This window comes from Mycobacterium sp. 29Ha (assembly GCF_032883055.1).
Taxonomy (GTDB): Bacteria; Actinomycetota; Actinomycetes; order Mycobacteriales; family Mycobacteriaceae; genus Mycobacterium; species Mycobacterium gallinarum.
The window spans coordinates 1-115343 of the sequence record NZ_JAMQTI010000012.1 but is presented as its reverse complement, the minus strand read 5'-3'; the positions used below and the strand labels follow the sequence as shown (position 1 = coordinate 115343).

At 64.1% G+C, this 115343-nt stretch carries 102 protein-coding genes and 4 pseudogenes (1 of these 106 running past the window's edge); 43 read left to right on the top strand and 63 right to left on the bottom strand.

What is annotated here, in order from left to right:
• Positions 1 to 881: the 5' portion of a magnesium transporter gene (locus M1248_RS17255; protein WP_163724745.1), read on the bottom strand. It extends 103 nt beyond the left edge of the window; 881 of the gene's 984 nt are visible here — the first part of the coding sequence; it begins with the start codon at positions 879 to 881; the stop codon falls past the left edge of the window.
• Positions 882 to 1030: 149 nt separating this feature from the next.
• On the opposite strand from M1248_RS17255, the gene M1248_RS17250 reads away from it, so the two are divergent.
• On the top strand, positions 1031 to 1831 hold the full coding sequence (locus M1248_RS17250; RefSeq protein ID WP_317149165.1) for a universal stress protein: 801 nt from the start codon (positions 1031 to 1033) through the stop codon (positions 1829 to 1831).
• 13 nt (positions 1832 to 1844) lie between these two features.
• Here M1248_RS17250 and M1248_RS17245 read toward each other — a convergent pair whose 3' ends face one another.
• Together M1248_RS17245 and M1248_RS17240 are read right to left on the bottom strand one after the other, a co-directional pair.
• The gene (locus M1248_RS17245) at positions 1845 to 2447 is read right to left on the bottom strand and encodes a zinc ribbon domain-containing protein (protein ID WP_317149164.1); all 603 of its coding nucleotides are present in this window, start codon (positions 2445 to 2447) and stop codon (positions 1845 to 1847) included.
• A 4-nt stretch (positions 2448 to 2451) separates the two neighbouring features.
• Positions 2452 to 2856, bottom strand: coding sequence for a nitroreductase/quinone reductase family protein (locus tag M1248_RS17240; RefSeq protein WP_317149163.1), 405 nt, complete (start codon positions 2854 to 2856; stop codon positions 2452 to 2454).
• Positions 2857 to 3060: 204 nt separating this feature from the next.
• Here M1248_RS17240 and M1248_RS17235 point away from each other — a divergent pair, with 204 nt between their 5' ends.
• The 8 genes from M1248_RS17235 (at position 3061) to M1248_RS17200 (ending at position 10506) form a co-directional block, all read left to right on the top strand.
• On the top strand, positions 3061 to 3327 hold the full coding sequence (locus tag M1248_RS17235) for a hypothetical protein (RefSeq protein WP_317149162.1): 267 nt from the start codon (positions 3061 to 3063) through the stop codon (positions 3325 to 3327).
• Entirely contained in the window at positions 3324 to 5105 is a 1782-nt protein-coding gene (gene acsA, locus M1248_RS17230) for an acetate--CoA ligase (RefSeq protein ID WP_317149161.1), read from the top strand. Before M1248_RS17235 ends, acsA begins: the two co-directional genes overlap by 4 nt.
• Entirely contained in the window at positions 5102 to 6082 is a 981-nt protein-coding gene (pdhA, locus tag M1248_RS17225) for a pyruvate dehydrogenase (acetyl-transferring) E1 component subunit alpha (RefSeq protein ID WP_317149160.1), read from the top strand. The genes acsA and pdhA overlap by 4 nt, the downstream gene beginning before the upstream one ends.
• Entirely contained in the window at positions 6079 to 7059 is a 981-nt protein-coding gene (locus M1248_RS17220) for an alpha-ketoacid dehydrogenase subunit beta (protein WP_317149159.1), read from the top strand. The genes pdhA and M1248_RS17220 overlap by 4 nt, the downstream gene beginning before the upstream one ends.
• Positions 7056 to 8312 (top strand): dihydrolipoamide acetyltransferase family protein, encoded by a 1257-nt coding sequence (locus M1248_RS17215; protein WP_317149158.1) that lies wholly within the window; start codon positions 7056 to 7058, stop codon positions 8310 to 8312. The genes M1248_RS17220 and M1248_RS17215 overlap by 4 nt, the downstream gene beginning before the upstream one ends.
• A 7-nt stretch (positions 8313 to 8319) precedes the next feature.
• Complete coding sequence (locus tag M1248_RS17210; RefSeq protein ID WP_163724720.1) at positions 8320 to 8577, top strand: acyl carrier protein; 258 nt, start codon at positions 8320 to 8322, stop codon at positions 8575 to 8577.
• Positions 8578 to 8719: 142 nt separating this feature from the next.
• Complete coding sequence (locus tag M1248_RS17205; RefSeq protein WP_317149157.1) at positions 8720 to 9604, top strand: universal stress protein; 885 nt, start codon at positions 8720 to 8722, stop codon at positions 9602 to 9604.
• Between the two features lie 8 nt (positions 9605 to 9612).
• Positions 9613 to 10506, top strand: coding sequence for a universal stress protein (locus tag M1248_RS17200; protein WP_163724714.1), 894 nt, complete (start codon positions 9613 to 9615; stop codon positions 10504 to 10506).
• Between the two features lie 66 nt (positions 10507 to 10572).
• Here M1248_RS17200 and M1248_RS17195 read toward each other — a convergent pair whose 3' ends face one another.
• The 8 genes and pseudogenes from M1248_RS17195 to M1248_RS17160 form a co-directional block, all read right to left on the bottom strand.
• On the bottom strand, positions 10573 to 11472 hold the full coding sequence (locus tag M1248_RS17195; RefSeq protein ID WP_317149156.1) for a universal stress protein: 900 nt from the start codon (positions 11470 to 11472) through the stop codon (positions 10573 to 10575).
• 217 nt (positions 11473 to 11689) lie between these two features.
• Positions 11690 to 12493 (bottom strand): HPF/RaiA family ribosome-associated protein, encoded by an 804-nt coding sequence (locus M1248_RS17190; protein WP_163736750.1) that lies wholly within the window; start codon positions 12491 to 12493, stop codon positions 11690 to 11692.
• Positions 12494 to 12540: 47 nt separating this feature from the next.
• Positions 12541 to 13539, bottom strand: a complete 999-nt coding sequence (locus tag M1248_RS17185) for an alpha/beta hydrolase (protein WP_317149155.1) — start codon at positions 13537 to 13539, stop codon at positions 12541 to 12543.
• Positions 13540 to 13584: 45 nt separating this feature from the next.
• Complete coding sequence (locus M1248_RS17180) at positions 13585 to 14439, bottom strand: universal stress protein (RefSeq protein ID WP_317149154.1); 855 nt, start codon at positions 14437 to 14439, stop codon at positions 13585 to 13587.
• The gene (locus M1248_RS17175) at positions 14439 to 14708 is read right to left on the bottom strand and encodes a DUF1918 domain-containing protein (protein ID WP_163724705.1); all 270 of its coding nucleotides are present in this window, start codon (positions 14706 to 14708) and stop codon (positions 14439 to 14441) included. Before M1248_RS17175 ends, M1248_RS17180 begins: the two co-directional genes overlap by 1 nt.
• Positions 14709 to 14823: 115 nt before the next feature.
• A complete protein-coding gene (locus tag M1248_RS17170; RefSeq protein WP_163724702.1) occupies positions 14824 to 15645 on the bottom strand; it encodes a universal stress protein in 822 nt (273 codons plus the stop codon).
• The gene (locus M1248_RS17165) at positions 15642 to 16577 is read right to left on the bottom strand and encodes a universal stress protein (protein WP_163724699.1); all 936 of its coding nucleotides are present in this window, start codon (positions 16575 to 16577) and stop codon (positions 15642 to 15644) included. Before M1248_RS17165 ends, M1248_RS17170 begins: the two co-directional genes overlap by 4 nt.
• Positions 16578 to 16606: 29 nt before the next feature.
• Positions 16607 to 18099 (bottom strand): annotated as a pseudogene (locus tag M1248_RS17160) (AAA family ATPase).
• 115 nt (positions 18100 to 18214) lie between these two features.
• Here M1248_RS17160 and M1248_RS17155 point away from each other — a divergent pair.
• Genes M1248_RS17155 through dosR form a run of 3 tightly spaced genes read left to right on the top strand, consistent with a single transcriptional unit; the run spans position 18215 to position 20827 of the window.
• Complete coding sequence (locus tag M1248_RS17155; protein ID WP_163724695.1) at positions 18215 to 19207, top strand: Acg family FMN-binding oxidoreductase; 993 nt, start codon at positions 18215 to 18217, stop codon at positions 19205 to 19207.
• A 59-nt stretch (positions 19208 to 19266) separates the two neighbouring features.
• A complete protein-coding gene (locus M1248_RS17150; RefSeq protein WP_163724692.1) occupies positions 19267 to 20136 on the top strand; it encodes a universal stress protein in 870 nt (289 codons plus the stop codon).
• A 40-nt stretch (positions 20137 to 20176) separates the two neighbouring features.
• Complete coding sequence (gene dosR, locus M1248_RS17145; protein WP_083126856.1) at positions 20177 to 20827, top strand: hypoxia response regulator transcription factor DosR/DevR; 651 nt, start codon at positions 20177 to 20179, stop codon at positions 20825 to 20827.
• A gap of 18 nt (positions 20828 to 20845) precedes the next feature.
• Here the strand turns inward: dosR and M1248_RS17140 are convergent, their stop codons facing one another.
• The 6 genes from M1248_RS17140 to M1248_RS17120 form a co-directional block, all read right to left on the bottom strand.
• A complete protein-coding gene (locus M1248_RS17140; protein ID WP_317149153.1) occupies positions 20846 to 21736 on the bottom strand; it encodes a universal stress protein in 891 nt (296 codons plus the stop codon).
• A gap of 125 nt (positions 21737 to 21861) precedes the next feature.
• The gene (locus M1248_RS17135; protein WP_163724685.1) at positions 21862 to 22443 is read right to left on the bottom strand and encodes a hypothetical protein; all 582 of its coding nucleotides are present in this window, start codon (positions 22441 to 22443) and stop codon (positions 21862 to 21864) included.
• 116 nt (positions 22444 to 22559) lie between these two features.
• On the bottom strand, positions 22560 to 23552 hold the full coding sequence (locus M1248_RS17130) for an Acg family FMN-binding oxidoreductase (protein ID WP_317149215.1): 993 nt from the start codon (positions 23550 to 23552) through the stop codon (positions 22560 to 22562).
• A 120-nt stretch (positions 23553 to 23672) separates the two neighbouring features.
• Positions 23673 to 24575 (bottom strand): universal stress protein, encoded by a 903-nt coding sequence (locus M1248_RS17125; protein ID WP_317149152.1) that lies wholly within the window; start codon positions 24573 to 24575, stop codon positions 23673 to 23675.
• A complete protein-coding gene (locus tag M1248_RS33400; RefSeq protein WP_410506681.1) occupies positions 24572 to 24871 on the bottom strand; it encodes a three-helix bundle dimerization domain-containing protein in 300 nt (99 codons plus the stop codon). Before M1248_RS33400 ends, M1248_RS17125 begins: the two co-directional genes overlap by 4 nt.
• Positions 24872 to 25007: 136 nt before the next feature.
• Positions 25008 to 25469: a hypothetical protein gene (locus tag M1248_RS17120; protein WP_317149151.1), complete on the bottom strand. Its 462-nt coding sequence runs from the start codon at positions 25467 to 25469 to the stop codon at positions 25008 to 25010.
• Between the two features lie 401 nt (positions 25470 to 25870).
• Here M1248_RS17120 and M1248_RS17115 point away from each other — a divergent pair.
• Both M1248_RS17115 and M1248_RS17110 read left to right on the top strand, forming a co-directional pair.
• Positions 25871 to 26574: pseudogene (locus tag M1248_RS17115) on the top strand (response regulator transcription factor).
• Positions 26571 to 28082 (top strand): HAMP domain-containing sensor histidine kinase, encoded by a 1512-nt coding sequence (locus M1248_RS17110; RefSeq protein ID WP_317149150.1) that lies wholly within the window; start codon positions 26571 to 26573, stop codon positions 28080 to 28082. Before M1248_RS17115 ends, M1248_RS17110 begins: the two are co-directional and overlap by 4 nt.
• On the opposite strand, the gene M1248_RS17105 is transcribed toward M1248_RS17110, so the two are convergent.
• On the bottom strand, positions 28061 to 28357 hold the full coding sequence (locus M1248_RS17105; protein WP_163724670.1) for a hypothetical protein: 297 nt from the start codon (positions 28355 to 28357) through the stop codon (positions 28061 to 28063). The two genes, M1248_RS17110 and M1248_RS17105, sit on opposite strands and share 22 nt — an antisense overlap.
• Positions 28358 to 28503: 146 nt before the next feature.
• Here M1248_RS17105 and M1248_RS17100 point away from each other — a divergent pair, with 146 nt between their 5' ends.
• Positions 28504 to 28905 carry a DoxX family protein gene (locus tag M1248_RS17100; protein WP_163724667.1) on the top strand — a complete coding sequence of 134 codons (402 nt, stop codon included), beginning with the start codon at positions 28504 to 28506 and terminating at the stop codon, positions 28903 to 28905.
• Positions 28906 to 29416: 511 nt separating this feature from the next.
• Here the strand turns inward: M1248_RS17100 and M1248_RS17095 are convergent.
• The gene (locus tag M1248_RS17095) at positions 29417 to 29650 is read right to left on the bottom strand and encodes a hypothetical protein (RefSeq protein ID WP_317149149.1); all 234 of its coding nucleotides are present in this window, start codon (positions 29648 to 29650) and stop codon (positions 29417 to 29419) included.
• Positions 29651 to 29850: 200 nt separating this feature from the next.
• On the opposite strand from M1248_RS17095, the gene M1248_RS17090 reads away from it, so the two are divergent.
• The 5 genes from M1248_RS17090 to M1248_RS17070 all read left to right on the top strand — a co-directional run bounded on the left by M1248_RS17090 (position 29851) and on the right by M1248_RS17070 (position 39465).
• The gene (locus M1248_RS17090; RefSeq protein ID WP_317149148.1) at positions 29851 to 30114 is read left to right on the top strand and encodes an acyl carrier protein; all 264 of its coding nucleotides are present in this window, start codon (positions 29851 to 29853) and stop codon (positions 30112 to 30114) included.
• Positions 30115 to 30379: 265 nt separating this feature from the next.
• The gene (locus tag M1248_RS17085) at positions 30380 to 32104 is read left to right on the top strand and encodes a fatty acyl-AMP ligase (protein WP_317149147.1); all 1725 of its coding nucleotides are present in this window, start codon (positions 30380 to 30382) and stop codon (positions 32102 to 32104) included.
• Complete coding sequence (locus tag M1248_RS17080; RefSeq protein ID WP_317149146.1) at positions 32101 to 36300, top strand: type I polyketide synthase; 4200 nt, start codon at positions 32101 to 32103, stop codon at positions 36298 to 36300. The genes M1248_RS17085 and M1248_RS17080 overlap by 4 nt, the downstream gene beginning before the upstream one ends.
• A 13-nt stretch (positions 36301 to 36313) precedes the next feature.
• Positions 36314 to 37006 (top strand): thioesterase II family protein, encoded by a 693-nt coding sequence (locus M1248_RS17075; protein ID WP_317149145.1) that lies wholly within the window; start codon positions 36314 to 36316, stop codon positions 37004 to 37006.
• On the top strand, positions 37000 to 39465 hold the full coding sequence (locus M1248_RS17070; RefSeq protein ID WP_317149144.1) for an MMPL family transporter: 2466 nt from the start codon (positions 37000 to 37002) through the stop codon (positions 39463 to 39465). The genes M1248_RS17075 and M1248_RS17070 overlap by 7 nt, the downstream gene beginning before the upstream one ends.
• An 88-nt stretch (positions 39466 to 39553) precedes the next feature.
• Here M1248_RS17070 and M1248_RS17065 read toward each other — a convergent pair whose 3' ends face one another.
• From M1248_RS17065 to M1248_RS17055, 3 genes are read right to left on the bottom strand one after another with little or no spacing between them, the layout of a single operon-like run.
• Positions 39554 to 40705, bottom strand: a complete 1152-nt coding sequence (locus M1248_RS17065; RefSeq protein WP_317149143.1) for an epoxide hydrolase — start codon at positions 40703 to 40705, stop codon at positions 39554 to 39556.
• Positions 40706 to 40730: 25 nt separating this feature from the next.
• Positions 40731 to 41756: an alcohol dehydrogenase catalytic domain-containing protein gene (locus M1248_RS17060; protein WP_317149142.1), complete on the bottom strand. Its 1026-nt coding sequence runs from the start codon at positions 41754 to 41756 to the stop codon at positions 40731 to 40733.
• Between the two features lie 59 nt (positions 41757 to 41815).
• Entirely contained in the window at positions 41816 to 43324 is a 1509-nt protein-coding gene (locus tag M1248_RS17055; protein WP_317149141.1) for a serine hydrolase domain-containing protein, read from the bottom strand.
• Between the two features lie 58 nt (positions 43325 to 43382).
• Between M1248_RS17055 and M1248_RS17050 the strand changes: the two genes are divergently transcribed.
• A complete protein-coding gene (locus M1248_RS17050; protein WP_163724659.1) occupies positions 43383 to 44189 on the top strand; it encodes a DUF1906 domain-containing protein in 807 nt (268 codons plus the stop codon).
• 114 nt (positions 44190 to 44303) lie between these two features.
• On the opposite strand, the gene M1248_RS17045 is transcribed toward M1248_RS17050, so the two are convergent.
• The 3 genes from M1248_RS17045 to M1248_RS17035 all read right to left on the bottom strand — a co-directional run bounded on the left by M1248_RS17045 (position 44304) and on the right by M1248_RS17035 (position 47410).
• A complete protein-coding gene (locus tag M1248_RS17045) occupies positions 44304 to 44633 on the bottom strand; it encodes a hemophore-related protein (protein WP_163724655.1) in 330 nt (109 codons plus the stop codon).
• Between the two features lie 111 nt (positions 44634 to 44744).
• On the bottom strand, positions 44745 to 46424 hold the full coding sequence (locus M1248_RS17040; RefSeq protein ID WP_163724652.1) for an alpha-amylase family protein: 1680 nt from the start codon (positions 46422 to 46424) through the stop codon (positions 44745 to 44747).
• Entirely contained in the window at positions 46421 to 47410 is a 990-nt protein-coding gene (locus tag M1248_RS17035) for a TIGR03885 family FMN-dependent LLM class oxidoreductase (RefSeq protein WP_163736736.1), read from the bottom strand. Before M1248_RS17035 ends, M1248_RS17040 begins: the two co-directional genes overlap by 4 nt.
• A gap of 144 nt (positions 47411 to 47554) precedes the next feature.
• On the opposite strand from M1248_RS17035, the gene M1248_RS17030 reads away from it, so the two are divergent.
• Entirely contained in the window at positions 47555 to 48403 is an 849-nt protein-coding gene (locus tag M1248_RS17030; protein ID WP_317149140.1) for an SDR family NAD(P)-dependent oxidoreductase, read from the top strand.
• 23 nt (positions 48404 to 48426) lie between these two features.
• The gene (locus M1248_RS17025; protein WP_163724647.1) at positions 48427 to 49221 is read left to right on the top strand and encodes an SDR family NAD(P)-dependent oxidoreductase; all 795 of its coding nucleotides are present in this window, start codon (positions 48427 to 48429) and stop codon (positions 49219 to 49221) included.
• A 14-nt stretch (positions 49222 to 49235) separates the two neighbouring features.
• Here the strand turns inward: M1248_RS17025 and M1248_RS17020 are convergent, their stop codons facing one another.
• Positions 49236 to 50582 (bottom strand): PucR family transcriptional regulator, encoded by a 1347-nt coding sequence (locus M1248_RS17020; protein WP_317149139.1) that lies wholly within the window; start codon positions 50580 to 50582, stop codon positions 49236 to 49238.
• A 116-nt stretch (positions 50583 to 50698) separates the two neighbouring features.
• On the opposite strand from M1248_RS17020, the gene M1248_RS17015 reads away from it, so the two are divergent.
• From M1248_RS17015 to M1248_RS16990, 6 genes are all read left to right on the top strand, one after another.
• Complete coding sequence (locus M1248_RS17015) at positions 50699 to 52213, top strand: wax ester/triacylglycerol synthase family O-acyltransferase (RefSeq protein WP_317149138.1); 1515 nt, start codon at positions 50699 to 50701, stop codon at positions 52211 to 52213.
• Positions 52210 to 53826, top strand: a complete 1617-nt coding sequence (locus M1248_RS17010) for a long-chain fatty acid--CoA ligase (RefSeq protein WP_317149137.1) — start codon at positions 52210 to 52212, stop codon at positions 53824 to 53826. The genes M1248_RS17015 and M1248_RS17010 overlap by 4 nt, the downstream gene beginning before the upstream one ends.
• 27 nt (positions 53827 to 53853) lie before the next feature.
• Positions 53854 to 54453 carry a hypothetical protein gene (locus M1248_RS17005; protein WP_317149136.1) on the top strand — a complete coding sequence of 200 codons (600 nt, stop codon included), beginning with the start codon at positions 53854 to 53856 and terminating at the stop codon, positions 54451 to 54453.
• 54 nt (positions 54454 to 54507) lie between these two features.
• Complete coding sequence (locus M1248_RS17000; RefSeq protein ID WP_317149135.1) at positions 54508 to 56862, top strand: arylsulfatase; 2355 nt, start codon at positions 54508 to 54510, stop codon at positions 56860 to 56862.
• A gap of 123 nt (positions 56863 to 56985) precedes the next feature.
• Positions 56986 to 59235: a molybdopterin-dependent oxidoreductase gene (locus M1248_RS16995; RefSeq protein WP_317149134.1), complete on the top strand. Its 2250-nt coding sequence runs from the start codon at positions 56986 to 56988 to the stop codon at positions 59233 to 59235.
• Between the two features lie 9 nt (positions 59236 to 59244).
• Complete coding sequence (locus M1248_RS16990) at positions 59245 to 60486, top strand: cytochrome P450 (RefSeq protein WP_317149133.1); 1242 nt, start codon at positions 59245 to 59247, stop codon at positions 60484 to 60486.
• Positions 60487 to 60496: 10 nt separating this feature from the next.
• Here the strand turns inward: M1248_RS16990 and fadD1 are convergent, their stop codons facing one another.
• Genes fadD1 through M1248_RS16955 form a run of 7 tightly spaced genes read right to left on the bottom strand, consistent with a single transcriptional unit; the run spans position 60497 to position 66815 of the window.
• Positions 60497 to 62095, bottom strand: a complete 1599-nt coding sequence (gene fadD1 / locus M1248_RS16985) for a fatty-acid--CoA ligase FadD1 (protein ID WP_163724629.1) — start codon at positions 62093 to 62095, stop codon at positions 60497 to 60499.
• Positions 62088 to 62489 (bottom strand): Zn-ribbon domain-containing OB-fold protein, encoded by a 402-nt coding sequence (locus tag M1248_RS16980; RefSeq protein ID WP_163724626.1) that lies wholly within the window; start codon positions 62487 to 62489, stop codon positions 62088 to 62090. The genes fadD1 and M1248_RS16980 overlap by 8 nt, the downstream gene beginning before the upstream one ends.
• A 32-nt stretch (positions 62490 to 62521) precedes the next feature.
• Positions 62522 to 63724 (bottom strand): thiolase family protein, encoded by a 1203-nt coding sequence (locus M1248_RS16975; RefSeq protein WP_317149132.1) that lies wholly within the window; start codon positions 63722 to 63724, stop codon positions 62522 to 62524.
• Positions 63721 to 64143, bottom strand: coding sequence for a MaoC family dehydratase (locus M1248_RS16970; RefSeq protein WP_163724621.1), 423 nt, complete (start codon positions 64141 to 64143; stop codon positions 63721 to 63723). The genes M1248_RS16975 and M1248_RS16970 overlap by 4 nt, the downstream gene beginning before the upstream one ends.
• A complete protein-coding gene (locus M1248_RS16965; protein ID WP_163724618.1) occupies positions 64140 to 64643 on the bottom strand; it encodes a MaoC family dehydratase in 504 nt (167 codons plus the stop codon). The genes M1248_RS16970 and M1248_RS16965 overlap by 4 nt, the downstream gene beginning before the upstream one ends.
• Positions 64640 to 65650 carry an acyl-CoA dehydrogenase family protein gene (locus M1248_RS16960; RefSeq protein ID WP_163724615.1) on the bottom strand — a complete coding sequence of 337 codons (1011 nt, stop codon included), beginning with the start codon at positions 65648 to 65650 and terminating at the stop codon, positions 64640 to 64642. The genes M1248_RS16965 and M1248_RS16960 overlap by 4 nt, the downstream gene beginning before the upstream one ends.
• Before the next feature lie 4 nt (positions 65651 to 65654).
• The gene (locus M1248_RS16955; protein ID WP_163724613.1) at positions 65655 to 66815 is read right to left on the bottom strand and encodes an acyl-CoA dehydrogenase family protein; all 1161 of its coding nucleotides are present in this window, start codon (positions 66813 to 66815) and stop codon (positions 65655 to 65657) included.
• A 135-nt stretch (positions 66816 to 66950) separates the two neighbouring features.
• On the opposite strand from M1248_RS16955, the gene M1248_RS16950 reads away from it, so the two are divergent.
• Both M1248_RS16950 and M1248_RS16945 read left to right on the top strand, forming a co-directional pair.
• Positions 66951 to 68723 (top strand): serine/threonine-protein kinase, encoded by a 1773-nt coding sequence (locus M1248_RS16950; RefSeq protein WP_317149131.1) that lies wholly within the window; start codon positions 66951 to 66953, stop codon positions 68721 to 68723.
• Between the two features lie 62 nt (positions 68724 to 68785).
• A complete protein-coding gene (locus tag M1248_RS16945) occupies positions 68786 to 69712 on the top strand; it encodes an LLM class F420-dependent oxidoreductase (RefSeq protein WP_163724607.1) in 927 nt (308 codons plus the stop codon).
• Between the two features lie 15 nt (positions 69713 to 69727).
• Here the strand turns inward: M1248_RS16945 and M1248_RS16940 are convergent, their stop codons facing one another.
• Positions 69728 to 70564, bottom strand: coding sequence for an SDR family NAD(P)-dependent oxidoreductase (locus M1248_RS16940; RefSeq protein WP_163724604.1), 837 nt, complete (start codon positions 70562 to 70564; stop codon positions 69728 to 69730).
• A gap of 199 nt (positions 70565 to 70763) precedes the next feature.
• Here M1248_RS16940 and M1248_RS16935 point away from each other — a divergent pair, with 199 nt between their 5' ends.
• Positions 70764 to 71516 carry an acyl-[acyl-carrier-protein] thioesterase gene (locus M1248_RS16935; protein WP_163724602.1) on the top strand — a complete coding sequence of 251 codons (753 nt, stop codon included), beginning with the start codon at positions 70764 to 70766 and terminating at the stop codon, positions 71514 to 71516.
• A gap of 5 nt (positions 71517 to 71521) precedes the next feature.
• Here M1248_RS16935 and M1248_RS16930 read toward each other — a convergent pair whose 3' ends face one another.
• Entirely contained in the window at positions 71522 to 72211 is a 690-nt protein-coding gene (locus tag M1248_RS16930; protein WP_163724599.1) for a TetR/AcrR family transcriptional regulator, read from the bottom strand.
• Between the two features lie 102 nt (positions 72212 to 72313).
• On the opposite strand from M1248_RS16930, the gene M1248_RS16925 reads away from it, so the two are divergent.
• From M1248_RS16925 to M1248_RS16910, 4 genes and pseudogenes are all read left to right on the top strand, one after another.
• Positions 72314 to 73015, top strand: coding sequence for a carboxymuconolactone decarboxylase family protein (locus tag M1248_RS16925; RefSeq protein ID WP_163736728.1), 702 nt, complete (start codon positions 72314 to 72316; stop codon positions 73013 to 73015).
• Between the two features lie 3 nt (positions 73016 to 73018).
• Complete coding sequence (locus tag M1248_RS16920) at positions 73019 to 73852, top strand: mycofactocin-coupled SDR family oxidoreductase (RefSeq protein ID WP_163724596.1); 834 nt, start codon at positions 73019 to 73021, stop codon at positions 73850 to 73852.
• 2 nt (positions 73853 to 73854) lie between these two features.
• A complete protein-coding gene (locus M1248_RS16915; RefSeq protein ID WP_163724593.1) occupies positions 73855 to 74673 on the top strand; it encodes a mycofactocin-coupled SDR family oxidoreductase in 819 nt (272 codons plus the stop codon).
• Positions 74674 to 74735: 62 nt separating this feature from the next.
• Positions 74736 to 76200 (top strand): annotated as a pseudogene (locus tag M1248_RS16910) (aldehyde dehydrogenase family protein).
• Positions 76201 to 76246: 46 nt separating this feature from the next.
• Here the strand turns inward: M1248_RS16910 and M1248_RS16905 are convergent.
• Positions 76247 to 76810: a nuclear transport factor 2 family protein gene (locus M1248_RS16905; protein WP_163724586.1), complete on the bottom strand. Its 564-nt coding sequence runs from the start codon at positions 76808 to 76810 to the stop codon at positions 76247 to 76249.
• 104 nt (positions 76811 to 76914) lie between these two features.
• Here M1248_RS16905 and M1248_RS16900 point away from each other — a divergent pair, with 104 nt between their 5' ends.
• Entirely contained in the window at positions 76915 to 77538 is a 624-nt protein-coding gene (locus tag M1248_RS16900) for a TetR/AcrR family transcriptional regulator (protein ID WP_163724583.1), read from the top strand.
• 4 nt (positions 77539 to 77542) lie between these two features.
• Here the strand turns inward: M1248_RS16900 and M1248_RS16895 are convergent, their stop codons facing one another.
• From M1248_RS16895 to M1248_RS16885, 3 genes are read right to left on the bottom strand one after another with little or no spacing between them, the layout of a single operon-like run.
• Positions 77543 to 78406 carry an SDR family NAD(P)-dependent oxidoreductase gene (locus tag M1248_RS16895; RefSeq protein ID WP_163724580.1) on the bottom strand — a complete coding sequence of 288 codons (864 nt, stop codon included), beginning with the start codon at positions 78404 to 78406 and terminating at the stop codon, positions 77543 to 77545.
• Positions 78407 to 78426: 20 nt separating this feature from the next.
• Entirely contained in the window at positions 78427 to 79170 is a 744-nt protein-coding gene (locus tag M1248_RS16890; RefSeq protein WP_163724577.1) for an SDR family NAD(P)-dependent oxidoreductase, read from the bottom strand.
• A 2-nt stretch (positions 79171 to 79172) separates the two neighbouring features.
• A complete protein-coding gene (locus tag M1248_RS16885; RefSeq protein ID WP_163724574.1) occupies positions 79173 to 79946 on the bottom strand; it encodes an SDR family NAD(P)-dependent oxidoreductase in 774 nt (257 codons plus the stop codon).
• 95 nt (positions 79947 to 80041) lie between these two features.
• Between M1248_RS16885 and M1248_RS16880 the strand changes: the two genes are divergently transcribed.
• Positions 80042 to 81229, top strand: a complete 1188-nt coding sequence (locus M1248_RS16880; protein WP_317149130.1) for a cytochrome P450 — start codon at positions 80042 to 80044, stop codon at positions 81227 to 81229.
• Positions 81230 to 81368: 139 nt separating this feature from the next.
• Here the strand turns inward: M1248_RS16880 and M1248_RS16875 are convergent.
• From M1248_RS16875 to M1248_RS16860, 4 genes and pseudogenes are all read right to left on the bottom strand, one after another.
• Positions 81369 to 81549 (bottom strand): annotated as a pseudogene (locus tag M1248_RS16875) (MFS transporter); the annotation flags it as partial.
• Between the two features lie 3 nt (positions 81550 to 81552).
• Positions 81553 to 82971 carry an SDR family NAD(P)-dependent oxidoreductase gene (locus tag M1248_RS16870; RefSeq protein ID WP_317149129.1) on the bottom strand — a complete coding sequence of 473 codons (1419 nt, stop codon included), beginning with the start codon at positions 82969 to 82971 and terminating at the stop codon, positions 81553 to 81555.
• A gap of 60 nt (positions 82972 to 83031) precedes the next feature.
• Positions 83032 to 83874 carry a 4,5-DOPA dioxygenase extradiol gene (ygiD, locus tag M1248_RS16865; protein ID WP_317149214.1) on the bottom strand — a complete coding sequence of 281 codons (843 nt, stop codon included), beginning with the start codon at positions 83872 to 83874 and terminating at the stop codon, positions 83032 to 83034.
• 19 nt (positions 83875 to 83893) lie between these two features.
• Positions 83894 to 85390: an FGGY-family carbohydrate kinase gene (locus M1248_RS16860; protein WP_317149128.1), complete on the bottom strand. Its 1497-nt coding sequence runs from the start codon at positions 85388 to 85390 to the stop codon at positions 83894 to 83896.
• Positions 85391 to 85490: 100 nt separating this feature from the next.
• On the opposite strand from M1248_RS16860, the gene M1248_RS16855 reads away from it, so the two are divergent.
• Positions 85491 to 86300, top strand: a complete 810-nt coding sequence (locus tag M1248_RS16855) for an LLM class flavin-dependent oxidoreductase (RefSeq protein WP_317149127.1) — start codon at positions 85491 to 85493, stop codon at positions 86298 to 86300.
• 19 nt (positions 86301 to 86319) lie between these two features.
• Here M1248_RS16855 and M1248_RS16850 read toward each other — a convergent pair whose 3' ends face one another.
• Positions 86320 to 87642 (bottom strand): hypothetical protein, encoded by a 1323-nt coding sequence (locus tag M1248_RS16850; protein WP_317149126.1) that lies wholly within the window; start codon positions 87640 to 87642, stop codon positions 86320 to 86322.
• Positions 87643 to 88093: 451 nt separating this feature from the next.
• Entirely contained in the window at positions 88094 to 88786 is a 693-nt protein-coding gene (locus M1248_RS16845) for a DsbA family protein (RefSeq protein WP_317149125.1), read from the bottom strand.
• Positions 88787 to 88863: 77 nt separating this feature from the next.
• Between M1248_RS16845 and M1248_RS16840 the strand changes: the two genes are divergently transcribed.
• A complete protein-coding gene (locus M1248_RS16840) occupies positions 88864 to 89754 on the top strand; it encodes a 3-keto-5-aminohexanoate cleavage protein (protein WP_317149124.1) in 891 nt (296 codons plus the stop codon).
• Positions 89755 to 89767: 13 nt separating this feature from the next.
• On the opposite strand, the gene M1248_RS16835 is transcribed toward M1248_RS16840, so the two are convergent.
• The 7 genes from M1248_RS16835 to M1248_RS16805 form a co-directional block, all read right to left on the bottom strand.
• Complete coding sequence (locus M1248_RS16835; protein ID WP_317149123.1) at positions 89768 to 90412, bottom strand: L,D-transpeptidase; 645 nt, start codon at positions 90410 to 90412, stop codon at positions 89768 to 89770.
• An 81-nt stretch (positions 90413 to 90493) separates the two neighbouring features.
• Positions 90494 to 91852, bottom strand: a complete 1359-nt coding sequence (locus M1248_RS16830; protein ID WP_163724546.1) for a cation:proton antiporter — start codon at positions 91850 to 91852, stop codon at positions 90494 to 90496.
• Positions 91853 to 91854: 2 nt separating this feature from the next.
• Complete coding sequence (locus tag M1248_RS16825) at positions 91855 to 92712, bottom strand: ABC transporter permease (protein WP_163724543.1); 858 nt, start codon at positions 92710 to 92712, stop codon at positions 91855 to 91857.
• Positions 92712 to 93551: an ABC transporter ATP-binding protein gene (locus M1248_RS16820; RefSeq protein ID WP_317149122.1), complete on the bottom strand. Its 840-nt coding sequence runs from the start codon at positions 93549 to 93551 to the stop codon at positions 92712 to 92714. The genes M1248_RS16825 and M1248_RS16820 overlap by 1 nt, the downstream gene beginning before the upstream one ends.
• A complete protein-coding gene (locus M1248_RS16815) occupies positions 93548 to 99073 on the bottom strand; it encodes a type I polyketide synthase (protein ID WP_317149121.1) in 5526 nt (1841 codons plus the stop codon). Before M1248_RS16815 ends, M1248_RS16820 begins: the two co-directional genes overlap by 4 nt.
• 2 nt (positions 99074 to 99075) lie before the next feature.
• Positions 99076 to 100845 (bottom strand): NAD(P)/FAD-dependent oxidoreductase, encoded by a 1770-nt coding sequence (locus tag M1248_RS16810; protein WP_317149120.1) that lies wholly within the window; start codon positions 100843 to 100845, stop codon positions 99076 to 99078.
• A 272-nt stretch (positions 100846 to 101117) separates the two neighbouring features.
• Positions 101118 to 103652, bottom strand: a complete 2535-nt coding sequence (locus M1248_RS16805; RefSeq protein WP_410506680.1) for an ABC transporter — start codon at positions 103650 to 103652, stop codon at positions 101118 to 101120.
• 72 nt (positions 103653 to 103724) lie between these two features.
• Between M1248_RS16805 and M1248_RS16800 the strand changes: the two genes are divergently transcribed.
• Positions 103725 to 104600, top strand: coding sequence for a hypothetical protein (locus tag M1248_RS16800; protein ID WP_317149118.1), 876 nt, complete (start codon positions 103725 to 103727; stop codon positions 104598 to 104600).
• Positions 104601 to 105419: 819 nt separating this feature from the next.
• On the opposite strand, the gene M1248_RS16795 is transcribed toward M1248_RS16800, so the two are convergent.
• From M1248_RS16795 to M1248_RS16775, 5 genes are all read right to left on the bottom strand, one after another.
• Positions 105420 to 105842: a MarR family winged helix-turn-helix transcriptional regulator gene (locus M1248_RS16795; protein ID WP_163724529.1), complete on the bottom strand. Its 423-nt coding sequence runs from the start codon at positions 105840 to 105842 to the stop codon at positions 105420 to 105422.
• Positions 105829 to 106173, bottom strand: coding sequence for a hypothetical protein (locus M1248_RS16790; protein ID WP_317149213.1), 345 nt, complete (start codon positions 106171 to 106173; stop codon positions 105829 to 105831). The genes M1248_RS16795 and M1248_RS16790 overlap by 14 nt, the downstream gene beginning before the upstream one ends.
• A 584-nt stretch (positions 106174 to 106757) precedes the next feature.
• Complete coding sequence (locus tag M1248_RS16785) at positions 106758 to 107240, bottom strand: cupin domain-containing protein (protein ID WP_317149117.1); 483 nt, start codon at positions 107238 to 107240, stop codon at positions 106758 to 106760.
• A gap of 402 nt (positions 107241 to 107642) precedes the next feature.
• Positions 107643 to 108215 (bottom strand): CAP domain-containing protein, encoded by a 573-nt coding sequence (locus M1248_RS16780; RefSeq protein ID WP_410506679.1) that lies wholly within the window; start codon positions 108213 to 108215, stop codon positions 107643 to 107645.
• A gap of 4 nt (positions 108216 to 108219) precedes the next feature.
• Complete coding sequence (locus M1248_RS16775; protein ID WP_317149116.1) at positions 108220 to 108531, bottom strand: hypothetical protein; 312 nt, start codon at positions 108529 to 108531, stop codon at positions 108220 to 108222.
• 343 nt (positions 108532 to 108874) lie between these two features.
• Here M1248_RS16775 and M1248_RS16770 point away from each other — a divergent pair, with 343 nt between their 5' ends.
• A complete protein-coding gene (locus M1248_RS16770; protein WP_317149115.1) occupies positions 108875 to 109852 on the top strand; it encodes a dihydrodipicolinate synthase family protein in 978 nt (325 codons plus the stop codon).
• Positions 109852 to 110856, top strand: coding sequence for a 2-dehydropantoate 2-reductase (locus M1248_RS16765; RefSeq protein WP_317149114.1), 1005 nt, complete (start codon positions 109852 to 109854; stop codon positions 110854 to 110856). The genes M1248_RS16770 and M1248_RS16765 overlap by 1 nt, the downstream gene beginning before the upstream one ends.
• Positions 110857 to 110893: 37 nt before the next feature.
• Here M1248_RS16765 and M1248_RS16760 read toward each other — a convergent pair whose 3' ends face one another.
• From M1248_RS16760 to M1248_RS16735, 6 genes are all read right to left on the bottom strand, one after another.
• Complete coding sequence (locus M1248_RS16760) at positions 110894 to 111895, bottom strand: AraC family transcriptional regulator (protein WP_317149113.1); 1002 nt, start codon at positions 111893 to 111895, stop codon at positions 110894 to 110896.
• A gap of 250 nt (positions 111896 to 112145) precedes the next feature.
• Positions 112146 to 112406 carry a hypothetical protein gene (locus M1248_RS16755; RefSeq protein ID WP_014211499.1) on the bottom strand — a complete coding sequence of 87 codons (261 nt, stop codon included), beginning with the start codon at positions 112404 to 112406 and terminating at the stop codon, positions 112146 to 112148.
• Positions 112407 to 112486: 80 nt separating this feature from the next.
• Complete coding sequence (locus tag M1248_RS16750) at positions 112487 to 112690, bottom strand: ferredoxin (RefSeq protein ID WP_317149112.1); 204 nt, start codon at positions 112688 to 112690, stop codon at positions 112487 to 112489.
• Between the two features lie 147 nt (positions 112691 to 112837).
• The gene (locus M1248_RS16745; protein ID WP_014211497.1) at positions 112838 to 113056 is read right to left on the bottom strand and encodes a hypothetical protein; all 219 of its coding nucleotides are present in this window, start codon (positions 113054 to 113056) and stop codon (positions 112838 to 112840) included.
• A 47-nt stretch (positions 113057 to 113103) separates the two neighbouring features.
• Complete coding sequence (locus M1248_RS16740; RefSeq protein ID WP_014211496.1) at positions 113104 to 113622, bottom strand: aromatic-ring-hydroxylating dioxygenase subunit beta; 519 nt, start codon at positions 113620 to 113622, stop codon at positions 113104 to 113106.
• 64 nt (positions 113623 to 113686) lie between these two features.
• Positions 113687 to 115084: a Rieske 2Fe-2S domain-containing protein gene (locus M1248_RS16735; protein ID WP_317149111.1), complete on the bottom strand. Its 1398-nt coding sequence runs from the start codon at positions 115082 to 115084 to the stop codon at positions 113687 to 113689.
• Positions 115085 to 115343 lie beyond the last annotated feature (259 nt).

Genomic DNA, 115343 nt, shown 5'->3' with positions numbered 1-115343 from the left:
AGCGCCTGCAGCAACCAAGGCAGTATCAGCGCCACCACCGTGGCGATCGTGCTCGCCGCCAGCACCGCGAGCGCAACTGCCGTCGCCAGCCTCCAGTCGTTCGTCATGAGGGCCACCACCGGCAGCATGAGCAGGCCCAGCAACAAACCGACGATCAGCCCAGTCAGGCTTTCCGGAGCCAGGATGCGGCGAATGCCCACACCCACCGACAGACCGCGGATCGCGACCGTTTCCGTTTGCGTGCCAACGGCATCAGCCAAATAGACGATCCCCGGCACGAAATACGCAACCGCCAGCACGGCGCTGAGTTGGTCTTCGAAGGCCGCCATCAACCCCGCCGACACCATCGCACCGATCAACCCGACCACCAACCATGGCAGGCGGTGCCACAGCCGCCTGGTCACAGTCTCGAGTGTTGTCCTTCTCGTCGACTCGACTGTGTGCAGAAACCCGCCCAGTCGTGCCATGTCTTCGTCGTGTTCATGTAGTAGGACAGCGAGCAGCTGCTGGGGGGCAATCAGCCCGTAGAACCGGCCCTGGTCGTCGACCACCGCGAGACCGGGCTCCTTATCCTGCACCGCCTGCCAGGCGGCGCGCTCCTGGTCGGTGTCCGGCGTCACCACGGGCGGCTGCCGGTCCATGACATCACGCAACATCGCGTCGCTGTCTGCCGCAAACATCTGCTCAATGGTCGCGACACCCACGAGACGATCCCCGTCAAGGACCGCCACGGCGGCAGCGCTGTCGAAGCGCCGGCCCCGCATTCGTTCCAGCGTGGTGCCCACCAGATCGTCCGGCGACGCCTTCGGTACCTCCGTATAGGCGTGCGACAACGCCGTCTCCGGCAGACCGCCGAAATAGGTTGTGACATCAGTGACCATGGCAGCAGACGCTACAGACCGATGTCGCCCCCGGACTGCCTGGCAGCCGTGTTGAGGACCAATGTCCAACACTGAGGGACCTAGTGCCCCACCGGTCGGGTGGTGGAACTCAATAGCGTCGATACATCAACTGCAAATTGGAGTGCACGATGACTGAAAGCGCCTCCCCCAAGCCGGTTGTCGCCGCGATCGACGGCTCGGGCACAGCGATCAACGCCGCGCTGTGGGCGGTTGACGAAGCGATCGCCCGAAGCGTGCCATTGCGCCTCGTGTGCGTGATGAAGGCTAAGCACCCCTCTGCGGAGGATTACTACGCGGACAAGCACCATGCCGAAGCCTCGATTCGTGCGGCGCAGGATGCTGTCGAGGCCACGGGTCGGCCCGTCAAGGTAGAGACCGCAATCCTCTCAGGGTTACCGGCTTTCAACCTGATCGAAGAGTCGGAATCTGCCGACTTGATCTGTGTCGGCTCGGTCGGCATCGGCCGGTCCGCGCGGGCGATACTGGGGTCGGTCGCCACCGAGCTCGCCGAGAAGGCGCAGTGTCCGGTCGCGATCATCCGTCCTCAGGACGAGATACCACGCGACGAGGTCGACATTCGCTGGATAGTCGTCGCGGTGACCGCCGAGATCGACAACGAGTCGGTGATCGAGGGGGCGATGGGCGAAGCGCGGTTACGTCGAACGCCGGTTCTGATGCTCGGCGGTCGGGACGGTTCGGACGGCCTGGACGACGTTGTCCAGCAATGGAAGGAACGCTATCCCGACGTCCACGTCTACCCCGTATCCGATGGGGCCGATGTCGCCCGATTTCTCAAGAAGCATGACGAATGGGTCCAACTCGCCGTGATCGGCGGTTCAGACGCGGATCAGGTCATGCAGATTCTCGGCCCCCGGGGGCACCCTCTGTTTCACCGCAGAGCGGCTTCGGTGCTGATAGTGCGGCATTGACGATCGCGGCGGCCTAGGGTGCTCCGACCAGCGCCTGGCGAACCAGTTCCTGGGCCGCTAGCAGGTGCTCCTCCGCCTCCTCGACGCCGACGGGAAACTCGCCGTCATAACTGTTCGTAGACCTTGCCAAAACCGACCGGCACATGTGGGCGGCCGCATGCGCATCCTCGGTCGCGGCCTCCAGTTCGCTGGTCAGTTCTGGGGTTGGCGCCGGCAGATGTGCCCGAAGGTCGACCGCCGCGTTGTCGTGCATCTGCCGGCACGCCTCATCCATCGCCGTGCGGTCGGCAGTGGCCAGTGCACGCTGCGCGTCAGAAAGCGACCCCTGAAGATCGGTGAAGGGTGCGCGTGCCTGCGACCACCATTCCAGAATGGTCGCCTTGTCGGTCGATGCCTCGGCTGGAGGACCGGGTTGCCCATCGCCACCCGTGGCCAGGATAGCGACGATCGCAGCCGAGAGCGCAATGACTGCAAGAACACTCGCTCCTACGATCGCCCATTTGGCGCGATACCAGACGTCATGGGAAAGGTCCGGCGTCACCTCGATCGGGCTACCGCATTCTCCGCACAACTGCCACCCGGCCGGGTTGGGGTGACCCTGAGGACATTCCACCACGATGTCAGCTCCTGTCCATTTTCAGTTTGACGAACCGCTTGATGCCGAAGGCCTGGAAGACTCGTCGACGACGCGGCGACAGTTGAGGACCTGCCGTTGCCGCGTCGATGATTTCGGGTTCGACAACGTCATAGGTGTGGCCGCCTACTGAGACGGCGGCCGCCCCGGAGGCCTGCACATTGCGCAGCCAATCGACATCTGTTCCGTATGGCAGAGGCACGATGAATCCATTCGCCACCCGGTCGGCCACCACCGGCGTCGCGTAGTGCCGCCCCGACCGACGCCCGGTATGCCGCATGACTGCGGCATACCAATGCCTGCGGCCTGCCAGGTGCATCATCGCTGGATTCAGCACGTGCTTGTTGAAGCGGCGCACTACGCCCCTGATGGGCGGCGTATCGGTGAGCATGTCCCGATATTCGTCTCCCGCCTCACCTCGTCAAAAGGGCCGACCGGACCAATCACGCGAGGACTTATGGCATATGAACTCCCGCGCGCGGTGCGGAACCGTCTCCTCGGCGGCGAAATCGACGTGGCGTTGGTGACTTTCGTCTCTAGTGTCGCGAAGACGGCTCGCAAAAGATGAGGACGCGAACACGACCGGAGGATGCACATGACGCCGACCGAGCCTGCTGAGCGGATTGCCGAGAACATCGACGCCGTCGCTTGTCGGTTCCTGCGATCCGAATTCGCCAGTCAGATCTATTCCGACTGGCCGATCGACCGACGGATCGAAGCCTATCTTCGGCATCACGAGGACTCTGCGTTCCTGACCGACGGCTCTTCCTACAACCTCCTGCTGGAACACGTGATGGCCAATATCGGTCCAGCCGTCCGCGACGGTGTCCTTCCGACACCGGGCTCATCGGACCTGCCGTGACCATCATTCGCAAGGCCGCCGAGGACTGGAAAGTCGCCCCGAATTTCGCCGACTACGAGCAGACGCGCGCGGCGTTCGACTGGTCGACGGTGCCGGACCCGTGCGCCGGTATGCCATCCGGCGGCTGCAACATCGCGTATGCGGCGGTCGACCGGCACGCCGACGGTCCCCAAGCGGATCGCACCGCGCTGCGGTTCATCACCGACGTCGGCTCGGAGGGCGAATTGGTCGCCACCGACCTGAGCTACGCCGAGCTGGGCCGCCGCACCCGCCGGTTCACGAATGTGCTGCGTGGGCTCGGCGTCGGCAAGGGCGACCGGGTGTTTCTGATCATGGGCCGCATCCCCGAGCTGTACGTCGCGATGCTGGGTGCGCTGCGCAACGGCAGTGTGGTGTCGCCACTGTTTTCGGCGTTCGGGCCCGAACCCATCGCCACCCGTGTCGCCATCGGCGAGGCAACCGTACTGGTGACGACGAAGGCGCTGTACAAACGCAAGATCGCCAAGGTGCGCGACGAACTGACATCGGTACGCCACGTGTTACTGGTCGACGGCGACGAGCCCGGCACGCTGAACCTGGCCCAGCTGATGGCCGAGGCCTCCGAGGACGCTCCGATCGAAGCCACCAACGCTGATGACCCGTCGCTACTGCACTTCACCAGCGGCACCACCGGCACGCCCAAGGGGGCACGGCACGTGCACGGCGCGGTCACCATGCATTACCTCACCGGCCTCTACGCGTTGGACATCCATCCCAATGACATCTATTGGTGCACAGCCGATCCCGGGTGGGTCACCGGCACGTCCTATGGCATCATCGCGCCACTTCTCCACGGGATCACCTCGATCATCGACGAAGCCGAGTTCGACGCCGAACGCTGGTACCGCATCCTGCAGGACGAAGGCGTCACTGTGTGGTACACCGCCCCCACCGCGATCAGAATGCTGATCAAGGCTGGACCGGAAGTCGCGCAGCGATACCGCTTTCCGAATCTGCGATTCATCGCCAGTGTGGGCGAGCCGCTCAACGCCGAAGCGGTCTGGTGGGGAAAACGCGTGCTGGGCTTGCCGATACACGACAACTGGTGGCAGACCGAGACTGGCGGCATCATGATTGCCAACACCCCGGCCTTCGACATCAAACCAGGCTCGATGGGGCGGCCATTGCCAGGCGTCGACGCATATGTGGTCAGGCATGGCGACGACGGCACCGTCTCGGTGATCGAAGAACCCGACGTCGAGGGCGAGTTGGCACTCAAACCGGGATGGCCTTCGATGTTCCGCGCCTACCTCAATCAGGAAGAGCGCTACCGGAAGTGCTTCGTCGACGACCTGTACCTGAGCGGGGATCTGGTCAAGCGCGACGCGGACGGCTACTTCTGGTTCGTCGGCCGCGCCGACGACGTGATCAAGTCCGCCGGACACCTGATCGGGCCCTTCGAGGTGGAGAACGCGCTGACCGACCACCCGGCGGTGGCCGAGGCCGCCGTGATCGGGAAACCCGACCCAACAGTCGGCGAGCTGGTGAAGGCGTTCGTCACCCTCAAAGACGGGTTCGCCGCAGACGAGGCGTTACGGCTGGAAGTGTTGGGTCACGCGCGCAAACGGCTGGGAGCAGCGGTGGCACCCAAGGAGATCGAGTTCGTCGACGCCCTACCGCACACCCGCAGCGGCAAGATCATGCGGCGCCTGCTCAAAGCCCGCGAACTCGGATTGCCCGAAGGTGACACGTCAACTGTTGAAGCGCCGGTCGTGCATCATCAGGGGGTGTCGTCATGATCGACCACGACACGGCGACAGCGCTGCTGTCGGACATGGTGCGGGTGCGCCTGATGGAAGAGAAGTGCGCTGAGCTCTACAGCGCGGCCAAGATCCGCGGATTCCTACACCTTTACGTCGGTGAGGAAGCGGTGGCCGCCGGGTCGCTGCGGATGCTGGAAGCCGAGGATGCGGTGGTGGCCACCTACCGCGATCACGCGCACGCCCTGCTCCGGGGTGTCCCGATGACCAGAATCATGGCCGAGATGTTCGGCAAGCAGGAGGGTTGCTCCCGCGGGCGCGGCGGCTCGATGCACCTGTTCGATGCGCGCACCCGCTTTTTCGGCGGCAACGCCATCGTTGGCAGCGGCCTCCCGCTGGCGGTAGGTCTCGCGCTGGCCGATAAGCAACTGGGCAAACCACGGGTCACCGCCTGCTACTTCGGCGAAGGTGCGGTAGCCGAAGGTGCCTTCCACGAATCGTTGAACCTCGCCGAACTCTGGCAGTTGCCGGTGCTGTTCTGCTGCGAGAACAACCTCTATGCGATGGGGACGGCCATCGCGGTGGAGCAGTCGCAGACCGACATGACCGCCAAGGCGGCGTCGTACCGGATACCGGCGCTGGCGGTCGACGGCATGGACGTGCTGGCTTGCCAAACCGCCGCCCAGGAGGCCGTGTACAACGTCCGCAACGGCGGCGGTCCGTTCTTCCTGGAATTCCGCACATATCGGTTCCGCCCGCATTCGATGTTCGATCCCGAGTTGTACCGCAGCAAGGACGAAGTCGAACACTGGAAGGAGCGTGACCCGATCCGCACCTTCACCGAACGATGCCTGGCCGACGGCGCGCTCACCGACGATGACATCGCCGCAATCCGCCGTTCCGCCGATGAGGAACTGGCCGAGGCGGTTGCTTATGCCGAGGCCGGGACCTGGGAGCCTGTGGAGGATCTCGGCCGTGACGTGATGACACCTGCGACGGCGGAGGCCCTTCGATGAGCAAGACGGCATACCGCACCGCGGTCCACGACTCGATTCGTGACGCCATGCTCGCCGATCCGCGGGTGGTACTGATGGGCGAGGACGTCGGCGCCTACGGCGGCACCTACGCCGCGTCGAAGGGCCTCCTGCAGGAGTTCGGACCCGACCGGATCCGCGATACCCCGCTGTCGGAGCTGGGCTTCGTCGGTGTGGGTATCGGCGCCGCGTTGGGCGGTTTACGCCCGATCGTGGAGGTGATGACGGTCAACTTCAGCCTGCTGGCGCTGGACCAGATCGTGAATACCGCTGCGGCGCTGCGGCATATGTCCGGCGGCCAGTTCTCCGTGCCGCTGGTGGTCCGGATGGCGACGGGAGCGGGACGCCAGCTGGCGGCGCAGCACTCTCACAGCCTGGAGGCCTGGTATGCCCATATTCCGGGAATCAAGGTGGTGGCCCCGGCGACGGTGGCCGACGCCTACGGGATGCTGCCCACGGCGCTGGCCGATCCAGACCCCGTGGTCATCTTCGAGCACGTGCAGTTGTACAACACCTCGATAGACGTCGACACTCTTACGCCCACCGACATCGAGCGTGCCGCGGTTCGGCGGGCCGGTAAGGACGTCACGGTGATCGCATACGGTGGTTGCGTACCCAAGGCCCTCGACGCCGCCGACGAACTGTCACTGGCCGGAATCGACTGTGAAGTAATCGATTTACGGGTGCTGCGCCCCCTCGACGACGACACCATCCTCGCCTCGGTGCGCGAGACTCACCGTGTCGTTGTGGTCGACGAAGCCTGGCACACCGGGAGCCTCGCCGGTGAGATCAGCGCACGCATCGTGGAGAACGCGTTCTATGACCTTGACGCGCCGATCGCTCGCGTGTGTACCGAGGAAGTGCCGATTCCCTACCCCAAGCATCTGGAAGAGGCTGCGCTGCCGCAGAAGGACAAGATCGTCGCGGCAGTGAAATCGCTGTTCGGCCAATCCTCATGATCGAGTTCACGATGCCGGCCCTCGGCTCGGACATGGACGAGGGGACCCTCAACGAGTGGCTCGTCAAACCCGGCGACTCCGTCACCCGTGGCCAGGTGGTCGCAGTGGTCGAGACCACCAAGGCTGCGGTCGAGGTGGAGTGCTGGCAAGAAGGCACCGTCGCGGAGCTGCTGGTGCCGGTCGGTCAAACAGTCCAGGTCGGAACGCCGTTGGCGCGGTTGGCGGCCCCGGGCGAGCCCGTGGAACCGACACCGCCGGCCGCTGTCGCTGCGGTTGTCGAACCAGTTTCGCCGACAGCGCCCGTCGAACCCCTACTCGAGCCGATCGCCCCAGTGAATCCCGTCCCCTCGCCGGCGCCGCCCTTCGAGCATCGGCGCCGATGGGTCTCACCCGCGGCCCGTCGGCTCGCGGCATCGCTCGGTGTCAATATCGATGACGTCACCGGCACCGGCCCGCAAGGGGCCGTCATCATCAACGACGTGGAGCATGCCGCCGCCCATCTCGAATCAGCCGCACCCGAATCTCCGAAAACCGGCGTGACATCGACGACATCACTGTCGCCGAAAGAGCTTGCGATCAAACGCGGCACCGAGATGCGTAGGTCCATCGCGGCGGCGATGAGCCGATCCAAACGAGAGATTCCGCACTATTACCTCGCCGACGAGATCGTGATGGACCCGGCGTTGGCCTGGCTGGCCGACCGCAACGCGCAGCGACCCATCACCGAGCGCGTGCTGCCGGCAGTGCTGCAGCTCAAGGCAGTCGCCCTCGCAGCGCAACGATTCGGCGAATTCAGCGGCTTCTGGCGAGACGAGCGATTCGAACCCGCGCCGAATGTCCATGTCGGTGTTGCGATCTCGCTTCGGGGCGGTGGTCTGGTAGCCCCGGCGATACACGACGTCGCCGACCACAAGGTCGACGAGTTGATGGCCGACCTCACAGATCTAGTGGCCCGTGCCAGGACGTTCTCGCTGCGCAGTTCGGAGATGTCCGATCCCACCATCACCGTGACCAACCTCGGCGACCAGGGAGTCGACGCGGTATTCGGGGTGATCTACCCGCCGCAGGTCGCGCTGGCGGGATTCGGCAAGCCGGCGCAACGGGTGATAGCGATCGACGGCGGCATCCGCATCGCCACGACAGTGCAAGTCACCTTGGCGGCTGATCATCGGGCCAGTGATGGGCACCGCGGGGCGCTGTTCCTCGCCGCGATCAACGAATTGCTGCAACAGCCGGAGCTATTGGAGAGGTGAGCGTCCCATGACTATCGAGATTGATGTCCGCGGGGAGATCCTGTCGGTGTTGACGACGATCGCCCCCGAGGTCGAGGCCGGCGACATCACGGATGACGCGCTGCTGCGGGACCAGGTCGATCTCGACTCGATGGACTGGCTGAACTTCCTTGTCGGCGTGCATAAACGACTGAATGTCGACATCCCGGAGCGCGACTATGCGTCGCTTCGCACCCTGTCAGACGTAGTGCGTTACGTCGAAGCCCGCATGTTCCAGCAGAGCTGAACGCGGGGTGTGGTGCCGAGGTCCTCCGGCACCCGGCAAGGGACCAACGACTCTGCTGACGCGAGTACACCGGACATAGCGTCAAGAACAGACACGTCCGAAATTCACCAGTCGCTACTCCAACAAGTAGACGGGAACACCAATGTCGCGGGACAGAACACGATACGGAATCTTGGTAGGAGTTGACGGATCGCCGGAGTCCGAAGCCGCCATACGCTGGGCGACCGAAGAAGCCGTCTTGCGCGACCAACCCCTCACACTGATGCATGCCATCCCGCCCGTACGCGTGAGCTGGCCGGTGGCTTATCTGGAGGCGAGTTTCGTCGAATCTCAAGAGGCGAGCGCCCGTGAGGTGATCGAGAAGGCGCAGAAGATAGTTCAGGCGGGCGCGGGCGAATCGCAGCCGCCACCTGTCCGAACGGAGACGAGACATACGGACGCCCCATCGGCGTTGGTCATCGGGTCGCGCGACGCGTTCATGACCGTCGTCGGTAGCCGGGGTATGGGCGCTCTGGGCCGCGCTTTGCTCGGTTCAGTCAGCAACGGTCTGGTTCACCACGGGCACGGTCCGGTCGCGATCATCCATGCCGACGACGTCAAGGCGCCCGACGATGACTCTCCTGTCTTACTCGGCATCGACGGATCGCCCAGTTCGGAGGATGCGACGGCACTGGCCTTCGACGAGGCATCACGGCGAGGTGTGGATCTTGTGGCGCTGCATGCATGGAGTGACGTGGGCGTCCTCCCCGTCCTCGGAATGGACTGGCACCGGTACGAGGATGAAGGACACGAGATACTGGCCGAACGGCTGGCCGGTTGGCAGGACCAGTATCCAGACGTCCACATCCAGCGTCGAATCGTTTGCGATCAACCTGCGCGTTGGCTGGTAGACGAATCACAGAAGGCTCAGCTCGTCGTGGTCGGTAGCCACGGGCGCGGCGGCTTCAGCGGGATGATGCTGGGCTCCGTCGGTTCGAAGGTGGCCCAGGCCTCCCACGCTCCGGTGATCGTCGTCCGGTCCCGGTGAGTCCCGAGATGCCCACCGTCACAGCGCCCGTCGTTGTCGGCGTGGACGGCACGACTGCATCGAGGGGTGCGGCGCGCTGGGCGGCTGCGGTCGCCGAGAAGTTCGGCGCGCCTCTCGAGATCGTCAACGGGCGCCACGCCACGGGCCGTCCACTGACCGACGCGGCGGCAGCGCTGTTGGCAGCAGCGGTCACCGCCCAGCGCGAGTCAGCTGAATCAATGCTCAAATCCGTCGAGGAGGAGATACGCGGCGACTTCCGTTCGCTCGACATCACCACCATTCTTTCGGACGAACCCACCGACGTTCTCCTGACGGAGCGGAGCCGTCACGCGCGGTTGGTCGTTCTCGGGTCCGAGGATGTGACTCCAGCGGCCGCATTGATGATCGGATCGACAACGCTTGCCGTCTCGGCACATTCAGCCTGTCCCGTGATCGCGTGGCGCGGGAGCAATGCGGTGCCGACCGACCAGCCCGTCGTGCTCGGCGTCGACTGTGAGCACACCGGGCCGAAAGCATTCAGGGCCGCCTTCGAGTTCGCGGACCGATTCGGGTTGGGGCTCAACGCCGTGCACGCATGGTCGGCGTTTCGCCCGCCGGTGGACGCCATCACCCCATACGGTGTCGACTGGGATGCTCTGGAGGGCCTCCGGTGGCAGAGCCTCTTGAACGTGCTCGACCCTTGGACCGAGTTGTATCCGAACGTCGCGGTGACACTCTTCGTCGAGACCGATGGTGCCGGCAAGGCCCTCATGCAACATGTGGTGGATGCACAACTCGTCGTGGTCGGCAGCCGAGGTCGCAATGCCCTGGCGGGTGCGCTCCTTGGCTCCACCAGCCTGAACCTGCTGCACCACTGTCCTGTACCGGTGATGTTGTGCCACAACGAACCTGAGGAACAATAGCAGCGTGGCGGCCCTCGGGTTGTGTGCGCGTTTGCGCCAAAATGGTGCGCCGGACTTGTCTTCTCGTCAGCGCTGACGGGCGACCAGAACCGGAGTAGGTGCGTCCTTCGCCAAAGCGGAGCTGACCGAACCGAGAAACATCTCGGCGACCGCGCCACGCCCTCGGTTGCCGACCACGACCAGTTGCGCTGTTTCAGACTGCTCGAGCAGACGGCGCGCCGGGTCCTCGAATTCGACCACCACGCGCACGTTGACCTCCGGGTACCGGCATTTCCATGCGGCAATGCTTTCGGCGAGGGTCTTCTCAGCCACACGTCGCAGATCCGACCATCCCATACCGAATAGCGAAACGTCGGCATTCCACAGGACGCGCAGTGCGACCAGATCCACTCCCCTCCAGGAAGCTTCGTCGAACGCCATCGCCAAGGCCGACTCGGAATCCTGCGAACCGTCGACCCCCACCAGAACCGGCAGTCGGGCCGAGGACGGCGACAACGACGAATCCTCGTCGTTGATGACCGCGACGGGACAGTGGGCGTGGTGGATCAAGCCTGAACTGACCGACCCGAGTAGGCGCTGATGCCGTCCGGTGCGTCCGCGGCGGCCGACCACCACCATCTGGGCGTCCTTGGAGAGGTCCACGAGAGACGGTACAGGTCTTCCGAAGAGCAGCTCGCTGTCGATCTCCGGACGTTCGCCGGCAACGGCGCCCTGCGCGGCGCTGATTGCCTCTGCGATGACGTTGCGGGCGTCGTTCTCCCGCATCTCGAACATTTCGTCGGGGACGCGGCCGCCTGGCCACGCCAACGTCGATGCCGGGACCGAGATGGAGTCGGCAACATGAACGATCGTCAGGCGGGTATGGCGCATCACTGCCTCGCGCGCGGCCCAGCGGACCGCCCCTCGGGATGGCGCAGACCCGTCCGCGCCGAAGACCACACCGTGATGCACGATTCGCGTGGACATTCGTTCTCCCTGGGAATCGACCAACATAGGTGACGCTACGAACATCGCGTGCCCGCTGCAGGAGGCGTTGGTCCCGGAAGAATCGGCCATTTGGCCCTCGAAGCAATAATCGGATTCTCAGACGCGGGTTTCGGCCGAGCGCAGGCAGCGGCGCCGGAGCCGCTAGGGGTAGGTCCGGCGCCGCCTGATCTTGGGTACGCCGGCGGGACAGCAGGCGTTAACCGGCCGGAGTGATGAATCCGTAGTGCCCGTCGCAGCGGAGGTAGAGCACGGCGGCGCGGCCTTGGCGAGCATCGATGAAGAACAGAAATGGCAGTCCGAGGAGTCCGAGACGCTCGGCGGCCTGCTCGACGGTGATGCACGGGGCCGGATGGGGGCTGATCGTCAGTGGCAGCTCGTAAGGTGCGAGCACGTCCGGGGAGGTGGGCGGCGCCACCTGCGCCAGGCGATACCCGGTCGGGCCACCGCGGTAGAGGACACCGGCGACCCCGGAAGCCTTCTCGTTGAACAGATGAAAGTCGTAGTCCAGCAGGTCCATTTCAAGGGCCGCCTCGTCGACCGTGCAAGGGGCCATGGCGAACGATTTGCGTCGGATGACACGACGTTCGTCCACCGGGCGTGGAAAGTGGCTCGGCCGGCGAGTCGGCCTCGAGCCGTGCTGCCATGGATAGGCGGCCGTCGGCCGAATCGCGCCCCGTGTCGCTTTCCAGTGTTCGGCGGCGTGCCCGAGTTGGTGACGCAGCCTCGCCGCCAGGCGATCAATCGCTTCACGCGCGGTGACACCCTCGGCCTGCGCCCGGACGAGCCGGCCTTGCACATCTAGATTTGCCTGTGCGACAACCGGGCGGAAGATCGCAGGATCGCGGTGCCTTGTCAGCTTCACGTGGGCGTGCAACACGGGTTGATGCGCGAACTTGCCCAGCCCTCCGATCTTGCTCCGCGCGTAATCGGCTGCGCCCGGAAGTACGCCGTGCGTCGTCACGTCGACGTCGACGGGTGGCGAATCAACGTTGTGCGTCATGACCTCGTTGATACGCCGCAAGCCGGTGCGGATACGAGGGTCTTCGGTCACGCGGATGGCGACCTTGGTCCCCCATCGGTGGCCGAGTGCCCATGCGCGCTCTGGTTGTCGCAGAACCCGCTTCCCAAGTGGTGTTGGAGGAACGCCAGCTGATCGGCGGCCACCTGGTCCCGTACAGCACCGTGGTACATGTCGAAATGCCTCACCGGATACTCGCGGATCTCGTGACGCCGGGCTCTCGAAGCCTTCTCCACGACGAACGCAGTCGAAATCACTTCGTCGTCGCGGGCCACCGTGACCATCAGCGGCGCAGTGATGCGCTCGATCGTGCCCTCCCGGTAACGGGGTACGTGGAAGAAGAACCGTGGCGCCACCTGATTGCGCCACGACGGCGCGTTCTGTTCCACGTTCCGGAAGAGTGGGGCCAGGGTCGGGTCGCTGAAGACCGCTCGCCCAGCGCGTCCGTAGATGGCGATGTAGTGGGGCGGCAATCCGACAACACCGCGGACCGCATCGAGGATGGCTGCGCCCAGCAAGTTTCCTGTCGCCATCACGATCTGCCATGGGCTCGATCGCGCACCCGGCGGACGGTGGCGCCCACGGAGTCCGGCGACCAGGTCCAAACCCGGGACATTCGCGACGACAGCCGCAATTCTTGAGTCCTCCGCCGCCACCTGAACCACATGGCTCCCACCAAGCGACGTGCCCCACAGGGCGATTCGGTTCGCATCGATGTCCCTGCGGGAGCGCACGAACTCGAGGGCGTGACGCAGGTCGTCACGTTGGCGACCAGCATCGATCCACTGTCGCGGTTCACCTTCGCTCTCACCCGAGCATCGGTAGTCGAAGATCAAGACCGCCAATCCGCCATCGGCGAACCTGTCGGCGAAATCAGGCACTATCCAATCCATGGTCCCGGAAAATCCGTGTGCCATCACCACACATGGCCAATTCCCGGCTTCCCCGTCAGGCACGTATAGCACACCGGCAATGACAGATCCTTCCGAGTCGAATGAGACTCGTTGTTTGACATAGCTTTTCGTCACTACACACCTCTTCGGGCCGAATTTCAGCGCAACGCGAATATGAATCTATGACCGCGCGACGATCACCGGGATCTGGGCTGCTTGCACCACCGCGGTGCTCACCGAACCCAGAAGGGTGCTGGCGAAACCTCCTGCGCGGTGGCTGCCCACCACGATCAGTTGGGCTGAGCTCGAGTTGTCGACGAGCCTGCGTGCCGGCTGATCCCGAACAACAATCTGTCGGACAGGCACGTTTGGATAGCGTTCCTGCCACCCGGCCAATTGCTTGGCCATGGAGTCCTCCACGTCGGCGCGCAGGTCGTCCCAGTCCAGCGAGAATTCGAACGCCCCAGAACCCCACCAGGCATGCAGCGCCACCAGCCCGACACCGCGTCGAGAGGCTTCGTCGAAGGCGAGCGCGGTAGCTGAATCCGTAGCGCGAGAGCCGTCGAATCCCAACAGAATCGGCTGATCGCCCGCGGGTCGCTCGGTGCCGCGGATGACCGCCACGGGGCTGCGCGCATGATGCACCAACCCCATGCTCACGGAGCCGAGTACGGTTCGGGTGAGCATGCCTTTTCCTCGACTGCCTACGACCACCAGCTGCGCCTCTCGCGAGAGCTCTACCAACGCCGGAACAGCCCCGGAGACCAATACTTCCGTCGATACCGACAGGCGCTCTCCCGCAGCCGCTTTCGCCGTAGCCGTTGCGTCGTCGAGGAGCTGTCGACCGCTCTCACGCTCCCACTCCAAGACACCGGGCGGCACCGGCGTGGCAAGCGACGTCCCGACGACAGGCGGCATCGCATGCACAATGGTCAAGTGAGCGTTGCGGATCGCGGCATCCTCGGCGGCCCAGCGGATTGCCGCGTCTGCCGTCGGTGACCCGTCAGTGCCGACGACGATCCCGGAATCGGCCACTATTTGCTGTCGGCTTGATGATCGATGCCGGCCTGCACCGCCGCGATGCGCCGCTCGGCGCGCTCGTCGGCCGCCCGTTGCTCCGCGGCCGTCACGACGAGTGCGTCCGGGCCCGGAAACACGGTCGCCACGTGGTCGTTATCCAGCCAATGGACCACATACGGGGGTGACCCGTCGGTGGAATGCACCTCCATGATCAGTCCGCGCTGTTCGTGTTGGTCGATGGTGAGGCCTTTCATCACCAACCAATCCCCGACCTCTGCCTTCATCACACTGTCTCCTTTCGTACGTCACCACCCAATCGTGCATCGGCAACGAGACTCAGCACAGCGCTACCAACTCGGCATACCGCGTCAAGCGCTCCATTGTGCGTCCCCTCGTCAGTCAGCGCAGAACCAGTACAGAACAGTTGGTGTGGCGAAGCGCCTTTCGCGCTTCAGGACCGACGACCTCAGCCGTCAGCACCGGGTCATTTGCGTCCACTATCACCAGTTGATCGATGTTGGCGCTCTGCGCCAACACCCCGCCGATGTGATCCGAGATCGGCAGCGCATGGATTTGGACATCTGCGTCGTCGTCTTCCCTCGCCTCAGCGAGGTACTGGGCGAGCCGCGTGCGCACATCGCGCTTGTCGTCGGGTTCGGTTGTCACCGCCGACCGCCATCGCGTCAGCGCCAACACCGGTGCCTTTCGCAGAGTCGCTTCGTTTATCGCCGTTTGCAGCACCGCGCTGCCGCCCGGTGATTCGTCCACCGCAGCCACAATCCAGAGCGGGTCGGTCAATGGCTTGTGGGGGTGCCGGCGACGGACGATCGCTACGGGGGTGAAGGCGACCTGCGCCAGTGCCGCGGCCGTCGATCCGCGCTCATCGTGGGGTGAGTCGTCCGTCCCTCGTGATCCGACGCAGATCAGCTGCCCCAATCGCGATGCCTCCCTGAGTTGTTCGGTGGCATCGCCCTGCAATATCGTTGACTCGAGTTTGACGGGCTGGCCGGTGGCCTCAGCGGCGATCCACGCCTCGTGTATCGCATGCCTGGCATAGGCGTATTCGCGCTCGAGATCCTTTGCGTCTGGGTTGACGACGCAGGCCAGTAGCATCGGTACGTCTCGATCGATTGCTTCGTCGACTGCCCAAAGTGCCGCGTGGACTGCATGTTTCGAGCCATCAATCCCGACAACCACCGGTAATCTCGCCGCATTGTTCATTCTTGAGCTCTTTCTCTGAATTGATGCTCGAATGAGACGTCACCGCGTGCGCCCATTGATCTGCAGATCATCGTCGGAATCAAGGAGTGGTGGAGCAGGTTGAGCCCTGTCGAACCCAACACCGCACCCGCCAACGGACCGCGCCCACGACTGCCGATGACCACAAGCTGCGCACCGTCAGAGTGATTCAGAAGGGCTCGACTCGGCTTGTCCTGATCGACGACGTACGTCACATCGACGTCTGGATATTGCCGTGTCCACGGCGCCAATGCGTCGACGAGGTGCTCGCGTTGGTCGGCGTGGACCGCATTCCAGTCGATCATGAACGGCAGAGTGACATCGCCGGCTGATCGACGCGTGGACCACGCATGGACGGCGACGATGTTCACCGCGAATCGATCGGCGAGTTCGAAGGCTGACGTGATCGCCACCCGGCTAGGGTCGTCATCGTCGACGCCTACGACGATCGGCTGACCGGTGGGCGCCGTCGCGTCTCCCCGCCAGGCGATCACGGGGCACATCGAGTTCGCCGCCACCGCAACGGTGGTCGAGCCGATCAGGACAGCCGCGGCGACCGAGAGGTCGTCACAGCCCAGGACGATCAACCTCGCATGCTGGCTCAAATCGACCAGCAATCGATCGACAGCTTCAGACACGTGTGCAGTGGTGATGCGCAGGTCGGGGTGATCGCCATGGACCGCTCGGCTGGCAGCGTCGAGAATGGCCGAGGCCCTTTCCTGTTGCGCGGACATCTCGCAGGCCCGCACAGCGGCGATGACATCTGAAGGATTGTGACCGGGAGAGGGCCGGGCATGCACGATGTGCAGTGGGGTCCCCAACTTGTGCGCGACGCCCGCCGCCCAACGGGCCGCGCGCATCGCGTTGTCCGTGCCGTCGACTCCGACGACGACGGGATTTACGCTGTTTTCCATGATGTCTCGCCTTTCTCCGGTCAGCGTCGTCAAATCGCGAGACAGCAGATTTGGCGGGCCTCGGCGATCGAGTCGGCGAGCGGGCGAGTGGTGTCGATGGGATGACCATCGCTCGAAACGCCGGTGAGTTCTGCCATCGCGGTGGCGATCTCCGGCGTCGCATCAGAGGATGTCACAGACCGGTTCTCGATTCTCTCCGAGGCCTCGTCGAGAGGTACGGTGCACGTGAGTTCCACTATCGGCGAATGCGTTTCGCCGGCTAGTCGCCGGGCGCGAGCACGGTGCCCGGGATCGCGCCAAGTCCCGTCCAAAATCACGGACACGCCATGGCCCAGCAACATCCGCGTCCGCCGAAGAACCTCGTCGTACACGACATTCACGTTTTCGCGTGTGTACAGACCCGAGTCCAGAACACCGATCGCTCCGGCGATGACGCCGGTTTGCTCGAGCTCACGGCGCACATCATCGGTTGAAATGACCTCTGCCCCACACTGTTCAGCCAAACCACGTGACAGAGTTGTCTTCCCAGTACCGGGACCTCCCCCGATGACGATGAGTTGAACCGTACCGGCCCGCAGATGATCGAGCGCGATGTCGATATGCCGCCGCGCATCGGCAGAAGCCTCCTCATGACCCTGCGCAAAGCGAACGCAATCGACTTTGGCGCGGACCAGTGCGCGGTATGCGACATAGTCGTGTTTGAGGGCATCTGGGGCGGGGTCGCGAGCTGAGCGACAGTACGCTTCGAGAAAGAACTCGCCGAGGTCACGGCGACCGAGAAATTCGAGGTCCATCGCGAGAAATGCTGCGTCGTCGATGGAATCCACATATCGCAGTTTGTCGTCGAACTCGAGGCAGTCGAGGATGGCCGTTCCCCTGGTGTGCAGAAGATGTCATCGGCCAACAGATCCGCGTGCCCGTCGACGACTCGGCGGCTGCTGATGCGCTCGGCGAACAGTTCGCCCCGGCCTGCGATGAATTGCGCCGACAACCGTTCGACCTCATCGAGCAGCTCGCTGGGAATTACGGTGTCCGCATACCGCTGCAGTTCAACGAGATTCTGCCGCCATCGCGTTGAAACTGCTTCGGCTGTCCCAAAGCTGTCGATCGCGGCGCTTCTCAGCGCCTCGGCGTGGAAACGCGCCAGCTTGTCCGCGATCTCTTCCAAGTGATCGTGGACCGGGCGACCACCTCTGGCCAGCGATGCCAGGCGCGTCGAGTCGGCGTAGCGCCGCATCACGACCACCGGTTCGGCAGGGCCATCACCCGGGCCGGCAAAGTGCGCAACCCCCAGGTAGCTGCCCGGGGCGAGCCTGCTGTTGAGTGTGACCTCACGCGCGCAGGCGGCCTCCCGCTGTTGCGTAGTGGTGAAGTCGAGGAAGTCGGTGGCGATCGGCTTCTTTGCCTTGTACGCCTTGTCACCAAGAAGGACGACCACACCCGTATGCGTCTCGCGCACCTGGGCGTCCAGGTTGCCCGCGATCGTCCAGGGAGCTTCGACGCCGCTCATTTCGGCCGTCATGCCATCCATACCCAGATGGTTCATCCCGCGGCGTCCGGTCGGCCAGGGTCCTAAGGCCCAGGCTTAAGGACCATTTACCCTGGTTGTGGGCGGAACCAGCTCCCAAGCTAGAAACATGCGTGACACCATGGTCGACACCAAAGTGATCAAGGATGCAGTGCAATTGGCGTGCCGCGCACCATCGCTGCACAACAGCCAACCGTGGCATTGGGTCGCCGCAGGCAAAGCGGTCCATCTGTTCCTCGACCAGGAACGCGTCCTGCATTCGACCGACCACACCGGCCGTGACGCCCTGATCGGCTGTGGTGCCGTACTCGACCATTTTCGCGTCGCCATGGCTGCGGCGGGGTGGGCCTCTCACGTCGACCGATATCCGAATCCCAACAACTCTTTGCATTTGGCGTCGGTCGATTTCAGCCCGATGGAGTTCGTCACCGAGGGGCACATCCGTCGTGCCGACGCGATTCTGCTGCGGCGGAGTGATCGCCTCCCCTACGCTGAGCCGCCAGACTGGGCGACGGCCGAATCACAGTTGCGCCGTAACGTCACCTCCGATGCAGTCCGCCTCGACGTGATCGCCGACGAATTACGTGCCGAACTTGCGAGCGCGGCCAAGCTCACCGAGTCGCTGCGCCTCTACGATTCGTCCTACCACTCGGAATTATCATGGTGGACAGGACCATTCGAGGCGACGGACGGGATACCCCACAGTTCGCTGGTGTCTGCCTCCGAAGGCGACCGTGTCGGTGTCGGACGTAACTTCCCAGTCACCCACGACACAGATCGGCGCTTCGAGGTCGGCCGGGACCACGCGAAGATTCTTGTGCTTTCGACTTACGACATCGACCGCACTTCTGTCCTGCAGTGCGGCGAAATGCTCTCCGCGGTGTTGCTGGAGGCCACGATGGCGGGCCTCGCCACGTGCACGCTGACGAATATCACCGAGCTCTATCCGGGCCGGGACATCGTCGCATCGTTGATCGACCAGCCGACCACTCCCCAGGTATTGATCCGTGTCGGATCAGCTCCGGAGATCGACGACAAGCCACCGCCGACGCCGCGGCGGCCGATCGACGAAGTCTTCGATGTTCGGGCGAAGGATCTCTGACCTGGCAGCGGCTTTCGTTTCTGAATTTCCCGCCGTAACGCCAAGCCCAAGGAGCCACCATGCGAGACCCGACGCATTCGCCGGCCTCAGTCGTGGTCGGTCTGGACGGTACGCACTCAGCGCTCGATGCCGCACTGTGGGCCGTTGACGAAGCCGTTAGCCGCGATATCCCCCTACGCCTCGTCTATGCGATCGACCCCAAACACACCTCCGGCTCTGAGCTGGGAGATGCGGCGGAGGACCTTGCCGCCGCAGAGACCACGGTTCGCTGTGCGGTCACAGCCGTCGAATCCACCGCGAAGCCCGTCAAGATCGAGATGGAAATCCTGCGGGTCCGCCCGGCTCGGGCGCTGATCGATGCGTCCGCGGCGGCCGCAATGCTGTGCCTGGGAGACACGGGCCCAGAGCACTGCGCGCAGGGCCGAATCGGTTCCACGGCCGCAGAAGTCACGGCCTCCGCCCGTTGCCCCGTGGCCATTGTCCGCGGCCATAACTCGCGCCCTCGGCGTGGCGACTGGGTGGTTGCCGAGATCGAGGGGTCGCCCGTCGGCAACCGCATCCTGCAGCATGCCTCCGAGGAGGCACGGCTTCGGCAGGCACCGCTGCGGGTGTTGACCAGCTGGCAGACCCGGTTCACCGACGTGTACAACAATCGCCCCGTGGCCGAGGGCAACAGGAGCGCCAAGGCGCAGCTGGACCGTCAACTTGCGAAGTGGAAGAAGCGCTACCCCGACCTCGACGTCGAGCCCGTCGTGGTGCACGGGAACACCCTCAACTACCTGACGGAACATGCCGACTCAGTCCAGTTACTGGTCGTCGGTCGTGAGCGCGCACGCGGGATAAGGGATTTGGTGGGGCCACCCGGCTACGCGTCATTGCACGAAGCAGGCTGTTCGGTCCTGATCTGTCAACCACACGCCGTATTGTGATTTTTGCGTCGTGGCTGCCATTCCGGAGAGGGGATTTCACATGGTGAAAGTCTTTCTCGTCGACGACCACGAAGTCGTCCGGCGCGGGCTGATCGACCTGTTGAGCGCCGATCCGGAGCTGGAGGTGATCGGTGAGGCCGGATCTGCGGCCCAGGCGCTGGCGCGTATTCCCGCCCTCCAGCCCGATGTCGCAGTCCTCGACGTGCGGCTCCCCGATGGCAACGGCATCGAACTGTGCCGCGATCTGTTGTCTCGGCTACCGGATCTGCGCTGTCTGATGCTCACGTCGTTCACGTCCGACGAGGCGATGTTGGATGCGATATTGGCCGGTGCGAGCGGGTACGTCGTCAAGGACATCAAGGGCATGGAGCTCGCTCAGGCGATCAAAGAGGTCGGGGCCGGCCGTTCACTTCTGGACAACCGGGCTGCGGCAGCGCTGATGGCCAAACTTCGGGGAGCTGCAGAGAAGTCCGATCCCTTGGCCGGCCTCAGCGACCAAGAGCGGGTACTGCTCGATTTGCTGGGCGAGGGCCTGACCAACAAGCAGATCGCTGCCCGGATGTTTCTGGCGGAGAAAACGGTCAAGAACTACGTATCACGACTACTGGCCAAGCTGGGTATGGAACGCCGCACCCAGGCGGCGGTGTTCGTGTCGAAACTCGATCAGTCCCAGCGCCGCCCCGAGGAGTAGGCCACCGCCTGAGCAATCTCAGGTCGGGCGTACCACCAGAACCGGCATGCGCGCCGACTCTGCCACGGCCAGACTGACAGAACCCAGCAGCATGCCTGCGAACCCACCTCGGCCGTGGCTGCCGACGACGGTCAGCTGTGCCGCCTCGGACCTCTCGAGCAACTGATGCACGGGACGGTTGAGGGCGACGACGGGCCGCACGTGCACGTCGGGATAACGCTCCTGCCAGCCGGCCAGGCGCTCAGACAGCGTCTCGTCCGCGCGCCGGTGCACAGCCGCCAACTCGGTCTCGGGCACGTCGAACAGCGCGAAGTCGCTCCAAACGTGCAAGGCAATGAGGTCGACGCGACGGAGAGAAGCTTCTTCGAATGCGACCGCGGTAGCCGCCTCGGATACCGGCGAACCGTCGATGCCGACAAGGACAGGCGCCGCGGCGGGGAACGCCGTCATCGGGACCTCATCATGTATGACCGCGACTGGGGCATGAGCGTGCTGAATGAGACCTCTGCTGACCGACCCGAGCAGTCGCCGGTTGATCGGCCCGGTACCGCGGCATCCCACGACGATCATTTCCGCGTCCTTGGACAGATCGATCAGTGTGGGCAGGACACCGCCCGCGATGGTCTCCGTCTCGATATGGATCTGGCGGGTTTCCGCGGTCGCCTCTTCCGCGGTTCTGCGTGCGTCACTGAGCATCTCTTGGCCGTCTCTCTCCATGCGCGCGACGACCTCGCGGGGCATGGGGACCTCGGGCCACATTCGGACAGCGGGTGACTGAATGACGTGGATGATCGACAGCGGAACCCCGCGCATCGAGGCTTCCCGCGCTGCCCAGTCAACGGCGACCTTCGACGGAGGCGAACCGTCGACGCCGACAAGAATGCCGTGATGAGTAGGGGAGGTTGACATTTGCAGACTCCTTCTGCCCAGGGCCGGACGTCTTCGGCCACAATGACTACGACGCTACGTTCATCGATGAGTCCAGTCGGGGGGCGGTGGTCACCTACTCGGTAGGTCAAAGGTCCTCTGTTTGATCATGATTGGTACTTGAGCGCTTCCAGCTCGCGATCCCATTGGATGCCTCGTTGGTGAATGATTCGCAGCCGGGTCAGATACGCAGTACTGGCGGTGATTGCCAGCACGGCGAACCAGACGGTCAACGCAACGCCCACGGCATCGCCGGCTGCACGACTCGGCCGTACAGGCGCGTCGACGGGTCCGCCGGTGATGTCGTCAACCCAGATTTCGGCTTGATCTCCGACCGTCGCCTCGTCAGCCCATTTGACGACGTCGACGTGATCGCTACCCGCCGAAGTCCACGAGGCCCGGACAAAGATGGAGACATCCGCGGAGCCTGGACCCACCTCGACCGTGCTGTTCTCGAGCGCAGTGGCGGTCACCGCGTGTCGGTGCTTGGCCTCTTCCGCATACAACCGGCTACGGGCGTCGTAGACCGATGTTCCGATGGCAGCAGCGACAGGCAATGCCAGAACGGTGACGAGGGCAGCGAGAAGGACTAGCCAAGCCTGAATTCGGTCGTCACGCCGCACCAGCGGATTGCGCCCCGCAATCCGGCTGAACCAATACCTACCCCACGTGATCGTGAACTGTTGCATGACGTCTCTCTTCAGGTTTTCAACGGCGGCCGGGTGCCGGCCGTGCGGACGCCACCAAACCGGCTTGCCCGACACGTCGAAGTCGACGTGACCGAAGTACGTTCACGGCACACTGCTCAGTCGAGCCGTGAATTGTCCAACCTGGCAACCACTTCTGCCAGTTCGCGGCGCGGTGTGGCGGGCAACGGATCACTGTTGACCGGAGCCCAGCCGATGCGCAACAGCATCTGGGGATAGCCTTCCTCACCGAACACGTCCGCCCTGACTGCTTCTCGGGTTTCGGGAATCTCGAGCGGCTCGGTGATCGGGCAAGTGGCGAGGCCCAGCGCAGTCGCCGTGAGGAGTACCACGCTCGTCGCTTCGCCGGCGCGCAACCTCGACAGGTCGTCGTCACTCGAGGTGCCCAGGGCGACAACCGTGGCGTTGTCCTCGGCTGCTTCCAGATCGGGCGGTTGAGCGAGCGCTGGGCCAGCGAACCACCGCGCAGGAATCACCGCTGTCGAATCCGGCACCGGCGTGCTCCGAGCAGGAACCCCGGCCTCCGACGCGTACCTCCCGCTCCACGCTGCCAATTCCGCCGTATAAGCGAAGTCGGCCGAATGGCGCGAAACGGCCTCGGCCACGATGACCTTCAGATGTGAGAGGTCGTCGATCCGGCGCATGGTCACACCCGCACGTGCAGCGCGCGCGCCCACCAACGAAAGATCGCCCTTCGCGACCGGCCAGTGACTGTAATTTCGGCGGTCAGTGCGTCGGCGTGGAATCGCCGCCGCCAGGGCGATGTCGAGATCGGCCGGCGCCTGCCGGCGAAGCTCAATCGAAGCCAGGTGGTCAGCATCGGCGGGGCTGGGGAACCGGTGGACCCTGGCCGCCCATCCCAGTGCAGCGAAGGCGGTCACGCAGTGATTAAGCGCGGCACCACAACTCAGCAACAGGTCCCGGGCGTCGGGGTCGGTGTTCGGCAGTTGCCGATCGCGGTCGGCGTAGAGATGCAGACTTCGATCGCCGATCACCCAACGCCACGGCTGCGAGTTGTGCACCGACGGCGCCCGAAGCGCCAGCAGCAACGCCGACCTGATGGTCTCGGCATCTGGAAAATGTGCGCTCATCTCGTCACCACCTCGATAGGAGAAGTTCTTGTGTTCTTTCCAGAGTGCCGCTGTATGGGTCAACATCGAGAGGGTCTAAAGACCCAGACACATATGACTTGCGGAGTCGAAATCGTAGTCTTAGGACCGGCGTGCCACGATGACCGGGATGCGTGCCGCCTGCGCCACGGCCGAGCTCACCGAACCCAAGAGAAGACCGGCGAACCCTCCGTGTCCATGGCTGCCTACCACCAGTAGTTGCGCACGTTCGGATTCCGCGAGCAGACGGTGCACCGGGTTGTCCTGACCGATGACGCGGCGGACGGTGACATCCGGATAGCGCTCGCCCCAGCCTGCAAGCCGTTGCGCGAGTTCCTCATCGGCTTGCTCGGCCACACCCTCGGGGGGCACATCGAGGGGGAAATCCGCGTTGTTCATCCACGTGTGCACCGCCACCAGTTCTACGCCACGCCGCGACGCCTCGTCGAAGGCGATGGCCGTCGCTTGCTCGGAGGCCGGCGACCCGTCGATACCGACGAGCACGGGCGCCGCGACGGAGTAGTCCGTGACCGGCTCTTCGTCGTGGATCACCGCCACCGGACAATGCGCGTGGTGTAGCAGGCCGGAGCTGACTGAGCCCAGCAGAAGCCTCTCCACGCCGCCGAGACCGCGGCGCCCGACTACCACCATTTCCGCGTCTTTCGACATGTCCACGAGCGTCGGCACCGCAGATCCGGAAACCACGCGACGCGCCGTGGCGAGGTCCGGTGCGCCGGAGGTCGCCTCGGCGACCACCCGCATCGCGTCATCGACTATCTGGTCGGCGCGTCGGTCGCACTCCGACCAATAGTCCGCCGATATGGGCATGTCCACCCACGGCCCGATAGACGTCGCCGGAAGAATGTGAACGATCGTCAACGGCACGTTGCGTAGAACCGCGTCCCGTGCAGCCCACTCCGTCGCCACGTCTGAGGCAGGCGAGCCGTCAACCCCGACGATGATTCCGTGATATTTCGCCTCTGAAGAACCTGTGGCAGAGTTCATTTCGCGTTCCTTTCGTTTGCCCGAAGGCTTCTTCCGGTGTTCGCCTCGATCAGAATCGGGTCAGGCGAATGCCGATCCGAAGTCTCGCTTGGCCCAGAGCTCAAAAGGCGTCGACTTCGATTGAGCGTCAACGGGATCAAATGGGCGGTGACAGTCGCTCCGGCGGCCAACTCGGCGTACACCGCTGCCACGACCGCTTCGACTTCACTTCGCGTGCGGTCCGGGAGTCGAGTGCACAGTGTCGACACGACGCTGTCCAGTTCGTCGCGCACCAACGGTGCCGCGAAGGTGGTCATCCTTGGAGTCTGCGTCGAAGAAGTGCCAATCATCTACGGACCAAAGTCCCGAAACCGGCGGCTAGGGTCACTTCGATGCTTGCCCGAACGAATGCTCGACGAGGTTGCGCAATGCTGTGCACCACCGGTCAGCGCGTCAGGCAGCGTTGGGAAAATCGATACTGATGTGGAGATTCGATTCCCGCTGATCGTTTCCGACGGGTTTCCACCCCACGTATGTCAGATACAGACCGATCACCGCGAACGCAAGGTACGCCACCTGCCATACGACGGCCGCTCCGATGACGCGATCGGCCACCGAGGCGAAAGTGTCGGGGAAGGCGAGAAGAAAAACCCCGCGCGCCACGAGCAGCCATCCGAGGATGGACACGATGATCGCGGCGGGGCCGCGCCAGAGTTGATGAAACGCGACGATCGCGACGCCACCCATGAGGACGAAGGCCCCTATGACCCAGGGCCACACATCGCTGGCGGTGAACTCGGACAGAAGCTGCCGCATGTCGGGGGCGCGCACTGCGGCGATGATGGCGATGATCGTCAAGTACGGACCCAGCACGCGGGCGAACATCCGGGTGCGGTGTTGCACTTGCACACTCATGATCTCCTCGATTCGAAGATGATTCACGAGATCTGTCGATCTCGACGCCAATACCACCCCTCACCTAATCCGCATCCCAGGGCCGAAGGTCCCATGTGGTGGCGGTTTATGTCACTGACCCGCACCGCGGACCGTCGACGCCGGGTGCGGCACATACAGCGGCCATCACCCTGGGCGGTCGAGACCACGGCGACGTTTCCCCGGTGCCGGCGTCACTGCAGGTCATGGCGCCACCTTCGACCGAGTCGACTTGCATCGGCCACGGCCCGTGCGACCGTACATGTGAAATTCCTATGAGGACGGTGACGGCCCGCCTGCAAGACCGCGAGAATGGTCGGGTGACGTCTGCGCCAGTCGGAAACCGGGAGCCACGTCGCGCTGTCCTCGGCCAACTGCCCCGGATGTACCGCGCCGACGGGTCAGCTATTCGCGTGCTCCTGGTCGACGATGAACGTGCGCTGACCAACCTTGTGCGGATGGCCCTGCAATACGAGGGCTGGGAGATCGACGTCGCACACGATGCCGCCAAGCGGTCGACAAATATCGCGCCAACACGCCCGACGTGATCGTCCTCGACATCATGCTGCCGGACATGGACGGCCTGGGTGTGCTGGCGCAGATACGTGACTCCGCCACCTACACACCGATCCTTTTCCTGACCGCACGCGATTCGGTCGCCGACCGCGTCTCAGGTTTGACCGCCGGTGGCGACGACTACATGACGAAGCCGTTCTCACTCGAGGAACTCGTCGCGCGGCTGCGCGGACTGGTGCGCCGATCCGCCTATCTCACCCCCACCGATGACGAGACGCTGACGGTGGGCGACCTCAGACTCGACGTAGCCAGCCGCGAAGTTACCCGCGGCGGTATGCCGATCTCATTGACCTCCACCGAGTTCGAGCTGTTGCGGTTCCTCATGCGCAATCCGCGACGGGCGGTGACTCGTCAAGAGATTCTGCGAAGAGTGTGGAACTACGACTTCGGCGGACGATCGAGCATCGTCGATCTGTACGTGTCGTATCTGAGGAAGAAGATCGACGCTGCCCACGAACCCATGCTGCACACCGTACGCGGCGTGGGATACATGCTGCGGCAACCGGAATGAAGCAAGCGTGGCGGCAGTGGAGCCTGCTGCGACAACTGGTCATCGGTGTTTCCGCCGTGGTCATGGTCGTCCTGGTGACCGTGGGAACCATGTCGGTGGTGACGCTGCGATCCTCGGTACTGGGCATCATCGACAGCCAACTATCGGGGGCCGCAGACGGTTTCAGCCAATCGGTGACGAAATACCGGGTCACGCCGCTGCAAACAGGTGACGTTCCACCGCCAGGGGCGATGAAGCCACTCACGCAACTCATCGGGCAGGCGGAGGGCAACGTCGTCGCTTTGATTCAGGATGGCAAGGTCGTCGATTCGGCCTACTTCGTCGACGGCGAGGGACGACCCGCACCGGAGATAGCAATCGGGGCGATCGCCGAGACATCTGCGGCCGGAGTGGGACCGCGCACCGTCGAATTACCCGGGCTGGGTTGGTACCGGATGGTCAGCCGCCCCGGTGACGGCGACGAGATACTGGTGACCGGAGTATCGCGCACGCCGGCATGGAACGCGATGGTGCGTGAAACCGTGACCGTGTCCGCGATGACCGCACTCGCGTTGCTGGTCACGGCGCTGAGCACGGTCGCCATCGTGCGGTACGCGCTGCGCCCACTGCGGCGTGTGTCGTCGACGGCAGCTGAGGTGGCGACCCTTCCGCTCGACCGCGACAACTACGCCATCACACCGCGCGTTCCAGCCCGTGACACAGATCCCCGCACCGAGGTCGGGCTCGTCGGCGACACGCTCAACCGTCTGCTCGATCATGTCGAACGCGCCCTCGCCGATGTCGCCGCGTCGGATCGGCGCATGCGTCAGTTCATCACCGACGCCAGTCACGAACTACGCACACCGCTGGCTGCGATCCACGGCTATGCCGAGTTGACCCGGCAGGACAGTTCGGTACTTCCCGAGACCACTGAGTATTCGCTGGCACGAATCGAGGCCGAGGCGCATCGAATGAGTTCTCTGGTTGCCGACTTGCTGCTATTGGCGCGTCTGGACGAGGGTCACGATCTTGACAACGCCGACGTGGATCTCACCGAGTTGGTGACCGACGCAGTCAACGATGCGAGGGTTTCGGCACCGACCCATCAGTGGCGGATCAAGGTCCCCGACGGTGCGGTGTGGGTTCGTGGCGACCGAGCCCGACTGCATCAGATGCTGGCAGTGTTGTTGTCCAACGCGCGGGTGCACACACCCGAAAGAACGACGGTGACAACCATCGTCGCGACCGGTCGAGCTGATGACGGCAAGGCCTACGCCGAAGTGGCAGTATCAGACGACGGGCCGGGGATTGATTCCGAACTTCTCCCCCATCTGTTCGAGCGGTTCGTGCGCGCCGACAAGTCGAGATCCCGGGAAGGCGGCAGTTTCGGATTGGGCCTGTCGATCGCCGCCTCGATCGTGGAGGCACACGGCGGGACGATACAGGCCCAATCCGATTCAGGGAGAACCACTTTCAGCGTCCGGATACCGGCCGTCGCGGCGGTGGCTCAGCACGTCACATCGACATAGACCGTATCCGAGACGATCAGCGGCTCGATGTCGCTGCCTCGGACGTCAGTCGTCTGGTGGGTAACCCCGGGACGGACCGATGTGACAGAGCACCCCGACAGCGGCGCGGCGCCGGTCCGATTGATGATCACGGTGTAACCACTTGCCTCGAGCGACCGTACGGTCTCGTCGACATCGGACGGACCGGTCGGTGCCGCCGAGGCAGCGCCGACGACGGAGAGCGCCGAAATCGCCAGAGCACTAGCGGTAATGCCGATCAAGATGACGTGCTTCATGGGAGAACCTCCAAAGTTGTTGTTCCGCTTGTGCATCCAATGTATGTCCGCGACGGACCGCCACCAGATGCTCGTACCGAACACACAAGATTTGAATCGTCTATGAGTGAAGTGACGTCGGTGTGCGCTTCAGGCACGATGAAGTGATGACCTCGACGTCAACCCGCAATACCAAGGTGAAATCACTGCAAGCGTCCGCGATCGCGCTCGGTGCCTTCCGTATGTTGGTGGGACTCTTGTTCATGACACACGGGACGGCCAAGCTGTTCGGATGGCCCGCCGGTGCCCCAGCCGCACTGGGCGCCTGGCCGATGTGGTGGGCAGGCGCGCTCGAGGTCGTGCTCGGCGGACTCATCGCGCTGGGCCTTTTCACCCGGGCCGCGGCTTTCGTCGCATCTGGCATGATGGCGGTCGCCTATTTCTGGATGCACTTCCCAGATAGCTTCTGGCCCAGCATCAACGGCGGTGAGACCGCGGTCCTGTACTGCTTCGTCTTCCTTCTTCTGATGTTCATCGGACCAGGAGCACTCGCGGTCTCACACCGCTAGCGGGAGACGTACTTGTTCATGGCTGGCGTGAGCACAATGCCACTGCCAATGAGGGCCAATCGGCCCTACATGCCAGCGTTGTCGGCGCACATTCTGACGGTAATCAATCGTTGAGGAGCGCACGATCATGACAGACAGCATGGAATCGCAAGACGTTGTTGAACCACTGACGGAGTACTGCCGTACCTGTGGCCACGCGAAAGAGAGTCACAATCTGGATTTTCGGGGCGGCCCGGAAGACGCTCACAGACTCTACGGTCAAGGCGAATACGTGTGCCAGCACATGACCGGCCTCAATTCAGCCGTTCACTGCATCTGCGTGGGGTGGAACAGCTGGGTCTAAGGCCCCATCGCGACTCGGCCCCGTGGCCACGTCGTTGTTCAGAACGCCCCCAGTCCGCGAGAGAATCGCGGTAACGCCCTTCAGCCCACACGCGCTGGCTCTGAGCTGGCTCGTCGGATACACCGCATAACCCGTTGGACCTGTCCGATCCACTCACCCCGCGCGCAGTTACCCACGCCTGTGGCCCGCAGTACAACCGGGCGACCGACGTCGCAGTGCCGGCAGGTACATCTTCAGGTTGTCGATGAGGCGGTCGGTGCGCATCGGCATGCCCCTCCGGATGTCGCACCACGCATGAAACGTCTCCAGAATCCAGCCGGCCAGGCCCAGCGGTGAATCGTCGTGCCCGATCGCCGCCAGTGCGCCTTCCGTCACCCCGGTCCCCGCCCCGGGCGAGGACACGGTCCTAGGAGTTGGGCGATCGCGTCGGCGACAGCGGCGGCGGTCTTCGGCGACATCGACGCCGGCCACCTTGCCCGGCGGATAGGAAACTCTTCCCGTTTGACGAGTGAAATCTGACTTCTCTGCGATTACGGACGCACCCGGGTGACCTCGACCATTGAACCCACGCCACTCACAGCGACCCACCAAGGAGAAGCCCGATGAATGCAAACCGCCATCCGATTCTCGGCTGGCTCAGCACGCAGCTCGCCTCGTATCTGGAGGTCCCGGCAGCCACCATCAACCCGATGGTTCCCCTCGCCGAAATGGGCATCGACTCGGTGCACGCGATCAGCCTCGTCGGTGACGTCGAAGCGCGCTTCGACATCGACGTCGACCCCACCATGATCTTCGACTACCCCACGCTGTCCCGCATCGCCGAATTCATCAGCAGCGCGCTCGCCGAACAGCAACACGTGGCGTAGACCGGCCCATCGCCTCGCCTCCGCCGTCGGTCGTTGCCAGCCGTACAAAATTTGCCGAGCCGTCATTCTCTCAGCGGGCGGCTCCCCCGATTCCGCCAAGAAATTAGTGGTTGTCAAAAGACGCCCCAAGGACCACTATCGTCTTACACCGGTTTGCTGAGATCGGCGGCTGTGGGTCAGCTGCCGTCCAGTTCCGACAAGGAGATCAGCCATGATCATCCCGCGGCCTCGTCACGGTCCAGCGTAGTTCCGGACGGCATTCACGATGGGGGGCTTTGAATCCGGACACAGCGACCTCGTTTCGCATCTGAGGTCGCAATTCGACCTGCACGCCGAGACCCGCTGCTTGACGTTCCTCAACGAGTCCGGGCGACATCTCGTCCCCGAAGCGACGAGTTTCGCCGACCTCGACCAGGCTGCGCGCGAGATCGCCGCGTGGCTGAGTACACGTCCGGAGGCCGAGCGACCGGTGCTGTTGTTGTTCGAACCGGGAATCGACTTCTGGCGGGCCTTCCTCGGCTGCGTGTATGCCGGAGTCGTCGCCGTGCCTACGCCGGTACCCGTCGACGAGCGGAGCATGAAACGGGTCGCCCGGATACTCAGCGACGCGGACAGCAGCTTGGCATTGACCACGGAGAAGCTGCGCGCCATGCTGACCGCGGGTATCGAGGGTTTCGATCTCGAGCGGCCGCTTGAGTGCGTGGCCGTCGACGATGAGCCGCTCGCCGACGCGGACTCGTGGACCATGCCGCATCTCGCTCCCGACGCCGTCGCCTTCCTTCAGTACACGTCCGGATCGACGGGCGACCCAAAAGGTGTCGCCGTCACCCACGGCAATGTGATGAGCAACGAGGCCGCGATGTCGAAGGCGCTGGGAGCCGGTGACACATCGGTGCTTGTCGGCTGGATCCCGCACTGGCACGATATGGGCCTCATCGGCCAACTGATGGCGTTCTTCAACGGCGCCAACCTCGTCGCGATGTCACCCCTGGCGTTTCTCAAGCAACCGATCAGGTTGCCAAAAGCGATCAGCGATTACCACGGAACCATCACCGCTGCACCAAATTTCGCCTATGACTTGATTGCACGCCGCGTGACGCCGGAGCAACTCATCGGCCTCGACCTGTCGACTTGGGAGATCGCTCTCAACGGCGCCGAACCTGTACGTCGCCGCACCGTCGAGCGATTCACCGATGCGCTAGCGCCGGTCGGTTTCAAACCGTCGACGATGCGCCCCGGATACGGAATGGCCGAGGTGACGCTGATGGCCACCGTGTGCCGCGGCGTCCCGCGCCACCTCGACGCCGACGCCGACGCCCTCGAACAGCACCGCTACGCACCCGCCGCAGGCCGCACCGTCTGCCTGGTGAGCTCCGGCGAACCGGCACCCGGCGTCGAGGTGCGAATCGTCGAACCCGACACCGCCAACGAGCTGGCCGAAGACGAAGTCGGCGAGATCTGGCTGCGCAGCGCGAGCGTCGCCAGCGGCTACCACAACCGTTCCGAGGAGACGCTCGAACGCTTCCACGCTCAGACCTCCAACGGTGACGGCCCCTTCCTGCGCACGGGCGACCTCGGGCTGCTCCACGACGGCGAGCTCTACGTCACCGGGCGCATCAAGGACCTGTTGATCGCCAACGGCCGCAACCTGTACCCGCAGGACATCGAAGAGTTCGTCCAGGACGTGCATCCGGCAGTGGCCGGGTCCCGCGGATGCGCAGTATCGGTCGAAGCCGACGACACCGAACGCCTGGTTCTCATCCAGGCCATCAAGACCGAACTGCTTGGTGACACCACCTGCGACGAACTCGCCGCCACTGTCAAGATCGCCGTCGCGCGCGGCTTCGAAATTCCCGCCCCCACTGTGGTGTTCGTCAACCGCTCCGGAATTCACCTCACCACCAGCGGAAAAGTGCAGCGTGCATCGATGCGATGTGCGTTCCTGAAGGGCGAACTCACCGACGTCGTCCACGAGGAGTCACTGAGATGAGCGACATCGCAATCGTGGGCCTGGATTGTCGCTTCTCGAAGGCAGACGACCCCGCCGCCCTGTGGAGACTGCTGCTTGACGGCGCCGACGCCATCGACGAGATCCCCGCCGAGCGCTGGGACGCGGCCGAATTGCGCCGCGACGGCTCCATCAATCACCTTGCCGGCGGCATGATCAGCGACGCCGATGCATTCGACAACGACTTCTTCGGCATCACCCCCCGCGAGGCCGAGGAAATGGATCCGCAACAACGACTGCTCCTGCAGACGGCGTGGCGCGCACTGGAGGATGCCACCCTGGACCCGCGTGGGCAGGCTGGTTCGGCCACCGGAGTGTTCGTGGGTGTGATGGCCAATGAATGGGCCCACCTGCACATGAGCGACTACCGCGAGATCACGGCGCAGTCCGGTTCGGGCAACGGCTACTTCATGACCGCGAATCGGCTCTCCTACCAACTCGACCTCAAAGGACCGAGCCTCGCCGTCGACACCGCGTGCTCGTCATCGCTTGTCGCCGTGCATCTGGCGGCGCAGTCGCTGCGCAATGCGGAGTGCGACCAGGCAATCGCCGCGGGCGTCAACCTCACTCTGACACCTGCCCTGAACGTCTTCTATACGAAGGCAGGTTTGGCGGCACCCGATGGCCGCTGTAAACCGTTCAGCGGCAAGGCCGATGGAATCGGTCGCGGCGAGGGCGTCGCCGTCGTGGTGCTGCGCAGACTCGAAGATACGATTGCCGCGGGGTTGCCGATCTACGCTGTGGTCAAGGGCAGCGCCGTCAACAGCGACGGCCGCAGCAACGGCATCACCGCGCCCAACCGCTGGGCGCAGCAACAGGTCACCGCCGCGGCGTACCGGTCCGCGGGGATTGCGCCCGACCAGCTCAGCTTCCTCGAGGCGCACGGCACCGGAACACTGCTCGGCGACATGATCGAGGCCAAAGCCCTTGCACAAGCGCATCGTTCGCATCGCGACGCGCCGTGCGCGATCGGGTCGATCAAGGGCAACCTCGGCCACACCGAGGGTGCCGCCGGGATCGCCGGTCTGATCAAGGTCGTGCTCAGCCTGCACCATCGAGTCGTACCGCCGTCCCGCTTCGCCGAAACGGAGAACGAACAGCTACGGCTCGCCGACGGCGGACTGCGGATGCTGTCCGAGCCGATGGACCTGCCGACGGACACCGTTCACGCCGGCGTCTCCAGCTTCGGCATCGGAGGCACGAACTGCCACATGGCGCTCGCCAGCGCCCCGGCACCCGAGTCCGCGCCGACGCCCATCCGCCTGCCCGACTGGGGTGTCCTCACCGTGTCGGCGGACTCACCGGACAGTCTGCGCCGCAACGCTTTACAGTTGGCCCACGACATCGAGAGCAGCGAAGCGCCACTCATGCAGCTGTGTTGGTCGACGAACCGGATCAAGGCCTCCGGCAAGGCGCGCATGGCCGTTGTCGTCACAGGCCGTAAAGAGGCCGTCGCAGCACTTCGCGGCGACTTCGAGACGGGCATCGTGGCGGGGATGTCGGCGGGCTGGTTGTTCAGCGGCCAAGGCACGCAGCGCCCGGGCATGGCGACGGAGCTGTACGAGAGCAGTGCGGTGTTCCGCGACGCGCTCGATGAGGTCGACGCGGCGATGGCGCCGCACCTGGGAGCGCGGATCCGCGAGGTCATGGACGACGCCGGCATCGATCGCACCGAGTTCGCCCAGCCCGCGATCTTCGCGGTGCAGTACGCGCAAGCCCAAGCGCTACGTCGGCTCGGTGCTGAGCCGGCCTGGCTGCTCGGCCACAGCATCGGCGAGTATGCGGCGGCCGCTATTGCCGAAGTTTTCAACCTCGATGACGCATGTCGGCTGGTGGTTGCGCGCGGCCGCCTCATGCAGCGGTTGCCTGCGGGTGGCGGCATGCTCGCGGTCCGCGCGACCGCCGACGAGGTGGCCGGCTTCCCCCTCGATCTCGCCGCGGTGAACGGTCCTCGTGAAGTCGTCCTGTCGGGTACAACGGACGCGATCGAAGACGCCGCGCGCACGCTCGAACAAGCAGGGATCACCGTGCGCCGGCTCAACGTTTCGCACGCCTTTCACTCGACGCTCATGGAGCCGATGTCGCGCGAGTTCGCATCGGTGGCCGCGCAGTGTGCGTACGAGCTGCCCGCATTCCCGATCTTCTCGACATTGCGTGGCCGACTGCTCGGCGACGACGAGACGATGGACGCGGACTACTGGACCGCCCACGTTCGGGCCACCGTCCAATTCGCCGACGCAGCAGCCGAAGCCATGCAGGCCGAACCCACACACCTCGTCGAGTTCGGCGCCAAACGCACGCTCGGCCCGATGATCGCGCGGTCGCACCAGGGCACGCCGCCGGCGTTGGACGTCGCAACGGACCTGACCGCCGTCGTCGCCGCGCTTTACCGTGACGGCCTGAATCCCGACTGGAACCGGCTCTACCCCAACGAAGCTCGGGTTGCCCACCGCCTCCGTGGCTACGTGTTCAGCACCGACAACCGGTTCTGGATCAAGGAGGGTGCCACCACCGCCCCTTCCGCGACAACCCCCCGGGCCGCAGTCGCCCCGGTCAGCTCGACGAAGGATTCGACGATGGACAATCTCATCGCGCTGTTCCGCGAACAGGCCGCCGTGCTCGCCGCGTACGGACAGGGCACGTTGCCAACCGTCGCACCGAACGTGGCCGAACCGCAAATGCAACCGTCGGCCGATACGACGGCGATCGTGCGTGCCGAGATCGCTCGAGTCAGCGGATTTCCTGAACAAAACCTGCGTGTCACGCAGACCATCGTCGGGGACCTCGGATTCGACTCGATCATGGTGGCCGACGTATTCACCGGGCTGACCCGCAAGATCCCCGGAATGGCGATCGACCCCGCCGGGTTCAGCCCGGACACCACCATCGCCGACGTGATCGGCATGGCGGGCGGTCGGCCACAGGAGGCCGCACCATCGCAGCCTCGACAGACGTCAGCGGTCACCCCCCAGTTCGACATCGGTGAGTTCGAAGAGGTCAAGGCCCTGACCGAGCGGTTCGCCTTCGCCAAGGCGATAGGTGTCGAAAACCCCTATTTCATCGTCAACGACGGCGTCACCAGAGACACCTCGATCATCCACGGGTCCGAGGTGATCAACTTCTCCAGCTACAACTACCTGGGCATGTCGGGTCACCCGGCGGTGTCTGCGGCGGTCTCGGATGCGGTGCGCAGATGGGGCAGCTCATGCTCCGCGTCGCGCCCGATCTCCGGTGAGAAACCCGTCCACCGCGAACTGGAACTCGAACTGGCACGACTGCTCGGCACCGAGGACGCGATCGCACTGGTCAGCGGACACGCTACGAACGTCACCGTGATCGGCCACCTGCTCGGCGAAGGCGATCTGGTCATCCACGACAGCCTCGCGCATGACAGCATCATGCAGGGCTGCATCCTGTCAGGCGCAACGCGACGGCCATTCCCCCACAACGACCATGAAGCACTCGACGAGCTGCTCACCAACATCCGCCACCAATACCGCCGGGTGCTGATCGTCGTCGAGGGGATCTACAGCCAGGACGGTGACATTCCCGACCTGCCAGCGTTCATCGACGTCAAGCGCAAGCACCAGGCATTGCTCATGATCGACGAGGCACACAGCATCGGCGTGCTCGGTGAAACCGGCGGCGGCATAGGCGAACACTTCGGCGTGGACCGCGCTGATGTGGAGCTGTGGTCCGGCACGATGTCGAAGGCGCTCGCCGGATGCGGCGGCTACGTCGGCGGCAGTCGGACGCTCGTCGAGTTCCTGAAATACACCACGCCGGGCTTCGTCTACAGCGTCGGGATGCCACCACCCACCGCGGCTGCATCACTCGCGGCGATCCGCACCATCCGCAGCGAGCCCGAGCACCTACGGCGGCTGCACGAGTTGTCCGCGCTGTTCCTGTCACTGGCACGCGAGGCGGGGCTCGACACCGGCGACAGCGAGGGCACCCCAGTCATCCCATGCATCGTCGGCAGCTCGGCCACGGCGCTGAAACTGTCCAATGCCCTTCTCGGGCGCGGTATCAACGCCAACCCGATCATCTATCCGGCGGTTCCGGAAGACAAGGCGCGACTACGGTTCTTCGTGACCAGCTGCCATTCGGACGAGCAGATTCGCTACACAGTAAAGGCACTTGCCGAGGAGCTCGCGCTCCTCACGCAAGCCTCCTGAAGGCGCAGAACCGGTGCAGCTGTTCTGCTTCCATCACGCGGGCGGTGGCGCGAGGATGTTCGACACGTGGCACAAGGCGCTCGGCCCTCGAGTGAAGGTAGTTCCTGTCGAGATTCTCGACCGCGAGCGATTCTCCACGCTGCGCCAGCTCGTCGACGAGGTCGACGTCCGATTACGACCGGCACTCGAGGGTCCACATGCGTTCTTCGGCCACAGCTTCGGCGCGTTGGTGGCATACAGGTTGACGTGTTTGCGCGCGGCCTCGGGCTCTGTTCTCCCCCGCGCGCTGCTGGTGTCTTCCTTTGCACCACCACATCTTCCAGCACCGATACCCGCGGTGGACCACCTCGACCATCACCAGTTGACGGCGCTGCTCTCCGATCTGGGCGGCATCCCGCCGGAGCTCGCCGAGTGGCCCGTTCTGCGGGACAACGCCGTCGCGGCGGCGCGCATCGACCTGCGCCTGTGCAGGACGGATGACGACGGGGCGCGGGTGGCGGTGGCTTGCCCGATCCACGTCTTCGGCGGCGAGGACGATCCCCTTGTTAACGAATCCGATCTCTACGAATGGCGCTCGCGGACATCGGGCGAGTTCTCCGTGCACGTCCTGCACGGCGGCCACTTCTATCTCAGCGACGGGCCACAACTGTTCTCGATTCTGCTGCCCCTGCTGTCGAGACTTCCGGCGGTGAGCGAACAATGTTGAGCCGGTTGGCCGTTTTCACGGTGCGGCGGCCTAAGGTGATCCTCACCGCCGTCTTCCTGCTGCTTGTGGTCAGCATCGCGTTCGGCGGAACGGTGACCCAGAAACTCGGCGTCGGCGGCTTCACTGACCCGGCCTCGGAGTCGGCACAGGTCGCCGACTACCTCGACCAGAACTTCCCCACGACACCCAACCTGGTTCTCGAGGTCGTCGCCCGCGGCGGTGCCGTCGACAGTCCCGACGTCGAGGCCGCCGCAGATCGCGTGCGGCAGCTCGTCGAAGCCGAACCCGCCGCGAAGGTGGTCGGATCGTTCAGCCAGGCGGATGCAGCCGATCTACGCGCCAAGGATGGGCGCTCGGGTCTCATCCTCGTGCACGTCAGCGGGACCCTTGACGAGGCCACGAAGACGTCGATCCGAATCATCGACACGTTGCCCACCGACGACCCGGCGGTCGACGTGCGCGCCGGCGGCCCGCTGGGGGTGTCGGTGGAGATCGAGGACCGGGTCGCTCATGACCTCGTGATCAGCGAGAGCATTTCGCTGCCCATACTGCTCGCCGTGCTCGTCATCGTCTTCGGTGGCCTCGTTGCGGCGTTCGTGCCGCTGGCCATCGGTATCACATCGATCGTCATGACACTGCTGGTGTTGGCACTCATGGTCACCATCACCGACGTGTCGGTGCACGCACTCACGGTCGCAACGGCTTTCGGCCTCGGATTGTCCATCGACTTCGGATTGCTTATGGTGTCGCGCTTCCGTGAGGAGCGCGCCCGGGGCAGGGACCACGAGTCGGCCATCGTCGCGACCGTCACAACCGCTGGACGGACGATCATCTTCAGCGCAGCGACAGTCACCCTGGCGATGTCCGGACTTCTGGTCTTCCCCCTGTACTTCCTCCGGTCGACCGCACTCACCGCGAGCGCCGTCGTGATGCTGTCAGCACTCAGCGCGATCGTGGTGCTCCCCGCCCTGCTCGCGATGACCGGAAAGCGGATCGACTCGCTGGCAGTCCTCCGCCGCAAAAATCCTCTTTCGGCGGATTCGGCGTTCTGGCGACGCTCCGCCGCAATCGTCACGAGAAGGCCACTGCTGTGCGCCCTGCCGGTGATCGCGGCGTTACTGGTGCTCGGTATCCCGTTCCTCGGGGTGCAGCTCGCCATGCCCGACGAACGGGCGCTACCGTCCGATTCCAATGGCCGACTCGTGGCCGAATCGCTGCGAAACAACTATGCGAAGGATTCATCACAGGCGGTAACGCTGCTGGCCCGCAACGATATCCGCGCACTCAACGACCTTGCCGCCCCGGTATCGATGATGGAGGGAGTGGTTCAGGTGGTCGCCCCCAGCGGTATCCATCAGCAGGGGAAGGTCGTCGCCGACCCGCCACCAGGATTGGAAAATAACCGCGCTGCTTACGGATTGGCGTATCTGTCGGTGGCCGCTCAGAGCGACGCTGCACAAAAGGTCGTGCATTCCATCCGCGCGCGGATCGTCGATCATCGAGTCGAGGTAGGCGGTCCGACCGCCACACTCATCGACACCAGCACCGCCGTCGGCGACCGGCTTCCCGTCGCGATTCTGTTGATCGCACTGGCCACGTTCGTGTTGTTGTTCCTGTTCACCGGCAGCATCGTGGTGCCGGCGAAGGCGCTCGTTCTGAACCTGCTGATGCTGAGCGCGGTGCTCGGCGCCATGGTCTGGATCTTCCAGGACGGGAACCTGGCCCCGCTGCTCGGCGTGACTCCGGCACCGCTGAACCTGTCCATGGTCGTCTTGCTGTGCTGCATCGCTTTCAGCCTGTCCGTCGATTATGAGATCTTTCTGCTCAGCCGGATCAAGGAGGCTCGCGACTCGGGGCTGTCGAACAACGACGCCATCATCGTTGGGCTTGGCCGGGTGGGGCGAATCATCAGCAGCGCTGCGCTGCTGCTCACCATCACGTTGTTGTCCTTCGCCAACGGACTGTCCTTCATGAAGATGTTCGGCATCGGTACTGCACTAGCCATCGTCATCGATGCGACGGTGATCCGTGGTGTCGTGGTGCCCGCGTTTCTGCGCGTCGCAGGCGAACTCAACTGGTGGGCACCGCCGCCGCTGAAGAGGCTGCACACGCGCATCGGTTTGAGTGAAGGGCCGGGCGAAGCCGACTTGCCATCACCAACATCTCAGCAGGACGAAGAAACTGTCCGGCTCCCACCTCGACGCGCAACCGAGCGCGACACGGTCGAGATCGCAAGGCCACGCCAGCAAGACGAAGAGACCGTCCGGCTCCCACCTCGACGCGCAACCGAGCCCGACACGGTCGAAATCGCAAGGCCACGCCAGCACGACGAAGAGACCATCCGGCTCCCACCTCGACGCGCAACCGAACCCGACACGGTCGACATCGCAAGGCCCCGCCAGCACGATGAAGAGACCGTGCGCCTATTCCCCAGTCGCACAGAGAAACCCGACCCATGATGCTCGTCCGCGGGATTACCCATCCCGCTGGTCGAAGACTTCGCGGATCTGCAGCAGGTGAAGTGGGCGCTTCACACGCGCACCGCGCTCAGAACACGCCGAGTTCACGAAGTTTGTTGCCGTACGCGTTGACGTCCGCCGCGAATAGTTCTGGTTGTTCGAAGGCGGCGAAGTGTCCGCCGCGGTCCTGCACGCTGTGGTGCACCACGTTGTAGCGTGCTTCAGCCCACACGCGCGGCGTCTGAAGGAGTTCGTAGGGATAAACCGCGTATCCCGTTGGGACGTCAACTCGCCCCTCCCACTCGCTCAGCGCCGAGTTACCTGCCCGTGTGGCTTCGCAGTACAGTCGTGCCGCCGATGTCGCGGTGCCGGTGAGCCAGTACATCATCAGGTTGTCGATGAGGCGGTCGGTCCGAATCGGCATACCCCCGCGGATGTCGCACCACGCATGGAACTTCTCCAGAATCCAACCGGCCAGGCCCAGCGGTGAATCGTCGAGTCCAAAACCCAGCGAGTGTGGCCGCGTCGACTGGATGTCCATGTAGGCCGTGCCGTCGGCGATTCGCTGGGTGGACGAGACGATGGCTGCCAGTTCGCTTTCCGTCACCCCCGTCATCGCCTCGGCGCCGTCACCGTCGAAGGGTGCGAACAACATGTTGGTGTGGATGGCGGCCACCTGTGGTGCGTGGTGTTGCCCGAGATGCCGGACGACAAGAGCGCCCCAGTCCCCACCCTGCGCGAGGTATCGGTCGTAGCCTAGTTGAGCCATCACGTCGGCGACCGCGGCGGCCACCTTCGCGACATCGACGCCGCGCTCGGTCGTCGGCCCCGAGAATCCGTAGCCGGGCATGGAGGCGACTACCACGTGGAAGCGTTCACGCAGCATTGGCAGCACGTCCAGGAATTCGACGATGGATCCCGGCCATCCGTGGACCAGCACCAGCGGGATCGCATCGACGGCGTCGGAGCGTACGTGCAGCAGATGTACCCGCTGCCCGGCGGCCGTGGCAATAAGCGATCCCCACTCGTTGAGTTCGGCTTCGGTTGCCCGCCAGTCGTATTCGCCACGCCACCGATCTACAACTGAGCGAAGGAACTCCTGCTCGGTCCCATAGTCCCAGCCACTGTCTGGCAATTCGGCCGGGAATCGCGCCGAGTCCAGGCGACGACGAAGGTCCTCGAGGTCAGCCTGCGCAACGGCGATTGGGAACGGCCTTATCGCCTGACCTGTGGTGTTCATCTAGTCCTCCTTCGACCGCGGCGGCTCACATCGTCAAGGCGACCTTGACGCAATCCGCGGTCCGTGCCGCCACCGCGGCATATGCCGCCGACGCGTCAGACAGCGGCATGGTGTCGGTGAAGATGCCGCTGACGTCCAGACGACCCGACTGGAGCAGCGGAACCAGTTCAGGCCAGGTGCGCTGTACGGGTGCGGTCGTCATCCTCAGCGTGATGCTGCGAATCAGGCTGATCGTGGCGGGAAACGGAAACGGATCGAGGTTGTGCACGCCGACCACCGAGACGGTGCCGCCCGCCCGGACCAAATTGAGGGCGTCCGACATCGACCCGTCACTGCCGACCGCGTCGATGACCGAAGCAGCGCCTCGCCCGCCCGTCGCGTCCAGGACTGCCTGCAGCGCGGGCGGCGCTATGGGAGTGGCGCCGAGACGTTCCGCCCGGAGTCGTCGACCTTCGACCGGGTCGACGGCGAAGATGGTGCCTGCGCCGAGGGTCAGCGCGCTCTGCACCGCGCACAGGCCGACGGCCCCCAGACCGAGGACGACGATCGTTCCGCCAGGCGGGAAGTCGGCGCGTTGCGCGGCCGCCCACCCAGTGGCGAGGTTGTCGGTCAGAAGCAGCGCTTCCTCGGTGTCGAGGTCGTCGGGCAGGCGCAATAACTGAAAGTCCGCTGCGGGCACCGCCAACAGCTCCGATTGCGCCCCACCGAGAACACCGGTGCCGAAGATCCGCGGCCCACCGACACATGTCACCGGATCACGTGTGTCACACCCCGCACAAAATCCGCATCCGGCGACAGACGAGACGAGAACTTCGTCTCCGACGGCAAACGTCCGAACGTCAGGACCGATCTCGACGATCGTGCCGACCGCTTCGTGCCCGAGCGCCACTGGATCGGCGAGCGGGTAATCGCCCTCGTAGAAGTGCAGATCCGAGCCGCAGATCGCTGCGGCACCTACCTGGATCACCGCACCGTCAGGGCCGGGCAGGGTCGGGTCGGGCAGTGTCTCCACGCGTACTTGCCCGGGCATATCGATCACGACGCTCTTCATCGGTGTTCAACCTTTCTGCACCTTGGCCAGCGCCGGCGCCGCAGGCGCCGCTCCGCGTCCTAGCTTCCGTACAGATGCAGGGCCCGGGCGGCCAGCGTAGCGAGTTCGCCCTGCAGGTTCGTGATGGGTGCGCTGCCGCGTAGATGGATCACGTTCGTCAGAAGAACGACGTAGGTGTCTGAGGCCGGATCGATCCACAGCGAGGTTCCGGTGAACCCCACGTGACCGAAGCTGCCGATCGGGAACACCATGCCCCGTGGCTTGGAATGGCCGGTGTCGATATCCCAGCCGAAACCGCGCAGATTCTGGCCCGGGATCGCCGGATAGTGCGGCGCAAGCAGTGGATGTTCGGTGTTCGGCGTCGTCTCGATGGCTTCCTGTGTCGCGGCGTTCGCAGCGTCGACTTGTTCGGGCGTGTGCCCTGGCTGCTCGGGACTCGTCATCAGTTGCAAAGTCGATTGTGTGAGCGGAAACGTGCTCGGCCGGCCCGCCAGCCGATCCAGCAGCGCCTGCGCATAGATGCTCATGTCGTGGGCCGTCGAGAACACGCCGGCGCTGCCGGCAACCCCGCCCATACGGCGCGCGGTCGGGTCGTGCACGGTGCCTCGCAGCAGGAAGTCGAGATCGGGGTTGGCGCCCGGATCGGCCCGGCTTTCCTCGTCCCGCGCGGTCGGCGCTACCCGCGACAACAGTGCGGCGTCCCATTCGCCCGCGCCGCATGTGGTTGGCGGTCCCGCGGTCAACGCGACCGCAGATCCCCTGATCTGTTGCGGCCCACACGCTTTGGCTGGCGGGAGATAGCGGGTGTCTCCCATACCGAGCGGCTCGAAGACGTTCTGCTGAACATAGACGTCTTCCGGATGGCCGGTGATCCTCTCCACCATCAGGCCGAGCAGAATGAAGTTCACGTCGGAGTAGCGGAAGCTAGCGCCGGGAGACGCCTCCAGCGGCTTGGTGAGTGCACGACGGATCCCCTCCGCCTTGTCGGGGCCATCCAGCCCCCATGGGTCGCGCAGGTCCAGTTCTCCCACCAAACCCGAGGTGTGCGTGAGCAACATGCGAACCGTCACGTCCGCACGCAGGGGATCACGTCCGGGGTTGAAGTCGGGGAGATATTTCTCGACGGCGTCGTCGAACTGCACCTTGCCTTGTTCGTAGAGCTGCATGACGGCCGTCGCCGTCGCGAGTGATTTGGTCAACGACGCCAAGTCGAAGATCGTGTCGTCGGTCATCGGCTCTTCGGGTGTGGGCGCCCCATCCGGTCCTGGTTCGCCGGCGAGCTTGCGCAATCCGAACGCCTGCTCATAGACGATCGCGCCGCCGTGCCCCACCACGACCACCGCGCCCGGCAATTGGCGGGCCGCAATCGCGTCGTTGATGAGCGTGGAGACAGTGTTGAATTCCTTGTTGGGGAACGGTTTTGGTGATGTCGACGACGTGGGCGACGGATTGATCTGCGTAGCCTGCGTGCTTTCAGGCGCCTCCGGCCGGCGCGCTTCGCCGCACGAAAACGTTGCGAGCGCAAGCAGGACAGCGCTGACAGCGCACGCCCTGCCCAAAGCTGTCATGACCACCTCGTCGGATCAACCCTCAGCATATGTAGTCAGCACCTTGTTACCATCGCGCATGGTCGACTCGAGTGCGCCACCCGGTCGCGATGTCGCGCCGACACGTCGCGACGTCCTGAAATACGCCCTCTCGGCACCGGCTTTTCTGATTGCCGGGTCCGCCGCGGCGACAATGAGCGGGCCAGAGGCGTCCGCCGCTCCCGCGAAGTTGATCGATTTCACGCACCGGCAGGTCGCGCCGGATCTGATCAAGGAGGCGGGCTTCGACGGTGCCCTCGTCTACGTGTCCGAGTTACGGCCGGGCGCAGACTTCGACTTCAAACCCGTCACGCGTGAGTATGCCGACGGCCTGCGTGCGGCGGGCCTAGAGGTCGTCAGCTGCTACCAGTATGGAAAACCCAACTGGCCGAATGCGCCGTCGGATTACACCCGCGGCTTCGACGGTGGCGTGGCCGACGGACAGACGGCGATGCGGTTGCACAACGCCGCCGGCGGACCCGATTCCGCGCCGATCTTCTTCAGCGTCGACGAGGACATCGACCTCGATACCTGGAACAGCGTTGCGGTGCAGTGGTATCGAGGAATCAACTCCGTCCTGGGCGTAGCCCGCACCGGCATGTACGGTCACGCGAATGCGTGTGCGTGGGCGATCCAAGACGGCGTCATCGGACCCTCGACCACGGCCGGTCACGCGTGGGCGTGGCAGACGAGGGCATGGTCTGACGGCGTGCGCGAGCCGGCCGCCGTCCTGTATCAGGACGTGATCGTCACACCCACCGATCCGGGCGTCATCCTGGGCGGGACCAGCGTGGATGTGGACCTGGTCCTCGCACCGGATTTCGGGCAGTGGTCGCTGCCCAGATAGAACTTCACGGCCGATACAAGAATTTTCCAAGTCCTCAACGCCACGCTGCTGCCAGCAGGTGCGGGGGCCCCACCCGACGAGGTCCCCGCACCTGCCGTATTCAGCAAGTTCGGGTCAGTAGTTGTTGCAGGTGTTGGCGATCGACGCCATGGCGCCGAAGTACTTCTGCCCCCACGGCGTGGCCTGGTATTCCTGAACGAGCTGTACCCGTTCACCGGGGGGCGCAGACAGGAAATTGCTCAGCATGACGCCCGCAAGCGGGTTCGCATTGAACTTCTCCGCCAGCGCGGGATTCTCGCTGCTCAGCGCGGCCATGACCTGCGGATAGCTGCAGGTCGTATCGATGATCGGGTCGGCGGAAGCCACCCCGAGTCCAACGGTCAACGACAGGGCAGTACCACCGACAGCGGTGATCACCAGGGATTTCAATGATGGTGTGAGCATGATCCGGGGACCTTCCAACTTATGCAGTGGCCCCCGACTGGCCCTGACTTCAACAGTGCACCCATGGTAGCTCGCGATCGCCCTGTCGTCACGAAAGAAAGCCACACCAACTCATATGATCGGGTCATCCTCCGGTCGCCGTAGTCGCAACCATCGATAGCCATAGGGTTCCAAGCCGAGCTCGATTCGGCCGTTGTCATCCAGCGGGTGCTCGGTGAGGCCGTCGAGCAAATCGACGAGGACGCACCCCGGCAACGCATCCTCGAGTTGGACGGGAACGATGCAGCTCTCCGATCCGAAGTTGTGCAATGCCACCATCGCCCACCCAGACTTCTCACGACACACATGGGCGAGCACCGCCCGGTGGGGCTGCTTGAGGATCTCTGGCGCGGACCACCCGATCTCTGGCTGCTGACGATATGTGTAGATGAGGTCTCGGATGAACCACCAGAACGAACGATGGTCGTGGCGCTGGTCCGCAACGTTGACGCGGTCGGGACCGTAGAGGCCGTCCGGAAGCGGGCGGGGCAGCCGGCGTTTCGGCGCAGTGGAAAACCCGCCGTTGTCTTCGTCCGTCCACTGCATCGGCGTGCGGACCGCGAACCGGCCTGGCACATCGAGGTTTTCAGCCATACCTATCTCTTCGCCGTAGAACAGCACTGGCGTACCCGGCAGTGAAAACGCCAACGAGTAGACCATCCGCATCCGGCGATCGTCTCCGCCGAGCATCGAGGGCAGCCTTCGTCGCAACCCCCGCGCATAAAGCTGCATATCGGGATCGGGACCGAACGCGTCGAAGACCTCCTGGCGCTCGGTGTCGGTGAGCTTGTCGAGCGTGAGCTCATCGTGGTTGCGTACGAAATTCGCCCACTGGCTGGTGATGTCGAGCGCCGGCCGCTGCCGCAAGGACTTGGCGAGCGGACGGGCATCGCCCCGGGCAAGCGAGAGGTACATCGCTTGCATACCGATGAAATCGAACTGCATGTTGAGACCATCACCGTCAGGCCCACCGAAGAATGCCTTCTGGTCCTTGAACGGCACGTTCACTTCACCGAGTAAGACCGCGTCGCCAAGTCGGCGGGTGACGAAGTTTCGGACGTCGCCAAGGTACTTGTTGGGGTCGAACACGCCGGGATCGCCGGGCGCGCCGTCCCTGGCGAAGAGAAATGGAACAGCATCGACCCGGAACCCCGACACCCCCAGCTCGAGCCAGAATCCAAGAGTGCGCGAGATCTCCTCCTGCACAGCTGGATTGGCAATGTTCAAGTCGGGTTGATGCTTGTAGAAGTGATGCAGGTACCACTCGTTGGTCTTGCGGTCGAGCTCCCAGAGGCTGTCTTCCTCATCGGGGAAGACCACATCCGCCTTGCCCGACTTGGGCTTGGTCGCACTCCAGACGTAGTAATCGCGGTACGGGTCATCCTTGCTGCGACGCGCGGACTTGAACCATGGGTGAGCATCAGACGTGTGGTTCATCACGAAGTCGACGATCACCCGGATCCCGTTGGACCGAGCGGTGCGAACGAGTTCGACGAAGTCGCCGAGATTACCGAGACGTGGGTCCACTCCGAAGAAATCGATGATGTCGTATCCGTCGTCCTTGCGGGCTGTCGGATAAAACGGCATCAACCACAGGCAGGTCACTCCGAGATCGTTGAGGTACTGGATGCGCTCGGTCATGCCACGGATGTCACCGCAACCATCACCGTTCCAATCGAAGAATGTCTCGATGTCGGCGCAGTAGATGACGGCGTTCTTCCACCAGACGTCGCCGGTTTCGATTTTCCTCATGCGAGCGCTGCTGAAGGCTGCGGAGTCGTCGGCGCCAGTTGCGGCAGCACATGCTCGCCGAATGCGTCGATGAAGTCCGCTTGATGTTGACCGACGAAGTGCAGGTACAACTCGTCCCAGCCCTGCTCGATGTATTCGTGGAGCCACTGGGCGTGCTGACCCAGATCGCTGGAGATGCGCACTGATTGCGCCACCCGTTCCGGGCTGACGGCCTCACCGATGACGTCGAACGCCTCGACCGTCTCGATGTCCCAGGAGACAGGCGGGGCGAAGACGTTGTTGCGCCACTGGTGGTGGGCGACTGCCAGCGCCTCGTCACGGGTGGGGGCCCAACTGAGATGAACCTGAAGACGTGCGGGTCCTCGTCCGCCGGCCTCGCGATATGCGCCCATCACCTTTCGCAGAATGTCCTGCGGCTGATTGACGGTGATCAGTCCGTCCGCCCACGCGGCGTGGCGCGCAGCGGTCTCGGGCGTCACCGCGGGGCCTACGAGGTCCGGAGTCGACGCCGGCAGCGTCCACAGACGTGCCCGATTGACGTGGACGAGGCCTTCATGGGTTACCTCCTCGCCTTGCAGTAGTCGGCGGATCACGCTCACACACTCGAGTAGGCGCTGATCGCGCACGTCCTTTCGCGGCCATACGTCGCCGGTGACGCGCTCGTTGGACGCCTCGCCGGATCCGAGGGCGGCCCAAAAGCGTCCAGGGAACATCTGCGCGAGCGTGGCGATCGCCTGCGCGATGACGGCCGGGTGATACCGCTGGCCGGGCGCATTGACGACGCCGAAGGGCAGGTCGGTCGTCGCGAGGGCGGCGCCGAGGAAAGACCACGCGAAGCCCGACTCGCCCTGCCGGACGCTCCACGGACTGATGTGGTCGGACGACATTCCGGCGGTGAAGCCGGCTTGTTCAGCCCGCTGGACATCCCGCAGGAGCTGAGCGGGATTGATCTGCTCGTGCGAACAGTGGAATCCGATAACCGTCATGTGCCCGTAGTACCCGTTTTGCGGCAGACTTACGTCGACGTCAACCCATCCGGCCACGCCGTTGTCTCCGGTCCACAATCGGCCGGAGAGATCTTGGCGCAAGCGCACGAGCGGGACCCTCAGTCCGCACCCTAGTTTTGCGTCATGCCTAGTTTTCGCCGCAATTCCAACAGCACCGAGCTCGCCGATCGGGTCGCCGTCATCACCGGAGCGGGCAGCGGCATCGGTCGCGAGCTGGCGCTGTTGTGCGCGCAGCGCGGCGCCCTCCTGGCGATCTGCGACATCAACGGTGCCGGGCTGGCCGGCACCGCCGAGGCTGCGCGAACGCGGGGCGCTCAGGTGCTGATGTCCCAAGTGGACGTGTCCGATGGGGACGCGATGAACCGCTTCGCACAGGCCACGTCTGACCGGTTCGGACGAGTCGATCTGTTGATCAACAACGCCGGCGTCGCGGTTGTCGGCGGATTCCTCGACACAAATCGCAAGGATTGGCAGTGGCTGATCGACATCAACCTGATGGGTGTGGTGCACGGCTGCGATGCGTTCCTGCCCATCATGATCCGGTCCGGTCGCGGGGGACACGTCGTGAACCTGTCCTCGGCCGCTGGTCTGCTGGCCAACCCGCAGCTAAGCGCCTACAGTGCAACGAAATTCGCGGTGCTGGGGTTATCTGAGGCGCTGCGCATGGAGATGAAGCCGTATGGAATCGGCGTTACAGCGGTTTGCCCCGGCATCATCGACACAGCGATCACGCAGAACAGTCCCATCCGCGGCGACGGTGACACAGCGGAACGTCGCAAGCGCCTGGCATCGGCTTACCAGAAGCGCGGATATCCGGCGGATCGCGTCGCACACAACATCCTTCGCGCTGTCGAGCGCAACCGCGCGGTCGCGCCGGTCGCCGCCGAGGCGCACCTGTTGTACGCATTGTCTCGCGCCACCCCGCCGCTGGCTCGATGGTTGGCCGCGCGTTTGGCCGATCTGTCGAAGTGACATGACGAAGTTGAGGAGTTGAGATGCGACTCGAGGGTCGACGCGTATTGGTCACCGGCGCCACCGGAGGGATAGGTGAGGCAATCGCACGCGATCTGGCAGCGCGCGGGTGTGTACTCACGGTAACGGGTCGCCGAGAACCAGAACTTCGACGATTGGTCGGCGAACTCGGTGTGTCCGCCCGCGGTCTGACCGCCGATCTCACGAAGATCGACGATGTGCACGATCTCATGGTCGAGGCGGCTCCGGTGGACGTACTCGTGGCGAATGCCGGCATCGGAATACCCGAAGATCTCGGGATGCTGACCGATGCGGAGATCGAGCACGCGATCCGCGTGAACCTGCTGGCCCCTATGATGCTGGCACGGGCAGCGTTGGCTCCCATGCAAATTCGCGGCCATGGTCACATCGTATTGATCTCTTCGGGAGCCGGACTGGTCGCGACGCCGGGAAACGGCACTGTGTACACCGCCACCAAATGGGGCCTGCGCGGCCTCGGGCTGGCACTGCGACAGGAACTCCATGGCACGGGTATCGGTGTCTCGACGATCTTTCCCGGACCCATCCGAGACGCCGGAATGTTGGCAGACACCGGCGTCGCTCTCCCCCGTGCATTCGGTACGAGTTCTCCCGAGGACGTGGCGAAGGCAGTGGCGAGGGCGATCGAGCAGGACCGGCCCGAAACGACGGTCGCATCGGCCGGTCTTCGCATGTTGGTGGGGTTTGGCGCGGTCGCGCCGGTACTGATAGGCGAACTCGCCCGCTTGGCTGGAGCCGGACGCGTCCGCGAGGCGATACTCGACCGCGCCCAGCGCTAGATCAGCGACGGGTGTCAGCCGGCACCAAGCAGACCGTTCCCTGCCGCCGTGCCGTTTTCGCCGTCGGCGACTGCCGCCGCCGATGCGCCGACCGCGACGGTGACGAGATCCGCCAGCGCTAGCGCGGTGCGCAACTCGAGGGTGCGCTTCTCCAGTGGTCTGCCCAGGATCTCCTCGGCCTGACGGATGCGGTAGGCGACGGTGTTCTCGTGAACGTGGAGTCGTTTTGCGGTTCGCCCCCGACTGCAGTTCTCGTCGAGGTAGGCCCGCAACGTCGCGGCGAGACGGCGGGTGGTCTCGTCATCGGCGGACAGCGGCCCCAGTTCGCGTCGCACAAACGCGGAAGCCTGCTCGAAATCCACTGTGGCGATGGCGGATAGAGAGACGTTGTGGTAACGGGTGACACTGCCCATGGGACGACCGGCCAGCACCGCGACACGCTGCGCCTCGCGCGCCTCGCAATGGCTCGTGCGAAAGCCGGCGAGGCCGCGCGCCGGTTCGCCGACCGCGACCCGGACGCCGGGCGCACTCGCGGTCCGAAACCTCAACTCGTCGAGCACTTTCGAGGGGACGTCGCTATGGGAGCTGATCCACGCGGCAACCGACAGGATGCCCAACGGCTGAATGAGCGGTTTCTGATTGCCGACCGTAGCGGCGAGGTCCCGGATCGCGGCTTCGAGCATCGCCTGGGTGTCACGCCCTTCTTCGTGGGAGTCGAGCCAGGCGATCGCCGCGACATGGACGCGGCCGACCTCGTGGCGAAGGCGGCGAGTCGCGACATCGGCGTCGACTGGTTGGCCGGCGAGGATGGCACCGATGGTCTCGGCCTGACTGGCCGCGGCGCTGCGTATCCATCGTTCACGCTCGGCGGTGTACACCTCCTCGACGAGGCACAGCGCGGTGTCCACGTACGCGAACATCCACGCCGAACACAACTCGGTGGCCAGCTTGAGGTCTCCGGCGTTCCGCGCGTGAGAGCCCAGGATCGCATTGACCTGCTCAGACGTCGCCGCGTGGCCGAGCCGGTAACTGCGCAACAATGTGGTGAGCGATATGCCGCGTTGCGCACCATCCTGCGCATAGGCCAGGGTCGGCGAACCGAGCCGAGCCGCCGCGACCGGGTCAGCCCCGGCCAGCAATACTTCGGCGAAATCGCGAATGCTCGCTTCTGTGCTTGCGCGGTTCACTTCGAGTGCCTGGGGGCTGGCGAGCAGTTCGGGCAATCGTTCGCTCGTGTAGGTGTTGACCGCCGCTGCCAACTCGGCGGCGCGCTGCATCATTTCGGCGGCTGCGGGACGCAGTACCGCTGACCACACGCGGCGGCGGTCGTCGCTGGCGGCGCCTGCCCAGTCGGGCTCCATGCAGGGCACGCTATCGCCGCGCCGTACCGGTGGTGCGGATATTGGACAACCGCGCGGAGCGACGTTGGCGGTTACAGACAAGCGGTGGGCAGACGCGACGCGCGACCATTTCTGGCATGCGACAACTGACCAGCCTCGATGCCCAGTTCCTGGCCATGGAGAACGACCGCGTTCAAGGGCACGTCAGCGTGCTCGGGATCTACGACCCCCAGACCGCCGTGGGCCGACCGCTCGATGCCGCGCGTGTCCGTGAACTGATCAGCGAACGTCTACACCTACTGCCGACCTTCCGGTGGCGCCTCGCCCAGGTGCCGTTCTCACTCGACTACCCGTATTGGGTGGATGACGGCACCTTCGACGTCGAGTACCACGTGCGCGAGCTCGCGTTGCCTTCGCCGGGTAACCAGCGACAACTCGCAGAACAGGTGGCCCGAATCATCGGTCGCCAGCTCGACCGGTCGCGCCCGCTATGGGAGGTGTACGTGATCCACGGCCTCGAAGACGGCGGCGTCGCCGTGCTGACGAAGATGCACCACGCCGCCGTCGACGGAGTATCCGGTGCCGAGGTCATGAGCATCCTCCTCGACGACACCACAGGCAAAGACCTGCAACCCGCCCGCACGGTTGCCGCTGAACCCTTTCCGTCAGAGATGGAAATGCTCGGCCGCGGTCTGGTCGGACTGATGAGCCAGCCGTTGCGGGTAATGCGCGCCGGGCCAACGGCGCTGCCCCATCTCGACGACGTGCCGACGATCAGGCACCTGCCCGGCGTCAAGGCGATCGCACGTAGCAGCCGCCTGATCCGCAGGTCTCTCCGCCACGGTGCGGGCAAAGCCCCACACGGCACCGACATCTCAGCCCCTCAGACCCGTTTCCAGGCACGCGTCTCGCCACACCGACGCGTCGCATTCGGCTCGTTGTCACTGACCACGGTCAAGGCGATCAAGAACACGTTCGGTTGCACCGTCAACGACGTGGTGATGGCCATCTGCACCGCCGGCCTTCGCACATGGTTGGACGAGCGGGGCGAGCTTCCCGCCGAACCGCTCGCCGGCTTTGTCCCGATGTCGGTCCGTACGCCCGAACAGAAGGGAACGTTCGGTAACCGGGTTTCGGTGATGCTCACCGAGCTGCCGACCGATATCCCCGATCCGGTCGAGCGGCTGCGCCGAATCAACGACGCGATGCGTTCAGCCAAGGAACGTCAACGCGCGCTGCCGGCGTCGCTGTTGCAGGACGCCAATCACTTCATTCCGCCCGCGCTCTTCGCGCAGGCAGCCCGCGCCACATCCCGGCTGGCGGGCGTGCGCGGCCTGAGGCAGCCCGCCAACGTGATGATCTCGAACGTCCCCGGGCCGGGGACCCCTCTGTATCTCGGCGGAGCGCGTCAACGCGCCCAGTTCCCGGTTTCCGGTGTGCTGGACGGAATCGGCATCAACATCACCGTGATGAGTTACCAGGACTCACTCGAATTCGGGATCGTCGTCGACCGCGAGGTGCTCGACGATCCGTGGTCGATCTTCGATGCGATGCGTACCGGCATGGACGACCTGCACCGGGCGGCCGAGGCCCACGCTTCCGAAACCCCGATTGGCCGCGCGCCCGTGAACCGAAGGAGGACCACGTCATGACGACAAACATGCCAAGCGGAACCAGCATGGACGACTATCAGCTCACTCTGACGAGCATCGTCGAGCGGGCGGAGCGATTCCATGCCGATCAGGAAGTCATCTCGCGGCGGCCGTCGGGAGCGGTCTCCCGCACCACTTTTGGTGCGTGTGCCCGTCGGGCCCGACACCTGGCGAGCGCGCTGGCGGGTCTCGGCATCGGAAACGGCGATCGAGTCGCCACCCTGCTGTGGAATCAGAGCGAACACCTCGAGGTGTACTTCGCGGTTCCGGCGATGGGTGCGGTCGTCCATACCCTCAACCCGCGACTGTTCCCTGAGGAGCTCGCGTTCATCGTCAGCGATGCGCAAGACAGTGTGATCATTGTCGACGAGTCACTTCTGGAGGTATTCCAAAGCTTCTCCACCGGAGACGAATTCAGTCACGTCATCGTCGTCGCACACACAGGAGTGGTTGCGCCCGGGATGCTGGACTACGAGTCTCTGGTGACCGAGGCGCAACCGCTCGACTGGCCCGTGCTCGACGAGAATCTCGCCGCGGCGATGTGTTACACCTCCGGGACCACCGGGCGACCCAAAGGTGTCGTGTACTCCCACCGGGCGCTCGTGTTGCACTCACTCGTCGCGGCACTGCCCGACCAGCTGGCGGTATCGGCAAGAGACACAGTCCTTCCCGTCGTACCCATGTTCCACGCCAATGCCTGGGGCCTGCCATATGCCGCCGCATTGGCCGGCGCGCGCCTGGTACTGCCCGGCCCGCGCCTGGACCCCGAGAGTGTGCTCGACCTGTGTGCGGATGAGCACGTGACCATGACGGCAGGCGTTCCCACCGTGTGGATGGGCATGCTGGCCGCACTTGATGCCGAACCCGACCGATGGGAACTGTCCGAACTGGATCGGTTGATCGTCGGTGGCGCCGCTGTGCCGCGGTCGATGTTCGAGGGGTTCGACAGGCACGGCCTGACCGTCGTTCAGGCGTGGGGAATGACCGAGACCGCACCGTTGGGCGCAGTCTGCCGTCAGCCCGCACGCCTGGACGATGGTGGCCGCGACGAGCAGTACGGCTACCGCATCAGGCAGGGCGTCGCGAGCCCGTTTTTCAACGTCCGTGCTCGCGACGACAACGGCCAGATCATCGCCTGGGACGACGCGGCGATGGGCGAACTCGAGGTGCGCGGCCCGTGGGTGGCGGCGAGCTACCACGGCGGTCGAGGTGCGGACAGCTTCACGCCGGACGGTTGGTTCAAGACCGGCGACGTGGTCCGCATCGACCCCCACGGGTGCATCCGAATTTGTGACCGCTCAAAGGATCTCGTGAAGTCCGGCGGCGAGTGGATCTCTTCTGTCGACCTGGAAAACCAGCTCATGTCTCATCCAGCCGTGGCACAGGCGGCGGTGATCGCCATCCCCGACGACCGCTGGGGCGAGAGGCCGCTCGCGGTCGTCTCACTTCGAGAGGGCGCCGAAGCATCGGCCGGCGAGCTGCGTGAGCACCTGGCCCAGGATTTCGCCAAGTGGCAGTTGCCCGACCGCTTCGAGTTCATGGGAACCCTTCCGTGCACGGCCACGGGCAAGTTCAAGAAGGCCGAATTGCGAAACCTCTTCGTACCAGCCTGACCTACAACCCTCTGAAAGGAAACCGAAATGACCCGCTTCGACATCACCCAGACAAACCGCGCCGTGGAACGTCTGATCGAGACGACGGACAACCCGCGCCATCTGTATCTGCTGCACGCCTACAACCGCCATCGCTACCTGGAGATGGCCGGTCGATACGAAGAGATCTTCGCGCCGGACATGACCGTCGAGAAGCCCGTGTACCACTTCAACATGCTCGGCAAGTGCCTCACGGTCGAAGGTGCCCAGGCAGTGAAGTCGCTGTACAGCGCGTGGGCGGACACCGCCCAGTGCATCTTCTACGCCGACGACGAGAAGTTGGCGATCAGCGACACGATGATCGTGTCGACGTCGTTCATCTACCAGCAGACCCCGGGAGTCGTGCTGGCGGCCGAGGGAGCACCTGTCGACCCGAACGCCACATATCTGGTGAAGACCGCCGAGCACATGATCTGGCCCTACGACGATCGTGGCCGCCTGGTCGGCGAGGACGTCTGGGAGTACGACGAGACGGCGCGCGAGTTCATCGAACTCGATCCCATCGACGTCCTCACGGTCCAACAGTCCGCGAAGTTGCTCGACCCGTTGATCAAGCCGTTGCCGGCGGACAATCCGTTCATTCGTTAGTCACCGCCATCGGCCGACACCGCCTCTACAGTGTCACTACGGGGTAGGGCAACCATGGAAAGGGAAACAATGCGCGAGGACAAAGACAGCGACGTTGTGGCTCGAAAACTCCCCGGTGGAGAAACGCTGCCCTTCGCGCCTACCCCATCGGCGAGCATCGCGGGGCGCACTCTTCAGGAGTCCACGTACGCGCAGCGTGTTGTCCCACGACGGCTGCCGGAAAATGCGCCGAACATCGTCATCGTGCTCATCGACGACGCAGGACCCGGCCTGCCGACGACTTTCGGCGGCGAGGTCCGTACCGACACCATGGACCGGGTGTGCGCTGACGGTATCTCCTACAACAGATTTCACACCACAGCGATGTGCTCGCCAACGCGCGCGTCGCTGCTGACCGGCCGCAACCACCACGAGATCGGCAACGGTCAGATCGCCGAGCTGGCCAACGACTGGGACGGGTACGCGGGCAAGATCCCGCGCAGCAGCGCGACAGTCGCCGAGGTGCTCAAGCAATACGGGTATGCCACCTCGGCGTTCGGGAAATGGCACAACACACCTGCCGAGGAAACCACCGCGGCAGGACCCTTCGAGAACTGGCCCACCGGACTGGGATTCGAGTACTTCTACGGTTTCTTGGCCGGCGAAGCTTCTCAGTACGAGCCGCATCTCGTGCGCAACACCACAGTCGTCGCGCCGACGAAGACACCCGAGGAGGGTTATCACCTGTCCGAAGATCTGGCCGACGACGCCATCGGCTGGCTGCGGCGGCACAAGGCGTTCAACGCCGACAAGCCGTTCTTCATGTACTGGGCCAGCGGCTGTCTGCACGGCCCGCACCACATCATGAAGGAATGGTCGGATAAGTACGCGGGCAAATTCGACGACGGTTGGGACGCCTACCGCGAGCGAGTCTTCGCGCGGGCCAAGGATACCGGCTGGATTCCACAGGACTGCGAGCTCACCGAGCGCGATGAGAAGTTGGCATCGTGGGACAGTATCCCCGACGACGAGAAGCCGTTCCAGCGGCGACTGATGGAGGTGGCCGCGGGCTACGCCGAACACGTCGACGTCCAGGTAGGGCGCATCGCCGACGAACTCGACGAACTCGGGTACGGCGACAACACCTTGTTCTTCTACATCTGGGGTGACAACGGGTCGTCCGGCGAAGGTCAGAATGGCACGATCGCTGAGCTCTTGGCGCAGAACGGAATTCCCACGACGGTGCGGCAGCACATCGATGCGCTCGACGAGCTCGGCGGCCTGGACGTGCTTGGCTCGCCGCTGGTCGACAACCAATATCACGCGGCATGGGCGTGGGCCGGCAGCACACCGTACAAGGGGATGAAGCTGCTCGCATCGCACCTGGGCGGTACCCGCAACCCGATGGCGATCAAGTGGCCCAAGCAGATTCGGTCCGACGCCGCTCCCCGCGACACCTTCCTGCACTGCAACGACGTCGTTCCGACCATCTACGACGTGATCGGGATCGAGCCGCCGCTCGTCGTCAACGGCACCCCGCAGATTCCGCTCGCCGGCGCGAGTTTCGCACGCACACTCACCGACCGAGCAGCCGACGGCGGCAAGAAAACCCAGTACTTCGAGATCATGGGCAGCCGGGCGATTTACCACGACGGCTGGTTGGCTTCCGCGCGCGGACCGCGGCTGCCCTGGGTGCCCGGCGCGCCCGAGGGCATCGCGACCTGGACACCCGACAACGACCAGTGGGAGCTCTACCACCTCGACGAAGACTGGTCGCAGGCCAACGACCTCGCCGAACAGCATCCCGACAAGCTGGTTCAGATGCGGGAGATGTTTGCCATCGAAGCCGCACGGAACTCGGTGCTGCCCGTCGGCGGCGGCCTGTGGGTGCCCGTCTATCACCCGGAGTTACGCATCGCACCGCCCTACCACGAGTGGGAGTTCTCCGGAGACACCGTCCGCATGCCCGAGTTCTGTGCGCCGGCGCTCGGGAACAAGAACAACACCGTCACGATCGACCTGGACCTGCCCGAGAACGCCAACGGCGTGCTCTACGCCCTCGGGGCGGCCGCGGGCGGACTGACGTGCTATCTCGACGACGGCTACCTCTGCTACGAGTACAACCTGTTCATCTTGATGCGCACCAAGATTCGGTCCAAGGAGAAGCTGCCTGCGGGCCACACGACCATCACGGTGGACACGCGCTACGCCGAGCAGCGTCCGGCAGGACCGCTCGACGTCACGCTCCGCGTCGGGGACGACACCGTCGCCTCGGGTCAGGTGCCGGTCAGCGCTCCGCTGTTGTTCACCGCGAACGACTGCCTGGACATCGGCACGTGTCTGGGCTCTCCGGTGTCATTGGATTACCGCGAGCGCGCGCCGTTCCCGTTCGAAGGCCACATCAAGCGCGTGCACGTCTCCTATACCTAGCCGACCCCCTGCTGAATCCGGACAGTTGTCCGATACGGCCAACAGCGAAAAGGTCCGCTCTAGCAACAGCCCTCATCTCGACATTTCGCGGACAGGCGCGCCACCTGTCCCTAGACTGGACAGGTGTCCAGGTCCGTCGCCGTGACGTGTCCCCTCTGCGAGGCGATGTGCGGGCTCCAGGTCCGAGTCGACGCCGATGCGGTCACCGATATCCGCGGCAACCGCGATGACGTGTGGTCGCGTGGCCACATCTGCCCGAAGGGCACGTCACTGGCCCAGCTGCACACCGACCCCGATCGATTGCGCCGGCCGATGGTCCGTACGCCGCGCGGCCATGTCCCGGTGTCGTGGGACGACGCCTATGCCGAAGTCGAACGCGTCCTGCGGCCGGTGCTCGACGCGTACGGCGCGGCTGCGGTCAGCGTCTACGTAGGCAACCCGGTAGCGCACAACCTCGGCTTGAGCACGCATATCGGCGCGCTCATCGGCATGGCACAGGCGGCGGGGATGTCGGCGTACTACTCCCCCGGCACCGTCGACCAGTGGCCGTTGAACCTCGTCAGCGCACTGCTCTTCGGCCATATGTGGAACGCGCCGATACCCGATGTCGATCGCACCGATCACCTGATGGTCTTCGGCGCCAATCCCGCTGCGTCACAGGGCTCCATGCTGTCCGCCCCCGACCTCATGGGCCGGCTCGCCGCGATTCGCCGTCGCGGAGGCACCGTGACCGTCGTCGATCCGCGCCGAACGCTGACCGCGCAACGCGCCTCGCAGTGGGTGCCCATCCGGCCCGGCACAGACGCGCTGCTGCTGTTCGCGATCCTGCGCACGCTCGACGAGAACAACTGGGTGCGCCGACCCGCTCACCTCGACGGCCGCATCAGCGGGCTCGACGACGTGCTCGCGATGGCCGCCGACTTCGCGCCCGAGACCGTCGCCGACGTGTGCGGCATCGACGCGTCGACCATCCGGCAACTCACACACGATCTCGCCCACGCCGAAACCCCGGTGCTGTACAGCCGCATCGGTGCATGCACTCAGGAGTTCGGCACGTTGGCGACCTGGTTGGTTTTCGTCGTCAACATCGCGCTCGCCTCGCTGGATCGCATAGGCGGCGCGGTGTTCCCCAAGCCGGCCGTATGGTCTCCGATGTTCATGAAGCCGCCGGACCAGACCGGTCCGGGCTGGCAGTTCGGTCGGTTCCGCAGCAGGGTGCGCGATGCGCCGGAGGTGTTCAGCCAGTTTCCGGTCAGCTGTCTCGCCGAGGAGATCGATACTCCCGGTGACGGTCAGCTGCGCGGATTGATCACCGTCGCGGGAAACCCGGCGGTGTCGGCTCCGGGTGCGCGCCGGCTCGACGCGGCGCTGGCGACGCTCGAGGCGATGATCTCGGTGGACAACTACCTCAACGAGACGACCCGGCACGCCCACGTCATCCTGCCGGGGCTCTCGCCGCTGGAACGGCCGCACGCCGACGACCTGTATTGGATCTACGCGGTGTCGTCGTGTCTGAAATGGTCCGACCCGGTGTTCGCGCCCCCGTCGGACCAACCACCGGAGTGGGAGATCCTGCTGCGGCTCGCCGGTGCGATGCTCGGTATACCCCTGTCCGATGTGGACCTCACCGCGATGGACGACCTCTATGTGGCCGGTCTGGTCGCCACCGCATGCGCGGCGGCGGGGACGCCCTTGAGTGGACGGGATCCGCAGGAGGCGACGGCGGCGCTGACCGGGCGCGGCCCGGAACGACTGGTGGACATGGGGATTCGGCTCGGCCCGTGGGGTGACGACCTCGGCAGGCGGCCCGGCGGGCTGACGCTGGCCGAGGTGCGCAGACATGCCAACGGCCTGCACCTGGACGACCTGGACGGCGGTCGGCTGGATGAGACGGTGTGCACGCCCTCCGGCACTGTCGAATTGGTGCACCAGCGGCTTGTCGATGACGTGCCCCGTCTGCGCGCCCGACTGCAGCGAGCCGACGGCGAGCTCCTTCTGACCAGCCGTCGACATCTGCGCTCGAACAATTCGTGGATGCACAACGTGCCCGCACTCATGCGCGGCAAGGACCGCTGCACGCTGCTGATCCATCCCGACGATGCGCATCGGGCGGGCCTCGGGTCCGGTGACATCGCCGAGATATCCACCGACGAAGGCTCGCTGACGGTGCCCGTCGACGTGTCCGACGAGATGATGCCCGGTGTGGTGTCGCTGCCGCACGGCTGGGGTCATGGGCTCGACCGCACTGAGTTGCAGGTCGCCAACGACCACCCCGGCGTCAACTCGAATCTGCTGAACCCCGCCCATTTGATCGACGTGCCCAGCAATACTCAGGTCGTCAACGGTGTGCCGTGCCGAGTCCGAACACCCTGAGGAGTACTCATGGCCGCTCCGAATCTGCCTGCCGGTTTCGATTTCACCGATCCGGACATCTACGCTTCGCGCCTGCCCACGGAGGAGTTCGCCGAGGTCCGCCGCGCCGCGCCGGTCTGGTGGAACGAGCAGCCACTGGACGTCGGCGGGTTCGGCGACGGCGGCTTCTGGGTGGTGAGCAAGCACCGCGACGTCCGCGAGGTGTCGCTGCGCAGTGACGTGTTCTCGGCGGCCGCGAAGACCGTCGTCCCGCATTTCAAACCCTCGGTCGATGTCGAAGGTCAGATCAAGGCATCCAAGTTGTCGATGCTGATGATGGACGACCCGGAGCATGCCCGGCTGCGCAAGATCGTCTCCCGCGGGTTCACGCCCCGTGCGGTCGAGCGGCTGCGCGCCGAGCTCGACGAGCGGGCGCAACGTATCGCCGCCGAAGCCGCAACGCAGTCGTCTGGTGACTTCGTCCTGCAGGTCGCGCGCGAATTGCCGCTGCAGGCGATCGCCGGGCTGCTCGGTGTCCCCGAGGAGGACCGCGGCAAGTTGTTCGACTGGAGCAACCAGATGGTCGGCGGTGACGACCCCGAGTTCGAGGAATACAACTCGCTGGCCGCGGTCGGCGAATTGATCGGCTACGCGATGGGATTGGCGACGTCGCGGAAAGAGAAGCCTGGCGAGGACATCGTCAGCACCCTGGTCGACTCCGAAGCCGACGGGCAGTTGACCGAGGCCGAGTTCGGGATGTTCGTCGTGACGCTCGCGGTGGCAGGAAACGAGACGAGCCGCAACTCGATCACCCAGGGCATGATGGCGTTCACCGAGTTCCCCGACCAATGGGACTTGTTCAAGCGCGAGCGGCCGAAGACCGCGGCCGACGAGATCATCCGCTGGGCCTCACCGATCACTGCGTTTCAGCGCACCGCACTCGCCGACACCGAGCTGTCGGGAGTGCCGATCAAGAAGGGTCAGCGCCTGGTGCTGTTCTACCGGTCGGCGAACTTCGACGAGGACGTGTTCGACGATCCGTACACGTTCGACATCCTGCGAGACCCCAATCCGCACTTGGGCTTCGGCGGCACCGGTGCGCATTACTGCGTCGGCGCCAACCTCGCGCGGATGACGATCGACCTGATGTTCAACGCGATCGCCGACCACATCCCCAGCCTGAAGCCGGTGTCGGCACCGGAGCGGCTGCGGTCGAGCTACATCAACGGCATCAAGCACTGGCAGGTGGATTACCGGACGGCTGGCGTGTGAATCCGGCGCGCTAGTCCACCGCAGCGGTTGATATGCGCGCCGAATTCGCAAAATATCGGCGGCCGCGGGCCTCGCGTTCCCATAGCGCGCCATCACCCGCCGTGACGCCTTCCTGGATCAGCGTGCGTTTGAGGATCTTGTTGGTCGCGGTCTGCGGCAATTCACTGTTGATTCGCACGTAGCGGGGCCACGCCTTCGGCGACAAGTCTTGCTGTGCGGCAAGGAAATCCTCGAATTGCTGCGGTGTGAGGTCGTCGTGGAGGACGACGGCGGCCATCACCTGGTCACCGACGTGCTCGTCGGGCACGGCGTACACCGCAACCAGGCTGACCTCCGGCATGCGCTGCAAAATCCGCTCAATGGGGCCCGCCGCAAGATTCTCACCGTCGACCCGCATCCAGTCCGCGGTGCGGCCGGCCAGGAAGATCCAGCCATCGGCGTCGCGGTAGGCGAGATCGCCCGACCAGTACATGCCGTGCCGCATTCGCTCATCGGTGGCGGACTGGTCGTTGTAGTAGCCGGTGAACCCACCCGAACCGTAGGTGTTCACCAACTCACCCACGGCGTCGTCGAAATTGATCAGCGCGCCGTGCTCGTCGAATTCCGCAGTCGCACATTCGGTCACGGTATCGGCGTGATAGACGCTGACTCCCGGATATCCCCTGCCGATCGACCCCGGTGGGCACCCGTCCTCGCGCATTACCACGACCGCGAACTCGCTTGACCCGAAGCTGTCCACGACCCGACATCCGAAACGCTTGGCGAACAGTTCGATATCGCGTTCGGTCGCTTCGTTGCCGAACGCCGCACGCAGCGTGTTGTCCGCGTCATCGGCATGCTCCGGCGTCGCCAGCACCAGGGCGAGTGGCTTGCCGACGTAGTTCATGTACGTCGCGCCGTACCGCCGGATGTCGGACAGGAACCGCGACGGTGAGAACTTCGCAGGCGCCATCGTCGCGCCGCACGCGATCGCCACCGCCCAGCCCGCCGCCACCCCGTTCGAGTGGAACAGCGGCATCGACAGGTAGGCCACGTCGTCGGCGGTCAGCTCGAAGCGGTCCACCAGGCTCGCGCCGCACAGCACCGCCATTGCGTGTGCAAACCGCACCGCCTTCGGGTCACCACTCGTTCCCGAGGTGAAGATCATCAACGCGGTGTCCTGGCCCGAGACCTCGCGATGCGGGACAAGCGGTTTCGCATGCTGGACCGCGGCGCGGTAGTCGGCACTGTCGACATCGACGACGACCGCCCCACCGAGGTCCAGCCCGTCGAGCAGTGGCAGGTGGTCGCTGTCGACAAGCACCAGCTGGCAGTCCGCACGTCGGATATCCGTCGCCAGTCCCCCGCCGCGCCGTGTGGTGTTGATCCCGCACAGCACATAGCCGCCGAGCGCCGCCGCGGCCATCGACCGCAGCATCGCCGGCGTATTGCCCAGCAGCGCACCGACATGCAGCGGCCCATCCGTCGCGGCCATGTCAATCAGAGCGGCAGCCTCGGCGGACGCCTCGGCGAGGTGCTCGCGCCACGTCCACGTCCGGTCGCCATGCATCACCGCGAGGCCGTCGTCGTCCATGCGGGTGCGCAGCAACTGCTGCACCGTCTCAATCATCGGCGGGCCGATAGCGGAGCAGGGTCATCCCGTCCTCGTCGCAGAAGACCGGCACGACGCGCATGCCGATCCGGATGCCCTCGGGCGCCACGTCGACCAATTCCGTGCTCACGCGCGGACCGGCATCCCACTCGACGACAGCCAGCAGCTGTGGCTGCTTCTCGGCCCAGGGCGGCCCGGTCGGGCGGCGCGCGACGGTGTAGGTGTACAGCGTTCCCGCGCCGTCGATCTCACGCCACTCGAGATCGTCGGCGAAGGTGCCGGGCGCCAACGTGCGCGGGTAGAACACGTATCGGTCCGACGACGGTGAGTACTGGATCAGTATCCGGTGTTCACGCAATGCATCCCAGTACGGCTGCGACACCGGTGTCGGTTCGGGCACAGGTGCAGTCATGTCAGTCCCATCGCTCTTCGCGCGAGCGCTCATCAGTCACCGCCCAGGATCAACGCGACCTGCTCGCTCATGATGCCGCCGGTGCCGCTGACGAACGCCGTGTTGCAATCGGCAACCTGGGCGTCGGCCGCACGGCCCATCACCTGCCGGGCACCGTCGACAACGTGGTGCATGCCGCCGGCCATCCCGGGCTGCCCGTAGGACAGTTGCCCGCCTGCGGTGTTGAGCGGAAAGTCGCCGCGGAAGGTCAGATCGCGGTCCGTCAGCCACGTCATCCCTTCACCCTTGCCGCAGAAGCCCGCGTCCTCGAGCGTCATCAGCACGGTGATCGTGTAGCAGTCGTACACCGAGGCCACGTCGATGTCGGACCGCTGCAACCCCGCCATACTGAAGGCCTGTTCCGCCGACCGTGCAATCGGCGTGTTGAGGAGATCGTCGGCGTAGGTCGGTGTCTTGAATCGGATGTGTTCCCCGAATCCCTTGAGCCACACCGGGCGATGGCGGCCTTGGCGCGCCAGGTCGGCGTTGGCGATCAACACACCCGAGCCGCCCTGCACGCGCATCACGGTCTCGAGCATGTGGATCGGGTCGGCGATGACCGGGCTGTTCAAGACGTCGTCGACGGTGATGGGCTTCCCTTGGAACACCGCGCCGGGATGGGCGCACGCATTGGTCCGCTGGTCCACCGCGATCTTCGCCAACGCCTCTGCTTCATAACCGAATTCATGCGCATAGCGTTGCGCGATCTGCGCGAAGGGACCGTTCTGGCCGACGTTGCCGTACGGAATCTCGTATTCGGCCTGTGGTGAGCCGTAGTTGTTGCTCGACGCGCCGTACCAGCTTAGTGTGCGCGCCGGCTTCGTCTCCGAACGCGGCACCTCCGTAGACCCGGGAACCACCGCGAGCACGGCGTCACACAGACCGAGCTCGACGGCGGCGGCGGCACGCCACACCATGCCCGCCGCGGTTGCCCCTCCGAGATCCACTCGGTCGCCGAAGTTCAGCGGCAGACCCAGGTACTCCGACAAGGTGGCCGGGGCGAACATGTCGGACTCCGCGATGCCGTGCGTCGAAAGGCCGTTCACGACAGCGGGATCCACACCGGCGTCTTCGATCACCATTTTGGCGAGCCGTGCGTACTGATCCAGGGTGAACGACGGCGGCGCGGTCTGGCGCTTCTCGGCAGGCAATTCCGCGATGCCGATGATCGCCGCCTCGCCACGCAGGCCTGTCACGTCGTCGCCCTCGAAGGCAGCGCGACGGTGGCGGTCCCCGGCATCAGCACCTCGTCCCCGCGTTTGCAATAGATGTCGAGGTCGACGAGGCCGCCCTCCCGTCTCCCCGTGATGACACCGCCAAACGTCAACTGCTGCCCGGGATATGCGATCGCCCGGTTCTGGACGGAGAACGCGACCAGCCGACCGGCACCCCCGATCCAGTCGGTCAACGCCCGCGACAACAGGGCCGCCTGCAACGGACCCTGGACGAGGACATTGTCATAGCCCTCGGTGTCGCGGGCCCAGTCCTTGTCGTAGTGAATGCGGTGGCCGTTGTACGTCGCGGCGCTGAAGAAGAACATCTGCGTCTCGTCGACGGTCACCGACAGCGCCGGGATCTCGTCGCCGCTGTCGACATCCTCGAAGTAGGGGCTCATGCGGGGCGCGCGATCATCGACGTGGACGCCTCGGCAAGGAGTTCACGATGCTGGTTGCGGTATTCGGAGCGCCATGTCACCAGGACGAATTGTCCTGACCTGCCTTCCTTCTCGACGATCGACTCGACGGTGCGCGTCATCTCGACCTCGTCGCCGTGATACGCAGGCAGATGGAACGTCGTGCTCTCACCGCCTGCCATTCGCCGCGGCGCCTTCGGAAAGGCCATGCTGCCCGTGACAGCGCCTGACGATCCGTCGGGCCGCAAGTCACCGAGTGCGGCGACGCCGAGGATCGCGTACTGCAGGTACAGCGGCGGACAGGTGATGTCGCGATAGCCATGGCGGCGGGCATAATCCGCGTCGAACCACAGCGGGTTGTGATCACCGACCGCGGCGGCCCACCGCTGCCAGTCCCGTCGGTACACCTCACCGGTGGCGACGGCGACAACGGTGCCGACCTTGGCGGCCGACTCCGCGTCGACCAGGCTTTCCACGCTCATGGTGAACCCCTTGTGCCGTCAAGCCAATTCGCGGCGACATCAGCGCCGCCGCCCAGCGTCGACAACACGCGTGCGCGTTCGGAGAACAGATGCAGACCGGTGTCGACGACGTAACCCATCCCGCCGTGCAGTTGATGCGCGTCGAGCGTGATCTTCTTGACGTCGGCGGCCCGCATCCGCGCGATCGCCGTCTCGCGTGTCGCCGTGCTGCCGCGCCCGATCCAGAACGTCGCCGACTGCGCCGCCAGCCGTGCCGCGGCCAGCGCGATGTGCATATCGGCGACCACGTGTTGCGCCGCCTGGAACGAGGCGATCGGCCTGCCGAACTGCTCGCGCATCGTCGTGTAGGCGACGGTGCGGTCGATCACCGCGTCGCCGACTCCGACGAGATCCAGACAGTCCAGCGCCACCACGGCATTGGTCATCCTCCGCAGCGCGTCCTCGTCGACCGATGTGGGTTCGTCGACCAGAACGTCGTCGAAACGGACCGTGAACACCGGAAAGCCGCCCATGACGGGCAGCGGCTCGATCTTCACGCCGTTCGCAGTGGTGTCGACGGCGACGACGCCCGCGTCGGTGCTCGCGACGATCACGTCAGCCTGGTCGGCATCGGGAACATAGTGCGCGTCGCCGCTCACCCGCCAGGAGTCATCGTCGCGGCGCACGCGCAGTCGCGGTGTCACGTCAGCCGCGTCGCGCGGATTGAACAACACATAAGTGCCGCGCGCCTCACCTGAGGTCAGCCGGGGCAGCCAGGCGGAGCCGACACCGAGCCAGTCGACGGCCAGCGCCGCGTACAGCGTGCTCTGAACGACCCTAGGGCACAGCGCACGTCCCGCCTCGACGCAGAAGACGCCGATGTCATTGAGGCTGCCGTCGACCACCAAGCCGAGGACACCCGCCGACGCCAGCGCCTTCCACTGCCCGTCCGGTTCGAGGTCGGCCGACAGCACGCTGCGGCACATCGCTGCCAGATCGCGCTCGTCCTGCGAAGGAATCACCCGCATTCCGTCACCTCCCGTACGACGGCATCCGGTGACCACGCTGGGCGATCACGTCACGAAGGACCTCGTTGGTGCCGCCGCCGAACCGCATGAGCGGTGACACCCGATAGAGGCGCTCGAAGAATCCGTCGAGCGGTGCGCCCGGGCTGCGGTGGGCCCGCAGGCCGTCGGGGCCGAGCAGGTCGAGCGCGAGGTCGGCGATCCGCTGCCGCAGCTCGCTGGTGAAGATCTTCTCGACGCTGACCTCCACCGAGGGGATCCGGCCACTGTCGAGCATCGACGCCGCTTCCAGGCCCATCAACCTGGCGACCTCGACGTCGGCCTCGGCCTGCGCGAGCCGCCGCCGAAAGGTTGGATCCGGGTCGTCGGCGAGCGCGGTCAGCTCGTCGAGCGCGCGGCGCAGGTCGCCCACGTTGATCAGCGCGCCGCGCTCCAGGTCCAGCGCACCGGTGATGTAGGTCCAGCCCATATTGAGCTCACCGACCAGATTGGTGGCCGGTACGCGCACGTCGCGGAAGAACGTCTCGTTGGTGCGGTAGCCCGACCACGCGTACAGCGGGTGGATCTCGATGCCCGGGCTGTCGATGGGGACCACGATCACCGAGATCCCGCGATGGCGCGGAGCGTCCGGGTCGGTGCGCACACACAGCCACTCGTGGGTGGACCGCTGGGCGCCGCTGTTCCAGATTTTCGACCCGTTGATCACCCATTCCCCATCTCCTGAGCCGTCGCGCACCGCACGGGTGCGCAGGCTGGCCAGGTCCGTGCCGGCGTTGGGCTCGGAGTAGCCGAGCGCGAAGACGATCTCGCCTCTGGCGATGCCCGGCAGGAACTCCTTCTTGTTCTGCTCGGTGCCGTGCCGCATGATCATCGGCGCGACCGACGTCACCGTGAGGTCGGGCCCGGGGACGCCGACGTACTCGAACTCGCTCATCAGCAGGTGCTGGTGCATGGCGGTGAGGCCGAGCCCGCCGTACTCCTTCGGCCAATTCAGGCCGAACCAGCCCTTCTCGCCGATCTTGCGGCGGAACGCCGTCAGCTCGCCGCCCTGGTGTTCGAGGCCGTGCTCGGCCATCTCCGCCCGTAACGCGGCGGTGACGTTGGCGTCGAGGAACTGGCGTACTTCGGCCACCCAGGCCCGCTGCTCGTCGTCGAGCTCGAAGTCCACGCAGGCGACACTATCGAGAAAGTGTTCACAGGGCGGGCGAACGCACCGTCTGGCAGCGTTGTCCCAGGCCACCTCGAAACGGGCCGTCACCGGCATAGTTCGTCGCCGGCGCGTGCTGGTTTGTAGTCTTCTCAGATGCCGTTCGAGAACGGCGAGGTCTTCGCCGGCTACGTGATCCAGCGACTGCTGGGCACCGGCGGTTCCGGCGAGGTCTACCTCGCCCAGCATCCTCGCCTGCCTCGTCAGGATGCGCTGAAGGTGCTCTCACTGGATTCAACGGCCGATGATGAGTTCCGGGCGCGATTCAATCGCGAGGCCGAGCTGGCGGCGACGCTATGGCACCCCCACATCGTCGGTGTGCTCGATCGTGGCGAGTTCAACGGTCGGCTCTGGATCTCGATGGACTACGTGGACGGCACCGACGCGGGCCGACTGCTTCGGGAGAACTACGTCGGCGGCATGCCGGAACACGACGTCTTCGAGATCGTGACGGCAGTGGCAGATGCGCTCGACTTCGGTCACGAGCGCCGTCTGCTCCATCGCGACGTCAAACCGGAGAACATCCTCGTGACCGCGTCCGACGGTCACCGACGCCGGGTGCTGCTGACGGACTTCGGGATTGCCCGCAGGATCGACGACGCCAGCAACCTCACCAACACCAACATCGCGTTGGGGACCATCAACTATGTGGCGCCCGAACAGCTGCTCGGCAAGCCGCTCGACGGCCGGGCGGATCAGTACGCCCTGGCCGCCACGACCTTTCATCTGCTGACGGGCTCACCGCTCTTTCAGGACCCGAATCCCGCCGTCATCATCAGCCACCATCTGGGCACGACGGCGCCGCGGATTTCGGAGCGTCGGCCCGATTTCGCGCACTTCGACGATGTGCTCGCGCGGGCGCTGTCCAAGGATCCCAACCAGCGCTATGCGACGTGTATGGAGTTCGCCCGCGCGCTCACTCGACAAGGCCGAAGCTCACACACGGCCCCGCCGGCCACCGAGAGTTCGGATGAGCGCCCCACCACGCAACGTCTCGAGCGTCTCGTCATTCATGGCACTGCGCGGGGGGTACAGCGCCGCGCGATCGGCGCCCAGGCCGAAATCGGCCTGCTGACTTTTCATTTGGTGCCATTCGAACCCATTGCCGGTCGCCAGGCTCCGGTCCCAGTCGAGATACAAACGGCGCTCGTCCCCGATCAGCTCACCGACGGAGACGAGGTCGAGGTCAGCGGAATATGGGACGGCGACGGACTCGACGCGGACACGATCGTCAACATCTCGGCCGGCCCCAAGCGGCGGCGGCCGCAGGTCCCCGCCAAACCAATGAGCCACGAAGCACCGAGCAAATCCCGCAAACGCAAATGGATCCCGATCGCCGCACTTCTCGCAGTGATCGCGGTGGTGGCGGGGTCGGTGCTGTACTTCACCGGCGGACTAGGCGTCTCGACCGGTCCGGGGCCGATCGTCAAGCCCGAGAACGCGACCGTCTTCTCCCCCGGCGGCTCACCGGACAACCCTCAAGACGCGGGCAAGGCCATCGACGGCAATCCCGACACCGCCTGGAAAACGGTCACCTATCGCGACGCCGACCCGTTCCCGAAGTTCATCGAGGGCCAGGGGTTGATGCTGCACCTGTCCGAGCCGACCGCACTGAGCGCCGTCACCATCGACATCTCCAGCACGGGAACCGAAGTGCAGATCCGCTCGTCGCGGACCGAGAAGCCCGCCGCGTTGTCCGATACGACCGAGCTGACCCCCACTACAGCTTTGCAGCCGGGGCAGAACCGCATCGAAGTGCGCGACGAAACGAAGACATCCAATGTGCTCGTGTGGATCTCCAAACTGGGCACGACGGACGGTCAGAGCCGCACGGAGATCTCGGAGATCACGCTGCAGGCTGCCGGCTGAGCTTTGCCTCGCGGCGGGCTTTCTCCGCCGCCTGGAACAGAAATTTGGCTAAGGTCCATGCTATGGGCATTCGCCTCGGATTGCAGATCGGCAACTTCAGTTACGGCACAGCGGTAGAGGAGCTCTTTCCCACCGTCATAGCCCAAGCGCAGGAGGCTGAATCCGCGGGATTCGACTCAGTGTTTCTGATGGACCACTTCTATCAGCTCCCGCAGGCGGGATCTCCGGATCAGCCGATGTTGGAGGCCTATACGGCCTTGGGCGCCCTGGCAGTCGCAACGGAGCGGGTCCAGTTGGGAACGTTGGTCACCGGAAACAGCTACCGCAATCCGACCTTATTGGCCAAAGCGGTGACGACGCTGGACGTCGTTAGCCAAGGCCGTGCCGTCCTAGGAATCGGAACCGGTTGGTTCGAGTATGAGCATCTTTCGCTCGGATTCGAATTCGGCTCCTTCACCGACCGTTTCAACCGACTCGACGAAGCACTGCAGATCGTCTTGCCCATGATCCGGGGCGAGCGACCGACGTTCTCGGGCAAGTGGTACAAGACGGCGGAGGCAATGGCCGAGCCTCGCTTTCGCCCCCATATTCCGTTGTTGATCGGTGGCAGCGGTGAGAAGAAGACCATTCCGTTGGCAGCCCGCGCTTTTGACCACCTCAACATCCTTGCTGGCTTCGATGAGCTGCCACACAAAGTGCAGGTGGTCAGGCAGCGCTGCGATGAGATCGGACGGGACCCGGCCACACTGGAAACCAGCGCGCTGGTCCCCGCGTTGATCGGGAACGGACTATCCCCAGAGATGCTTCCGGCTGAGGTGAGGCAACAAGCGGTCGCCGGCAACCCGCAGGAAGTCGTTGAGCAGATCAAAACCAACGTGCTTGACGCCGGTGTTGACGGCGTAATACTCAGCCCGGCAACGCAACTGGGCTATACGCCGGGACTGATCACGGAGGTCGGTGAACTGCTAAGGCCGCTCGTCAGCGCGTGACCACCGGGTGAACCGTCAACGCGTGCTCGCCTTCTCGCTTTCCGGCCAGTCGCACCCGGTCAGCTCGGCGGACAGTCTCCAGAGTTCCGCCGCGCGGATGGGGTCGCGCGCCTTCGTCAACGGCACGGTGACCCGCGGCTTCCCCCATTGCTTGAACGCAGGGGCGAAATACGTTCCGCTGGGCAAGTCGGTGCTCGTGGCTTGAACTGCGCTGCGGGCGGCCTGCGGCAGACTCTGCGAAGTCCACGTCAACGCGGCAGGGCGACGGTCGACAATCCACTTGACCGCGCCGGTGCTGTAACGCGTGATGTCGGTGGCGGCCTGACCTGGATTGGCCGCATAGGCACGAACCCCGCGGCGAGCCAACTCGTTGATGAACAACATCATCGCGAGCTTGGATTCCGCGTATGCCGCCATCGAAGAATAGCGTCGATGATTCCAGTTCAGGTCATCGAGATGAAGACGCCCGAATGCATAGTTGGTACTCACCACCGAGACCACCCGGTCCCTGATCTTGTTGGCGAGCAGACATGTCAGAGCGAAGTGACCGAGATGGTTTGTGCCCATGTGGGCCTCAAAGCCATCGACAGTTCGAGTAAGCGGAATCCCGAATACGGCCGCATTATTGATCAACACGTCCACCGGCTGCATCGAATTGGCGAAGGCCACGACGCTGGACAGGTCGGCGAGATCCAGAAATTTGACGTCTATGTCGCCGGTCATCTCCGTCAACGCCTCTTCGGCTTTCGCGAGAGTCCGACACGCGACGGTCACCTGATGTCCGTCGGCCGCCAGCGATGCAGCGATGCCCTTGCCGATTCCACTGTTGCCGCCCGTCACGATGACCCGCACACGAGCATTGTCGTCGGTGGCGCGTATGCGGGGACCTGTTTGAGACCAAATATTCGGTTCAGTGCGAGGACCTGGCGCCCCCGGCGCGCACGGTTAACCAGGGCGGGCTCCCGATTTGAGAAGGGCCCTCGTCGAAAACATCGAGAAATTGCGGTCCTAACGGTGCTCGCCCGCCGACACACCAGGTAGACAAGAGGCGATGCCGAACAAAGATGTCGACCGCCGCCTGAGCCCGCTGCCGTCTGTCGGCTACGTCTACCGCACGTCGTGGCCGGTGCCGACCGGCGACATCGGCAGTCAGCTGCAGCTGCGCCTGGACGGGGTGGCCCGCTACATCCAGGAAGTCGGCGCCGAAAATCTGCTCGACGCGGGCGAAGCCGAGGAACATCCGCACTGGCTGGTGCAACGCACGGTGATCGATGTCATCGAACCGATCGAATGGCCCAACGAGGTGTCCTTCAGCCGCTGGTGCTCTGCGCTGTCGACACGGTGGTGCACCATGCGCGTCGACCTTGTCGGAAACGAGGGTGGCCGCATCGAAACCGAGGGCTTCTGGATCGCGATCAACGAGCGCACCCTCACACCGCAGCGGGTCTCCGACAGCCTGATCGAGAAGTTCGCGAGCACCACCACTGAACACCGCCTCAAGTGGCGACCATGGCTCACCAACCTGGACCACTTTGACGTCGTCACGCCATTCGCGTTGCGTCGCACCGACATCGATGTCTTCGAGCACGTCACCAACACGGCGTACTGGCACGCCATTCATGAGGTGATGGCCGAAGCGCCCGACGTGTGCCGCGCTCCGTACCGCGCCGTGGTCGAGTATCGCCGGCCGATCCAGTACGGCGAAGACGTCAGCCTGCGCTGGGCGCATCGCGATGACGACGTGCACATCGCGATCGCCGTCGACGACGAGGTCCGTGCCGCGGCACTGCTGCGCAGACTCTGAGCGGGTTACGGCAGCGCACGCAGGGTCGGCCGTTTCGAGCTCGCACCCCTCAGTGCGACGAGGGTCTCCTCGGAGGGCGGCGCCGCAAGTAGAGCGACGAAGCCGTCGAGAAGTGCACTGACATGGACGGCGTACGAGGGCACGGGCAGGCCGACCAGACGCGCGCGATGGCGATCGGCACAGGCGTGAACGCACATCGAGGACACATCGTGGATGCGATTGTCGCGCAGCGGTTGCGGCACGTGCTCGATCAGTGCGCCAACCCTGTCGACGTAGTTTTGGTGTGAGTTCCGATGCGCATCAGGCAACGACGTCAGCGGATTGACCGAATAGTCGTATCGCAAGAGCTGCTCGAGGAACGGTAGATAGAAGCATGTTTCGTCCTCGGCCAGCTCGATCAACGGAAGTTGGTGCGCCTCGACGATGGCCCGCAGATCATCAGATGGCGTACGGGCTTCCAAGAGCTGTCGACGACGGGTCAGATGCTCGAGTCGGTTGAGCAGAATCGCCTGGACAAGGCCTTCCTTGGACCCGAAGTGATACTGCACGGCCGACTTGTTCGCCATCCCCGCCTCGGTGCCGATCTGGCGGAGCGGAACCCCGTCGAGGCCGCGCTGTGCAAACAACCGCTCCGCGGTGAGCACGAGCTGCTGTTTGGCCGACGGCTCCACCGGCACGGGTTCGGACGTGGACATGGGCCCAGAATTTCACACTGGACGAATTAAGTCCATCGCCTTAGAGTTCAGGCCACAGACTTGCAACGGAGAGTGGTGCACGTGGAGACCTACCAAGACGTCATGGTCGCCGACCCGGTCTTCGGACCGGTGTGGGCGCGGCCCGGTCTGAGCAGGCGTGACCGCCGATTCGTCACGCTGACGTGCGTGTGCGCGTCGGAGAGTGTGGGCGACATGAACGACCACGCATACGCCGCGTTGGCGAGCGGTGACATCACCTATGACGAGCTGCTGGAGTTCGTCCTGCACTTCGCGGTGTATTGCGGATGGCCACGCGGGTCGGAGGCAGAGGGGGCGGTGCGGTCGCAGTTCGCACGTCTCGCGGCCGAACGAGGCGAGAACGTCCCATCGCGTTCGGATCTCCCGCTGGAATCCTTGGGACCGACCGATCACGGGCGTCGTCTCGACGAAGGCGAGAAGTGCTTCGTGGACGTGAATCTGCTACCCGCGCCGCCGCGGGATTCGCCGTACTTCCAGGCAGGCATTCTGGCGTTCGTTTTCGGCCACCTCTGGCAGCGCCCCAACCTCGGCCGCCGAGAGCGTCGATTGATCACGGTGGCCGCCGTCGGCGTATCCGAGGCACTCGGTCCGATCTATTCGCATGTGGGATCAGCACTGGAGTCGGGTGACATCAGTCGCTCGGAAATGGACGAGGTGATCCTGCAATTCTCCGCGTACGCGGGGTTCCCCAAAGGCCGTGTTCTGCAGAAGGCTGCCAGCGATTCGTGGCAGCGGATATCAGCGTCCAACCAAGAAGGGCAGTGAACAGTGTCGAGATCACTCGAGCAGAAAGTCGCTTTCATCACCGGGGTAGCGCGAGGCCAGGGTCGCAGCCACGCAGTGCGACTGGCGCGTGAGGGCGCGAACATCATTGGCATCGACATCTGCGCAGACATCGCCGCCAACCACTACCCGATGGCATCGCGCGAAGAATTAGACGCGACGGTGGATCTCGTCGAGCAAGCCGGTGGGAAAATGCTCGGGACAGTGGCGGACGTGCGCGACTTCCACGCCGTCAAGGCAGCAGTGGACGCGGGAGTGGAGTTCTTCGGACGCCTCGACATCGTATTGGCCAACGCGGGCATCTCGCCCCTGGCGTTCCGCGAGCTGAGCATCGAAGAAGAACTCGAGCAGTGGCGAGCGGTGACCGCCGTCAACCTAGACGGTTCCTATCACGCCGCGTTCGCATGTATCCCGCACCTCATCGCCGGTAACCGGGGTGGCGTGATCATCTTCACCAGTTCCACCGCCGGACTGAGGGGTTTCGGCGGCGTCCAGGGGGGTGGTCTCGGTTATGCAGCATCCAAGCACGGAATCGTGGGACTCATGCGCACACTCGCGAACGGATTGGCGCCGTTGAGCATTCGTGTGAACACAGTGCATCCGACTGCGGTCAACACGATGATGGCGACAAACCCGGTGATGACCGAGTTCTTGGAGAACTATCCCGGCGGTGGTCCGCACCTGCAGAACCCGATGCCTGTCGAGATGCTCGAGCCAGAAGACATCAGCGCCGCCATTGCGTATCTGGTATCCGACGAAGCCAAATACGTGACCGGCGTGACGTTCCCGGTTGACGCCGGCTTCTGCAACAAGCTCTGACCGTGGCGGGCAATGAACCGGTCGGCCGCGCGGCCGGTAAACGGATCGTGGTCACCGGCGCGGCCCGCGGTATGGGCCGCAGCCATGCCGTCCGGCTCGCCGAAGAAGGCGCGGACCTCGTACTGGTCGACATCTGCGCTCCCATAGACGAATTGGACTACCCGCTGTCGACCGAAGCAGATTTGGAGGAGACGGCACGCCTGGTTCGTGAACACGGCCGCACGGCGATCACATGCGTGACGGATGTGCGTGACGAGGCCGCGATGAAGGGCGCCGTCGACGCGGCAGCCGAAGAACTGGGCGGTCTGGACGCCGCCGTGGCCAACGCCGGCGTCCTCACGGTCGGCACCTGGGATGTCACGACGGCAGAACAGTGGCGCGTCGTGGTCGACGTGAACCTCATCGGGGTCTGGAACACCTGCGCCGCGGTGATCCCCCATCTGGTCGAACAGGGCGGCGGCAGTCTGGTGAACATCAGCTCGTCCGCGGGCGTCAAGGGCACACCGTTGCATGTCCCCTACACAGCCTCCAAACACGGTATCGTCGGCATGTCACGCGCCTTGGCCAATGAACTTGCCGCGCAGAGTATTCGGGTCAACACAGTTCATCCGACCGGGGTGATGACCGGGATGGCACCGCCATCGATGCACGACCAGATGACCTCACGAACCGACCTTGTCCCCCTCTTCCTCAACGCGCTACCCGCCGCGCTCATCGAAGCCGTCGATGTCAGCAACGCGGTGCTGTTTCTCGTCTCCGATGAGTCTCGCTACGTGACCGGGTTGGAGTTCAAGGTCGACGCAGGCGTGTCAATCAGATAGGTACACATGAACTTTAATCAACCCCGTCGACTTGTTGCTGAGCACCAGCGAGGGGCCCGGACATGACCGCCGCGGACACCGCGATACCGGACCGTCTTCGTAGCGGACCGCTGTTGATCGGCGGAGACCACGTCACCGACGCCTCGGGCGGCACCTACCAACACGTCTACCCCGGCACCGGACAGGTGAACTTCAGCACCGAGATAGCCGGAGATCGAGCTCGCGGTGAGCAGTGGCGTTGAGGCGCAACGGGAATGGGCATCGTGGACGGTCGACAAGCGCCGCGCCATTCTGATGGATCTGGCCGACGCCGTTGGTGATCATCAGGACGAACTCAGCCTGCTGAACGTACACGACTACGGCGTCCCGCGCCTGATGTCCGCCAATGGGGTTCTGACTGAGCGGTTCCTGCGCTACTACGCCGGCTATATCGACAAGCCACTAGGCACCACCTCCCACGTCGAAGCCAGCTCGGCGCTGAACATCACCGAGCACGAACCCTTCGGCGTGGTCGGCGTGATCACGCCGTGGAATGGCCCGCTGGTGGTGATCGGCTTGGCCGTCGCCCCTGCTTTGGCGGCTGGTAACGCCGTGGTGCTCAAACCATCCGAACTCGCACCGCTGGCACCCGTGCGCTTCGGCGAGATTTGTCTGGAAGCCGGCCTGCCTGCCGGTCTGGTCAACGTCGTCACCGCCGGTGCTGACGGCGGTCAAGCGTTGGTCCGTCACCCCGGCGTCAGCAAGATTCACTTCACCGGCGGCCAGAAGACGGCGCGTTCAGTCATCCAGGCGGCTTCGCAGAACCTGACCCCGGTCACCGCTGAGCTCGGAGGCAACGCCGCCATGGTGGTGTTTGACGATGCGGACATCGATGCCGCCGCCGCGACGGCTGCGTTCCAGGGCCCCCTTGGACAGTCGGGGCAGAGTTGCGCGTGCGCGAGCCGGATTCTGATCCAAGACGATGTATACGAAGAATTCGTCGAGAAGTTTCTCGCCACGATCAGCTCGGTGACCATCGGTGACCCGCTGCGACCGGACGTGATGTTCGGGCCGGTGGTCAGTGAATCTGCTGCTGAACGAATAGTCGGCGTCATCGACGATGCTGTGAATCACGGATGGGGCAAGCTGCTATCCGGTGGGCACCGGATGGAAGGTGAACTCGCCGAGGGGTTTTTCGTAGAACCGACCGTGTTTTCCGAGGTGAACGACCGATCCCCGTTGGTGCAGCAGGAGACGTTCGGTCCCGTCGTCGCCGTGACGCGCTTCACCCACGAAGCGGAGGCAGTCCGGACAGCCAATGACACCGTTTACGGACTGAACGCCTACGTATTCACGTCAAATCTCAATCGTGCCCACCGCGTGGCACGGAAGCTGGAAGCGGGTTCTGTATGGGTCAACTCGCACAGCGATATCGAGCCGCAAAGTCCCTACGGTGGATACAAACAGAGCGGGTTCGGCCGCTCCGGCGGGCTCCAAGGTCTTCAGGAGTTCCTTCAAGTGAAAAACATTCGCATCGCCGCGAACTGAGGCTTTGCGAACTCACACGTAATCCGGTGGTGCAACGCGACGGGGCTCACCAGCGAGCAGGCGCCGGGGTGTCGATGGCCAGTGGACGCTGATACGAGAGGTCTGAGCGGTCCCGCGTCCCCACGGGGTAGCCCTTCTCGACGAAGAACGACGACTGCAGGACCCTGGCATCGGCGAGGAACATACCCTCGACAGTCGAACGACGAACAGCGATGCGCCACTGACTGTCTCGCCTCTCCAGCCGGTCGATATATCGGCCCGTGATGAACTGGGCGCTCTTCGAGTCCGGACTGATGAGCACGACGATCGCGTAGCTCTCCGCGTGTGCGGTGTCTCCGTCGATCTCACAGGTGTGGGTGGTGATGTTGTGTGTGTGCACGCGCGATGTTGAGGCGTGTGCTTCATTTGCCCACCCGCCATATCCAGGGCCCGGATTGACCGCATCACCGTGTTCGTCGACACCGTCTGCGTGGTAGGCCGACGTGATCAGGTCGATGTCATGGCGGTCGCAGCCACGCGCGTGGCGTGAGATGCAATCAAGGATCTCAGAGCGGTCCATGAGGTAGCGCACGTCCCGAGCTAGCGCGTCCAAGTCCGCGTCGACGGTCATCGTTCTCCTGCCAGTCAGGCGGGTCGCCCCACCTGGCGACACTATACGACTGTACAGCAGACGTTCGTATAGCAGAATGGCATGACCGACCGGAATGGAGTGCCATGGCGACATCGGCGCGACGCGTGGGCGCGGAGACCTCGAAGACGCGTGAGAACCTGCTCGACTGCGTCGAAAAGATGATGCTCGAAGAGGGCTACGCCAGCGTCTCCTACCGGGCGTTGGCCTCGAAGGCGGGCGTTACGCCGAGCCTGGTTCAGTACTACTTCCCCAATCTCGACGACATTTTCGTCGCCGCGATTCGACGGTATTCGGAGCGCAATCTGGCGCTTCTCACCGAAGCGCTCGAACGTCGTTCGGGCGATCCCCTACGGGCGGTGTGGGAATACTCTTGGGATGAGGCCACCGGTGCGCTCATCACGGAGTTCATGGCTCTGGGCAACCACCGAAAGTCCATCCGGAACGAGATCGCCGCAGTGACCGAAAGTGTGCGCAGGGTCCAGCTGAACGCACTCGTCGCCAAGTACGGCAAGGGTGCACGACCGATCGGCGATCTCTCGTTGCCTGCCCTGCAACTGTTGATGTCTGGGCTACCGAAATTCCTGAACCTCGAGAAGGGCATCGGCGTCAAGTCGGCGCACGCCGAAGTCACCGAGGCGTTCGAGCGCTACATCGATTCCGTGGAGCCTCGAACCAAGCGTAAGCCGACTCCTCAGCGAAAGCGATAGGGCGTCAGCGCATGACGTGCGTACCCTGCCGATGGGGGTGTACGTCGAAAAGTTCACGGTAAGAGGGTGGTTGACGACCACCGTCGTCGGTGATTCCGTACTTCACGGCCAGTTCGGCACCGAGCAGCGTTTGCCCGCTGACGGACATCAATCCCGGGTCCTTGTATAGCGCCCAGATCACGTGCCCGGTCAGCTCGGGCGTTTCCGCGGTGTCCAGGATGTGACCGAACTTGTCTGGATTGCTCGCAATGATCTGCTTTACGCGGTCGGTCAGTAGTGAACCCATCCATATCGAGACGGTGGCGATGCCAAAATCCCTGAAGTCGACGGCCATGTCGGCCGCCATCTTGTCGGTGCCCGCTTTCGGCACGCCGTAGGCGGGGCCGAAGGCGTAGTGCACAGCACCCGAGGACGATGAGAACGCCACCAGACCCCGCCCCTGCGGGAGCATCAGCGGCGCGGCATACACGGTGGCCACGTAGCTGCTACGGAGTCCGACATCCAACGTGTCCAGGACTGACAGCGGTTCCTCCCAGAATCTGGTCCGGCCCATCATCTCGTCGCGGATGATGGCCGCGTTGTTGACCAGGATGTCCAACCGGCCCTGATCACTCCGGATGCGTTCGAACAGTCCTTGGACCTGGCCATCGTCGCCGTGATCGACTTCGACCGCAATGCCTTGTCCTCCCAGATCAGTGACCTGCGCAGCGGTCTCGTCGATGGTGCCCCTCGTCGAGGCCTCCGTGCCGGTTCGGGTTCGACCCGTGACATACACCGTGCAGCCGTGGCTGCCCAACGCTCGGGCGATGCCCGCCCCCGCGCCCCGACTGGCACCCGTCACCACAGCGATGGGGGTCTGATCAGACATCGACGGCTCCTCGGCTGACATCACACGACGGCGCCGCCGTTGACACCGATCACCTGGCCGTTGACGTAGCCGGCACCGTCCGAGCAGAGAAACGAGCACACCGCGGCGACGTCGTCACCCTGTCCCAGGCGCCGAGCGGGGATTGACTTGGCGAGAAGATCTGCGGGAGGCAGCTTTCCAGCTTGCTGCTGTTGGCGCAGCATCGGCGAGTCGATGATGAACGGCGGCACCGTGTTGGCTGTGATGCCGTGCCTGGCGTAGTCCAGCGCGATCGTCTTCGTCATCGCGATCACTCCCCCCTTCGTTGCGGAGTAGTGCCCCTGCGCGGGTGCGCCCTGTTGGCCCGCGGCCGACGAGATGGTGACGATGCGACCCCACTTCGCCGCCACCATGTCCGTCAGCACCGCTCTGGCGCACAGGAATGTGCCGGTGAGATTCACGGCCAGATAGCGGTTCCACTCATCGAGGGTGATCATGTCGAATCGTGTGAACCCCGCGATCGCGGCGCTGGTCACCAGGATCTCAGGGGGACCGAATTCGTCACGCACGGCGGCGAAGGCGGATACCACGGCCGACTCGTCGGACACGTCGACCGCAATCGGTCCGGCCATGCCTCCCGCGGCTCGGATCTCGGCAACGACCGTCTCGGCACTCTCGGTGTTCACGTCCAGGACGGCGACCCGATGGCCGTCGGCGGCGAGCTTGACGCTGATCGACCGACCCAAACCGGACCCGCCGCCGGTGACCACTGCTGTCCGGTTCATAGTCACACCCCGGCGTTACCCGGTGCACCGTGCATGTAGAGCGTCTGACCCGAACAGAAGCTCGATGCGTCCGATGCGAAAAACAGAACGCCGTAGGCGATTTCGTCGGGTTCACCGAGTCGCCCAAGGCCATTGGTCATCGCGATCACCTCGGGATCCATCCCGTACCGGGCGGCATCGTCGGTCAACGTGGCCGCACGGACCGCGCCGACGGCGATCGCGTTGACCCGGATGCCTTTCGTGGCCCACGCGGCGGCCATTGATCCGGTCAGATTGTTCACCGCCGCCTTGGCCGCTCCATACGGCGCGGCTTGTGGCATGGCCAACAGACTGGCGCCAGACGAGATGTTGACGATGGCACCCTTACCCTGCGCCATCATCGGTCTGGCCGCTGCCTTCGAAAGATGCCAGACGGCTTTGAAATTCAAGGCGAGCACGTTCTCGAAGTCATCGTCGGGCCATTTCATGATCGACTTCGTTTCAGCGCCGCCGGCACAGTTGACCAGAATGTCGATTCTGCCGAACTCAGAGATGGTCGTATCGACCAGATCGCGACAAGCCTGCGCGGTGGTGACGTCGGTCGGTACCACCAGCGTGAAGTTGCCGATCTTGCGCACCTCCTCAGCGGTGGCGTGGAGCGGGTCGGGCCGCCTGCCGGCCAGCACGACGTCGGCGCCGTATTCGGCGAGCACCAGCGCCACCCCGCGTCCGATGCCGGTGCCACCGCCCGTAACAACTGCGACACGCCCGTCGAGTGCGAACCGGCTGCTGCCCATTCTGCTCCTTTTGCGGATCCTGGTTGTACGGTCGTACAGCGTTAGATTACTGTACGACTGTATAGCGCAATATCGCAACCAGCCTGGAGCGGACGTTGAACGATCTTCATTACGACCCGTGGAACGTCGACATCGACCTCGACCCGTATCCGACCTACCGGCGCTTGCGGGACGAGTGCCCTATCTATTACAACGAGCGGCATAACTTCTGGGGAGTGAGTCGCTACGCCGATGTTGATGCGGCACTGAAGGATACGACACGGCTCAGCTCGTCCAAGGGCGACATACTGGAGGTTGTGATGGCGGATCCCGTCATGCCTCCCGGCATCTTCATCAACGAGGACCCTCCGCTACACACGATTCACCGAGCGATCGTGTCGAGAGCCTTCACTCCGAAGAAGATGCGGGCCATAGAGGACAAGATCCGTGCATTCTGTGTCGCGTGCCTCGATCCGCTCGTCGGCGGTACCCGCTTCGACTTCGTCCAGGACCTGGGTGCTGAACTGCCGATGCGCACAATCGGCATGCTCGCGGGCATCCCCGATGCCGAACAGCCTGCGGTGCGGGCTCACGCCAATCAGGTGCTACGCAACGATCCTGGGAAGCCAATGAACATCAAGAAAGACCACTACTTCACCGGTGAAATGTTCGGCGAGTACGTCGAGTGGCGCGAGAACAACCCATCCGACGACCTGATCACCGAGTTGCTCAACGTGGAGTTCGAGGACGAGACCGGCACCACGCGGAAGTTGACGAAGCAGGAGCTCATCGTGTTCCTCGCAGTCGTAGCGGGTGCCGGCGTCGAGACGACGGGTCGTCTTTTCGGCTGGATGGGCAAGGTACTGGGTGAACACCCCAATCAACGGAAGGAACTCGCCGCGGACCATTCGCGAATTCCCACCGCCATCGAGGAGCTGCTTCGATTCGAGCCGCCGGGGCCGCACGTCGCACGTTATGTCGCCACGGAGGACGTGGTCTTCCAAGGGCAGGCCATCCCCGCTGGCAGTGCCTTGCTCATGATGCTGGCCTCGGCCAACCGCGACGAACGGCACTTCGACAACCCCGATACGTTCGATATCCACCGAAAGCCGGGCGGCCATCTCACTTTCGGGCGCGGTGCGCACTTCTGCGTCGGCGCCCCACTGGCCCGCCTCGAGGGCCGCGTCGCACTCGAAGAGGTACTCAAGCGGTGGCCCGAATGGGATATCGACATGACCGGGGCTCGTCGGTCACGTACCTCCACGGTGCGCGGCTGGGACACCATGCCGGCCGTCGTGGCGTGATACGCGCCGCCCATATCAGCGATTACGGCCGACAAGCCCGCCATCGTCACCTGCAGCAGGTAGATCACCAAGACGAAGATCCCTGCCACGGTCCAGCCATGGGTCACGTCATGACGAAGTCCGAAGAACGGGCCCGATGCAGCATCACCAACGCCGCACTGATCGCGTGCTGGAGTCCCATCTTCGCGCCAGCCACGGCGCGGTCACCCCCGCTGCGGCAAAGCACAGTCCGGGCGGTGTGGTCAGCACGCCCGCCCGGGTGGCCGAGGCGCGAGCGATTCACGCATGGCACCCAGGAGCGGCCCCACGCTGATGAGTGCTCGCTACCAGTTGCTCGGCGAGTAGTCCTTGAGGAAGCAGCCATACAGGTCTTCGCCGAGTTCTCCGCGCACGATGGGGTCATACACGCGGGCGGCTCCGTCGACGAGGTCGAGCGGGGCGTGGAAACCCTCGTCTGCGAGCCGTAGCTTCGTCGGGTGCGGCCGCTCGTCGGTGATCCAGCCGGTATCGACCGCGGTCATGAGAATGCCGTCACGCTCGAGCATTTCGGCGGCGCTGGTACGAGTGAGCATGTTCAGCGCGGCCTTGGCCATGTTGGTGTGCGGGTGTCCCGGACCCTTGTAGGCGCGGCTGAACTGCCCCTCCATCGCCGACACGTTCACGACGTACTTGCGTCGGGCCGGCGAGGCGGCCATCGCAGGGCGCAGGCGACTCACCAAAATGAACGGCGCGGTCTGGTTGCACAGCTGAACCTCGAGCAATTCCATCGCGTCCACCTCGTGCACACGTTGGGTCCAGCTGTTGATCGATGCAGTGTCGGGCAGCAGACCACCCGCGTCGATGGCGGTGCCCGCGGCGATCCGTTGCGGAGAGGCACTGCGCGCGGTCAGCGCCAATTCGGTGACCGCGTGCGGCTTTTGGTGCTCGGCAAGGCTTCCCGCGAGTGCGGCCGGATGGGCGTCACTGACGTGATCGAACGTGACGACGTCAACAAGCTGCGGCGGCGGAGTCCGTTCGCCCTCGACGAGGGCCGAGTAGGACCCCGGTGAGCGTCGCACGGTCTGCGCCGCATTGTTGATCAGAATGTCCAGTGGACCGCGCTCGGCCACGGTGTCGGCGAGCGCGACCACCTGAGCGGGATCGCGTAGGTCGATGCCGACGATCCGCAACCGGTGCAGCCAGTCGGCACTGTCGGGCATCGACGCGAACCGTCGGACGGCGTCGTTCGGGAAGCGAGTGGTGATCGTCGTGTGGGCCCCGTCGCGGAGCAGCCGGAGCGCGATGTACATGCCGATCTTGGCGCGGCCACCGGTGAGCAGGGCGCTCCGTCCCTCGAGATCGGTGCGGGCATCGCGCTTGGCGCGATTGAACGCGGCGCACTCCGGGCAGAGCTGGTGGTAGAAGGCGTCGACCACGGTGTAGCGGTTCTTGCACATGTAGCAGGCACGCGGCCGCCGCAATGTGCCCGCCGTGGCGCCCACCGCGGCAGACACCAGCGGAAGCCCCTGGGTCTCGTCGTCGATGCGGCCGGGTGCGCCGGTCGCGGTAGCGGCGGTGACGGCGTGGTCGGCGGTGGCCACTGCCTCGCGCTTCGCGTCGCGGCGGGCCTTCTTCACCGCCTTGAACACTTTGGCGGTGGCCAGGCGTACCGCGACGGCGTCCGGGTGCTCAGGCGGCAAGGACTCGACGTCGGCCAACACCTGGAGGCAGACGTTGAGCTTGTCTGGGTCGATCGCGTTCACCCAGGAAGAGTATGGCAACGTCCCCCGAATCCCCGAATTCAAAAGGGCCAGGTAGCAGGCTCAAATGTTGGACTGATCGGCCGGGGACTCGGGTGCGGTGGCGGGTGCGCCGCGATCGTCGGCGTCAGGCTCGCACGTCACCCCCAGCGTGTAGGCCGTCATCGACAACGATCCGTACGCGCAGCCCGCAACAAGAACGCCGGCCGGCGCGTCCGCCTGGGCGGCCAGACCCGCGAAGTACAGCGACGGGATGTAGTGGTCCGGAGTGGGGACCGCGGCACCGAAATCCCGGTGGCCAGACAACCCGGCGAAATCTTCGGGGGCTTGCGTCATGCTTTCTCGCGCAGCGTCGTCGAAACGCCGCGCCCAGTCGAATCCACCGTCGGCCATGTCCCAGCGAAGCTGCCCGAGATTGTGGACGATGTTGCCGCTCCCGAGAATGAGCACACCGTTCTCGCGCAGGCCCGCAAGTCGCGCACCGAGGTCAAAGTGATAGTCGAATGGCTTGTCAGCGTTGATCGACAATTGAACCACTGGGATCGAGGCGTCCGGAAACGCATGGGCCAGAACGGACCAGGTGCCGTGGTCGATGCCCCAGCTGTCGATGTCTGCGCCGACCCAGGTCGGCTTGACGAGTTCAGCGACTTCTTCCGCGAGGTCGGGCAAGCCCGGTGCGGGATAGTCGACGGCGAACAACTCGTCGGGGAAGCCGAAGAAGTCGTGGATGGTGCGCGGCTTCGACATCGCAGTCACTGCCGTCGCGTTGATGTACCAGTGCGCGCTTATCACGAGGATCGCGCGCGGCGTGGGCACGGCGGCGCCGAACTCCCGCCACGCCTCGGTATAGCGGTTTGTCTCGATCGCGTTCATGGGGCTGCCGTGTCCGATGAACGCCGCGGGCATCAGGGCGCCTGTCACCTCATCAGTGTTGCGCATCTCGGACGGGGTGGGATTCGGTCAGCTGATGCACCACGTCCTTGGTCGATGGATACAGCTCGCGCCAGGTGCCGTAGAGGTCGTCATAGAAACTGACCGCGGCCGGATTCGGCACGATCTCGCGCTCGATTCTCGCCCAATCGGTGTCGCCCGGCACCATGCCGATCCCGATCGCCGCGAGCAGTGCATCGCCGTAGCTGGCGCCGATCGCCTGCTCCGGTACCAGCTGGACGCGTCCGGTGATGTCGCTGAGCGTCTGCGCCCACAGCGGGCTGCGTAGGCCGCCACCCACCGCGACGGTCCGCGTGCTGCTGCCGGCGTCGTCGAATCGTTCCAAGATCTGCCTGATGCCGAATGAAATCCCTTCGTACGCCGCGTGAACCAGGTGTCCGCGGCCATGGCGAAGTGTCAAGCCGGCCACCACGCCACGGGCCTGCGGATCGAACACCGGTGTGCGCTCTCCGGCGAAGTAGGGCAGCATCAGCAGACCTTCGCTGCCCGGTGGGACGGCGCCGGCCTCGGCCATCAACTCGTCGAGTGGGGCGTCGCCGGTGATGGTTTGCAGCCATGCGATGAGGCTTCCGGCGGTAGAGGTGCCTGCGGCCAGCGCGAGGGTGCCACGCTCGACACCGGCCGTGGTCCACAACGTGGGGTCGGGGTGGTACTCGTCGATGACCTGGACGAGGAACATCGTCGATCCGTACATGAGCATGAGATCTCCGGGATGCCGTACCCCGGCCGAAAACGCTTCGGCGTACGCATCGACGGTGCCCGCCACCACCGGTGTGCCTGTCGGTACGCCGGTGGCATCCGCCGCATCGGGACGCACCGTGCCTATCACCTCGGTGGGCCAGACCAACCTCGGGAGGGGCAAGTGTCTGCAAATGCGCTCGGCCCACTGCAGGTTCCAGTCGAAATCGCGAGTCGCGTAGAGGGGATCGCACTGGCTGGCAGTGTGATGGTCCATCACGTATTCACCGGTGAGCTTGGCGGCGATGTAGGAGTTGGACCCATACCAGCCCGCCGCTTTGGCGAACACCTCCGGCTCGTGCCGGTACACCCACTCCAGCTTGGGGCCCACGGCCTGGCTCGACAAGACCGTGCCAGCTTGGTCGAGGATGGCGTCAGCACCCAATCCCTCGGTCAGAAGCTCGATTTCGACAGTGGCACGCGTATCGATGCCGTAGAGGATGGCGGGCCGCAACGGGCGCAACTCTGCGTCGCAGAGCACCAGACACGGCCCGACACCGCTGACACACATGGCCTTGATCCCCGCGCCGACGGGTAGCCGAGCGGTCAGTTTTCGGCTGATCTCGCAGACCTCGCGCCACCACAGCCGCTCAGCATCGACCTCGGCCCATCCGGGGCGCGGCAACTCGATCGCATGAGCAATGGTCTCGGTGGCGATGACCGACCCGAAACCGTCTACCAGGACGCCCTTGCTGCTGCCCGTTCCCAGATCGATGCCGAGCACCAGGTCCACCCGACAACCCTACGTCTGACCCCGATCAAAAGACCCGGGAAACCCGACGTTGATAGCTGTTTCGGCTGACAACGTGTGACGAATGCGGGACGCTGATTCGATGAGGACAGTCGGCTCCGGACTCTTCTTACCTCCGTTCGAAGCACTCGCCGACCCGGTAACCGTTGCACGGCTTTCCGCTGAAGCGGAAGAAGCGGGCTGGACGGGTGTGTTCGTCTGGGATCATCTGCGTTGGTGCGAACCGATATCGGCGATAGCTGACCCATGGATCACTCTGGCGGCCATGGCAACTGCCACGTCGCGTATTCGGATCGGTCCGATGGTGACGCCACTTGCACGCCGACGCCCGGCCAAGGTCGCCAAAGAGACGGCGACTCTGGACGTCCTCAGTGGGGGCCGTCTGACCTTCGGTGTGGGCCTGGGAAGTGACGCTTACGGCGTCGAATACACCAAGACCGGAGAAGAGGTCGACGACCGTAAACGCGCGGCGATGCTCGATGAATCATTGGAGGTGGTCACCCGCGCCTGGACCGGCGAGGAGGTCGTCCATCGGGGCGAGCACTACACCGTCGACGGAGTGCGCTTCTTACCTCGGCCGGTCCAACAACCGCGGATTCCGATATGGGTCGCAGGCTTGATCGGGAACAAGCGGCCACGGCGCCGCGCCGCGCGCTACGACGGGTACTTCCCGGTATTCCTGGAAACCGCTGACCAGGCTGCCGAAGCGGTCGCCGATATCAATGCGCTGGGTCCCAAAGACGACTTCGATTTCGTGGTCCCCCTGTCCCCTGGGACAGATCCGGCCCCATACATCGCGGCAGGGGCGACCTGGTGGATGGTGGAGTTCCCCTGGGCGTCGACGACTGTGGATCTGGTCCGCGGGGTGATCCGCGAGGGACCCTTGAAATGACCGGCTGCGCGCTGACGGCTCAACGCGCCTTCGAGCCCTCCAAGTAGTCGGCGAGCCGCCAGAAGAGCCGATTATCCAGGCACTTGCGAAGGTACGGAACACCCTCGGTGTGGCCGGAGCCGTGAGCCTCCCCGAGCATCCGCGCGGCAAGTGAGTGATGGGTGGCCTTCCAACGCTGATGACTGCTTTCGAGCTTGTTCAGCGCGGCGTCGAGGACGTCCCATTGATCGACCGTGAACATGTCGTCCCTGCGGGCATCCAGGTAGGCCTGGGAGAGACTGTCGTGGCCGGCCGTCGCATCGGCCCGCACCGCGGGGACGTTCGTGAAAGCGTCTGAGCGCAGGCGCTCGGCTGGCGGTGTGCCGCAGGCGATTTCGAAGCGCTTGTACTGCTCGGACTGGATCGCACTGGCGCCCTGAGTGAACTCCCGGAAGGCGTGGAAATGGTCGACACGCATCGTGGCGACCAGCCGGAACAACATCGCCGCCCGCGGGTAGATGTTGTTCGCGTGCTCCAGGCTGCACAGCGCGTCCGCAAAGCGTCCATCGCGAAGTGAAGTCGTGGCCGCGCGCAGATCCGCGGCCAGCGTCGTGAAGACCATCTCGTGCGCCTGCAGGGCCCGCATGAAGAAATACTCGTCGTGGGCGACATACACCGGCGCGACGCTCACATCGAACCAGTCACGGGCATGCGATGCGGGAAGTGTCGGCAGCATTTCGAGTGCCCCAGCGAGGTCCACGTCGCGGCCGTCGTCGGTGGTGTCGGCGTCCCGGAAGCTCGCCAGGAATCGCAGAGCGTGCGTGATGCGCTTGCGTGACGTCGCCGGGTCCGGCCGGTCGTTGGTGGACTCCGCGGCGGCGGCCGCGGACTCGAACCGGACGACGTCGGCCATCAAGAGGGCCGACATACGCTCCGGGTCTAGACCGGACAGCGCGTCGTCGCAGATCTTCTCCAGGAGCGGGAGTGCCAGGTAGGTGCGGTTGTAATAGCGCCCCTCGAACTTGTCGAGGATCCCGTCGAGGAACGCGTCGAGAAATGCATCGCTGGCGCCATGCTGACGCCGGATCGCGGCCAGTCGCACCAGGATCGGAACGGAGAGAAAATGCTTCCCGACCGCGCGAACGTGCTCGGAGATCAGCTTCGCGAGCGTCAGGCTGTCGGGCGCCGCGTCAGCCGACCAGCGATCGATCGCGTCGATGACGGGCTGATCACGCCATAGGTCCGCCGGCGATGTCACCTCGACATGCGAGCCGCTGTCCGAGGGGGCGGAGGCAGATCCCGCGAACGGGCACCTGCTCGCACCGATTCCCTGCTGATGCGATGTCTTCGTCGCTGCGTCCATGGTCGCTCCCCTGAGTCGCCGCACCCTTCCGACGGTTCGGGCGCTGATCCCAGGCTCAGGTTGAGTCCTTGGAGAATGCTTGGCGGGTTGATGGCGATCGATCGATGAGCCCGCACTTCCGACCCGGTCGGGTGCCGGCCACATCGTGGTGGGTGCCTGGTGTTCGGTGGCCATTACTGCTCCCTGGGGTTGTTTTCCCTCCTGTGGAGGACAACGTGTTCCAGAAGAAGTGTTGGCTTTGGGACCTTGTCCCGTAATCGCTGCGAGGTCAGATTCGCGCCTCGAATGGGAAGGGTTTCCTATCCGATGGGTAAGCAACGCAACGAACTGAACCCAGCGGCTCGTCAGTCGGAGGCGTGATGTCGACCCGCTGGATCACCGAACACGAAATTGACCCAACGGCTGCAGGCTCCGACGCAATTCCGTCACTTGGACGTTGACTCGCTGAACGTCACCTGTCGAAGTTGATGACTTCTCCCCGATTGATCGACACCCAATCGCGCGCCTCGAGATACGGGCGGAATGTCTCGGTGATCAGCTTTCCGTCTTCGGGTGTCTTCGGCCGCTGGAGCTCGTAGAGGTGTGGGAACTCCGTCCAGGCGATGACGGCATCCCAGAGCCTCAGCGCCGCCTCCCCAGTGGGCGGGTCGACGAGAACGGGCCCGAAGAGGCATTGGCCGTCGGGAAAGAACAGCGTCGGCACCCCGTATCCGCCGGCATCAACCACCCGCTGATGCTCGGCCAGCACCTCGTCGCCGGTCGTCGGGTCCGCGATCGCCTGGTCGACCAGTTCCGGATCGAGACCGATCTCTGCGAGCAGGTGACGTGCGACGGCCTTCTCGTGCGGCTTGTGCCCGTCGACGTGCAGCGCACGGCCCGCCCGGGCGTACCACGCGTCGAGGTCCGCCATCGACCGACGCCGCAACAGCGCGCCGATAAGCATCATCGACCAGCCGTAGGACCACTCGCGTTCCCACGGGTGTTTCTTGCCGTCCTGACGATTGATCTCCTCGAGGCTGAAGAAGCGCCAGTTCACCTCGAGGCCCGTGCGATCACGTACCTCGCGGATCCACAGCGAGGTCTGGTACGCGTAGGGGCACATCACGTCGAAATGGAAGTCGACGAAGGCCGGACGACTCGTCACCACTGCACACTAGGTTGCGGTAGCGAGCATCTCAACGGTGGAATCGCAGATCGTCGATCGTCACGAAAGGAATCCCGATGGATCCCGTCATCATCGAATGTGCGGTCAACGGTGTCACGTCAAAGGCCACCAACCCACACGTTCCCGTCGAACCTTCCGAGATCGCGACCGATGCCCTGGCCTGCATTGAAGCCGGCGCGGCGATCATCCACAACCACATCGACCTGTCCGCCGTCAGCGTGGAGCACGCCGTCGAGCGCTATCTCGAGGCGTGGGGGCCGGTGCTCGACGCGCGGCCAGACGCGTTGCTCTATCCGACGATTCACTTCGACACCAACGGCTCGTGTTCCTACGAGCATCTGATACCGCTGGCCGCCGCGGGGATGCGGGTCGGGATCACCGATCCAGGCTCGGTGAACCTCGGCGTCCGCGACGCCGGCGGCCTACCGTCGGGCGGCTTCGTGTACCGCAACTCCTTCGACGTGATCGGCCGCGCGTTCGACATCTGCCGTGACGCACAGCTGGGCCCGAGTCTGGCCATCTACGAGCCGGGCTTTCTCCGCGCCACCATGGCGTGGTGGCGCGCCGGTCAATTGCCCGCCGGCGCGATGATCAAGTTGTACTTTTCGACCGAAAGGGGTTACCTCGGAGCGCCTTTCGGGTTGCCTCCGACCGAACGCGCGCTCGAGGCTTACCTCGAAGTGCTCGACGGGTGCGATGTACCGTGGGCGGTCTCCATCGTCGGCGGGGATCTGTGCGCGGATCGCCTCGCGGGATTGGCCCTCGAACGCGGCGGCAATCTTCACGTGGGACTGGAGTTCTATGGCGGCGATCGCACGCCGACCAATGTCGACCTGGTGGCCGAGGCCGTTTCGCTGTGCCAACGGTTTGGCCGACCGATCGCGACGCCCGACGAGGCCGCCCGCATCCTCGGATTGCCACGCAAGCGCTGCGCACCTCAGCAGTAGGTGCGGCAGGTGGCTAGGTCGAGAGCAACGAGGGATTACCCACACCGACGGTGATGCGCGGAGACGCGGAAGGATCTAGCCAGTTCAGCACGGTACGCATCTCATCGCGACCGATCGCAATGCATCCCCACGTGGGACTGCCGTCGGTCACATGGAGGAAAATCCCGGACACGCGGCCAGGGATGCGCTGTGGGTTCACCGCGATGTTGACGGCGTAGTCGTAGACGGGGCCCGAATCGTACAGGTTCTCCGCTATCGACGAAGGACGGTCCGGCCCGCGCACGTGGGTGTTGTAGGTCGGCGATTGAGCGTCCTCGTCCCACCAGTCCTGGCTGGTGGCTTGGAAGTACGGCATTTTCGTATCGGGATTCGGTTGGCGGCCAAATGCCTGATCGAACGCGAAGGTCCCGACGGGAGTGCGATGCACTCCGTCAGCGGGGGCACCGACCCCGAGGGCTCCCACCTTCGCGGGTATTGGCCCCAGGACCACCTTCCATTGCTGTCCGACCCGCTGATAGGCGGTCAGGGACCCTGTCGTCGCGTTCGCCGCCGGTACACCGACGACGATCCACTGGGCAGTTCGGTCCGCGGTTGCGGGTGCCGCCAACGCCAGGCTCAGAAGTAGCACCCCGATGAGCGCCAGCGCACGCAGCTTCACACGATCGCATCTTTGCTGGAGAACGTGTCATCCGCGGCAAGGTCGGATAACGATTCAACGGCAGGCCGCCGACGACCACGCTCACGAAGCGGACGTAGACGGAGCCGGAACTTCGGCGCAGCGTTCCACCCCGTCCGGTCCGAACCTCGACCCTGACTTCGCCAGGCGACGGCCGAACAGCCGTTGCAACGGCGTTGCGGCGAACGTCGTGATGATCGTCATGAGCGCCAAAATGGTATAGAGCTTGCCCGAAATCAGCCCTGCCTCGAATCCGATGTTGAGCAGAATCAGTTCCATCAGACCGCGGGCGTTGGCGAGTGCGCCCATCGAACCCGCTTCATACCAGCTCATGCCCTGCCAGCGCGCGGCCAGGCCGACCGCGCCGAACTTCGCCACGAACGACACCACCAAGACGATCGCCGCCATGAGAAGGGTGGGGCCATCCAGAATCAAGTTCAGCTGCGTATTCAGCCCCGAATAGATGAAGAACGCGGGCAACAAAAGGTACGCCGTCAGCGGCTCGAATCGTTCACGGATGAGCTCGAGCAGCGAACCTCGCGGCATCATCAGCCCGGCCACGAAAGCGCCGAAAACCGAATAGATTCCGACGATATCGGTGAACCAGCTGGCGGTCAGCACGACCAAGAGGATGACGCTCAAATGGGCGATCGGTATACCGCCGGTGCGTTCGGTGTCAGCACTGCGGGGTGTCCACGTTTCGAGTCGCGCGAGCAGCGGTCGGCCGATGTAGATCATGAACATCAGGAAGGCCAGCCCGCCTCCGATCGCCACTACGGCACCGAGCATGCTCCCTTTCGCGGTCGACACCACCGTGGCCAGCAGCACCCACGAGCATGCGTCGTCAACAGCGGCGCAGGACAAGGACATCGTCCCCAACCGGGTGTTGAGCAGCCCCGAGTCGTACACGATCCAGGCCAGCATCGGGAACGCGGTGATCGCCACGGCCGCAGCGAGGAACAGGCCACCCTGCCAATGCGCCACCTTGTCGGTGAAATACCCGCCGACACTGACCATCCACCATCCGACGACGCCCCCGAGGATCAACGGGACACCGATGCCGGCGATCGAGGTGGCTCCAGCCTGTCTGGAATGGGAAGCGAGGATGTCGAGCTTGAACGACGCTCCCACGAGAAACATGTAAAGCACGAGCCCGAGTTGACCGACGACATAGATCACGGTGAGGTTTGGATGCGTGAAAGTCTCGGCGCCGAGGGTCAGCTTGGTGGGGAACAGCCACTGCTGCGCCGCCGGCCATATCCAGCCCAATACCGAAGGGCCGAGCAGAAATCCGGCCACCATGATCGCGACCACTTGAACCTGGCCGAGGCGGCGGAACAGCGGCCAGAGGAGGCGGTACGTCACCAGAATGACCGCGATCTGCAGGAAGAAGTGATAGGCGACGCCCAGTAGTGATGGCATGGTCAGCGCCTATCCGACCATCGGAACACGAGGAGGCACGCCAACAATCCGACGATGCTCCACGCTGACAGGACGAGAAATATCCGACCGTGCTCCCAGCTACCGGCTGGCTCGAACGCGACCATCTGTTCCGGTAGGAGAACCGACCGGAACCCTTGGGCCATCCACTTGACGGGGAAGATCGATCCGACGATCAACATCCACGGCGGTAACACCATCAGCGGCACGTAGGTGCCCGACACGAACTGCAGCCCCACCGCCGGTCCGTTGGTGAGCACGGCCGCCGACACGGCGTTGCTTGCGAAGTTGCTGATGAAAACGCCCAGCAGCGAACAGCTCACGACGCCCAGCGCGAAGACCCACAGCAGGGTGAACCAGCCGACAATATCGGAGGGCAGCTGGAGACCGAAGACGAAAATCCCTACCAGCAGCAGGATCACGGCCTCGGCCACGCTGACAATGGCGACGAGCATGATCTTGCCGATGAAGTACGACGATGCCGTCGCCGGGGTTCCACGAAGCCGTTTCAACGCGCCGGTATCGCGGTCGGCGGCGACGCTGATGCCCAAGTTGATGAACGACGTCGACAGTATTCCGTAGGCGAGCATGCTCGCCGCGATCACGGCACCGGTGCTGACCGGGCTGTTGGGCGGTTTAGCCGTGAAGATCGACCCGAGCAGCAGACAGATCGCCGCGGGCATCGAGAACGTCAGCACCACCTGTTCGGGCCGGCGGTAGAACATCTTGAGTTCGGGGACGACTCGCGATAATCCGATACGCACCGCGGACGGGATCGGCGAGCGCGAGCGGTCGGCGCGGTGGCGAGGCTGCGGCGTCAGCACCGTGTGTTGGACGGACATCACGGTCGGCCGATCAGGTGCAGGTAGGCATCTTCGAGTGATGGCCGGGTGACGGTCAATCGAGCTAGTTCCGCACCCTCTCGGCTTCGCTGTCTGATGAAGTCGGTCGGAAAGTCTGTGCGCTCCACGCGAATCTCGTCTCCCTCCATCCACGTGACGGTGGCGGCCGAGTCGACGTGCTCGACCAACTTCATCGGCGAGTCCACTGCCACCACCCTGCCGTCAGCTATCACAGCGACGCGATCTGCCAGCGCGGCCGCTTCTTCCAGGTAGTGAGTGGTGAGCAGGATCGTCGTACCGTCAGCGGCCAAGAACCTGATGAGATCCCAAAACTGCCGTCTGGCTTCGGGATCGAAGCCGGTCGTCGGTTCGTCGAGGAATAGCAGTTCCGGCGTCCCGACGATGCCGAGAGCGACGTCGAGTCGGCGGCGTTGTCCGCCGGACAGTGTCCTGACCCTGTTCCCCGCAGATGAGGAGAGCCCGACAAGGTCGAGGACTTCCGCTGGGGCCCGGGCGGTGCCATAGCAGTTGGTGAACATCTGCACGGTCTCGTGCACGGTGAGCATTCCGGCGTCGCTGGCCTCTTGGAGGACGATGCCGATCTTCGCGCGCCAGCTTCGGCCCGCAGTGCCCGGATCTTCACCCAACACCAGCACCTGCCCGGCGTCACGCTTCCGATTGCCCTCCAGGATCTCGATCGTCGTCGATTTTCCCGCCCCGTTCGGTCCGAGGATGGCGAAGATCTCGCCGTAGCCAACGTCCAGATCGAGGTTCTGAACTGCTGGCGATCGCCCGTAGGCCTTGGACAATCCGCGCACATGCACCGCGGTGGCGGTCATGAGAACGTTCCGCCGGAATTCGGCTCTGCGGTCGACGCATCGAGTTCAGCGAGTAGCTCACGCATCTCGGCGTCCGACAGTTCACCCATCAGGTGGTCCAAGTCGTCAGCGACAACCTGTTCTGGCGGCTCGTCGGTGGTCGCGGGCTCACCGTGAATCGAATTCAGCTCGCCGAGTATGCGCTCGGACAACGAGTTCACGCTGACACCCTGAAGTATCTCCAGCACGGGCAGATCGATGGAGAACATGGAATTGATCCTCACCCTGAAATCCATCGCCATCATGGAGTCCAGGCCGATGTCATCGAGCATGTCGTCGGGCGCGATGTCGATCATGGCGCAATCAAAGACGGCGGCGACGACACGCTGAACGTGCTCCGTGACCACGGGTCGTCTGTCGGCTTCCGCGGTGACCGCGAGGATGTCGAGTATCGAAGATTCCGAACCGACTTCGTGCGCTGAGGCTTCTGTCGCTTCGAGTTCAGCGAACATGGCGGGGAGTGGACCGCCAAGTCCGTTGTGCCGGGCTCGATTCCAGTCGGCGGTGATGGCGACGACACTGGGCACCTGCTGATTGACCAAACGGTCCAGGATTCGTTTCCCCACGGCGGGTGTGATCAGCTCGATGCCACGCTGGGCGTAGACCTTCTCCAGCTTGAGATCTTCGACCATCCCCACCGACCACGGCCCCCACCCGATGGTGATGGCTGGAAGCCCCTGTGCCCGCCGATAATGCGCGAAGGCATCGAGGTAGGCGTTGGCGGCGGCGTAGTTGCCCTGGCCCGGCGCAGCGATGGTTGATCCCGCAGAACCGAACATGATGAAGAATTCCAGATCGTGGTTCTTGAACGCGTCGTGTAACACGCGAGCACCGATCGTTTTCGGCGCCAGCACCTTTGCGAAGTCGGATTCGCTCATGTTGATCAGGAGTTGGTCTGCCACCGATCCCGCCGCGTGGACGATGCCGCGGATCGGCCGGCCGCCATCTCCGACATGGCTGCGCAGCCACGCTGCCATCTGATCGGAGTCGGTGATATCGACACTGGCGGTGGTGATCTGGGCGCCGAGACGTTCGACAGCCCGGATCGCGGTGACGGTGGCGAAGTGAGGATCGTCGTCGGTGAGCGTCGACCACTGGTCCCTCGGCGGAATCGGAGTGCGGCCCAACAAGGTGATGTGCCGCGCTCCCCGTTCGGCCAGGTAGGTGGCCACCACACGACCGAGTGCTCCCGCTCCGCCGGTGACAACGTACGTCGCGTCTGGGGTGAGTTTGGTGGGAAAGGGTTTGGTCAGGTTGCTGCATGGGCGCAGGCGCGGGACGAGGGTGGCGTCTCCGCGGAGCGCGATCTGGTCCTCGGATTCGCTGTCGAGAACGTGGTCACAGATGCGTGTGGCGGTTTGAGTGCGGTCGTCTGCCTTGTCGATGTCGATCAGGCCACCCCAGTGTTCGGCGAACTCCTGGTGGCCGATGACTCGGCCGAGACCCCAGATGGTGGCCTGGTCGGGTTGCGTGGACTCCGACGGCGCCGCCGGTTGCGCATTGGCGGTGATCAGATGGAGGCGTGGCTTGTTGGTGCCGTGCTCCGCAAGCGCTTTGACAAGCCGGAGGGCCGTGAATGCGCCCACGTGAAGGTTCGTGTCGGTGGAGGCGTCGGACATGTCAAGGGGCCAGCAGTCGATGACGCCCGCGAGATCCTTTTCTCGGCGGAGGTGAGTGGTGACCAACTCCGACATGTGGTCGGGGCGGCAAGGGTTCACCACGTATCCGCCCTCGGTGTCGGTGAGCGTCTCGACGGATTGGCGAGCGACCGTGTGTACCCGATGGCCGCGACGGCGTAGCTCTTCGGTCATGGCTGCGCCGATACCGCAATCGTCGAGGAGGATGAGCCATGACCCGACGGACGCCGTGTCCTCACCGGGCTGGTCGGGCGTTGGGCCCCAATGCAGTTCGTACAGGCCCTTGTCGATGTGAGCGGGTGACATCCGGGACGAGGCGCTCAGCGATTGCACAACGAAACCGTCGATGACGGCGAGCGTGTTGCCCAGTTGATCGGTGATCGTGATGTCGCACTCGACGGCCTCGCCGGTTGCCGACACGACGTCGACGTGAGCCGTCATGTGCGCGTCGGGCCGCCCGTATATGGAGCAGCGCCTGATACGGGTCGGAAGGTATGGCTCGTCGTTCTCCTGTTGCCCGAGAAACGGTGCTCCGAAGAGTGTTTGGAAGGCACCGTCGATGAGCGCGGGATGAAAACGGTAGTCGGCGAGTTCGTCGGAGATAGGCGCGGGAATCGCGAGTTCGGCAGCCGCCCAGTCCTCGCCGGCTGTCACGCCCTGCACGGATCGAAAGGCCTCGCCGTATTCGAAACCTATGGCCTCGGTGCGCGCGTAGAAGTCGTCGGCGCTGATCCGGGTGACCGGCTCGCCGCTCTCCGGCGTCTGGCGGCGACTGGGTACCGCCGAAAGCATGTTGAGTTCTGCGGTGGCGGTGACCGTCCACTTGAGGTCGCCGTCGGCCGTGGCGGTGAATGCCGCGAATTCCAGGGTGCCGCTGTCCTGGTTGAGCGTCGTCCGGAGGATGGGATCGCACGTGTCGTCGAGGAGGACGGCGCGGTGGAGCACGAGGTTGTCCACGCTGTGAATCGACCCGTAGGTTGCCTCGGCGGCGGCGAGCGCCATTTCGATGTACACAGCCCCCGGCACGACGATGCTCTTCTGAATTCGATGGTCAGCGAGGAATGGGTTGAGGACAGCGCTGATCTCGGCTTCCCACGTCGGATGGACGCCGCTGACCGGCTGTCCGAGAAGCGGATGCACCGGGTTGTAGAAGAGCGACTCCACCGCTTCCTGCGTCTCGTCCCAGTACCGCTTGGTCTGCCATGGGTACGAGGGCAGCTTGAGCAGCCTCCCCCGTCCGCCCGGGTGCACGGCGTCCCACGCGACGTCGTGCCCATGGCAGTGCAGAGCACCGACACAGTTCAGCAGGGTTCGGCTGTCGTCATGATCGCGCCGCTGGGAGGCCATCACCGAAACCCTCTGCGCACCAGCAGTTTCGAATATTGATGCCGCCAATACGGGATGTGGACCCAGTTCGACGAACTGGGTGTAGCCGTCGTCGAGCATTCGACGGAGCGCCGGCTCGAACAGAACGGTGGCGCGAGTGTTCTGCCACCAGTACGCAGCACCGGCGTCGTAGCCGTCCAGAAGCTCGCCGGTGACCGTGGAGTACAGCGGAAGCGTGGCGGCTTTCGATGACAAACTCTCGAAGGCGCTGAAGAGATCGTCCTTCACTGCGTCCATGTAGTGGGTGTGGTAGGGCACTTTGACGGCCAGCCGCCGGTTGAACACTCCCGCCTCGTCCAACTGCCGTGCAACGTCGTCGAGGACGTCGCCGTCTCCAGCGATGGTCACCGCAGACGGGCTGTTGATCGCGGCCACTGAGACCCGCCGGCCGAACTCGTTGAGCGCTCTCTCGTCGACCGCTTTCATGAGTGATTCGGCGTCGAGGCCGACCGCCAGCATCCGTCCTTGCCCACTGGTGCGTTGCTGCAGACGGCTGCGGTGGTAGATGACGTGAACCGCCTGCTCGAAGGTGAGCAGACCGGCGAGATGATGTGCGGCCACTTCGCCTGCGCTGTGCCCGATTACGGCATCCGGGGTGATTCCGAAGTGAGCAAGCTGCTCGGCCAGGGCGATCTGGATGGCGAAGTTCGCGGGCTGAGACACGTCCGTTTCCGCCATGCGGGACCGCGCCTCGTCGCGTCGGAGTTCGTCCAGGAGCGACCAGTCGGTATATCGCGACAGCTCTTTGTCGCTGCGCTCGATGCTCTCGGTGAACACCGGGAAGACGTCGAGCAGTCCCCCGCACATTTTCCACCACTGGGGGCCCATGCCGGTGCAGACGAACGCCAATCGGGGCACGGGGTTTCCGACGCGACCCGTCGAGATCTGCCCGCCGTCGGCGATGGCTTGAAGTTGTTCGCGCACATCGCTGATGCTGTCGGCGACCACGACGTGACGGTGGTTGAGGTGGACACGTCTCTGGCCGAGTGTGTACCCGAGATCTGTCAACGTGACTTCCGGATGGGCGGCCAGATGTCCGGCCAATCGCCCGGCGGTTGCGACGAGCGCGTCCTCGCTGCGCGCCGAGATCGGCAGAACGGCGAGCGGCAGAGCCGCGGAGTCTTCCCGGCCCGGGGCGGTCACCGCGGTCGGCGGTTCGGCGAGCACCACGTGCGCGTTGGTGCCGCCGAACCCAAAGGAGTTGACCCCCACGATGCGTCGTTCACCGTTCGGGAACGGCCGCCCCGTTCGAGGTATGTCGATCTTGAGGTCCGCGAGCGAGACGTGGCGGGTGGGGGTGCGCAAATGGAGGTTGGCGGGAATGTAGCCATGTTTGGCGACCAATGCCGCCTTGATCAGACCGGCGACCCCGGCGCCTGCCTCGAGGTGGCCGATGTTGGTTTTGACCGATCCGATGAGCAGTGGATTGGTGGACGGTCGATCGGACGTCAGCGCGCTAGCCAGCGCCCGCATCTCGATTGGATCGCCGACCGGTGTGCCGGTGCCGTGTGCTTCTACGTATCCCACCTCGGCCGCCTGGACGCCTGCGCGTTTGAGAGCCGTCCTGATCGCTGCCTCTTGCGCTTCCTCGCGGGGCACCGTGATGCCGTCGGTGTGGCCGTCCTGCGACACCGCGGTGCCGAGTATCTGCGCGTAGATGTCGTCACCGTCGTCGAGCGCCTGCCGGAGCGGCTTGATGACGACGACCGCTCCCCCCTCCCCGCGCGCGTATCCGTCCGCGGAGTCGTCGAACGCCTTCGAGCGTCCCTCCGGGCTGAGGAACCCGCTCTTCGATTCCGCGATGGCGGTGTTGGGGCCGACCATGATGTTCACGCCGCCGGCGAGCGCGATCTCGCACTCATGGTTCCAGATACTCTGTGCGGCAAGGTGTACGGCAACCAGCGAGCTGGAGCATGCCGTGTCGATCGCCATGCTCGGTCCGCGAAAGTCGAACGCATGAGAGATGCGGTTCGCCAGCATCGTCATCATCATTCCGGTGGCTGAATGAGCCTTGAATCGGTACCGGCTGGTGCGACCCTGGTTCTGCAGCAGCTGATAGTCGAGGGTGAATCCGCCGACGAAGACACCGACGTCGGTGCCCGCCAGCCTGTCGATGGCAAGCCCCCCGTCCTCCAGTGCCTCCCAGGTGGCGTGCAGCAGGAGGCGCTGCTGCGGATCGAGCGAATGTGCCTCTCGGGGTGACATTCCGAAGAACTGCGGGTCGAATTGATCGATCTCATCCAGGAATCCGCCGCGGCGTGTGGCGATCTTGCCGACCTTGGCCGGGTTCGGATCGTGATACCGAGCGGCATGCCAGCGCGTCTCGGGTACGTCGCGGGTGGCGTCGGTCTCGTTGCACAGCAGGTTCCAGAAGCCCTCGGCTGACTCGCCTCCGCCCGGAAAACGGCAACCGATTCCGACAATCGCCAAGGGCTCGCGGGCGTTGTTCTCAGTCAACATGATCAGCTCGATTGAAGTGCCGGCGAGGTGGCGACAATCCAGTCGGCGCTCACGGGGTTCGTTGCCTGCTCGTGTCGGTAGACGGACCGCAGCTCGCGCAGTAACGAATCCCGTTGCCATTCCTGCACTTGCCGCATGACGTCGTCGTCACCGAACATCGAAGACTTGTCGGCGATGACCGTCTCGACGAGCTGACCTGCCAGCTGACGCAAGAGCAGGGCATTGGATTCGAACTGCTCGTTGAAGTTCGTTGCCTTTCCCATCATCGCGGTGTGCAGCACCCCCATGAAGTTCAAAGGCGAATACAGATCGAGGAACGCCACCGATGAGGTGCCGCCCTCGACTGCAGCCCATTCCCGGAAGAACCGTTGAACGCGGTTACTCAGCGCGATGAGTCCCTCGAGATGTGGAACGAAATCAGGTTCATCGGACACCCGCACGAAGCGGTCGTTCACGTAGAGAAGACCGACGAATCCCCAGTAGAACGCGACGTCCCAGATGATTTTCGAGGACATGACGGGCGCCGACCCCATCAAGGTGTACTGATCCTGGTACACGGCAAGCCACATTTCGGTTAGTGACCGATACAGCGAATCGCTGATCTGCGAGCGCCCGACGACGTCTTCACCGTCGAGATCACGAGTGACCATGTCGGTGATCAGCCCGTTTCCGATCGCGACGAGATCCAATCCGGATGAGTACAACGGGTCAAGGAAAACTCCGGCGTCGCCGGTGAGGCACCACCGGTTGCGCCCGTCGAACACTTTGGTCGCGCCGTGGCTGTATTTCTTCATGACCCGGAAGTCCATGATCAGGTCATCGAGTTCCGCTAGCACGTCAGCGCACTGCGGCTCGTGTGCGCGAAGCCATGCTTTCGCCTTGGCCAAGGTGTTGAAGTCGTCAAACGCGTGGAACGCCGGGTCGGCCACGATACCCACGCTGGTAGCACCAGATGCCAATCGGATGAGCCACACCCAATACCCTTCGCCCATCAGGTGATTGGTGGACATCGCGCGGTCACCCTCGTGCAGGCGTGCCTGCCAGGACGAGTCATCGCTCCATCGCCCGATGTCTATTTCCGCTGCGACCCGGAACCACACTGCATTGCAGTGATGTTCATTGGCACGCTTGAGATCCAGCTGGCGAGACAGTGCCCGGTTCCGGCCCGACGCGTCAACCACCCACCGCGCCGTCATGTGCGTGACGGTGTCGCCGTTCTGGACCGTGATCGTGTGCGGGCCGTCGTGTTGTCCGAAATCGACTGAACGCACCCGGCCACGGACGATGTCGACGCCCTCCGAGTGGCATCGCCGCGCGAGCTCGTTCTCCAGCCTGCCGCGATCGAGCTGATAGGTCACCTGGGGGACGAAAGACGAACTGCCGAGTTCGACCCGCTGCGCGATGTCGGTGTTGAGCTCGTTCGAGAAGAACATCCGAAGCCCCATCTTGCGCAGCTGAGCGGACTGCAAGTGGTCGCCCAGTCCCAGCCGGTCGCGCAGATAGTGCGCGGAGACCTCGACCGTGGACTCGCCGACCGTGTGGGTGATCTCTGGCACCGGATGAGCGTGCGGCTCGATGACCGTGATTCGCGTCGTCGGACGAACCCGCCGTATCTCGAGGGCCAACGTCAGCGCCGCCACGCCTCCCCCGATGATGCCGATGTCGTGATCCGCTGCCCGATCGCCGCCCTGCGAGAGGCGCGACTTGATTCGCAGCGCGAGCGCTTCGCGCGCCTGCGGACTCATCTGCGATAGCTGTGTCCGGACGTCCACGCGCTACTCCTCTCGACTCGTGCCGCCGAAGGACCGATCGGTGGACCGGCACGGCGGACTGGCACCCTGAACTCAGCAGGTATCCGCGGCCCGCCTTCGATGCATAATCGATGCAGGCTTCCCGCCTCGAGCGAATCACAAACCGGGCGGGAGGGCACCGCAAAAGTGATTACCGATTTCTGACACGCCCGTTCGGGGATAACGAAGGGTCACCTCAGCGGCCTGGACGCGACGATGAACGCCGCGAGTGATTCATCAATGAGCACACTTCCTCATCGAGCAGGCGACTGCGCCAATCGCTTTGCCAGATAGGGCGCCGTACGGCTGTTTTTCGCGCGTGCCACCTTGTTGGGCGGGCCCGCCGCAACAACCCGACCGCCGTTGCCGCCGGCGCCCGGTCCCAGGTCGATCACCCAGTCGGCGCCTGCAACCATGCGCATATCGTGTTCGGCCACCACCACGGTATTGCCCGCGTCGACAAGGCGATGCAGTTGAGCATCGAGCAAATCCACGTCGGCGGGGTGCAGCCCGGTGGTCGGTTCGTCGAGGACGTAGAGGGTGTGCCCTCGCCGGGGCCGCTGCAGCTCGGAGGCGAGCTTGATCCGCTGCGCCTCGCCACCGGACAGCTCGGTCGCGGGCTGTCCGAGACGGAGATATCCCAATCCGACCTCGCGAAGCGTGGTCAGGCTCCGCGCTGCGTTGGCGACGTCGGCGAGGAACTCCGCCGCCTCATCGACGGTCATCGCGAGCACGTCGGCGATCGTCTTATCGCGATACCGAACCTGAAGTGTTTCGTCGGAGTAGCGCGCACCATGACACGCCGGGCATGTCGCGTATGTACCTGGGAGGAACAACAATTCGACCGACACGAACCCCTCACCCTGACAGGTCGGGCAGCGACCGTCGGCCACGTTGAAGGAAAACCTGCCCGCGGTCCAACCGCGACGACGCGCCTTCGGGGTAGCGGCGAACTCGCGTCGCACGGCATCGAACAAACCGGTGTAGGTCGCCAGCGTCGAGCGCGGCGTGCGTCCGATCGGGCGCTGGTCGACCGACACCAGCCGTTTGATCTCCTCGACCCCCGCTGCCGTAACACCGACGCTCGCGTCGTGGTCCAGATCGTCAATCTCGGTGTCAGCTTCGTCTTCGGAGTCGGCCGGCTCGGCGGCGCGTCCCATGCCGAGATGGCTGTTCACGACGTCACCGAGGACCTTGACGACAAGCGTCGACTTGCCTGAACCGGACACACCGGTGACCGCCGTGTACACACCAAGCGGCAGGTCCACGTCTAGGTCTTTCAAATTGTGAAAGCAAATCCCACGCAGCCGAAGCCGCCCGGACTGTGTGCGGGGTTGATGAGACGGCGAGCTGGCACCCTCGAATAGGTACCTACGGGTGACCGACTGCTCAATGTCGGCGAGGCCCGGCACCGGCCCGCTGTAGAGCACGTCCCCGCCGAGCTCCCCCGCCCCAGGGCCGACGTCGACGATCCAATCGGCACGGCGAGCGACGTCCATGTCGTGCTCGACCACGAATAAGGAGTTGCCCGCGCGCCGCAGGCGGTCCAGCACATCGAGCAGCGGTTCGGCGTCCGCGGGGTGCAGTCCAGCCGACGGCTCGTCGAGCACATAGAGCACGCCGAACAAGCCGGCACGCAGTTGAGTGGCCAGCCGCAACCGCTGGAGCTCGCCGGGTGACACCGTCGGGGTGCGGCGACTCAGCGAGAGATAGCCGAGGCCGAGGTCTATGAGTATCTGCAGGCGCGCGACAAGATCGGCGGTGATCATGGTCGCCACTTCCGTCAGCTCACCAGAATTTGTCGACTCGTAAGCGGCGGCGGTATCGGTCCGAGAAGCCGTCGGGCGCAACGTGTCAGCCAGGTCGGTCAACGGCATCGCAACATAGTCGGCGATGGTCCGCCCGGCGAACGTCACCTTCAGCGCCTCCGCACGTAGACCGGACCCGCCGCACGGTGGGCACTCGACGCTGTCGACGAATTGCAGTACGCGGCGACGCATCATCGCGCTATGGGAGTTGGCCAGCGTGTGGCGGACATGGCGTTCGGCGCTGGAAAACGTGCCGTTGTAATAATAATCCGCTTGCACGGGGTGCTCGCCCGGATCGATTTCGACTGTTGGCTGCTCATCGGTGAACAGGATCCAATTGCGTTGCCGTTTAGGAAGTTTCCGCCACGGCTTGTCGATGTCGTAGCCAAGCGTGATCAAAATGTCGCGCAGGTTCTGCCCCTGCCAGGCCCCCGGCCATGCGGCGACGGCTCCTTCGCGAATGGTCAGCGACGGGTCTGGCACCAGTGTCTCTTCGGTCACCCGGTGGATTCGTCCCAGCCCGTGGCACTCGGGGCACGCCCCGACCGCGGTGTTCGGGGAGAACGCGTCGGAGTCCAGTCGTTCCGTAGCACCCGGCGGGTAGGTTCCCGCGCGAGAGAAGAGCATCCTCAGCAGGTTCGACAGGGTGGTGACGGTGCCGACCGTCGACCGCGATGTCGCCGAACCTCGGCGCTGCTGCAACGCGACGGCGGGCGGTAGGCCGGTGATGTCATCTACCTTTGGCGCGCCGGTTGGCAACAGCAGGCGACGCGCGTACGGAGCAACCGATTCGAAGTAACGGCGCTGCGCCTCGGCATAGATGGTCCCGAAAGCCAACGACGATTTGCCGGATCCGGAGATCCCCGTGAACGCGACCAGCGCATCACGCGGCGCTACGACGTCGACACCCCGCAGGTTATGGACCCGCGCCCCATAAACGCGCACACAAGGGTCGATGTCATCCGCGCTTCCGTCGGGCATTTTGGTCATCCTGCTCGGACGGGTACCCGAGCTGCGGCGACGCAAGCATGACGTGGATACGACGGCCGCCAGATGGCCACCGTGATCGACTGGGTAGACCCAGCCGGGCACGGCCAGGACGTCGTCGTCTATCTCACTGATCTGCCGCGCAGAGACGGCACTCGCCCAGTAATCGCCGACATCAGCCCTGAGGACCGATTCGGGCTCATCTCAATGCCGGGCATCGGTGGGCTCTTCGTGAGCCGGCGGGTGCAAGCCGTCATCGAGTCGATCGTGGCCGAAGTTGAGCCGCACGCCACCGAGCCCCCAGACGATGTCACGAGTTTGACGCGCACCGAACACCATGGGCATGTTCGGTACGCCGCCCCACAGGCGTTCGCGCGACTGCGACTGCTCTCGGGCATGGTGTATGCCAACCGTCCATGGCGCCTCGCGGCCGGCATGTCGCGCGTCATGATGGCGACATTCGCCAGCGGAGCCGTCAGTTTGGCCTATCCCACCATCTGGCAGCTGTCGGCCACGATGGGTCCGTGGCGTTTGAGCGCGACCACGGTCCTCGCGACCGCAGCGATGGTCGCCTGGTTGGTGATCAACCACAAGTTGTGGGAGCGCCCCGATACGCCGTCCCAACGTGAGCGCGCGGCGATGTACAACACCTCAACAGTGATCACGTTGACGATCGGCGTGGGCGTGCTGCACGCCACTTCGTTCGTGCTCCTGTTCCTGACCGCTCTATGGACGCTGCCCCCTCAAATGCTCGAGCAAAATCTTGGTCATCCCGTTGGAGCCGCCGACTATCTGCGCTTGGCGTGGCTGGTGGCAGCGGTCGCAACGTTGGGTGGTGCGCTCGGATCTGGCCTTGAGGACGACGATGTCGTGCGCGAGGCGGCCTACGGGGTCCGGCAGCAACAGAGATTCGATAAGGCCGACCAATCATCCGCAGAGTGAACGGTATCTCCTGGGCAGCGTCGGCCGTCCTTTTGGCGTCGGCCGGAGTTGGGGATGCCAGACACCCAGCGCCAACCATCGATGTTGATTGAGTCGTCGGCCAAAAGAAAAGCAGGTCAGAGATTTGTCCCTGACCTGCTTCTTCTCTTGTGGAGCTGCCGGGAATCGAACCCGCTCCAAAAATCCTGTTGAACTGCAAGAATGCCGAATCAGGTACGCGACACGACATGAAAGCGCGCGAGATGACCTGGGAAAACGGGCCAGGTGTTGATGGCATCAACACGAGCGCAGCCCATTTAAGGTCGCCCTGACCTGCTCGATGCGAACTGGCATAGCTCTTCGGCCATGCGTCTCCACCGGCCCGCATGGTGGCTTTCGCCACCGTTGTGCCCACCACGCGGAGGATGTTGAACGGATTACCGCACGAGTATCGCGGTGGCCTCCACTGGCGTCTTCTGAATGCCTTCAATGTCATTGAAAGATGGTGGAACCCTCTTCGACGGTACTCACACAGCTTGTCAGACAAGTCTCCCGCGGTCGGCGGCGTAACCCACGGTGTCTCGAGTTGCACGGTGGCCGTCCACATCGCCAAGGCCCTCGCTCGGCGGCCAAGATTTGGCGGTACGCCTTGTGGGTTTCATCAGTGCGGTGAGCACACTCATTCCGATTCCGAATACGGCAGAAAATTGGCGCCGGCGGGAGGCAAAGGAACCTACCGGGGTGAGCGGATCCTCCGGCGGTGCATTGGGCGCGAGAAGGTCGGCCCAGCACCGCTCCACGGTAAAGAGCTCGTGCAGGTGGGTAGACAGTTCAGGGTCGTCACCCATGTCCCAGCGTAGCGAGTAGCTTCAGCAAGTCACGCCGGTCCTGTTCGCCGAACTCGGCGAGAACACGCCGTTCGGCCGCGCGCACACCGGAATTGGTGCGCTTGAGCAGCTCGGCGCCCTCGAACGATAACTCGATGGGCTGTGATCGCCCAGACGGCACTACTGCGGCCCGCACCACTAAGCTGCGCTTCTGCAATCCCCGCACCACCCTGTTCATAGCTTGTGGGGACACGTTGATACCGCGCGCCAACTGCGCATTGGACATGCTGGGCGATTGCGACAACAAGCGCATGCATAGGTACTGCGGGAAGGACAAACCCAGTGGCGTGAGCACCGTGACCGTCACCTCGCTACGCAGCGCCGAAGTTAAGCGGTGCAGAAGGTAGCCCAGCGGCTGGGTTTCAACCCGTTCCACGGATCAGGTCAGGGTGGGGACGACTACGTCGTCGGGAATCTGAACGGTGCGGTCGTGAGTTGGCCAGCCGAAGACGATTGAGCGGAAGACTACATAACCCGGTAGCAGAGAGACCGCATATCCCGTGGCAACGTTCGACGGGGGTGTGCTTGCATTCCTGTGCGTTCAAAGCCAGCAGATCGCTCCGTAGCGTTCCGGTGTCGATTGAGTCCGCGACGTGATCAACGGTTACCGTTCTTGCCGCCAAGACCAGCGCTGCCGTGGTGGTCCAGCGCGGGTAGAGAACGGCCTTGCTGGCACGGGCGATGGCGGCAATGGCGTCGACCGTCACCTCGCCGTACTCCCGCTCTTTCAGCAGCTGCAACGCCGCCTCGAGCCGCTCGGTGTCACGCGCCGACCAAGCGAGAAGACATCAGCATCTGCGATTTGGCACACAGTGACAGGCTAGGCCAACCGCCACCGTGCGGAGGCAAGATAGTTCAGGCACATGAATTTCTTGTTCAGGTAATATTAGGCAAACTTATATCAAGATTGACCGTGGCCACGGCGACCTCGCTGTGGTTCAACTTATGCGCCACACCAAGATTCGGCCGCGGCAAACAATTCATTGATCGCCTGACACGACTGGGCTGCCACGCGGGCTCCACCGGACGAGACCAATCGCTCCCATTTGGTGCCAGCGAACCGCGAAGCTGCCACGCGGATCACCTGCCCTCCTTGAAGCGACCCTCGCCACCATTATCTCCTCGTCGAAATCCGCTCCTCGAAAGGCGAAATGAAACACCAGACCGTTCTTCACCATGGCTGGCGCAGCCGTGACGAGACGGAGCCGAGGTTTTGGGGGTTTGCTCCCTCGCCCGGCGAGGTCGGCGCAGAGCGGATGTGCGCAGCTCCGATCCGCTGAGGACCCAGTCGCTACTTCTCGCCGAAGGCGTCGGCGAAGCTAGTGTTGCCCATGCTTTCCCTCTGAGTGGCGTCCAGCGCAGCCAGCAGGCGGGAATTCTCGATGACGATCATCTCCACGTCAGGCCCCTCGTCGGCATAGTGGCGATGCCAGATCCACGGCGGCGTATACACGAAGTCGCCCGCGCTCCACCGGACGCGTTGATCGCCAACCTCCGACCAACCCGAGCCATATCGCACGAAGTGAACCGACTCATGTACGTGTCGATGAAGGTCACTGCCCTCGCCCCCGGGAATCTTCTGCAGAAAAAACTCTACCGAGCGAGCAGGTATTCGTAGGAGCAGCCCAATCTGAGATGGGCTTCCAGTCTCGATCCAGTGCGCGTCGTCGGAGCTAACGACCAGGTGCTCCTCCCCCACGTGCTGGCTGTCGCGGCCTGCTGCTCGTGCCATACTCTTCGAGAATTCATCTATCTCGTCACGGGATAGCGTCATTGAACGGGCTCCTTCGTGTATTTCTTCGTTGAGTCCACAGAATTGTTGGTTGCTGGAAAAGATGACACCCGGTGGAACAATGCGGTGCCAATGGGATTCGTCGTTCGATAACCACAGAAACGTGTAAATGTCATTGCAGGGGGGATGCACCCGTCAGCATTCGTCGGCGCGGCTTGAGGTTTGGCTGGATCAGCTCTGGTTCTGCTGAGTGCGTTATCGCCCGTCGCAATTGCCGACGGCGAGCCTCGTATGAAATGACCCTGCTTAGGGACATAGATGCCGCCATCGGAGTGAAGGTGCGCTTCGCGGCCTCGCGGCGTCATGCACTGGGAACCACTTTGCGGAGCTTGTCAGGAAGCGTTGAGCAGTCCGCATAGTCTGGGCGCTGACTTGCTTCTTGACTCATTGGGGCTTGCCGTACACCGCAACTACAACTGTGCGGTCGATGGAATTCTCTGACCACACCCCGATCCGGGTGTTTGCACAGTCAGACATGACCGCAAAATCGACCGGGTCGTAATACCACTGGTTGATCAGCTCGATGCCGCTCAACGCGAGTGCTGGATTTATCGCAACGGTTTCAGACACCACGCCGCTGAATCCCGCGGCTTCCGCCCGCACCTGGGGCGTGGAACCATCCGATCCAATGTCGCCGTCGACGTTGCGGTTGGCCAGCGCATCGCGAGCGTGCCACTGGGCAGCGAGCTGGAGGGTCGGACTAATGATGATGTCGTTCGGGCAGCCCGCCTGGCGTTGAATGGTGTAGACATTGGCTACCACGCCGTCATTGAGTCGCTTGTTGTCGCCGTGCGCGGCGGGCGGTATCGGTAGTGCTTGCACGCCAAGTACTGCAACGATACCTAGTGTCAAACGGGGCAGGAGACCGAACGCCGATCCGTCTTTGACCGTCTTCACCCTGCGTGGAGTGGGTACCGAAGCGTCGAATTTGTCACGGCAAGGGCGCTTTTCGTGCATCGAGTTACTCGTAAGCAATTTCATCAGTGTGGCAGTCTGTCGGCGGGCCGGCCGCAGCCTCGTCCCACTGATCGAAAATGGACGGGATCCCACCAGCAGCGGCCGACGGCGCAGCGAGGATCAAGCTCGCCACGGCTCTTCGATCGATGCGCAAGGGGTGCCACTGAGAATTTGGTGTCACACGAACCAAAACTGAAATCGATGTGACGTGCTGATCCCAATCACGCCGGCGACCGGACTTGATCGCGATCTCCGCGCTGATCGCCTGCTGACTCGCCAGGGCGCCGTCGGGATTGCTGTCGATCAACGCAGTCACGGCGCCTACGGTACCGACGACTTCGAGACTGGCGAACCGATGAATTTCACTCAGCGGAAGGGGACCCGAAATTGGCAGGCATGTTTCGACGCGCAGAACCACTGTCGACTCGCTGATTTGCAACGAATCGGTGCATCTCCAACAAGGTCGAAGTGCTACAGGTTGGGCGCGAATCGGAGTCTCCGCAGCGCTTACGGGATAGACGTCCACGGTTCTCCCCGGCAATGTTCGGCAGAGAGCCAACGCCCTCCGTCAGTTTCGAACATTAAGCGGAGGAGTAGGCGAGTCGGTCCGCCTCAAACCCTCAAACTGCCGAACTACCGCCGAAGGAAGCGCATACAAGATGACCATCACGACACCGCTCGGATCCGATGCTAGGGCGTGGGCCACCGAGAACCTTCGAGGCTTCTATATGTGTCCTGTCACGCCCCTCACCGACGATTTCGAGCTGGACGAGGACGGTCTGCGGCAGAACATCGACGCGTTTGTGGAGATGGGTTGCACTGGCCTCGTCGTAGGCGGCTTTTTCGCTGAGGGATGGAACATGACACTGGCCGAATGGCAGCGCTACCACGAGGTAGTCGCTGACGCCACCGCCGGCCGCCTTCCCTTGTTTACGATCATTCTGGACTCGTCGGCGTACCAGGCGGTCGAAAGATTACGCTTCGTGGCGTCTCTGGGCTTCACCGGCGCCGAGATAATGAACCCATCAGTTCAGCTCAAGACGGACGGCGACGTCGTAGACTACTTCGACTTCGTGGCGCCTGCCACCGGGCTGGCGCTAGTGCTCTACCGGACGCCGGTATCCAGTTTCGTGTACACCCACGACGCCGTCGCTCGCATCGCCGAGCACTCCAACGTCATCGGGATCAAGAATGGCACTTTGAGTTGGACCGACAGCATCGCATTACGCCGCCGCTTCGGGGACCGCCTTGTCATCAGCGAGCCGAATGAGCGCTATTGGGCGCATGATGCTGCGCTCTTCGGGGGTCGGGTGCTTTATGGGGAGCTCTCCCTGATCCTGTACGGGAAACGGCGGCAGGAACTGCACCACTACACCGACCTTGCCTTCGCTGGTGAACTGGCGGGGGCACTGCCTGTGTCGGCGAAGCTGGACGCAATCCGCCAGGTGTACGAAGAGGTGCTCATCGGCCGCATCGCGGCAACGGGTTCCTACGTCGCGGCGATGCCTTATCTGAAGGCGTGGTTCGAGCTGTTGGGGCTTCGTGCCGGCCCGGTACGGCCGCCCGTCAAAGCCCGGCTGTCTGCTCCGGAGCGCGAAGTTCTGCAGGAGAAACTGACGGCCGCGGAGGCCATTTGATGCGCGTCTTGATCCTCGGCGCGGGCGGGCTCGGTTCGGTCCTGGGCGGCTATTTGGCGAACACTGGCGTGGATGTCACCCTGGTCGGTAGGCCGGCGCACACCGAGGCGATCACCCGCGACGGCCTCCGAATCACGGGCCGTCGGGGCGACCTGGTGATCACCGACAACTTGACAGCGGTCGACCAGACCGCCAAGGCCACTGGACACTTCGATTACCTAGTGTTGGCGGTGAAAGGCAAAGATACGGCGCAGGCGTTGGCAGAGGCTGACGGGCTGCGCGATGTCGTGAGCAGCGCGTTGTCGGTGCAGAACACCGTCGAGAAAGATGCGACTCTCGCCGGGTGGCTTGGGCCGGACCGGGTGATCGGAGCCTCCACGATCGAGGGCGGCACCTTGCTCGAACCGGGCCTCGTACGCAATCACCTAACAGCTGAGGTGACCGCTTACTTTGGGGAACTTGACGGCTCATGCAGTGCGCGCGTCGACGACCTGACGGCTGCCTTCACTAACGCCGGCCTTCCTGCAATGGCGGTGGGCAACATTGAGCAGGTCGAGTGGGAAAAGCTCGCTCAGATCGCGCTGGCGGCCGCGTGGTCGGTCACCGCGCTGGGCGCAATCCCTGGCGCCTCGGTCTTCGAGGGCATGGAGGTGCCTGAGGGAGCGATGTACTTCGTCGCGCTTGCGAAGGACCTTCTCGCGGTCTACCGCGCGAAGGGCTATGAGCCGATGAACTTCTTTGCGCCTCTATCCCGCCTCAAGGAACTCGACGCCCTTCCGACGGACGAGGCGATCAAGTTTGTCATCGGACAGGGCAAAGTAATGCGCGAGAAGGGAAACACAGGCCACCCCTCGATGTACGAGGATGTCGTGCGAGGACGTAAGACAGAGGTCGATTTCATGCTGGGTCCTTACGTCGCCGCCGCTGAAGAACTGGCCATGGATGTGCCCACGCTGCGAGTCGCCTACCAGATCATTAAGACCGTCGACGGATTCCTGGCCTAGCGCTGACGCCGTTCGATGGCGCTGCGCCAAGGCGAATTCAGCTCGCGCGCAAAGTATGTTGGGGAGTGACGCCGAACTTGCGCCGATAGTCCGCGCTGAAGCGACCCAAATGACCAAAGCCCCACTTCATCGCTACGCGGGCAACAGTGACGGCACCCTCGGACGACGCCGCCAGTTCTGCGTGCGCACGGATTAGCCGGACTTCGCGCAGATACGTGAGCGGGGGAACCCCGACGTGCCGCCTGAAGCTCTCTTGAAGAGCGCGAACACCGATACCAACCTCGCGCGCAAGATCGGTTGTCGTCCAACTCCGTTCGGGATGCTCCTCAATCAAGTCGAGTGCTGTCCTCAGCACTTTGGGCGGCGGCGCCGCTTGTTGGTCGGCGGCGGCGAGCGCCATGGCCTGGTAATGGGGTTGGGCGAGTAGAAACCCATGCATAAGCAAGTGTTCGAAATGTCGCCCGGTCATCGCATGTTGCACGATGCTCTCAGGGCGAGAGACCTCTCGGTACAGTATCGATAGCAGCGCAAGCCAGGCCCGGCTGCTGTCCGCCGTCAGGTTCATGCTATGCGTGATATTCAACGGTCTAATCGCAGGTCTTCCAAGCAAGCCTTCGAGTTCGAGTTCCAGATCCGCGCGGCTGAACTTCACGCATAGCTGGCCACAGTCGGCGGCCCACTTGATGCCAGCAGGACGGCCTGGGAGGAAAACCGCCGCCTGCGTGGGCGTCGCTTGAGCAGTGGCTGAGCCGCACCACGAATCGGCGTGGCTCGTGAGGGGAACGTTAATGTGGTAATCATCGAGCGCAGTCGAATTGACGAGTTCGACATCTGCACCGTACCGCAGATAACCGATGGTCACAGCACCGATGCGGGCGGCGCTGAGCCGGGCATTCAACCGCTGGCCGCGCCCGGAGAAGCGGAGACGGTGCGGCGTGAAAATTTCCGAAGCGAGGTGCTCGGCCGCGCTCAACTGTTCAGTGCATACGGTCTCCCGTCGGCTAAAGTACGATTCCGCGATCTTCGCCGTCGCCGCCATTGGCAACACCTCACTTTCTCGCTGCGGAAAACGCAGCTCGCCGACAGAGTCTGTCGCTCCGCCGAACACCAACGCCGAAGGTCTGGCCCCCCGACTCAGGGTCGTGCGTCACGGACCGCATGCACGAAACCATTCTAGTAGAAGAGGGCTCTGTTAAGCAGAGAGGTTTGGAGCGGACACCCGGCGGTGTGGCTGCGGTGATCATGACCGGCACCAGGTTGGACGTGAGGCGTCGTAATGGCATCAGGTTTCATAGCTCCTCGACCTCGCCGTCGGACCAGACAACCTTGGTTCCGTAATCAGGGTGCGCGTAGATGTGCACCTTATACAGATGGTCTAGGTCATCCCACCAAACGCAAGAGCCAGCGCCCACCATCCAGCGCTGCGCGACACGGCCATCAGAGAAAACGCATAGCTCGAATTGCACTTCATCAGGCGCGTTGTAGTTGTCCTTTGCGAAGTCATCTTTTGCGGCTGTTGCAAGCCGACGATAGACGACAGCCGTTCTCATAGCTCAACCTCAAACAATCCCATCACGTCGTCGAGGAGCTATCGGCCTTCTTCTGATGTGAGCCGTTAGCGGCGTTATTGCTAGCGGTCGGCATCGCGTATGGTGATCGCCGCCGACGGGCATTCGTGCGATGCCGCACGGGCCGCGACTACTAGACCAACCGGAATGTCGCCCACCAATGTTTCCGCCTTCCCAGCGGCGTTGATCGCGAAGACGTCTGGCGCGACGTCCACGCACAAACGGTAGCCGCAGCACCGACGTGGATCGACTTCCGCATGGACCATTTGTCCACTCCTCACTAAGTGCGCCCCTCACCGACATGGCTCAAGCGGTCCCAGGCCGAGGCGCCTGCAGTTGTCTTGCAGACGTCCTGCCGACCATCTGTGAATGGGTGAACCAGAAACGATCCGCTACTGCGTTCTGGCGCCACCTCAATCGCGGGGACCGTAGGGGTCTTGAAGAAACCGAGAAAGGCTCTCCTTGGTTTGCCACGACAGACTCTCAAGTTCCAGTGGGTCGAGCTGAATACGGAACCCAAGGCGGGGACTGGCGATCTCCAACCGCTCTCCGTTGCGGGTATAGATTTTGTCGACAGTGACGAACGCGAACTCGTTCGCGATGGTCGTTTCCGTGCTGGCATCGCCTGTCACGACTGCACCTTCCTAGGCGTTAAGTGATGCAACCTCAACGTCACCCGTTAAAAGAAGTTAGCCAGGTTGTGGGTGCCGACAACGGCGTGATCAAGCACTACCCGTCGGCTCGCTAACCGCAGGCCCATCTCACTGCGGCGGATGACATCGTGGCGCTCCGCAGAGATGAGGTCGTGCTGCGGGCTGTCCCCCCTATTTCGGAACACGAGGAGATTGGAGCGGACATCGTATTCGTCCGTCCCTGTCCCGGGCTGTACCCGCACATTCGACACGTGGTGTCGGATCCGTGAGGGCGGATCTTCTGCCCAGGCGTATTCGGTGTCCAGACGTAGCACCCGCAGCTGCAAGCCTGCGTAGTCGTCGTCCCAGTGGGTCATTGTCGTCGAATTTCCGTCGCCGTTGGCGCGTTCTCTGCTCATGCGCACCGGGATGATGTACCGGATATCTTCGGCACACAGTTCCAGCCAATCGTGAAACCGGCCGTCGTTTAACAGTTCCGCCTCTTGGAACAGAAAGTTCTCCATCTCACTGCGGAGAAGAATCTGTTGTTCGACCGTCGCTACCATGGAACACCATCCTTTATGACTCGCTTGAACTCGATTGCGCGACCAGCAGATACCCGATGCGTCATCAGGCGACCTCGTCCGCACCGGTCAGAGGCTGCGCGCGCAGTTGGGGCCCAGTTTCGCTGGCGTCGTCGCCCGTGTCGGTGAGTAACTCCAGCAGGCGACCCCAGAATTCGCGTTGGTTACGCTCCGCGTACCCGCTGGACAGGGGACGACCGGGCCCCTTCCAAGTGTCGTCGCTCGTCAGCACACCCATGCCCATTTCGAAGTTGAGCATCTGGCTGCCTGCGAGAAGGCCTTGCGTTCCCGCAGTGATGGAGCGCCAGGTCTCGGCGTCGTCCTGTTCGAACACCCCGGAAATGCCGAAGGTTCGCACGTAGGTTTCATACGACTGCTGTTTGAACTCTTCGTCGGCGTCCTTCTCGACGAGGAACCACGACCAAACTTCCATCGCGTCGTGTGACAGTGGCCGCCACAGCCGAAACGTCAACATCGGCACCGGCATTGACTTGTTGTCCTTACCGATGAGGACGTTGAGGAATGAGAGGTTCGGAAAGATCGTGCCGTGAATGAAGGCCGTACCTTGCAGCATGTCTGCGTGATCCTGGTCGCCATAAGCCTCGGCGAGCCCGTCGACGACCTCTCGTGGATAGTTCATAAAGGGCGGCATCGGTTGGCCGGGTGGCACCCCGAGGACGCCGAGGCCGTGACCGTTGGAGAGACTGATATGGGCCGGTTGCGATGCAAATTTTGGATCGGGCGGAGCAAGACCGAGTTCCACCGCCGATCGGTGCGTCATCAACGTGTGGTAGGCGTCCCCGACGAAGTTGTCTGCGCCGAGCTTCCAGTTGGAGTCGATTATCCAACGCTGCGGCTCGCCACGCACCTCCAGTCCACCCTGGGTCTTCTTCGTGATGAGGTCCAGATACCACGCCATATCGCCCAGGTAGTCGACGAGAGGTGCTGCCTTCTCGTCTAGGCAACCGAAGATCAATCCGCCATAGTTCTCGAGGCGCGGAACCTGGGTCAAACTCCACTCGTTTTTGTCCATCTCGACCCCGTAGACCTCTTTTTGCGCCGGCACGCCGGCCAGAGTTCCGGTGTTGCGGTAGGTCCAGCCGTGATACGGGCAGCGGAAGTGGGAGGTATTGCCCATCTCCGTACGGCACAGTTGTGTCCCGCGGTGCCGACACGAATTAGCCATCGCGCGCACTTCGCCGTCCTCGCCGCGGACAACGATGATTGAACCGCCGCCTAGATATCGCACCACGTAATCGCCTGCCTCGGGTACCTCCGTCTCGTGGGCCAGGAATTGCCAGCACGTCCCGAAAACTCGCTGCGCTTCGAGCTTGTGAACTTCCGCGTTGGCGACCAATCCAGCGGGCAGACGACCCTTTGCAAGGCTTTCTTGACCCGCTGCGATCAGCTGCTGGATGTCGTTCTTATCTCCGACAATGGACATGTCATCTCCTACGTTTCTTGGGCTGGCTGGATAAAAATCTCTGTTTTAACTCGAATCCGAAAAAGATTGCTATTGATAATCCAATTCAAACCGCTTTCGGTTCGCATAGCCGATCCTGGGGTCTACCCGATGGTGATGATTCATCGAGCTCCCCTTTCCGTGCGCTGGTGATTGAGCTTTGACAGATGGTTTTCTGAATACGGTGTTCATGTTGTTGCGGCTTCGAGTGCTCCTGGTGGTGTTTGGGCGACCATCTGGT

What these genes read in the sequence shown, in the direction of transcription:
- M1248_RS17085 (WP_317149147.1), top strand. Translation starts at nt 30,380, where the DNA reads ATGGGGGGCTTTGAATCCGGACACAGCGACCTCGTTTCGCATCTGAGG.
- M1248_RS17150 (WP_163724692.1), top strand. Translation starts at nt 19,267, where the DNA reads ATGCGAGACCCGACGCATTCGCCGGCCTCAGTCGTGGTCGGTCTGGAC.
- M1248_RS16900 (WP_163724583.1), top strand. Translation starts at nt 76,915, where the DNA reads ATGGCGACATCGGCGCGACGCGTGGGCGCGGAGACCTCGAAGACGCGT.
- M1248_RS17000 (WP_317149135.1), top strand. Translation starts at nt 54,508, where the DNA reads ATGGAAAGGGAAACAATGCGCGAGGACAAAGACAGCGACGTTGTGGCT.
- M1248_RS16885 (WP_163724574.1), bottom strand. Translation starts at nt 79,946, where the DNA reads ATGGGCAGCAGCCGGTTCGCACTCGACGGGCGTGTCGCAGTTGTTACG.
- M1248_RS17195 (WP_317149156.1), bottom strand. Translation starts at nt 11,472, where the DNA reads ATGTCCACGCGAATCGTGCATCACGGTGTGGTCTTCGGCGCGGACGGG.
- M1248_RS16895 (WP_163724580.1), bottom strand. Translation starts at nt 78,406, where the DNA reads ATGTCTGATCAGACCCCCATCGCTGTGGTGACGGGTGCCAGTCGGGGC.
- M1248_RS17175 (WP_163724705.1), bottom strand. Translation starts at nt 14,708, where the DNA reads ATGAAGGCAGAGGTCGGGGATTGGTTGGTGATGAAAGGCCTCACCATC.
- M1248_RS17235 (WP_317149162.1), top strand. Translation starts at nt 3,061, where the DNA reads ATGACGCCGACCGAGCCTGCTGAGCGGATTGCCGAGAACATCGACGCC.
- M1248_RS16850 (WP_317149126.1), bottom strand. Translation starts at nt 87,642, where the DNA reads ATGGACGCAGCGACGAAGACATCGCATCAGCAGGGAATCGGTGCGAGC.
- M1248_RS17210 (WP_163724720.1), top strand. Translation starts at nt 8,320, where the DNA reads ATGACTATCGAGATTGATGTCCGCGGGGAGATCCTGTCGGTGTTGACG.
- M1248_RS16735 (WP_317149111.1), bottom strand. Translation starts at nt 115,084, where the DNA reads ATGTCCATTGTCGGAGATAAGAACGACATCCAGCAGCTGATCGCAGCG.
- M1248_RS16785 (WP_317149117.1), bottom strand. Translation starts at nt 107,240, where the DNA reads ATGACGCTATCCCGTGACGAGATAGATGAATTCTCGAAGAGTATGGCA.
- fadD1 (WP_163724629.1), bottom strand. Translation starts at nt 62,095, where the DNA reads ATGATTGAGACGGTGCAGCAGTTGCTGCGCACCCGCATGGACGACGAC.
- M1248_RS16815 (WP_317149121.1), bottom strand. Translation starts at nt 99,073, where the DNA reads ATGTTGACTGAGAACAACGCCCGCGAGCCCTTGGCGATTGTCGGAATC.
- M1248_RS17015 (WP_317149138.1), top strand. Translation starts at nt 50,699, where the DNA reads ATGCGACAACTGACCAGCCTCGATGCCCAGTTCCTGGCCATGGAGAAC.
- M1248_RS16755 (WP_014211499.1), bottom strand. Translation starts at nt 112,406, where the DNA reads ATGAGAACGGCTGTCGTCTATCGTCGGCTTGCAACAGCCGCAAAAGAT.
- M1248_RS17205 (WP_317149157.1), top strand. Translation starts at nt 8,720, where the DNA reads ATGTCGCGGGACAGAACACGATACGGAATCTTGGTAGGAGTTGACGGA.
- M1248_RS17030 (WP_317149140.1), top strand. Translation starts at nt 47,555, where the DNA reads ATGCCTAGTTTTCGCCGCAATTCCAACAGCACCGAGCTCGCCGATCGG.
- M1248_RS17040 (WP_163724652.1), bottom strand. Translation starts at nt 46,424, where the DNA reads ATGAGGAAAATCGAAACCGGCGACGTCTGGTGGAAGAACGCCGTCATC.
- M1248_RS16905 (WP_163724586.1), bottom strand. Translation starts at nt 76,810, where the DNA reads ATGACCGTCGACGCGGACTTGGACGCGCTAGCTCGGGACGTGCGCTAC.
- M1248_RS16770 (WP_317149115.1), top strand. Translation starts at nt 108,875, where the DNA reads ATGACCATCACGACACCGCTCGGATCCGATGCTAGGGCGTGGGCCACC.
- M1248_RS17060 (WP_317149142.1), bottom strand. Translation starts at nt 41,756, where the DNA reads ATGAAGAGCGTCGTGATCGATATGCCCGGGCAAGTACGCGTGGAGACA.
- M1248_RS17125 (WP_317149152.1), bottom strand. Translation starts at nt 24,575, where the DNA reads ATGAACTCTGCCACAGGTTCTTCAGAGGCGAAATATCACGGAATCATC.
- M1248_RS16830 (WP_163724546.1), bottom strand. Translation starts at nt 91,852, where the DNA reads ATGCCATCACTACTGGGCGTCGCCTATCACTTCTTCCTGCAGATCGCG.
- M1248_RS16820 (WP_317149122.1), bottom strand. Translation starts at nt 93,551, where the DNA reads ATGACCGCCACCGCGGTGCATGTGCGCGGATTGTCCAAGGCCTACGGG.
- M1248_RS17035 (WP_163736736.1), bottom strand. Translation starts at nt 47,410, where the DNA reads ATGACGGTTATCGGATTCCACTGTTCGCACGAGCAGATCAATCCCGCT.
- M1248_RS16980 (WP_163724626.1), bottom strand. Translation starts at nt 62,489, where the DNA reads ATGACTGCACCTGTGCCCGAACCGACACCGGTGTCGCAGCCGTACTGG.
- M1248_RS17250 (WP_317149165.1), top strand. Translation starts at nt 1,031, where the DNA reads ATGACTGAAAGCGCCTCCCCCAAGCCGGTTGTCGCCGCGATCGACGGC.
- M1248_RS16970 (WP_163724621.1), bottom strand. Translation starts at nt 64,143, where the DNA reads ATGAGCCCCTACTTCGAGGATGTCGACAGCGGCGACGAGATCCCGGCG.
- M1248_RS17005 (WP_317149136.1), top strand. Translation starts at nt 53,854, where the DNA reads ATGACCCGCTTCGACATCACCCAGACAAACCGCGCCGTGGAACGTCTG.
- M1248_RS17110 (WP_317149150.1), top strand. Translation starts at nt 26,571, where the DNA reads ATGAAGCAAGCGTGGCGGCAGTGGAGCCTGCTGCGACAACTGGTCATC.
- M1248_RS16855 (WP_317149127.1), top strand. Translation starts at nt 85,491, where the DNA reads ATGAGGACAGTCGGCTCCGGACTCTTCTTACCTCCGTTCGAAGCACTC.
- dosR (WP_083126856.1), top strand. Translation starts at nt 20,177, where the DNA reads ATGGTGAAAGTCTTTCTCGTCGACGACCACGAAGTCGTCCGGCGCGGG.
- pdhA (WP_317149160.1), top strand. Translation starts at nt 5,102, where the DNA reads ATGATCGACCACGACACGGCGACAGCGCTGCTGTCGGACATGGTGCGG.
- M1248_RS17090 (WP_317149148.1), top strand. Translation starts at nt 29,851, where the DNA reads ATGAATGCAAACCGCCATCCGATTCTCGGCTGGCTCAGCACGCAGCTC.
- M1248_RS17240 (WP_317149163.1), bottom strand. Translation starts at nt 2,856, where the DNA reads ATGCTCACCGATACGCCGCCCATCAGGGGCGTAGTGCGCCGCTTCAAC.
- M1248_RS17120 (WP_317149151.1), bottom strand. Translation starts at nt 25,469, where the DNA reads ATGAGTGTGCAAGTGCAACACCGCACCCGGATGTTCGCCCGCGTGCTG.
- M1248_RS17155 (WP_163724695.1), top strand. Translation starts at nt 18,215, where the DNA reads ATGCGTGACACCATGGTCGACACCAAAGTGATCAAGGATGCAGTGCAA.
- M1248_RS16750 (WP_317149112.1), bottom strand. Translation starts at nt 112,690, where the DNA reads ATGGTCCATGCGGAAGTCGATCCACGTCGGTGCTGCGGCTACCGTTTG.
- ygiD (WP_317149214.1), bottom strand. Translation starts at nt 83,874, where the DNA reads ATGCCCGCGGCGTTCATCGGACACGGCAGCCCCATGAACGCGATCGAG.
- M1248_RS17045 (WP_163724655.1), bottom strand. Translation starts at nt 44,633, where the DNA reads ATGCTCACACCATCATTGAAATCCCTGGTGATCACCGCTGTCGGTGGT.
- M1248_RS16935 (WP_163724602.1), top strand. Translation starts at nt 70,764, where the DNA reads ATGCCGAACAAAGATGTCGACCGCCGCCTGAGCCCGCTGCCGTCTGTC.
- M1248_RS16840 (WP_317149124.1), top strand. Translation starts at nt 88,864, where the DNA reads ATGGATCCCGTCATCATCGAATGTGCGGTCAACGGTGTCACGTCAAAG.
- M1248_RS17170 (WP_163724702.1), bottom strand. Translation starts at nt 15,645, where the DNA reads ATGAACAATGCGGCGAGATTACCGGTGGTTGTCGGGATTGATGGCTCG.
- M1248_RS16890 (WP_163724577.1), bottom strand. Translation starts at nt 79,170, where the DNA reads ATGAACCGGACAGCAGTGGTCACCGGCGGCGGGTCCGGTTTGGGTCGG.
- M1248_RS16945 (WP_163724607.1), top strand. Translation starts at nt 68,786, where the DNA reads ATGGGCATTCGCCTCGGATTGCAGATCGGCAACTTCAGTTACGGCACA.
- M1248_RS17140 (WP_317149153.1), bottom strand. Translation starts at nt 21,736, where the DNA reads ATGTCAACCTCCCCTACTCATCACGGCATTCTTGTCGGCGTCGACGGT.
- M1248_RS17065 (WP_317149143.1), bottom strand. Translation starts at nt 40,705, where the DNA reads ATGAACACCACAGGTCAGGCGATAAGGCCGTTCCCAATCGCCGTTGCG.
- M1248_RS16825 (WP_163724543.1), bottom strand. Translation starts at nt 92,712, where the DNA reads ATGTCCGTCCAACACACGGTGCTGACGCCGCAGCCTCGCCACCGCGCC.
- M1248_RS17105 (WP_163724670.1), bottom strand. Translation starts at nt 28,357, where the DNA reads ATGAAGCACGTCATCTTGATCGGCATTACCGCTAGTGCTCTGGCGATT.
- M1248_RS17080 (WP_317149146.1), top strand. Translation starts at nt 32,101, where the DNA reads ATGAGCGACATCGCAATCGTGGGCCTGGATTGTCGCTTCTCGAAGGCA.
- M1248_RS17135 (WP_163724685.1), bottom strand. Translation starts at nt 22,443, where the DNA reads ATGCAACAGTTCACGATCACGTGGGGTAGGTATTGGTTCAGCCGGATT.
- M1248_RS16805 (WP_410506680.1), bottom strand. Translation starts at nt 103,652, where the DNA reads ATGCCCGACGGAAGCGCGGATGACATCGACCCTTGTGTGCGCGTTTAT.
- M1248_RS16760 (WP_317149113.1), bottom strand. Translation starts at nt 111,895, where the DNA reads ATGGCGGCGACGGCGAAGATCGCGGAATCGTACTTTAGCCGACGGGAG.
- M1248_RS17215 (WP_317149158.1), top strand. Translation starts at nt 7,056, where the DNA reads ATGATCGAGTTCACGATGCCGGCCCTCGGCTCGGACATGGACGAGGGG.
- M1248_RS17165 (WP_163724699.1), bottom strand. Translation starts at nt 16,577, where the DNA reads ATGGAAAACAGCGTAAATCCCGTCGTCGTCGGAGTCGACGGCACGGAC.
- M1248_RS17025 (WP_163724647.1), top strand. Translation starts at nt 48,427, where the DNA reads ATGCGACTCGAGGGTCGACGCGTATTGGTCACCGGCGCCACCGGAGGG.
- M1248_RS17220 (WP_317149159.1), top strand. Translation starts at nt 6,079, where the DNA reads ATGAGCAAGACGGCATACCGCACCGCGGTCCACGACTCGATTCGTGAC.
- M1248_RS16800 (WP_317149118.1), top strand. Translation starts at nt 103,725, where the DNA reads ATGGCCACCGTGATCGACTGGGTAGACCCAGCCGGGCACGGCCAGGAC.
- M1248_RS16990 (WP_317149133.1), top strand. Translation starts at nt 59,245, where the DNA reads ATGGCCGCTCCGAATCTGCCTGCCGGTTTCGATTTCACCGATCCGGAC.
- M1248_RS17200 (WP_163724714.1), top strand. Translation starts at nt 9,613, where the DNA reads ATGCCCACCGTCACAGCGCCCGTCGTTGTCGGCGTGGACGGCACGACT.
- M1248_RS17055 (WP_317149141.1), bottom strand. Translation starts at nt 43,324, where the DNA reads ATGACAGCTTTGGGCAGGGCGTGCGCTGTCAGCGCTGTCCTGCTTGCG.
- M1248_RS17050 (WP_163724659.1), top strand. Translation starts at nt 43,383, where the DNA reads ATGGTCGACTCGAGTGCGCCACCCGGTCGCGATGTCGCGCCGACACGT.
- M1248_RS17130 (WP_317149215.1), bottom strand. Translation starts at nt 23,552, where the DNA reads ATGAGCGCACATTTTCCAGATGCCGAGACCATCAGGTCGGCGTTGCTG.
- M1248_RS17070 (WP_317149144.1), top strand. Translation starts at nt 37,000, where the DNA reads ATGTTGAGCCGGTTGGCCGTTTTCACGGTGCGGCGGCCTAAGGTGATC.
- M1248_RS16780 (WP_410506679.1), bottom strand. Translation starts at nt 108,215, where the DNA reads ATGCACGAAAAGCGCCCTTGCCGTGACAAATTCGACGCTTCGGTACCC.
- M1248_RS16925 (WP_163736728.1), top strand. Translation starts at nt 72,314, where the DNA reads ATGGTCGCCGACCCGGTCTTCGGACCGGTGTGGGCGCGGCCCGGTCTG.
- M1248_RS33400 (WP_410506681.1), bottom strand. Translation starts at nt 24,871, where the DNA reads ATGACCACCTTCGCGGCACCGTTGGTGCGCGACGAACTGGACAGCGTC.
- M1248_RS16960 (WP_163724615.1), bottom strand. Translation starts at nt 65,650, where the DNA reads ATGCGGGTGATTCCTTCGCAGGACGAGCGCGATCTGGCAGCGATGTGC.
- M1248_RS16740 (WP_014211496.1), bottom strand. Translation starts at nt 113,622, where the DNA reads ATGGTAGCGACGGTCGAACAACAGATTCTTCTCCGCAGTGAGATGGAG.
- M1248_RS17100 (WP_163724667.1), top strand. Translation starts at nt 28,504, where the DNA reads ATGACCTCGACGTCAACCCGCAATACCAAGGTGAAATCACTGCAAGCG.
- M1248_RS17190 (WP_163736750.1), bottom strand. Translation starts at nt 12,493, where the DNA reads ATGACGCACAACGTTGATTCGCCACCCGTCGACGTCGACGTGACGACG.
- M1248_RS17010 (WP_317149137.1), top strand. Translation starts at nt 52,210, where the DNA reads ATGACGACAAACATGCCAAGCGGAACCAGCATGGACGACTATCAGCTC.
- M1248_RS16765 (WP_317149114.1), top strand. Translation starts at nt 109,852, where the DNA reads ATGCGCGTCTTGATCCTCGGCGCGGGCGGGCTCGGTTCGGTCCTGGGC.
- M1248_RS16930 (WP_163724599.1), bottom strand. Translation starts at nt 72,211, where the DNA reads ATGTCCACGTCCGAACCCGTGCCGGTGGAGCCGTCGGCCAAACAGCAG.
- M1248_RS16965 (WP_163724618.1), bottom strand. Translation starts at nt 64,643, where the DNA reads ATGAGCGTGGAAAGCCTGGTCGACGCGGAGTCGGCCGCCAAGGTCGGC.
- M1248_RS17020 (WP_317149139.1), bottom strand. Translation starts at nt 50,582, where the DNA reads ATGGAGCCCGACTGGGCAGGCGCCGCCAGCGACGACCGCCGCCGCGTG.
- M1248_RS16950 (WP_317149131.1), top strand. Translation starts at nt 66,951, where the DNA reads ATGCCGTTCGAGAACGGCGAGGTCTTCGCCGGCTACGTGATCCAGCGA.